Raw genomic sequence first — 115,343 nt, forward strand, 5'->3', positions numbered from 1 at the left:
ACTACACTTGGTATTACATATTCTTACAACAACGTGCCTATGAAACACCAGCTCAACATACGCTAACCGTAAAATTCGATCAACGTGGGATTGTGACAGAAACCCATCTTGATAAACCTTTACCAGAGGTTTCACAACAAGGCGAAAATAACACCATCATTGAAACAGGTGAGAAACCAAAATCAAGTTGGTGGAAATTCTGGAAATAATCTTTTTATTTTCACCGCACTACAATAATAATTGGTAAAAGGAATCCCCAATGTCAAAACTCTTGCTCGTTGATGATGATATTGAATTGACTGAATTACTTTCTACACTTTTAGAGCTTGAGGGTTTTGACGTTGAAACAGCAAACAATGGATTAGAAGCATTACAAAAACTCAATGAAAGCTATAAGCTGGTTTTGCTTGATGTAATGATGCCAAAGTTAAATGGTATCGAAACATTAAAAGAAATTCGTAAAGTCTCTAACGTGCCAGTGATGATGCTAACAGCAAGAGGCGAAGACATTGATCGCGTATTAGGCTTAGAATTGGGAGCGGATGATTATTTACCCAAACCTTTTAACGATCGTGAGCTTATTGCAAGAATTAAGGCAATTTTGCGTCGTAGTGCATCTCCTTCAAATAATACCGCAAATGTAGAAATCCTTTCTTTTGACGGAATAACTCTCCATTTTTCTCACGGAATTGCAACCTATAATGAAGAAAATCTCAATTTAACTGATTATGAATTTAAGATCCTTTGTTTATTGCTTAAATCTAAGGGAAATGTGGTAAGTCGAGAAGAATTAAGTTTAGAAGTAATGGAAAAACCGCTCACTCCATTTGACCGTTCTCTTGATATGCACATCTCTAATTTAAGACGCAAATTACCAGAACGAAAAAACAAGCCCTCTTGGTTTAAAACTTTACGCGGAAAAGGATACGCTTTAGTTACCTAATTTTTATGAAATTACGTTATTTTTTAATTTAAATCAACTCACTATCCAAACATTTCTTATGTTTTGGTTTTCTTTTTTCATAATGATGAGCCTTGTGATCGCCGTACCTAATTTCGATCTCAGAATTTATTCCCCATTAAAAGAAGCGAATATTGTTAATTACCAAAAAGAAATTCTTCAGATTATCCGTATTGGAAAACTACAAGAAATCGTTGCAGGCGTGCCTGTTTTACCTGCTGATAAATTCCAACCTTCTAGACCCGTTCTTATTGATTTAAAAACTAAAGATATTCTTGGCGAACTTCCCGAAGAAATGCCTTATATCCAAAGATTTTCAGATGTATCAAATAATTTTTCATATCCTAAACGCAAAAATTTTAATGAACTCCAAATTTCAGGCCCTTTTCAAGTTTACTTGGGAAATGGAGAAAATTCTTATGCCTTATATTTTATTTCATACGTGAATCCACAGCGGGAGATGTTTAATTATCTTTTTGATCGACCTATGATATTAATTTTTCTAATTCTTTTAATTACCACTCCATTATTATGGTGGTTTACAAGAATGCTCACTACACCAATTTCACGTTTACGAGATGCAGCTAATTCAGTGGCATTAGGTAATTCAAAATTGATAAAAGACTAAGTATTAAAGGCCCGTTAGAACTCCGCCAAGTCGGTCAAAGTTTTAATCGAATGCTATATCTATTGATAATTTAATCTCAAATCAACAAAGGCTTCTTTCATCTATTTCCCACGAATTAAAAACGCCACTAACACGCTTACAATTGGCTACAGCTCTTGTCCGCCGCCAATGTGGAGAAACCGATAGTGTGAAACGTATTGAAAGAGAAATTGAGCGTATGGATAAAATGATTAGCGAACTACTTCTTCTTTCTCGTCAGCAAATGAATAGTCAAGTAAAGCGTGATATTTTTTATGCAAACTCTCTTTGGGAAGAGATTATTAAAGATGCACAATTTGAAGCGGAACAACGAGGTATAGCATTTCTCACAAATATTCATTTACCAAAAAATGAATTACAACTTAACGGTAATTTTAGATTACCAGAAAGTGCGGTCGAAAATATCGTGACAAATGCACTTAAATACACAAAGGATAAGATCGAGCTTTATATTTTTATCCAAGAAGAAGAAGAAGAAGAAGAATTCCTCAGGATCTGCATCAATGACAACGGATCTGGGGTAAATCCAAATGAATTTGAAAAAATTTTCACTCCGTTTTATCGCGTCGATGAAGCGCGAACTAGAGCGACTGGAGGCACAGGATTAGGGCTTGCAATTGTGTCTCATGTAATAAAAGAGCATCAAGGAAGTGTTTGGGCTGAAAAAAGCCCATTAGGCGGGCTATCAATGAATATAAAATTGCCATTATGGATCAGTAAATAAAAATGATAGCAATTTTTACCGCACTTTTACCTTTAAGCATTGTCCACAGCAAAAGAAATGACGTCATTAATTTTTTCGCAATCTAAAGCGATCATCATTAAACGATCTATTCCTAATGCGACACCAGAAGAATCTGGCATACCCGCGTCTAAAGCAGCAAGAAAGCGTTCATCAATTTCTCGAGTAGGCAATCCACATTTTTTTCTTTGTTGATTATCTAATTCAAAGCGATGACGTTGTTCCTGCGCATCGGCAAGTTCGTGAAAACCATTGGCTAATTCTAACCCTTTGTAATAAAACTCAAAGCGTTCTGCCACACGTTGATCTTCTGGGCTAACTTGTGCTAGGGCAGCTTGCGTTGAAGGGAAATGATAAACCGCAATAGGTCGTTCTTTCCCAATTTGAGGCTCAACGACTTCACTAAATAAAAACTGTAATAACGTATCGCGATCTTCATCATCTTCAGCCATAAAATTATGTTTACGTGCTGCTTCGATTAATTCTGAACGTTCAGCTGATAAGGGATCTAAGCCTACATATTCTTGGAAAACAAATTGATAGCTTAAACTTTCTGCAGGTGGACAATCTAAAATTTGTTGGAGCAAATCATCCACTTCATTAATTAAACGATGCATATGAAAGTGCGGTCGATACCATTCCAACATAGTAAATTCTGGATTATGGCGATTTCCAGCCTCTTCATTGCGAAACACTTTGCTGATTTGGAATATCGGTCCACTGCCAGCAGCAAGCAAGCGTTTCATATGATATTCAGGGCTTGTAGAAAGCCAAAGTGTTTTGGATTGATTATCAAAAGGCGCAAGAAATTCCGTGCTAAAGGTGGAGAGATGTAAATCAGTGACGCCAAATTCACTTAGAACAGGGGTCTCTACTTCAAGCAAGCCGCGTTCTGTAAAAAATTGACGAATTTCAGCAATAATTTTTGCCCGTTTAAGAAGATTTTTTATATCAGCAGAAGGTTGCCAATGATTAAGTGCGGTCATTTTTAATCCTGTTTTAAAAATTTTGCACATTGTAAACGAGAGCTGCTCTCAACTCAATCTTAGCTTTTTTGAGGTAGATCACAAAATACGATCTTTTCCATCTTTAGACATAAAAAACGTTATTAATTTGTAACAAAAAATGGCACAATGCCCACGTAATATTACCCTTTTAGGGGATTTATTCTTACTTTCTATTGATTGGAGGATATCGTGCAAACAGTTAATGTCGATATTGCGATTGTTGGTGCTGGTGGCGGTGGTTTACGTGCAGCGATTTCCGCAGCAGAAGCAAATCCTAACCTAAAAATTGCATTAGTTTCTAAAGTATACCCGATGCGTAGCCATACCGTGGCAGCAGAAGGTGGCGCAGCGGCAGTTATCAAAGAAGAAGATTCTTACGATAAACACTTTCAAGATACCGTTGCTGGTGGGGACTGGCTTTGTGAGCAAGATGTAGTGGAATATTTCGTACAACATTCCCCTGTAGAAATGACTCAATTAGAACGTTGGGGATGCCCTTGGAGTCGTAAAGCTGATGGCGATGTAAACGTGCGTCGTTTTGGTGGAATGAAAATTGAACGTACTTGGTTCGCAGCGGATAAAACAGGTTTCCATTTACTACACACACTTTTCCAAACTTCTATTCAATATCCACAAATCAAACGTTTTGATGAACACTTCGTATTAGATATTCTTGTTGATGATGGCCATGCTCGTGGTATGGTTGCAATGAATATGATGGAAGGTTCACTTGTTCAAATTAATGCCAATGCGGTTGTGATTGCCACTGGCGGTGGTTGTCGTGCATTTAAATTTAATACCAATGGCGGCATTGTAACAGGTGACGGCTTGTCTATGGCGTATCGTCACGGTGTACCACTTCGTGATATGGAGTTTGTTCAATATCATCCAACAGGCTTACCGAATACGGGTATTTTAATGACCGAAGGTTGTCGTGGCGAAGGCGGCATCTTAGTGAATAAAGATGGCTATCGCTATCTTCAAGATTACGGTCTAGGTCCTGAAACGCCAATTGGCAAACCTCAAAATAAATATATGGAGCTTGGCCCTCGTGATAAAGTTTCTCAAGCATTCTGGCAAGAATGGAAAAAAGGTAATACCTTAAAAACCGCGAAAAGCGTGGATGTTGTGCATTTAGATTTACGTCATCTTGGCGAAAAATATTTACACGAGCGTCTGCCATTTATTTGTGAATTAGCAAGTGCTTATGAAGGTGTAAATCCAGTAAATGAACCAATCCCTGTTCGTCCAGTTGTTCACTATACAATGGGCGGTATTGAGGTTGATTTTAACAGCGAAACTCGTATCAAAGGTTTATTTGCTGTAGGAGAATGTGCATCTTCAGGTTTACATGGTGCAAATCGTTTAGGATCTAACTCTTTAGCTGAACTTGTTGTGTTAGGTCGTGTTGCAGGGGAATATGCGGCACAACGTGCAGTTGAGGCTCAATCGGTAAATCAAAGTGCGGTTGATGCTCAAGCAAAAGATGTTGTTGCTCGTTTAGAAGCCCTTCATAAACAGGAAGGTAATGAATCTTGGTCTGAAATCCGTGATGAAATGGGTACTGTGATGGAAGAAGGTTGTGGTATTTACCGTGACCAAGCAAGCATGCAAAAAGCAGTAGATAAAATTGCAGAATTAAAAGAACGTTACAAACGTATTCGCATATCAGATAACTCAAGTGTGTTCAATACAGATGTGCTTTACACCGTTGAGTTGGGTTACATCCTAGATGTTGCACAATCTATTGCAAATTCAGCGATTGAACGTAAAGAATCTCGTGGTGCCCATCAACGCTTAGATTACACTGAACGTGATGATGTAAATTATTTAAAACACACACTTGCTTTCTACAATGAAAATGGCGCACCGCGCATTGAATATAGCCCAGTGAAAATTACCAAATCTCAACCTGCAAAACGTGTTTACGGTGCGGAAGCAGAAGCTCAAGAAGCAGCTGCGAAAGCTAAGGAGCAAGCAAATGGCTAATTCACCAGTAATGAATGTAGAAGTATTACGCTACAATCCTGAAATCGATCAAGAGCCGCATTTAAGTACTTATCAAGTACCTTATGATAATCAAACTTCATTGCTTGATGCGTTAGGTTATATCAAGGATAAACTTGAGCCATCTCTTTCTTATCGCTGGTCTTGCCGTATGGCGATTTGTGGTTCTTGCGGTATGATGGTAAATAACAAACCGAAATTGGCGTGTAAAACGTTCTTACGTGATTACAGCGGTCATATGCGTATTGAGCCGTTAGCAAACTTCCCAATTGAACGCGACTTAGTGGTTGATTTAAGCCACTTTATCGAAAGTTTAGAGGCAATTAAACCTTATATTATTGGTAACGAAGCGCCAGCATTAGATGGTAAACCACATCCATCAAAAGAGTTGCAAGTAAGCCGTACTAAACAAACGCCAGCACAGCTTGAGAAATATCGTCAATTCTCAATGTGTATCAACTGTGGTTTATGCTATGCCGCTTGCCCTCAATTTGGTTTAAATCCTGAATTCTTAGGCCCTGCAGCTATTACTATGGCTCATCGTTATAATCTTGATAACCGTGACCATGGTAAAGCAAAACGTATGTCATTATTAAATGGTAAAAATGGGGTTTGGAGTTGTACTTTCGTTGGCTATTGCTCAGAAGTTTGTCCAAAACATGTGGATCCAGCTTCTGCAATTAACCAAGGAAAAGTGGAAAGTGCCAAAGATTATGTTATCTCTATGCTAAAACCAAAAAGCTAAGGGGGAAGGAATGTCAGTAACAGTGAGTAAACGTAAAAAATATGTTCGTCCAATGACAGCGACTTGGTGGCAAAAATTGGACTTCTACAAAGCTTATATGCTACGTGAAGCGACTTCAATCTTTGCTGTATGGTTTTGTATTGTATTGCTTTATGGTGTTCTTTGCCTCGCAAGCAATCCAATACCAGGCTTAGGCATTTTGAGCTTTATTGAGTTTTTAAGAAACCCAATTGTGGTTTTCTTAAATATTATTACGCTTATCGCAACGCTTTATCATACGGTGACATATTTCTTAATGACACCAAAAGTGATGAATATCATTGTGAAAAATGAACGCCTACCACATACTGTGGTAAGAAATGCACTTTGGGCGGTAACAGCATTAGTTAGCGTGATTGCTTTAGTTTTAGTTTATATCTAAGGGAGAGAAAAAATGGTTGATCAAAATCCAAAACGCTCCGGCGAACCGCCAGTATGGTTAATGTTCGGTGCAGGCGGCACAGTGAGTGCAATTTTCCTTCCTGTCGTTATTCTAATCATCGGTTTGTTATTACCATTTGGTTTAGTCGATGCGCATAATTTAATTACTTTTGCTTATTCTTGGATTGGTAAATTAGTTATTTTAGTGCTTACTATTTTTCCAATGTGGTGTGGTTTACACCGTATTCATCATGGTATGCACGATCTTAAAGTGCATGTGCCAGCAGGTGGATTTATCTTTTATGGTTTAGCCACAATTTATACTGTTTGGGTGTTATTTGCGGTAATAAACCTGTAATAAAAATGATATAAATAAAAAAACGAGTCTAAGACTCGTTTTTTTATTTTATATATCAAGTAAACATTTTTTAGTTTGTTTTACTTTAGAAATTTGATTGGATTTTTTATAAATGGCTCAAGTATTCGGTACCTAAATTTCCCATTTGTCTCAAAATCCAAGCTTGTTTTTTACGAACTAATAAGCTTGGCTTATTTACTTTATAAATGATTGGATTAGGCAACACAGCAGCTAAAAGTGCGGCTTCATTTTGAGATAAATTTTTAGCTGATTTTCTAAAGTAATAGCGACTTGCCGCCTCCACACCAAAAATGCCGTTCCCAAATTCTGCAATATTTAAATACACTTCTAAAATACGTTTTTTTGACCAAGTCAGCTCGAGCAACATAGTTGCTGGAACTTCTAAACCTTTTCTTAGCCAATTTTGTCCATGCCAAAGCATTAAGTTTTTAGCGGTTTGCTGGGAAATGGTTGATGCTCCTCTAATTCCTTTTTTAGATTTTTCGTTATACCGAATTGCTCCTTGGATAGCCTCAAAATCAAAGCCTAAATGTTCAGGAAAACGCTGATCTTCTGATGCAATCACGGCTAGCTGAATATTGGGAGAAATATTTTCTAGGCTGACCCAGTTATATTGAATTTGGTATCGAAAATCGCCTTGTAAAAGATTAGCGACTTTTTGTTGTACCATATAAGCGGAAAATGGAATAGGGACAAAGCGAAAAATCAGTAACAAAGCAAAAACGGCGAAAAAAAAACGAAAGACAACTCGCTGCCAGTTTTTTTTCCACCATTTAGGACTAAATAAGCGTGAAAGTGCGGTAAAAATTCGCTTAGTTTTTTTCAATGAGATCAAGATGTTGTTTCATCCATTGCATAAAATCAGGATCCATCGTTTTAATCATATTGGAACCTCGAGTAATGGTGGCGGCGCTTGTATTCAAGTTTTGCTGAATTTCTCGTTGTGGGAGATTTTTATCCAAGAGTTGAGAAACAATTTGCAAGCGTAATCCTACGGCATCTCGTTCATCAGATGTTAATAATAAAGTGAGAAATTCTTGGGCTTTATCTTGCTCAAATGCTGTCTTCAGCATAGTCAAAAATGTGTTCCATTGTTCCAAATTACGACTAATATACATAATGATCACCTTATACTATTAAACTAGTATGTTTAGTATAGCCGATCCCATTCTTCATGGCGAAAAGTTTTTGGGCGTGCTTTGTTTTGTAAAATTTGGTAGTAAAAATCATAAGCGACGACATTTTGCACATAACCACGAGTTTCATAAAAAGGAATAGATGCGACAAATTCGTCTAATGCTAATTTTCCATTAGATCGTGCTAACCATTTTTCTACTCGATTTGCCCCTGCATTGTAAGCAGCTGCAATCAATATTCGATTATTAGGATATTTTCCATTGAGTTCATTCAGATGTGCTGTGCCGAGCGAAATATTATTTAATGGTTTAAATAAATCTTGTTCGCCTTGATAAGGTAGTTGATTATTCTCTGCAGTCAATTTTGCCGTGCTTGGCAGAAGTTGCATTAAGCCCCGCGCATTTGCTGAAGATTGTGCCATTGGATTCCAAGCACTTTCTTGACGAGCGATTGCCATAGCAAAAGTTTTGCTGACATTCAAATTTTGCAATGCTGCATTGAAGTATTCAGAATAAGCATTTGGCAGACGAAGGGACAGATAATCCCACGCTTTTGCCACAATAGAAGCATCAACAGCTAATTCAAACCATTGCTGATTTTTGGCATATTGTGCAAGTTTTAGCTGAGTTATGAAATCCGCATTATCCAGCATAATTCGCCAACGTTGTTTTGCTAAACCATTTCGTCCAAGTTCTCTTAATTCTGTAATCATTGCAAAAACTTGCTTAAAAGGAAATTGTTCAGCTTGAGTAAAACTTGGCGCGACAGGGACATTCAGTTGATATATTTGTTTTAATTGTATTGCCGCTAACATTGGATAAAAGCCACGCTCTTTGGAAAGTGCGGTCAGTTTTTCTGTATTTTTTGATATATCTTGTTTCGCTTCCCAGTAACGCCATTCTTGCTTACTTTTTGATTCAGCAGAAAGCAAATTCAGCCAAGAGGTTAATTCAGTTTTTTGCCAAATTGCCATTCGTAAACGGCGCTCGGTTAGATTATCAGTTTTTAATTGTTGGATTTGTTCATCACGCCATTTTTGAAAATCAGCGTTTTCATTATCAAAAAAACGATTTAAAAAAGCGACTTTCCACTGTTTAATTTCATCCTCTGAAAGCTGCCAAGTATTTGCCCATTTTTGATAAGATTCAAAATTTGGGTTATTCATTTGTTCAGGTAACGTTTTAAGATAACGTGGGAAAGCATCAATTAATACGGTTTTATCTAAAGTGTTAGGATCGTTTTTTCTTACAATTTCAGCAAGTTGTTTAGGATTTTCTACTTGATTTTGTTCTTTTTGATTCGTGTTATTTTCTTTAGCATTATCCGACGTTGCTGATGTTTGCTGTTCGTTTAAAGTGGATAGCTTTTGTAATAAGGCTTGAAATGCTGGCGTTACAAAAGGGTAATTTTGTTGCACTAACGCATTCAGTTCATTTATTGCTTGTTGTTTACCTTGAATATCATCATTCTGCAAAAAGGCGATTTTTGTCTCCCAAAATCGAGCAAGCAGATCATATTGCAAAGGGTAACTTTGCAATAAATCTATTAAGTTTTTTGTAATATTTTGAGTTGCTTCAGAAAACTGTTGATTTTTTACCGCACTTTTTAGCATTCCTTCAACTTGCAAGAAGATTTCACGTTGCTTTAAACGTTTTAAATAGTCTTGATGCTGTGCAGACGCCCAGTTTTGCTTTTCTTGCTCAAGATTGATGGATGCTGTTGCCGTGTTAGGTGAATCGGCAAAAGCAGAAAGTGCGGTCAAAATACAGAGAGAAATTAAGGCAACTTTTTTCATATTACGTTATTTAAATTAAAAGACTTTTTTAAACGGCTTTACAATAACATCTGCATATACGCCCGCTTCGACATAAGGATCTTGTGCCGCCCAATCTTTTGCTGCTTGTAAGTTTACGAATTGTGCAATAACGGTTGAACCAGTAAAACCTGCTTCTCCTGGATTTTCATCATCAATTGCAGGATTTGGGCCTGCCGTAAGTAAACGGTTTTCCGCTTGAAGTTGTTTTAAACGAGCTAAGTGTTGCTCTCGTACGGCAAGACGTTTTTCTAACGTATTGGGAATATCTTGGGCAAAAATAACATAGTACATAATGATTTCCTTTTATTTACAAGGGTTGTTCTACTTCTAGTTCTGAAATTAAGGCTAATGCTTTTTCTAACTCTTGGTTATTTTCACGAGGAATCGTGCGAGAGCGACCATTATTATCAACTGCAACAAAAGTAAATACCGCATCAGTTACACAATAACGTTCGCCAATTGGCTCACTCGCCACTTTTTTTACCCATACTTCCACTTTAATTTTAATGGAAGAACGCCCAACTTTGAGACATTGTCCGTAGCAACAAACCACATCGCCTACCGAGATTGGTTTAATAAAATTCATACTTTCAACAGCAACAGTAACCACACGTCCGTGTGCGATTTCTTTTGCTAAAATCGCACCGCCCATATCCATTTGAGACATAATCCAGCCACCAAAAATATCTCCGTTGGCATTGGTGTCAGAAGGCATAGCCAAAGTTCGTAGTAAAAGAACACCTTTTGATTGGCGACCATTTTTATCAATAAAATTGGCAGACATTATTTTTCTCCATCTTTTGAATTTGAATCATCTTTAGGTAAATAGCGGTAGATATAAGCCCCCGAAATAATGGTTGCAATCAGCGTCATACCAATAATTCCGAAAGATTTGAAATCAACCCAAGCTTCTTCCGACATATTATGGCTGATATAAATATTTACCAACATACAAATAATAAAGAATATTGCCCAGCCGAAATTCAATGTATTCCAAGCCTTTTCTGGCAGTTGTAGCTCTTTACCAAGTAACTTTTTGATTAATGGGGTTTTAAATTGAAATTGTGCAATAAGTAAAACAATGGCAAATAAGCCATTGATAATCGTCACTTTCCATTGCAAATAGCGGATTTCATTAAAGTAAGCGGTTAAAAGTCCAAAAAAAACGACCGCACTTGCCATAATTTTTTGTTGTTTTTCAACGGTTCCGTATTTCCATTTTAAAATCACGATCTGCAAAATTGTTGCAACCACTAATACGATGGCTGCTTCACGTACACCACCGAGTTTGTAAGTAATAAAAAATAAAATTAAAGGGATAAAGTCAAGGAGTTGTTTCATATTGATTAATCCTTCATAAATAAGCTGTAGAAACGATAAGTCACTACTAGCATAAAAATATTAAGTAATGCGCTGAAAATACCTATCGCCATATCAAACACAGCATTATTTGAAAGCGAACTTAATTGGAAAATAAGAATTGGCACGAGAAAATAAACCAGTAAGGTGTAAATAAACAATACGCCTTTTCTAGCGTTTCCCCTCATCCAAATTTTTCGGATAGTTTGCGAAAGTGCCTCTTGAGTAGAAAGATAATGTACTACCGTTAAATTTAAACGGACAAAGAACCAAACGCCAACAAGCATCGCGATAAGTGACATAATAGAGGGCGATTTTTTTGTGAGTAATGCAGCAAAGGCTTCACCAAGACCAAGTAACATTGGTGCAACCATTAATAGATCTAACAGAATTACGCCTGCAAAACGGCGCAAGGTAAGTGAGAAGGTTTCACCTAAAGTGCGGTAATTTTGTAGGCTAATTTTATGGATTGAGGTTAATCCCCAAGCGGCGATAAAACTCGTTAAAATCTGAGTAATAGCAACAAAAAACACAAAATTCGTGATACTTGCATTCGCGAGATTTAATACATCGCCTTTATTTTCATCATTAACAGGGAAACTTAAAAGTGCACTCGCACTTTGCACAATAAATAAAATTGCGACAAATTGCAGCATAATTTTTTTCTGATTACGGAAGAAATTCCAACTGTCTTGCAATACTTGTGTAAAGTTAATTAGCATTTTTTTCTCTCTATGAAAATGGTGGCGCAATTATACAGGGTTTGCCGATTATTGCATAAATATCCTTAATTCAGAATTGAATAGATAAAACAAAAGTGGACAAATTTGCCCACTTTTCATTCATTTTATTAAGATTGCGTCAGCTTTATTTTTTCTTCGCATATTTTAACGAGTCAATGGCTACCGCTAGAATGATAATGCTACCTTTAATGATGTATTGCCAGTAAGGGTTTACACCGATGTAAGTTAAACCGTAGTTGATAACAGTAAAGATAATAACCCCAGTGATAACACCAATTACTGTACCTACCCCACCAGCGAAAGATACACCACCCACTACGCAAGCGGCGATAGCATCTAATTCATACATAAAACCTAAGTTGTTAGTTGCAGAACCGATACGACCCGCTTCAAGCATACCACCAAAGGCATAGAACATACCTGCAATCATATAGATTACAACTAAATTACGTGCAACATTTACACCAGATACTTTTGCAGCTTCAGGATTTCCCCCAATGGCAAAGACATTTTTACCAAAACGCGTTTTATTCCACATAATCCATACTAATAATGCAGCTATCGTGGCATAGATAGTGATGTAAGAGAGTTTAAAGCTGCCGACTCGGAAGAATCCTTGAGCAAATGTTGAGAAATTTTCACTAAAACCTGCAATTGGCGAACCACCTACAGCATCATAGTATAGTGAGTTGAAACCATATACGATAATCATTGTACCCATTGTCGCAATGAATGGGGTAACATTTAAATACGCAATAACTAAACCATTAATCAAACCAATTAGCGCACCCACAACGCATACTGCGAGAATTACGACAGGAATTGGAATTTCCCCCATTTCAGGGAACACACGGTTTATATTATCCATTGATTGTAACATTGTTGCAGAGATAACTGCAGCCAAACCAACTTGACGACCAGCAGATAAGTCTGTCCCTTGTGTAATCAATAAACCCGCAACCCCTAAAGCAATAATTAAACGCACAGAAGATTGAGTGAGAATATTACTGAAATTGACTAAATTTAAGAATGTTGGATCTTGTGCAATGATGATGCCGAGCAAAATCAATAGCACAAAATAAATCGCATTTTGTTTTAAGAGATCAAAGGATTTGTTTTTTTCTAAGGCACTCATAATTCATTCCTTATGTTTATAAATATTTTGCCGCGAGTTGCAAAATTTCTTCTTGCGATGTTTTTGCAGTTTCAACGATACCCGCTAATTTACCGTTACTCATCACTAAAATGCGGTCAGTTACGCCCAATAATTCTGGCATTTCTGATGAAATCATAATAATGCCTTTATCTTTTTTAGCGAGTTCTTGAATGAGTTGATAAATTTCAAATTTTGCCCCGATGTCGATACCCCGTGTCGGCTCATCTAGCATCAGAATTTCAGGTTGAGTTAAAAGCCAACGACCAATAATGACTTTTTGTTGGTTACCACCAGAAAGAGAACCGATTGTAGTTCTGTGTGATGGTGTTTTAACATTCATTGAATCAATTACCCACTGGGTATCACTTTTCATTTTCTTCGTGCTAAGTAATTTCCACGGAGTGAGATAAGATTTCATATTTGAAATCAGTGAATTAAACTCAATGCTTAAATTAGAATAAATCCCCGTTGAACGACGTTCTTCAGTTACCAATGCAAAGCCATTATTAATTGCTTCAAGTGCGGTGTGATTTGTTACTGTTTTTCCATATAACTTAATGGTTCCTTCAGTTAATTCTCGCACACCAAAAATTGCTTCAACAATATCAGTACGTTTAGCCCCCACCAACCCTGCGATACCGAGAATTTCGCCTTTACGCAACTCAAAAGAGACATTTTGAATAGAGGGTTGATTTTTTGCAGTAAGATTTTCTACTTGCAAAATCACTTCTTTTGGCACGTTGGTTTTTTCAGGGAAGCGTTGTGTTAATTCGCGACCAACCATCATTCCCACGATTTGTTCCATAGTGGATTCTTTCACATTGACCGTATTGATCCATTTGCCATCGCGTAAAATAGTAATTTCATCACAAATTTTGAAGATTTCATCCATTTTGTGAGAAATATAAATAATGCCACAACCGCGTTGTTTTAATTTGTCAATAATTTTAAATAGATGCTCGACTTCTTTTTCAGAAAGTGAGGATGTGGGTTCATCCATTATCACTATTTTCGCGTTGTACGAGAACGCCTTCGCGATTTCGATCATCTGCATTTGGGAAACTGAAAGCTTTGCGACTTTTTCTTTCGGATCTACATCAATATCTAATTCATCAAAAATTGCTTTAGTATCACGGTACATTTTCGCGTGATCAACAAAAGGCCCTTTAAGTGGATAGCGTCCAAGCCACAAGTTATCCATTACGCTAGTTTGGCGCACGAGGTTGAGTTCTTGGTGTACCATTGAAATACCATTTTCAAGGGCTTCTTTTGATGTTTTAAAATTGACAGGTTTGCCTAAGAAAAGAATTTCGCCTTCATCTTTGGCATAAATTCCGAACAGGCATTTTAGTAATGTAGATTTACCTGCACCATTTTCACCCATTAAAGCGTGAACAGAATGAGAACGAACAGTTAAGTTTGCGTTATCTAAGGCTTTGACACCCGGAAAGGACTTGCAGACATTGGTCATAGTGAGCAGCACTTGGCTGTCTTGACATTGAGTTTGAGCTGTCATATCCAACCTCTTTAAAAAGGGGAAGAAAACTTCCCCTTAGATTACAACAAAAATCGATGGAAAATTATTTTAAGAAGTCACTTAAGTTGTCTTTATCCACACCAACATAAGGAATACGTACAACACGATCTTTTAATTCCCATTTTGTGCCTTCAGTTGCAGATTTACCTTGCGCTAGATTATTAGATAATTGAACAACCGCTTTGCCTTGATTAACACCATCGTTTAATACTGTGCCAGCAAGTTCACCTTTTTTAATGAGTTGTAATGCTTCTGGTAATGCATCCACGCCGAAGATAGGCAGTTTTTTACCGTGTGCTTTTGTTGCTTCTAAAGCACCTAAAGCCATACCATCATTGTTAGAAATGATAACTTCAATATCGTTCGCCTTAGAGCTAGATAACCAAGCATCCACTTTATCTTTCGCCATTGCAGCATCCCACATACCAGTATCAATAAATAATTGCTCAGTTTGGATACCCTTAGCATTAAGTTCTTCTACAACATATTTTGTACGAGCTTCCGCATCTGGGTGACCAGGTTCACCTTTTAATAATACAAATTGGATTTTGCCATCTTTATTTAAGTCAAGAGCTGGATTAGCTTTCCATTGTTTTGCAATAAGCTCCCCTTGAATTAAACCAGATTCTTTCGGATCAGTGCCCACATAGTAAGCATTGTCATAAGAGCTAATGACTTTTCTACCAGGATCTTTATTAAAGAATACGACAGGAATATTATCTGATTTGACTTTATTAATGATAGTTGGAGCCGCAGCAGGATCCACTAAATTGATAGCAAGTGTTTTCACACCTTTAGAAAGCAATACATCAACTTGGTCATTTTGAATAGATTGTGCGTTTTGTGAATCATTCATTAAAAGTTTAATGCCACCAACTGCTTTTGCTTCTTTATCGATTTCTTTACGCATTAAAGACATAAAGTTATCATCGTATTTATAAATAGTTACACCAATTTTATTATCGACTGCAAAACTTGAAGATGTGCTACCTAAGCCAATAGCCAAAGCAATCGCACTTAATACTACTGTTTTTTTCATAATAACGCTCCTATATTTGGAATGTTGATATTCACTGATAAATGTTGCTCAGAACGGCAACTGCTCGCATCATAACTGAATTTTCTTTCAGAATCTGTGATCGAACTCACAGAAATGAAAACGATTACATTAAAAATTAATATTTGTGATCTAGATCACATTTTATCGCTAATATTATATTTTAGATTCCACTGAAAAACGGCGTACCAAAGTAGGGTTAAATTGAACCATTGGTGGGGTAATTATTTTCTCATCGGTTAAACTTAATGCTAATTTAGCGGCATAAGTTGCCATTAAATCAATAGGATAGCGAATTGTGGTTAGTTTTGGGATCAAATAACGGGCAATCGGCATATCATCAAAACCAACAATTGAAAATTGGCTTGGTACACTGATACTGTTTTCATTAAGCACAGAAATTGCGCCTGCTGCCATTGAATCATTATAGGCAACGACTGCAGTAAGATTTTTGTTATAACTGAGTAAATCAATCATTGCCTTTTCACCGCCTTCAAAATCTGGCGTATTGAGAGTTATCGCCTGTTCAATGATGGGGTAATTGTGATCTTTTAATGCGGCAAGATAACCATTTCGTCTTTCAACTTCGTCAAAAATGGCGTGATTTGAACCGATATATGCAATATGTTGATGCCCATAACGAATAAGCATTTCAGTGGCTAAATAGGTGCCTTTTTGATTATCTAAACTGACACAACGATGTTCATAACCTTTAATAACACGGTTAATGATCACCATTCCCGGCACGGTATTTAAATAATGGCTTAATTCATCATCAGATAAGGCTTTAGAATGTACAACAAGAGAACTACAACGTTTACGCAATAAGGTATTAATTGCTTCCCGCTCTTTTTCCGCATGATGATAACCAATGCCGATTAAAATCGTTTTTTGATGCGCTTCTGCTACTTTGTCCACCGCTTTCACTAAAATCGCAAAAAAGGCATCAGTCACATCGGTCACTACCACTCCAATTGTATCCGTGTTTTGCACAGCAAGGGCTTGAGCATTCGCATTAGGTTGATAATATAACTGCGCAATAGCTTGTTCCACCACAAGACGCGTATTTTCACTGACGGAAATCGAGTGATTTAATACTCGGGAGACCGTGGCGACAGAAACATTGGCTAATTTAGCAACATCTCGAATAGTACTCATAACGTTTTCCCTTGTTATAATCTATAAATCTTATACTTTGATCATAAATAATTTGAGCCAAATTGAAAGCGGTTACTTTTATAATTATGAACTAAATCATAAAAAATTTTGCTTATTTTCTTATTTTGTGACAAAGATCACGGTTTATTCACAATAATTTAGTATAAATTAATGTAATCGTTTACATTGCTAAAAAACAGGAGTCAAAATGACCGCACTTTTTGAACCTACAGAACATCCACATCGTCGCTACAATCCGTTAATCGATCAATGGGTTTTAGTTTCGCCACATCGTGCCAAACGCCCGTGGCAAGGACAACAAGAAAAAGTGAATGAAGAACAAAAACCAAGTTATGATCCAACTTGTTATCTTTGCCCAAACAATAAGCGTATTACAGGGGAATTAAATCCAGATTATCGTAAACCTTATGTGTTTAAAAATGATTTTTCCGCGCTTTTAGAAGATACGCCAGCCCCTGAAAAATCCTCAGATCCTCTTTTCCGAAGTTCTCAAGCTCGTGGCGAAAGTCGAGTTATTTGTTTCTCTCCAGATCATAGTAAAACATTGCCATTATTGACCGCACTTGAGATTGAAGATGTGATTAAAGTATGGCAAGAACAACTTCGTGAGCTTGGTGCGAAATACCAATGGGTGCAAATTTTTGAAAATAAAGGGGCGGCAATGGGGTGTTCTAACCCACATCCGCATGGTCAAATTTGGGCGAATAGTTTCTTGCCAAATGAAGTTGCTCGTGAAGATCGTACACAACGTGATTATTTATTAAAACATAGTTCAGTAATGTTAGTTGATTATGTAAAACGAGAACTAGAGTTAAAAGAACGTATTGTCGTTGAAACTGAATATTGGGTAGCTTTAGTGCCTTATTGGGCTGTTTGGCCATTTGAAACATTGCTTTTGCCAAAAACTCACGTAAAACGTTTAACTGAATTAAGTGACGAACAATCAAAAGATCTTGCGGTTATTTTGAAAAAATTGACGACCAAATACGATAATCTCTTTGAAACCTCTTTCCCATATTCAATGGGATTTCATGCTGCACCATTTAATGGCGAAGATAACGAACATTGGCAGCTACACGCTCATTTTTATCCTCCTCTTTTACGTTCAGCAACCGTGCGTAAATTTATGGTGGGATATGAAATGTTAGGCGAAAGCCAACGCGATTTAACGGCAGAACAGGCTGCAGAAAGACTGCGTGCCTTGAGTGAAGTTCATTATAAAGAAAGAACTAAATAATATAGCCAGTCTCCCTCTTTAGCAAAGAGGGGTGCAGATCGAGTACAGATTTAATATAAAGGATAGAATATGACCCCAATCCAAAATGCTCAAAAAATTTTCAATAGACAGCATAAAAATTTGCCAGAAATTACCGTCTATGCCCCTGGCCGCGTAAATATCATCGGCGAACATACCGACTACAACGACGGATTTGTTATGCCTTGTGCGATTAATTTTGGTACGGCCGTTTCAGGTACAAAACGAGATGATCATATTTGGAATGTTTATGCGGCGGATCTTGATGAAACTGATGAATTTTCTCTCAATGTTGAAATTCCTAAGAGTGAACACAAATGGGCTAATTATGTGCGTGGGGTGGTAAAATTTATCCAAGAACGTTACCCCCACTTTCAACAAGGTGCAAATTTAGTGATTTCTGGAAATGTGCCTCTTTCTTCAGGATTAAGTTCTTCTGCTGCGTTAGAGGTTGCGGTGGGTAAATTCTGCCAACAACTTGGCGATTTACCGCTTTCTCACACGGATATTGCATTGAATGGGCAAAAGGCTGAAAACCTATTTGTTGGGGCAAATTGTGGCAATATGGATCAGTTAATTTCCGCACTTGGGCAGGAAAATCACTTATTGATGATTGATTGTCGTAGTCTTGAAACCATTCCAACACCCGTGCCACAAGATGTCGCCGTTATTATTGTGAACTCAAATGTACCGCACGATTTAGTAACAGGCGAATACAATACTCGCCGTCAGCAATGTGAAGAGGCGGCAAAATTTTTTGGAGTAAAAGCCTTGCGTGATGTTTCAGTTGAGCAATTCCGAAAAAGAGAAGCGGAATTGACCGCACTTTCTCCGTTAGTGGCAAAACGTGCTCGTCATGTCGTAACAGAAAATCAACGAGTACTTGATGCTGTAGAAGCATTGAAGAACAATGATTTGACTCTTTTAGGTAAACTAATGGAAGCATCTCACAACTCAATGCGTGATGATTTTGAAATCACCGTGCCACAAATTGATTATTTAGTTGAATTGGCTCAACTTGTTATTGGCAAAAATGGCGGTGCGCGTATGACGGGCGGCGGTTTTGGTGGCTGTATTGTTGCACTTGCGCCGCATGATAAAGTCGATGCAGTTCGTAAAATTATTGCGGATAATTACGAGAAAACCATAGGTTTAAAAGAAACTTTTTATGTATGCACTGCATCACAAGGTGTTCAAGTGATTTAAGAGAAAATGATGTTAGAACAAACCACTTTTAATGCGCCTGATGGTGCACCTTGTCAGCTTATAACTCTGCAAAATGAAAATGGAATGCGTGTTCAATTTATGGATTGGGGCGCAACTTGGCTTTCTTGTAAAGTGCCAATAAATGGCACATTATGCGAGGTTTTATTGGGTTGTAAGGTAGAGGATTATCCCATTCATCAAAGCTATTTAGGCGCAAGCGTAGGGCGTTATGCAAACCGAATTGCAAATGCTCAATTTGAATTGAATGGCGAACTTATTAAATTAAGTAATAATCAAGGTAAACACCAGCTTCATGGTGGAGAGGGCTTTGATAAACGCCGTTGGAAAATTCAAGAGTGCGGTAAGAATTTTGTGTGTTTTTCATTACATTCAGTGGATGGCGATCAGGGTTTTCCTGGTAATGTGGATGTGTCTGTAACCTATACGCTAACAAATGATAATAGCGTAAAAATTGAATATGCTGGGATCTGTGATAAGGATACCGCATTGAACTTAACGAATCATGCCTATTTCAATTTAGAAAATGCAGCACAAGGCAGTGACGTGCGTGAACATACATTACGTTTAAATGCTGATTTTTATCTACCTGTAGATAATGAGGGGATTCCTAATTCTCCATTAAAGCATGTAGTGAATACAAGTTTTGACTTCCGTATTGCTAAACCCATCAAACAAAATTTTTTACAAGGGGATCAGCAAGCAACAAAAGGTTACGACCATTCTTTTATTGTCAATAAAGCTTGGCAAAAGCCTTGTGTGTTACTGACTTCTCCAGCTGGCGATTTAAGTTTGGAAGTAAGAACCTCGCAAGCTGCATTGCAGGTTTATACGGGTAATTATCTTGCAGGTACACCAACGAGAAATGGCGAATTATATGCCGATTTTTCTGGCATAGCATTAGAAACTCAATGCTTACCCGACACCCCTAATCATCCTGAATGGCAAAATTACGGCGGAATTCAAAAAGCAGGCGAGCAATATTATCATTGGACGGAGTTTAAATTTAAATAAGCCATTATTTATAATAAAAATGTCATTATAAGATCTATAAATTAGGTTCATTTCTAGCGTTAAAAGCGGTAATACACCACCAGCCCCTTAATCTAATTTAATTGGTCAAGCAATGGCTTTTTTATTTACAAAGGTTTACACTAATTTCAAATTTACTCAGGAAATCTATTATGCTTATTTCTTATTCCGACCTTAACCAACAACTTAAATCTGCTGGAATCGGCTTTAATGCAACAGAACTACACGGTTTTTTAAGTGGTTTACTTTGTGGTGGCTTAAAAGATCAAAGTTGGCTACCGCTCTTATATCAATTCAGCAATGATAATCACGCTTACCCAACAGGATTAGTTCAACCCGTTACAGCACTTTATCAACAAATTAGTCAAACCTTATCAGATGTTGAAGGCTTTACCTTTGAACTTGGTTTAACCGAAGATGAAAATGTCTTTGCACAAGCAGATAGCTTATCCGATTGGGCAAACCAATTCTTACTTGGTCTTGGCTTAGCACAACCTGAATTATCAAAAGAAAAAGGCGAAATTGGCGAAGCGGTTGATGATTTACAAAATATTTGCCAACTTGGTTACGATGAAGACGATAACGAAGAGGAACTCGCGGAAGCACTAGAGGAAATCATTGAATATGTTCGCACCATTGCAATGTTGTTCTATTCTCATTTCAACGAAGGAGAAATTGAGAGCAAACCTGTATTACATTAAGGAGATCTAGAATGGAATTGGCTTATATGGCTAAATTGCCTAAAGAAGAATTTGAGGAACGTCGCACACGAGTATTCGCTCAAATGCAACCTAATTCGGCATTATTGCTTTTTTCTGAAATCGAAAAACGCCGTAATAATGATTGTACCTATCCTTTCCGTCAAGATAGCTATTTTTGGTATTTAACAAGCTTTAATGAACCGAATGCAGCACTGTTATTACTGAAAACAGAACAAGTAGAAAAAGCCATTATTTTTCTTCGTCCACGCGATCCGTTACTTGAAACGTGGAATGGTCGCCGATTAGGTGTTGAGCGTGCGCCACAGCAACTTAATGTAAATGAAGCCTATTCTATTGAAGAGTTCGCTACCGTACTGCCAAAAATACTGAAAAATTTGACCGCACTTTACCATGTGCCAGAAATTCATACTTGGGGTGATGCATTGGTGTCAGAAAGTGCGGTGAATTTTAGCGAGATTTTAGATTGGCGACCAATGCTCAGCGAAATGCGCCTTATAAAATCGCCGAATGAAATCCGCTTAATGCAACAAGCGGGGCAAATTACGGCACTTGGTCATATTAAAGCGATGAAAACGACACGTCCAAATCGCTTTGAATATGAAATTGAAAGCGATATTTTGCATGAATTTAATCGCCATTGCGCCAGATTTCCTTCTTACAATTCCATTGTTGCAGGGGGAAATAACGCCTGTATTTTGCACTACACAGAAAATGATTGCCCACTAAATGATGGGGATTTAGTGCTGATTGATGCTGGTTGTGAGTTTGCTATGTATGCAGGCGATATTACCCGCACTTTTCCTGTAAATGGAAAATTTAGCCAGCCTCAACGTGAAATTTACGAGTTAGTTTTAAAAGCACAAAAACGTGCGATTGAATTGCTTGTACCTGGTAATTCCATCAAGCAAGCCAATGATGAAGTTATTCGTATTAAAACCCAAGGATTAGTGGATTTAGGCATCTTGAAAGGAGATGTGGATACACTTATTGAACAACAAGCTTATCGACAATTTTATATGCACGGATTAGGGCACTGGCTCGGTTTAGATGTGCATGATGTGGGCAGTTATGGACAAGATAAGCAACGGATACTCGAAATCGGTATGGTAATTACCGTTGAGCCAGGTATTTATATTTCAGAAGATGCTGATGTGCCAGAGCAATACAAAGGCATTGGTGTGCGCATTGAGGACAATTTACTGATGACTGAATACGGTAATAAAATCCTAACTGCAGCGGCCCCTAAAGAAATTGCAGATATTGAAAATTTAATGAATTTTTAATAAAAATGTTTAAATTGTGATCTAGTACACAGTTTTTTATTGCTCAAAATGTTAGCATTAGAACCAGTTAAAAACCGAACCAATCAGTTAAGGAGTCGATTATGTACAAACACATTTTAGTGGCAGTAGATCTTTCTGAAGAAAGTCCAGTTTTACTTAAAAAAGCAGTTGGAATTGCCAAACGCCACGACGCAAAACTTTCTATCATCCACGTTGATGTGAACTTCTCGGATCTTTATACTGGATTGATTGATGTAAATATGTCTTCAATGCAAGACAGGATTTCCACAGAAACACAAAAAGCCTTATTAGATTTAGCTGAAAGTGAGGATTATCCAATTTCAGAAAAATTGAGTGGCAGCGGCGATTTAGGACAAGTTTTAAGTGATGCCATCGAACAATATGATGTGGATTTATTAGTGACGGGACATCATCAGGATTTTTGGAGTAAGTTAATGTCTTCAACACGTCAAGTGATGAATACAATAAAAATTGATATGTTGGTTGTTCCGCTTAGAGATGAATAATTAACAAGAAATTGTTTTTTGAATAATCTGAAATAACTTAAATTTTAACCGCACTTCTCAAATAGCGTCGTGAAGTGCGGTTTTATTTTGGGGTTTTGGCAAAAAGCCTTTTTATAAATTTCAAAAATATGCAAAAATAAGGCGATTTATTTTTTATTTTATTATGGGTAACAAGGATTCTTTTTAATGAAAACAACAGCAGAAATAAGACAATCGTTCCTTGATTTTTTCCATAGCAAAGGCCATCAAGTTGTAGAAAGTAGTTCACTTGTGCCGGAAAATGATCCGACTTTGCTTTTTACGAATGCTGGGATGAACCAATTTAAGGATGTATTCCTTGGAATGGATAAACGCCCTTATTCTAGAGCGACCACAGCGCAACGTTGCGTGCGTGCTGGTGGTAAACATAACGACTTAGAAAATGTTGGTTATACCGCGCGTCATCATACTTTCTTTGAAATGCTCGGTAACTTCAGTTTTGGTGATTACTTTAAACACGACGCCATTAATTTTGCTTGGGAATATTTAACTTCGCCACAATGGCTTGGTTTACCTAAAGAAAAACTATGGGTAACCGTGTATGAAACCGACGACGAAGCCTACAATATCTGGAATAAAGAAGTCGGTGTTCCTGCTGAACGCATTATTCGTATTGGTGACAATAAAGGCGCACCATACGCATCAGACAACTTCTGGGCAATGGGTGACACAGGTCCTTGCGGTCCTTGTACTGAAATTTTCTACGATCACGGCGATCATATTTGGGGCGGACCTCCAGGCTCACCAGAAGAAGATGGCGACCGTTATATTGAAATCTGGAACGTTGTGTTTATGCAGTTCAATCGTTTAGCCGATGGCACAATGGAAAAATTACCTCGTCCGTCTGTTGATACAGGTATGGGTTTAGAGCGTATTTCTGCTGTATTGCAACATGTGAACTCAAACTACGAGATTGATATTTTCAAAACATTAATCGCAAAAACGGCTGAAGTTGTAGGTGCAACAGATTTAACCAACAAATCACTACGTGTTATTGCTGACCATATTCGTTCTTGTGCATATTTAATCGCCGATGGGGTTATCCCATCAAATGAAGGGCGTGGTTATGTATTACGTCGTATTATTCGTCGTGCAGTTCGTCACGGTCACTTATTAGGTGCCAAAGAAGCCTTTTTCTATAAACTTGTGCCAACTCTAATTGAAGTAATGGCTGAAGCTGGGAAAGATGTAAAAGCCAAACAAGCAAATGTTGAAAAACTATTACGTTTAGAAGAAGAACAGTTTGCTCGCACACTGGAACGTGGGTTGAGTTTATTAGATGAAGCCCTTTCTCAAGTGAAAGATGGCATTCTTTCAGGTGAAGTTGCATTCAAACTTTATGATACTTATGGTTTCCCATTGGATTTAACAGCTGATGTATGTCGTGAACGCAATATCACTATTGATGAACAAGCGTTTGATCGTGAAATGGAAGCGCAACGCACTCGCGCGCAAGCAGCGAGCCAGTTTGGCGTGGACTACAACAGCATTATTCGTGTAGATGGCGAAACTAAGTTTGAAGGCTATACTGAAGTCGAATCTCAAGCAAAAATCACCGCACTTTTCTATGATGGAAAATCAGTAGAAAGTATCGAAGCAGGTCAAAGTGCAGTCGTTATTTTAGAAAATACGCCATTTTATGCAGAATCAGGTGGTCAGATTGGCGATAGCGGATATTTAAGCGCACAAGGTGTAACCTTTAATGTGAAAGATACCCAAAAATATGGGCAAGTATTTGGACACATTGGGGAATTAACGCAAGGAAGTTTGAAAGTTGGACAATCAGTGAATGCGATTGTGGATGCTAAACGTCGCCACAACACATCACTCAATCACTCAGCGACACACTTATTGCATGCTGCCTTACGTCAAATTCTAGGTTTACACGTTGTGCAAAAAGGTTCGCTTGTTTCAGATAAAGCCTTGCGTTTTGACTTTGCACAACCAGAAGCCATTACAAAAGAACAATTAACTCAAATTGAAACATTAGTAAACCAAAAAATCCGTGCTAACTTCCCTGTTCAAACGGATATTATGAATATTGATTCCGCAAAAGCGAAAGGAGCAATGGCTCTCTTTGGCGAAAAATATGGCGATAAAGTTCGTGTATTAACGATGGGCGATTTCTCAATTGAGCTGTGTGGCGGTATTCACGCAAAACGCACAGGCGATATTGGTTTATTTAAAATTATTACTGAAAACGCAGTGGCTGCAGGCATTCGTCGTATTGAAGCGATAACGGGTCAAAATGCCATTGACTGGTTACATAATCAACAACGCATTCTGACCCAAAGTGCAGACTTATTAAAATCAGACGTAAATACCTTAGTGGAAAAAATCCAACAACTTCAAGACAAAACGAAGAAAGTGGAAAAAGAATTACAAGGTCTAAAAGAAAAAGCCGCAATGCAGGCTGGTTCTGATTTTGTAAAAAGTGCGGTCAAAATCAACGGTGTTTCTGTTATTACACAACAATTAGATGGTATAGAAACAAAATCATTACGCGTAATGGTCGATGATTTAAAAAATCAACTCGGATCAGGCGTAATTGCATTTGCATCAATATTAGATGAAAAAGTTAATCTCGTCGTTGGAGTGACAAATGATTTAACCGCCAAAATAAAAGCTGGAGAACTTGTTAATTTAATGGCTCAACAAGTTGGAGGAAAAGGCGGTGGTCGTCCAGATATGGCAATGGCAGGAGGTTCCCAACCAGAAAATGTGACACAAGCAATTAAAGTGGCACAAGACTGGTTAAACAAAAATCTGTAGTACAAGCTGGTTGGTGGGATGCCAACCGTTCCTTGATTGATAGGATATCTAATAAATGCAAACTAAGGAGATAAAAGATGTTAATCTTAACTCGAAAAGTTGGCGAAAGTGTACTTATTGGAGATGATATTTCTATCACGGTTTTGAGTGTACGTGGAAACCAAGTTAAACTCGGTGTTGAAGCGCCTAAAGAAGTATCCGTTCACCGAGAAGAAATTTACCAACGAATTAAACAAACGAAAGATGAACCCTATTTAGGTTCCTCTTAGTTAAACAATGGATATGATTATATGAAAGCAATTATTCCTGTCGCCGGTCTTGGCACACGTATGTTGCCCGCCACGAAGGCGATTCCGAAGGAAATGCTCACTTTGGTGGATAAACCGTTAATTCAATACGTGGTAAATGAATGTGTAGCTGCTGGCATAAAAGAAATTGTGCTGGTAACACATTCATCAAAAAATGCTATCGAAAACCATTTTGATACATCTTTTGAGTTAGAAACGATGCTCGAAAAACGAGTGAAGCGTCAGCTTCTAGAAGAAGTTCGTTCTATCTGTCCAAAAAATGTAACCATTATGCACGTTCGTCAAGGTAATGCGAAAGGTCTAGGTCACGCCGTGTTATGTGGTCGTCCTTTAGTAGGAAATGAACCTTTTGCCGTTATGTTACCAGATGTATTATTAGCTGAATTTAGTGCAGATCAGAAAAAAGAAAATCTTGCTGCAATGATTCAACGCTTTAATGAAACTGGCGCAAGCCAAATTATGGTAACCCCAGTTCCGCAAGAAAATGTGAGTAGCTATGGTGTTGCAGATTGTGGTGACATTGAGCTTAATGGCGGCGAAAGTGCAAAAATTAATAGTATTGTTGAAAAACCTTCTATTGAAGACGCACCATCAAATCTTGCAGTGGTTGGGCGTTATGTTTTTTCAGCAGCAATTTGGGACTTGTTGGAAAAAACACCAATTGGTGTTGGCGATGAAATACAATTAACCGATGCTATTGATATGCTAATTGAAAAAGAAACCGTTGAAGCATTTCATATGACAGGGAAAACTTTTGATTGCGGCGATAAAATTGGCTATATGGAAGCTTTCGTAGAATATGGTATTCGTCACGAAAAATTAGGTAAAGAATTTAAATCCTTTATCAAAAATTTGGCGAAAACCCTATAAATAGCACCAATATAGATAAAATGGACAAAATGAGAGGTTTTGTCCATTTTGTTTTATTATTCAATAGCATATTGCTACTATACATAGCGGTAGAATAATTAAAATTAAAATAAAAAGGAAGAATTATGGCACTTTGGGGTGGGCGTTTTACACAAGCCGCAGATAAACGTTTTAAAGATTTTAATGATTCATTACGGTTTGATTACCGTTTGGCAGAGCAGGATATTCAAGGCTCGATTGGTTGGTCCAAAGCCTTGGCGAAAGTCAATGTATTAACTATCGAAGAACAGCATCAACTTGAACAAGCACTAAATGAACTACTTGTTGAAGTGCGGTCAAATCCGCAAGCAATTTTACAAGATGACGCTGAAGATATTCATAGTTGGGTTGAAAGTAAGCTAATTGATAAAGTAGGCAATCTTGGTAAAAAATTACATACTGGTCGTAGCCGTAACGATCAAGTGGCAGTCGATATAAAACTATGGTGCAAACAACGTGTACTTGAATTACAAGAATCAGTTCGCAATTTGCAACGCCACTTAGTTCAAACCGCAGAAAACACACAGCAATCAGTAATGCCAGGCTATACCCATTTACAACGGGCTCAGCCAATAACTTTTGCGCATTGGTGTATGGCGTATGTGGAAATGTTCGACCGCGACTATTCACGTTTAACAGATGCTTATAATCGAATGAATACCTGCCCACTTGGTAGTGGTGCCTTGGCTGGTACGGCTTATGCTGTAGATCGTGATTCACTCGCCCACGATCTTGGTTTCGCTTTCGCGACTAGAAATAGCTTAGATAGCGTCTCTGACCGCGATCATGTCGTAGAATTACTTTCTATCGCTTCTCTTAGTATGGCGCATCTTTCCCGCTTTGCTGAAGATATGATTATCTTTAACAGCGGAGAGGCAAATTTCGTAGAACTATCCGACCGCGTGACTTCTGGCTCATCATTAATGCCACAAAAGAAAAATCCTGATGCATGTGAGTTAATTCGGGGCAAAGCAGGTAGAGTGATTGGCTCATTAACAGGCATGTTAATTACCTTAAAAGGCTTGCCACTTGCGTATAATAAAGATATGCAAGAAGACAAAGAGGGTATTTTTGATGCCTTAGATACTTGGCAAAACTGTGTGGATATGGCAACGTTCGTATTAGATGAATTGAAAGTAAATGTTGAACGTACTCGTGAAGCTGCGTTAAAAGGCTATTCAAACGCAACTGAATTAGCGGATTATTTAGTCTCTAAGGGCGTACCTTTCCGAGATTCCCATCATATCGTGGGCGAAACGGTAGTTTATGCAATCGAGAAAGGCAAAGGATTAGAAGATCTGACTATCCCTGAATTCCGCCAATTTAGTGAAGTAGTGGGAGATGATGTTTACGAGATTCTTTCTCTCCAATCTTGCTTAGACAAACGTTGTGCAAAAGGTGGCGTATCGCCATTACGTGTTGCCGAAGCTATTGCAGAAGCCAAAATAAGATTTGCTTAATTAATATTATAACTTAGAGATCACATTGGATTTTACAAGCCTCTAAGTGCCACCTATTTATAAGCAAAAACGCTTAAATAAAACAATCAAGACAAAAAGTGCGGAAAAAACCACCGCACTTTTTATCTCAATTAGGAATATTCAATGACCAATCAACAAGACTATACTCAAGATAATGACAAACTTTACCGTTATCTTTTCCAACATCGTTCAGTTCGTGGGGAATGGGTTCGCTTAAATAAAACATTTACTGATACATTAAATACCCATCAGTATCCTAAAGCAGTACAGGATTTATTGGGAGAAATGATGGTAGCGACTAATTTGCTTACTGCCACACTAAAATTTGACGGCAATATTACCGTACAAATTCAAGGCGATGGCCCATTACGCTTAGCATTAGTAAATGGCAATGATCAACAACAAATCCGCGCCCTTGCTCGAGTGGATGGGGACATCACTGAAAATATGAACCTACATAATATGATTGGTAAAGGCGTATTGGTCATTACTATTGCACCAAAAGAAGGCGAACGCTATCAAGGTGTAATTAGCTTGGATAAACCCACGATCACGGAATGCTTAGAAGATTATTTTGTACGCTCAGAACAGCTTCAAACTCAATTAATTATTCGTACTGGAGAATATGACGGCAAGCCAGTGGCAGCAGGGATGTTATTACAGATTATGCCTGATGGTTCTGGTACATCAGAAGATTTTGAGCATTTAACTACGCTCGCAGCAACAGTAAAAGATGAAGAATTATTTGGTCTCCCTGCAGAAGAGTTACTCTATCGTTTATATCACGAAGAAACCGTTAATCTTTATCCAGCACAAGATGTACAATTTTTCTGTGGCTGCTCTGCTGAGCGTTCTGGTTCAGCATTACTTTTAATCTCTGATGAAGAAATTGATGAAATATTAGCCGAGCATAAAGGCAGTATTGATATGCAATGTGAGTGTTGTGGCACACACTACTTCTTTAATAAAGAAGCGATTGAAAAATTAAAATCAACAAGACTTTAAAAACAATCCCGACACAATGTTGGGATTTTTGATCTATATTACAACATCACTAAAAAGAGGTAAAATTTTTAAAGAAATGTTCAAAAATGAGATCTACTTAACATTTTTTTATATTGATATCCATTAGAATAAACCACAGTTAAATTTTAATCTTACATATTAGAGGTGACTTATGACAGACTTAAATAAAGTGGTAAAAGAACTTGAAGCTCTTGGCATTTATGACGTGAAAGAAGTTGTTTACAATCCAAGCTACGAGCAATTGTTTGAAGAAGAAACTAAACCAGGTTTAGAAGGCTTTGAAAAAGGTACTTTAACTACGACTGGTGCAGTGGCAGTAGATACAGGTATCTTCACAGGTCGTTCTCCAAAAGATAAATATATCGTGTTAGATGAAAAAACCAAAGATACTGTTTGGTGGACATCTGAAGTAGCAAAAAACGACAACAAGCCAATGAACCAGGCTACTTGGCAAAGCTTAAAAGACTTGGTAACTAACCAACTTTCTCGTAAACGCTTATTTGTGGTTGATGGCTTCTGTGGTGCGAGCGAACACGACCGTATTGCAGTGCGTATTGTCACTGAAGTAGCGTGGCAAGCACATTTTGTAAAAAATATGTTTATTCGCCCAACTGAAGAACAACTCAAAAATTTTGAACCAGATTTCGTTGTAATGAACGGTTCTAAAGTCACTAATCCAAACTGGAAAGAACAGGGTTTAAATTCAGAAAACTTTGTTGCATTCAACTTAACTGAGCGTATCCAATTAATCGGTGGAACTTGGTACGGCGGCGAAATGAAAAAAGGTATGTTCTCAATGATGAACTACTTCCTACCACTTAAAGGTGTTGGTGCAATGCACTGCTCAGCTAACGTTGGTAAAGATGGCGATGCAGCAATCTTCTTCGGTTTATCTGGTACAGGTAAAACAACCCTTTCAACGGATCCAAAACGTGAATTAATCGGAGATGATGAACACGGTTGGGATGATGTTGGTATCTTTAACTTTGAAGGTGGTTGTTATGCGAAAACCATTCATCTTTCAGAAGAAAATGAACCAGATATTTACCGTGCTATCCGCCGCGATGCATTATTAGAAAACGTGGTTGTTCGTGCTGATGGTTCTGTTGATTTCGATGATGGTTCAAAAACAGAAAATACTCGCGTGTCTTACCCAATTTATCACATCGATAATATTGTAAAACCAGTTTCTCGTGCAGGTCACGCAACTAAAGTTATTTTCTTAACTGCAGATGCATTTGGCGTATTACCACCAGTATCTAAATTGACACCAGAACAAACTAAATACTACTTCTTATCAGGTTTCACTGCAAAATTAGCAGGTACTGAACGTGGTATTACTGAACCAACGCCAACTTTCTCAGCATGTTTTGGTGCTGCGTTCTTAACCCTTCATCCAACTCAATATGCTGAAGTATTAGTAAAACGTATGCAAGCAGCAGGTGCTGAAGCTTACTTAGTGAATACTGGTTGGAATGGTACAGGTAAACGTATCTCAATCAAAGATACTCGCGGAATCATTGATGCAATCTTAGATGGCTCAATTGAAAAAGCTGAAATGGGCGAATTGCCAATCTTCAACTTAGCAATTCCTAAAGCATTACCAGGTGTAGATTCTGCTATCTTAGATCCTCGCGATACCTACGCAGATAAAGCACAATGGCAATCAAAAGCTGAAGACTTAGCTGGTCGTTTTGTGAAAAACTTTGTTAAATATGCAACTAACGAAGAAGGTAAAGCGTTAATTGCAGCAGGTCCTAAAGCTTAATTAAAAATACTAAAAATATTAACCGCACTTTGGGTAACTGAAGTGCGGTCATTTTTTATCTGTTTTCAAGCTGATAAATGTATTCAAAAATTGACAAAAATCCAGTAAAATCACTGTGTTTTAACTTTCGTCAATTAAAAGGACAATGCAATGCTTAACCAAATCAAAAAAGATGCTCAAGATCGTATGGAAAAAAGCCTTGAAGCATTAAAAGGCCATATTTCAAAAATCCGTACCGGTCGCGCACAACCAAGTTTACTTGATGCAATTCAAGTTGAATATTATGGTGCTTCGACCCCACTTCGCCAATTGGCAAATGTCGTTGCGGAAGATGCGCGTACATTAGCTGTAACTGTTTTTGATCGTTCTTTAATCTCTGCAGTAGAAAAAGCAATTTTAACCTCAGATTTAGGTTTAAATCCATCTTCAGCTGGCACAACAATCCGCGTTCCGCTTCCTCCATTAACAGAAGAACGCCGTCGTGATTTAATCAAAATTGTGAAAGGCGAAGGTGAACAAGGTAAAGTTGCGGTTCGTAATGTGCGTCGTGATGCGAATGATAAAATCAAAGCATTATTAAAAGACAAAGAAATCAGCGAAAATGAACAACATAAAGCAGAAGAACAAATCCAAAAAATCACCGATATTTACATTAAAAAGGTAGATGAAGTATTAGCGGATAAAGAAAAAGAATTAATGGATTTCTAATCATCAAAAATGCGAAAGGCAGACAGTTTTGTCTGCCTTTATTTTATTAGGTATGCGAATTTAGACGTACCAATGAAAATATAATCAACAAAAGTGCGGTGAAGATTCTATGCAAAAACAAAACATTGTCATTCTTGGTTCAACGGGATCAATCGGTAAAAGTACCCTTTCTGTTATCGAAAATAACCCTCAGAAATATCATGCATTTGCACTCGTAGGCGGAAAAAATGTAGAAGCAATGTTTGAACAATGCATAAAATTCCGACCGCACTTTGCGGCTCTTGATAATGTAAATGCAGCTAAAATTTTACGTGAAAAATTAATTGCACATCATATTCCAACAGAAGTATTAGCAGGACAACGAGCTATTTGTGAACTCGCAGCACACCCTGATGCCGATCAGATAATGGCATCGATTGTTGGTGCAGCAGGATTGTTACCGACTCTTTCAGCAGTTAAAGCGGGGAAACGGGTATTACTAGCAAATAAAGAATCATTGGTAACCTGCGGACAGCTTTTTATTGATGCCGTAAAAAACTATGGCGCGAAGCTTTTACCAGTAGACAGTGAACATAATGCGATCTTTCAATCGTTACCGCCAGAAGCACAAGAAAAAATCGGTTTTTGCCCACTTTCTAAATTAGGCGTAAGTAACATTATACTCACTGGTTCTGGCGGACCATTCCGTTACACGCCACTTGAACAATTCACCAACATCACACCTGAACAAGCGGTTGCACACCCTAATTGGTCTATGGGTAAAAAAATCTCTGTCGATTCAGCCACAATGATGAATAAAGGTTTGGAATACATTGAGGCTCGATGGCTTTTCAACGCAAATGCGGAAGAAATGGAAGTCATTATTCATCCACAATCTATTATCCATTCTATGGTACGGTATGTTGATGGCTCGGTCATAGCTCAAATGGGAAATCCAGATATGCGTACACCAATTGCAGAAACTATGGCATATCCTCACCGCACTTTTGCTGGAGTAGAACCACTCGATTTCTTTAAAGTCAAAGAACTGACGTTTATTGAACCTGATTTTAATCGTTATCCAAATTTAAAACTGGCTATTGATGCCTTTGCTGTGGGTCAATATGCAACAACAGCAATGAATGCAGCTAATGAAATTGCCGTACAAGCATTTTTAGATCGTCAAATTAGTTTTATGGATATTGCAAAAATTAATTCGAAAACAATTGAGAAAATTTCGCCTTATACCATTCAAAATATTGATGATGTACTCGAAATTGATGCACAAGCAAGAGAGATTGCGAAAACGCTAATTAGTAAATAGACCTAGAATAACTAGGTCTAGTTTATTCGATTTAATGGAATACAAATTCCAAAATGCACATATAGGCTGCAATACAAAATAAGATAATCGCCAATAATTTTCTTGTTAAAGCTGGATTCATTAATCCACGCAATTTCATTGAGAAGAAACTCATTCCAAATGAACCCAAGGTAACGACACCAACTACAAGAAAATTTACATACCCTAATTGACCACTTAGGCTGACATCATAAGGGAAGGCTCTTGTGAGATAACCATATAAATTACCAATACCGCCAATAATCATCATGTAGTTCGTATAAACGGCAATTTGTTGTGTTTTTACCCCTTTTAATTGGCCAACAAGCGGAGCAAGGATAGATCCGCCTCCAATACCTGTAATACCCGCAATTAAGCCTCCTCCACAGCAACTAATACTACCTTTAGCTCGTTCCATAGGAGACATATTAGACACTTCTATTTGTGTTCTCGATCTGTTTAAAAATGTTTTAATCGCTAGCACACTTAAACTAACCGTAAAAATTAAACTAATTACCACAGTAGAAAAATAAAAACTTAATTCAAAGCCAATTTGCACGCCAATTACCATAGCAATAGACCATAAAATCATATTGATATAATCAATTTTAATTTTTTGCTTATGGAAAAATAATAAATTAATCAATGCAGTACACATCACTATGGTAAGTGATGTAGCTGAAATAACTTGAATCGGCAATTCAGGAAATAATGTACGTAAAATTGGCACCATCAACACCCCACCGCCAATACCAAAAATAGCAGAAACCACATTGGTACAAATACCGCAAATCAGTAAGATAAAAATTGTGCTAAGTGCCATCTTAGATCCTATTTAAAAATTCATTTAATCATACTTCATTTTGACGTAAGAGCATATGCTCAGCTTATGATCGCTATCATATACAGTTAAAATTATTCTGTTATGATAAAAAGAATAAGGAGGATACGTAGATATGAATTCATTTCAATTAATGGCAAAACCTACTGGTTCAATTTGTAATTTAGATTGTCAATATTGCTTTTACTTGGAAAAACCTCACTTAAACCAACGGGCTATGACTAATGAAGTATTAGAAGCCTATATCAAATCCTATATTGAAACAACGCCTCAACAACAAGTTACTTTCCTATGGCAAGGCGGCGAGCCAACCCTAGCAGGTCTTGATTTCTACAAAAGAGCGGTCAATTTTCAGCATAAATATGCTAATGGCAAACAAATTGAAAATTCTCTACAAACGAATGGAGTATTACTTAATGCCGATTGGTGCCGTTTTCTTCACGATCATCACTTTCTTGTAGGGCTTTCTATAGATGGACCTAAGCACTTACACGATACCTATCGTTTAACTAAAAATGGAAAAGGCTCATTTCAACAAGTAATAAATGCTCTCGATTTACTCTATAATTACCAAGTTTCTTTTAATACACTAACTGTGGTACATAATCTCAATGTCCAATATGCTAAAGAAATCTACCATTTCTTGAAAAGAATAGGTTCATCTTATATGCAATTTATTCCACTAATGGGCGATTACAAGCAACAAGCTACAGCAAAAGACTACGGTCAATTTTTAATTGATATTTTTGATGAATGGTATGCCAATGATGTAGGCAAAATTGGTATTCAATTTATTGAACAATGGTTTATGGCTTACCTTGGTTTACAACCAAGTTTATGTATTTTTCGTGAAACCTGCGGCGATCAATTGGTTATTGAACAAAATGGCGATATTTATAGTTGCGATCATTATGTTTATCCTGAATATAAACTCGGAAATCTTATTGAAACCCCTCTAATACAGCTCCTTGATAATAATACTAAACAAAAGAATTTTGGCGCAGCAAAATCTTTTCTTTCCGAACAGTGTAAAATCTGCAAGTTTCGCTTTGCCTGTCACGGAGGCTGCCCAAAACATCGTACAATTCAAGGATTTGGTAAAGCACATAATCAACTTTGTGAGGCATATTATTCTGCACTTTCTCATATGGATCCATATTTAAAGTCATTTGCAAAATCATTTGGCAAAATAAAATAATATTTATCTAGCTTAAAATTTTGTTAAACACTTCACATTTTTATAATTTGCTTATAGCAGAAAAATATAGAAATTTGTATAGTAATCTGAAGTTATTTATATATTAAAAGACGCCTTTATGTTTACATTGCCCTATTATTTACCACAAAACTTAAATGAATGTATTATTTCTGAAAGTAAAACTCTAGAAAAAAACAGCTTAATTTATGCACAAGGCGAGAAGCCTAAAGAATTTTATTTTTTAAAACAAGGGCTAGTTGGTCTGTATCATAGTCTAGAAAATGGCAAAGAAACATTGACTCGACTTTATCACGCTAATGAATATTTTGGTTTTCGTACTATTTTTAGTGAAACATCTTATCATTGCAGTGCAAAAGTATTAATGGAAGCCGATATCGTTAGAATATTTCCTGGTAATCACGCAAATTTTATTGCAAATAACCCTGATTTTTCTTGTTATCTTATGAAACAACTTTCTAATGAATTATATGATGCAGAACACCGAATAAGTAATACAGCTTATAAGCGTAGTTACGAACGTATTATTGATGCCATTGAAAATTTAACAGAAAGTTATCCCGATTACCCTTGGACCTACCGAGAAGTAGCGGAATTTTGTGGATGTGAAACTGAAACCGCAATTCGTATTAGTAGAGAGCTTAAAAAACAAGGAATTTTAGATAAAAATACACGACATCTACGAATATGCTCTTAAAATTTGCTACTGTTCACTGATTGTAAATAATATATCTAAGTAATGATTAAATCAGATAAAGATTTTTTTATATATAAAATAAAAAAGCTCACTATATAAAGTGAGCTTATTTTTAGAATTAATTTTTATTCCTCAGTTGTTGCCTCAGCAACTTCTGGACGATCAACTAACTCAATGTATGCCATTGGTGCATTATCGCCTGCACGGAAACCACATTTCAAAATGCGAGTGTAACCACCTGCACGTTGAGCAAAACGTGGACCTAATTCATTAAATAATTTTGCAACAGTTTCAACGTTGCGAGTACGAGCAAATGCTAAACGACGGTTAGCAACGCTATCTACTTTTGCTAATGTAATTAACGGTTCAACTACACGGCGTAATTCTTTAGCTTTAGGCAAAGTAGTCTTAATGATTTCATGACTAACTAAAGCACTTGCTAAGTTACGGAACATCGCTTGGCGATGACTACTATTACGGTTTAGTTGACGACCACTCTTACGATGGCGCATGATCTTATCCTTCTCAGAAAAATCTTAACCTATGACCAAACTAGTCTTCAGCAATACTTGCTGGTGGCCAATTTTCAAGGCGCATACCAAGTGACAAGCCACGAGAAGCAAGAACATCCTTAATTTCAGTAAGAGATTTCTTACCAAGATTAGGGGTTTTTAATAATTCTACTTCAGTACGTTGTACTAAATCACCGATATAATGAATTGTTTCTGCTTTCAAACAGTTAGCAGAACGAACTGTCAGCTCTAAATCATCTACAGGACGTAATAAAATCGGATCAAACTCCGGTTTTTCTTCCTTAATTTCAGGCTGACGAACATCACGTAAATCAACGAATGCATCAAGTTGCTCCGCCAAGATTGTTGCTGCACGACGAATTGCTTCTTCTGGCTCAAGTGCACCATTAGTTTCTAACTCAATAACGAGCTTATCCAAATCTGTACGCTGCTCAACACGAGCTGCCTCTACATTATACGTAATTCGTTCAACCGGACTATAACAAGCATCAACAAGCAAACGACCAATTGGACGCTCTTCTTGCGTATGTATACGAGATGAAGCAGGAACATATCCTCTACCACGCTGAACACGTATACGCATACTAATTGAAGCATTTTCATCAGTTAAATGACAAATCACATGATCTGGATTTACAATTTCAACATCACCATCATGGGTAATGTCCGCTGCAACAACAGGGCCAATTCCAGATTTATTTAATGTCAGAATAACGTCATCTTTATTCTGTACCTTAACCGCTAGACCTTTAAGGTTCAAAAGTACTTCAAGAATATCTTCTTGAACACCTTCCTTACTACTATATTCATGCAATACGCCATCAATTTCTACTTCAGTTACAGCACAACCCGGCATTGAAGACAGAAGGATACGACGCAATGCATTACCTAGAGTATGACCAAAACCACGCTCTAACGGTTCTAAGATCACTTTAGCATGTGTTGAACTAATTTGTTCAATATCTACTAAACGTGGTTTTAAAAATTCTGTAACAGAACCCTGCATTTTATCCTCTCTTTGGTTTTAAGCTTAACTATTATTTAGAGTAAAGCTCAACGATCAGATGTTCGTTAATGTCTGCTGATAAATCAGAACGTTCAGGAACACGTTTGAATACACCTTCCATTTTTGCAGAATCAACTTCTAACCATGTTGGTTTTTCTCTTTGCTCTGCTAATTCTAATGATGCTTTAATACGAGCTTGTTTTTTCGATTTTTCACGAATAGCAACTACATCATTTACAGAAACTTGGAAAGATGGAATATTAACAACACGACCATTCACAACAATTGCTTTATGACTCACTAATTGACGAGCCTCTGCACGAGTTGCAGCAAATCCCATGCGATAAACAACGTTATCCAATCTACCTTCTAATAACACTAATAAATTTTCACCAGTGTTACCTTTCAAACGGTTTGCTTCTTTATAGTAGTTACGGAATTGACGTTCTAAAATACCATAGATACGACGAACTTTTTGTTTTTCACGTAACTGACTACCATAGTCAGACAAACGCGGTTTACGAGCACCGTGCTGACCCGGTGCTGTATCAATTTTACATTTTGAATCAATCGCACGCACGCCTGATTTAAGGAATAAATCAGTGCCTTCACGACGGCTGAGCTTGAGTTTAGGACCCAAATATCTTGCCATTTTCTTTCTCCAACTATCCTATATACGTCTTAAACGCGACGTTTTTTCGGTGGACGACAACCATTATGAGGAATCGGAGTCACATCAGTAATATTCGTGATACGGAAACCCGCTGCGTTTAACGCGCGAATTGTAGATTCACGACCTGGACCCGGACCTTTAACCATAACTTCCAAGTTCTTTAAGCCAAATTCTTTAACGATTTCAGCACAACGCTCTGCCGCAACTTGCGCTGCGAACGGAGTTGATTTACGAGAACCACGGAAACCTGAACCACCTGCAGTTGCCCAAGCTAGAGCATTACCTTGACGGTCAGTAATAGTAACGATTGTATTATTGAAAGATGCGTGAATATGTGCTACGCCATCTACAACTTGTTTTTTTACACGTTTACGTGCACGAACTGGTGTTTTAGCCATTCTTATTTACCCCGACTATTTTTTGATCGGCTTACGTGGACCCTTACGGGTACGCGCATTAGTTTTAGTACGTTGACCACGTACTGGTAAACTACGACGATGACGTAAACCACGATAGCATCCTAAGTCTAAAAGACGTTTGATGTTTAGTGTTACTTCACGACGTAAGTCACCTTCAACGGTAAATTTACCAACTTCGTCACGCAGTTTGTCAATCTGCTCTTCAGACAATTCTCTGATCTTAACATCTTCAGCAATACCCGCTGCTGCACAAATAGCTTGTGAACGAGTTTTACCAATACCGTAAATTGCAGTTAAAGCGATTACAGCGTGTTTATGATCAGGAATGTTAATGCCTGCAATACGGGCCACTATGCACTCCTATATTTTAATTAATTTGATATTCTGATCTTGAAAAGCCCGTTTTCAGGATACTCAAACAGAATATCAAGGACATAAATGAGTTGAGCAGTATAACTACTCAACTGGTTCTTGGCAAGAAAAATGTTAATTAACCTTGACGTTGTTTGTGTTTAGGGTCGCTACACAATACGCGTACAACACCCTCACGTTTAACAATCTTACAGTTACGACACATTTTCTTTACGGAAGCACGAACTTTCATTGCTTATCCTTTTACTTTAAATGAACAATTATTGTCCAAAACCCTTAAGGTTTGCTTTTTTCAACGCAGATTCATATTGAGAAGACATTAAATGACTTTGAACCTGAACGATGAAATCCATAATTACAACGACTACAATTAAAAGAGATGTTCCACCGAAGTAAAATTTAACATCCCAAGCCGATGTCATAATATAAGGAACTAAACATACAAACGTTACATAGAGACCGCCAATTAATGTAAGACGAGTCATCACTTTATCAATATAACGTGATGTTTGTTCACCGGGTCTAATTCCTGGAATAAATGCACCAGATTTTTTTAGATTATCTGCTGTATCACGAGGATTATATTGCATTGCTGTATAGAAAAAACTGAAGAAAATAATTGCGACAGCATAAACAAGCAAATAAAGTGGCTGACCAGGATTCAATAACATTGATAAATTATTTAACCATTCAAATTTATCATTTTGCCCAAACCATTGTGTTAATGTAGCTGGGAATAAAATAATACTTGAAGCAAAAATTGCTGGCATTACATTTGCCATATTCACTTTCAATGGTAAATGTGTTGAATGACCACCTAAAATTTGACGACCTTGCTGACGCTTCGCATATTCAACGCGAATTCTACGTTGTCCTCTTTCAACAAAAACAACAAAATAAGTTACTGCAAATACAATAGCTGCGATCAGAAGAAGAACTAATGGATGCATCTGTCCTTGACGAGCCTGCTCAATAGTTTGAAGAATAGCCGATGGTAAACCAGCTACAATACCGCCAAAAACAAGAATTGAAATACCGTTACCAATACCTCTTTCAGTTATTTGCTCACCCAACCACATAAGGAACATTGTACCAGTGACTAAACTAACAACTGAAGTAAAGTAAAAACTAAATCCAACATTTGGCACTAAGCCAGACAACATATTTGGTAAACCTGTTGAAATAGCTACTGCCTGAATCGTTGCAAAAACAACTGTCGCATAACGAGTATATTTAGAAATTTTACGCTGACCAGCAGCACCTTCTTTCTTTAATTCTGCTAAAGCAGGAGAAACCGTTGCAAGCAATTGAATTACAATAGATGCCGATATATATGGCATGATTCCTAATGCTAAAATGGATGCACGGCTTAGAGCACCACCAGAGAACATGTTAAACATGTCAATGATAGTGCCTTTTTGTTGTTCAACTAATTGAGCTAGAACAGCCGCATCAATACCAGGAACCGGAATGAATGAACCAATTCGATAAACGATAAGTGCACCTAAAACGAAAAGTAATCGGCTTTTTAATTCACCTTTACCGCTATTAGTACTTCTTGCTTGATAACCTGGTTGTTTAGCCATTTGCTAATTATTCCTCAATTGAACCACCAGCAGCTTCAATTGCTGCTTTTGCACCTTTAGTTACACGTAAACCGCGTACCGTTACTGCAGATTTCACTTCTCCTGCTAAAATTACTTTAGCGAATTGGATATCTTTAGTTAAGATATTTGCTGCTTTTAATGTTTCTAAAGTTACTACATTACCTTCAACTTTGGTTAATTCATTTAAACGAACTTCTGCAGTCACTGCAGATTTCATTGAAGTAAAACCAAATTTTGGTAAACGACGGTATAACGGCATTTGACCACCTTCGAAACCGCGACGAACACCGCCACCAGTACGAGATTTTTGACCTTTATGACCGCGGCCACCAGTCTTGCCTAAACCTGAACCAATACCACGACCGAGGCGTTTAGCACTATGCTTTGCACCTTCAGCCGGAGATAGAGTATTTAAACGCATCTCTTACTCCTCCACTTTAACCATGTATGAAACTTGGTTAATCATACCACGTACTGCAGGCGTATCAATTAACTCAACAGTGTGGTGCATATGGCGAAGACCAAGACCACGCAAGGTAGCTTTATGCTTCGGTAAACGAGCAATTGAGCTACGAACTTGTGTTACTTTAATAGTTTTAGCCATTATTCATTACCCCAAGATTTCATCAACAGTTTTACCGCGTTTTGCAGCAACCATTTCTGGTGATTTCATATTTGCTAATGCATCAATAGTTGCACGAACAACGTTAATTGGGTTGGTAGAACCATACGCTTTAGAAAGAACGTTACGTACACCTGCAACTTCCAATACCGCACGCATTGCACCACCAGCGATGATACCTGTACCTTCGCTTGCTGGCTGCATAAATACACGTGAACCAGTATGAACACCTTTAACTGGATGTTGTAATGTACCTTCATTTAAAGCGACATTAATCATATTGCGACGTGCTTTTTCCATCGCTTTTTGGATCGCTGCTGGAACTTCGCGCGCTTTACCATAACCAAAACCTACTCGGCCATTACCATCGCCCACCACAGTTAATGCAGTGAAACTCATAATACGACCACCTTTTACAGTTTTTGATACACGGTTTACTGCGATTAGCTTCTCTTGCAGTTCACCAACTTGTTTTTCGATGTTTGACATCTCAATTTACCTCATTAGAACTGTAGACCAGCTTCACGTGCAGCGTCCGCTAAAGTTTGGACACGACCATGATATTTAAAACCGGAACGATCAAAAGCAACAACTTGAACGCCTTTTGCTAATGCGCGTTCTGCAACAGCTTTACCTACTGCAGCAGCTGCATCTTTATTACCGGTGTATTTTACTTGCTCACGAATTGCTTTCTCAACAGTTGAAGCAGCGGCAAGCACTTCTGAACCGTTTGGTGCAATAACTTGTGCATAAATATGACGTGGAGTGCGGTGAATAACTAAACGAGTTACACCTTGCTCTCTCATCATATGACGTGCACGAGCTGCACGACGGATACGAGCTGATTTCTTATCCATAGTGTTACCTTAATTATTTCTTCTTAGCCTCTTTGATACGCACTACTTCATCAGCGTAACGTACCCCTTTACCTTTATAAGGTTCAGGACGGCGATAAGCACGAATATCTGCTGCAACTTGACCGATCAACTGTTTGTCTGTACCTTTCAACACGATTTCGGTTTGAGATGGACATTCTGCTGTAATACCTGCCGGCAAAGTGTGCTCTACTGGGTGAGAATAGCCTAAACTTAATGCAATTGCATTGCCTTTAAGTTGAGCTCTGTAACCTACACCCACCAATACTAATTTTTTAGTGAAACCTTCAGTAACACCGATAACCATTGCATTAACTAATGCACGTGCAGTACCCGATTGAGCATTTGCTTCAACAAAACCTTCACGTGGAGTGAACGTAAATTGTCCGTTATCTTGTTTTACTTCAACTGATTCATGAATTTTGCGAGATAACTCGCCATTTTTACCTTTTACTGTTAATAGCTGACCGTCGAGTTTAACTTCAACGCCGGCAGGAATATTAACAGGTGCCTTTGCAACACGAGACATTTTCCTACCTCTCTATTAAGCTACATAACAGATGATCTCACCGCCTAAACCTGCTTGACGAGCAGCGCGGTCAGTCATAACACCTTTAGATGTAGAAATAACTGCAACACCTAAACCGCCCATAACTTTTGGTAATTCATCTTTACGTTTGTAAATACGAAGACCAGGACGACTTACACGTTGGATGCTTTCTACAACTGGTTTGCCTTGGAAATATTTTAAAGTAATTTCCAATTCAGGTTTAGCACCTTCTAAAACTTTTACGCTTTCGATATAACCTTCAGCAGCTAATACATTGGCAATTGCCACTTTTAGCTTGGAAGAAGGCATATTGATTGCAACTTTGTTCGCAGCTTGACCGTTACGAATACGGGTCAGCATATCTGCGATTGGATCTTGCATACTCATTGTACTTTTTCTCCGATTCCAAAATAAAGTGGTATATTACCAGCTCGCTTTTTTAAGGCCAGGGATTTCACCGCGCATTGCAGCTTCACGAACCTTAATTCGGCTTAAACCAAACTTACGTAAAACGCCATGAGGACGTCCAGTTTGGCGGCAACGGTTACGTTGACGAGATGGGCTAGAATCACGTGGTAAAGTTTGTAACTTTAACACTGCATCCCAACGATCTTCATCAGAGGCATTGACATCAGAAATGATTTTCTTTAATTCAACACGTTTTGCGTAGAATTTTTCAGCCAATTTAACGCGTTTTACATCGCGTGCTTTCATTGATTGTTTAGCCATTATAACCTGCCTTATTTACGGAATGGGAAATTAAAGGCAGCAAGTAGTGCTTGACCTTCTTCATCATTCTTAGCAGTAGTTGTGATAGTGATATCTAAACCACGTACACGATCTACTTTATCGTAATCGATTTCAGGGAAGATGATTTGTTCACGCACACCCATGCTATAGTTACCACGACCATCGAACGATTTCGCGCTTAAACCGCGGAAGTCACGAATACGTGGAACAGCAATTGTAATTAAACGTTCAAAGAACTCCCACATACGCTCACCGCGTAGTGTTACTTTACAACCGATTGGATATCCCTGACGGATTTTAAAGCCAGCAACAGATTTACGAGCTTTAGTTACTAAAGGTTTTTGACCGCTGATTGCTGCTAAATCCGCTACTGCGTTGTCTAGCAATTTTTTGTCGGTCAATGCTTCACCCACACCCATATTCAGGGTAATCTTTTCGATTCGTGGGACTTGCATGACAGATTTGTAGCCGAATTTATTTTTTAATTCACTTACTACTTGATCTCTGTAGTAATCATGCAGTTTCGCCATCGCATTACTCCAGTTTGTTAGATAATTTCATTGTTAGATTTGAAGAAACGTACTTTTTTGCCGTCTTCGAATCTAAAACCTACACGGTCAGCTTTATTTGTTTTAGGATTGAAAATCGCAACATTTGAAGCATCAATTGCAGCTTCTTTTTTTACTAAACCACCAGCTTTTCCTAATGCAGGAACTGGTTTTTCATGTTTAGTAATGATGTTGATACCTTCAACAAACACTTTACCGTTTGGTAACACTTTAGTTACCTTGCCACGTTTGCCCTTATCTTTACCAGTAAGAACAATTACTTCATCATTTTGACGGATTTTAGCAGCCATTACATTCCCCTTACAGTACTTCTGGAGCTAAAGAAATGATCTTCATGAATTTCTCAGAACGAAGTTCACGAGTCACTGGTCCAAAAATACGAGTACCGATTGGTTGCTCAGTGTTATTATTTAAAATTACACAAGCGTTACCATCGAAACGAATAACTGAGCCATCTGGGCGACGAACACCCTTCTTGGTGCGCACAACAACTGCTTTTAATACATCACCCTTTTTTACTTTACCGCGTGGAATTGCTTCTTTTACAGTAATTTTGATGATGTCACCAATCGCAGCATAACGACGGTGCGATCCACCTAGAACCTTGATACACATTACGCTGCGAGCGCCTGAATTATCAGCAACATCCAGCATAGTCTGTTCTTGGATCATATTAGTGCTCCGTTAAGATTAAAAAAACACCCTTTCGGGACGAACCCATCCGCACTACTCAGATAGAATGGCGGACAGGCGACGGATTCTATCAAAAGAAAAAGAGAAAGGCAATGATAATTTACCTTTATCCTCTCAACTCGTTTATTAAAAGTGCGGTTAAAATTTACAAGATTTTGAATGTAAAAAAGCCAATGGATTAACCATTGGCCTTTCATTGTTATATTGTGAATTAAGCGATTACCGCTTTCTCAACAACGCGAACTAAAGTCCAAGATTTGGTTTTTGATAGAGGACGACATTCGCGAATCTCTACGGTATCACCAACTTTGGCTTCATTATTCTCATCGTGTACGTGTAATTTAGTTGTACGACGGATAAATTTACCATATAAAGGGTGTTTTACCTTACGTTCAATAGCAACAACGAAAGATTTTTCCATTTTGTCGCTAACAACTTTACCTTGTACGCTACGAATTTTATCAGTCATTACTCACCCGCCTTTTCGGTTAATACAGTTTTTACACGTGCAATATCACGACGCACTTGTTTAGCCTGATGGGTTTGTTGAAGCTGACCGGTGGCTGTCTGCATACGCAACTTGAATTGTTCACCTAAAAGGTTTACTAATTCAGCATTCAGCTCTTCAACACTTTTTGTACGTAAATCTTGAGCTTTCATTACATCACCGTCTTAGTTACGAAAGTGGTCTTAACTGGCAATTTAGCAGCTGCTAATGCAAATGCGTTTCTTGCTACTTCTTCAGACACACCATCCATTTCATAAAGCACTTTACCCGGTTGGATTAAGGCTACCCAGTACTCAACGTTACCTTTACCTTTACCCATACGGACTTCTAATGGTTTTTCAGTAATTGGTTTATCTGGGAATACACGAATCCAGATTTTACCTTGACGTTTTACTGCACGTGACATTGCACGACGTGCCGCTTCAATTTGACGAGCGGTTAAACGACAACGACCAACTGCTTTTAAACCGTAAGTACCGAAGCTAACTTCAGTACCGCCCGCGATACCACGGTTGCGGCCTTTGTGAACTTTACGGAATTTTGTACGTTTTGGTTGCAACATTTAGCGTTTCTCCTTACTTACGACCTTTACCGCGAGGAGCCTTTTTAGACTTGTCGGTAGGTTGTTGTTCTGATTGCGCAACGGCAGCCATTCCACCAAGAATTTCACCTTTGAAGATCCACACTTTAACGCCGATTACGCCGTAAGTTGTGTGAGCTTCTGCAGTGTTATAATCGATGTCCGCACGAAGAGTATGTAGAGGTACACGACCTTCACGATACCATTCTGAACGTGCGATTTCTGCACCACCTAAACGACCGCTAACCTCAACTTTGATACCTTTAGCACCTAAACGCATTGCGCTTTGTACCGCACGTTTCATTGCACGACGGAACATTACACGACGTTCTAATTGAGAAGCGATGCTATCTGCAACTAATTTCGCATCTAATTCAGGTTTTTTCACTTCAGCAATGTTGATTTGAGCAGGAACGCCAGCGATTTTAGACACTGCGTTACGTAATTTTTCAACATCTTCGCCTTTTTTACCGATTACGATACCAGGACGAGCTGTGTGAATAGTTACACGAATACTTTTAGCTGGACGCTCAATAGTAATACGTGAAACTGAAGCATTTGCTAATTCTTTATTTAAGAATTTGCGTACTTTGAAATCGCCTTCAAGATTGTCAGCGAAGTCTTGTGTATTCGCGAACCAAGTAGAGCTCCAAGGTTTAACAATACCTAGGCGAATACCATGTGGATGTACTTTTTGACCCATTGCTATTCCTCTACTTATTAACGATCTGACACAACCACAGTAATGTGGCTAGTACGTTTTAAAATACGATCTGCACGACCTTTAGCACGTGGCATAACACGTTTCATGCTAGGACCTTCATCAACGAAGATTTTAGCAACTTTAAGATCATCGATATCTGCACCGTCATTGTGCTCTGCGTTTGCAATAGCTGATTCTAAAACTTTCTTCACTAAAGCTGCTGCTTTTTTGTTAGTGAAAGTTAAGATTTCTAATGCTTGCGCAACTTTTTTACCACGAATTAAATCGGCAACTAAGCGAGCTTTTTGGGCAGAAGTGCGAGCGTAACGATGTTTTGCAATAGTTTCCATCTATTTACCTCTTATTTCTTAGCTTTCTTATCTGCCGCGTGACCGCGGTATGTACGAGTCGGTGCAAATTCACCAAGCTTATGACCGATCATTTCATCAGATACATAAACAGGAACGTGCTGACGACCATTATGGACTGCGATGGTCAATCCGATCATTGATGGAATGATCATTGAACGACGGGACCAAGTTTTGATTGGTTTTTTATCCCCGCTTTCCACCGCCTTCTCTACCTTCTTCAACAAGTGTAGGTCAAGGAAAGGACCTTTCTTGAGAGAACGTGGCATGGCTAATCCTCTTTAATTTAATCTATTATTTGCCACGACGACGTACGATATATTTATCAGTACGCTTGTTGTGACGAGTTTTCTTACCTTTAGTTTGAACGCCCCAAGGAGTTACTGGGTGTTTACCAAAGTTACGACCTTCACCACCACCGTGTGGGTGATCTACTGGGTTCATTGCAGTACCACGAACTGTAGGGCGAATGCCTCTCCAGCGGTTAGCACCAGCTTTACCCAATACGCGAAGCATATGTTCTGAGTTACCAACCTCACCGATTGTTGCAACACATTCAGCTAATACTTTACGCATTTCGCCAGAACGTAAACGTAAAGTTACATAGTTGCCTTCACGTGCGATGATTTGTACATAAGCACCAGCAGAACGAGCGATTTGACCGCCTTTACCTGGTTTTAATTCAACGTTATGTACTGTTGAACCAACTGGGATATTACGCATTGGTAATGAGTTACCCACTTTAATTGGTGAGTTTATGCCAGCTTGGATTTGATCGCCTACTGACAAACCTTTAGGTGCTAAGATATAACGGCGTTCACCATCTTTATAAAGCACTAAAGCAATGTTAGCAGAACGGTTTGGATCATATTCTAAACGCTCAACAACCGCTGGGATGTCTAACTTGTTACGTTTGAAATCGATTAAACGGTAGTGTTGTTTGTGACCGCCACCAATGTGACGAGTAGTAATACGACCATAGTTGTTACGACCACCAGTTTTAGATTTAGTATCTAGAAGAGGTGCGTAAGGTTTACCCTTGTGTAATTCAGGGTTCACGATTTTAACAACGTGACGACGACCAGCGGAGGTCGGCTTACATTTAACGATAGCCATTCTCTAATTTCCTCCGATTACTCTGCACTGTCCACGAAGTCCAAATTTTGGCCTTCGGCTAAAGTTACATAAGCTTTTTTCCAGTCGCTGCGACGACCCATTTTGTTACCACGGCGTTTAGTTTTACCTTTAACAACCACAGTACGAACAGAGTCAACTTTTACTTCAAATAATTGAGCAACAGCAGCAGCAATTTCAGCTTTGTTCGCATCTAAAGCAACTTTAAGTACAACAGTGTTAGATTTTTCAGCATTGTTCGTTGCTTTTTCAGAGATGTGCGGTGCACGTAGCACGCTTAGCAAACGTTCTTGACTCATGCTAGGATCTCCTCAATTTGTTTCACAGCGTCAACAGTAACAATCACTTTATCGAAAGCGATCAAGCTAACTGGATCGATACCTTGAACATCACGTACATCAACTTTATATAAGTTACGTGCTGCTAAGAATAGATTTTCATCTAAACTTGCTGTGATAATTAACGCATCTTCAACGGCTAAATCTTTTAATTTTTGTACTAAAACTTTAGTTTTTGGTGCATCTAATTCGAATTTTTCAACAACAACCAGACGGTCTTGACGAACTAATTCAGAAAGAATGCTTTTGATAGCACCACGGTACATTTTCTTGTTCACTTTTTGGCTGTGATCTTGTGGTTTAGCCGCGAAGGTTGTACCACCAGAACGCCAGATTGGTGATTTAATATCACCAGCACGAGCACGACCTGTACCTTTTTGACGCCAAGGTTTTTTACCTGAACCAGACACTTCAGCACGAGTTTTTTGCGCACGAGTACCTTGACGCGCACCTGCTGCATAAGCAACAACAACTTGGTGGATCAACGCTTCGTTAAACTCACGTCCGAAGGTAGTTTCAGAAACAGTGAGTGCGTTTGCACCTACAACTTGTAATTCCATCTCTATCTCCTAGACTTATGCTTTAACTGCTGGCTTAACGATAACATCGCCATTAATAGCACCAGGCACAGAACCTTTTACTAATAGCAATTTACGCTCAGCATCTACACGAACAACTTCAAGTGATTGAACGGTTACACGCTCAGCACCTAAATGTCCCGCCATTTTTTTACCTTTAAACACACGGCCTGGAGTTTGGTTTTGACCAATAGAACCAAGTACACGATGTGATAAAGAGTTACCATGTGTAGCATCTTGAGTACGGAAATTCCAACGTTTAACACCACCTTGGAAACCTTTACCTTTAGAAGTACCGGTAACATCTACTTTTTTAACATCTGCAAAGATGTCTACATTGATTTCTTGACCTAAAGTGAATTCTTCACCTTCAGTACGAAATTCCCATAAACCGCGACCAGCTTCAACACCTGCTTTCACGAAATGGCCTGCTTCAGGTTTAGTTACACGATTCGCTTTTTTAGAACCAGTAGTAACTTGAACTGCAGTATAGCCATCGTTTTCAAGAGTTTTAACTTGAGTTACGCGGTTGGCTTCGATTTCGATAACGGTAACTGGTACAGAAACACCGTCTTCATTGAAGATACGGGTCATACCAACTTTACGACCGACTAAACCAATCATTGTAATAACCTCTTAATTAACCTAGGCTGATCTGCACGTCCACGCCGGCAGCCAAATCTAAACGCATTAATGCATCAACAGTTTTTTCTGTTGGCTCTACGATATCTACTAAACGTTTGTGTGTACGAATTTCGTATTGGTCACGTGCGTCTTTGTTTACGTGTGGAGAAATCAACACGGTGAAACGCTCTTTACGAGTTGGTAAAGGAATTGGACCACGAACTTGTGCACCAGTACGTTTAGCTGTTTCTACGATCTCCGCAGTAGATTGATCGATCAAACGGTGATCGAAAGCTTTTAAGCGGATACGGATTCTTTGGTTCTGCATTAGACCAGAGCTCCAATAAAATTTAGCTAATAAAAAAACTAACACCAATCACAATTCTAACTTCAAAATAGAAAAGGAGGTGCAAGTTACCTGTTATATAGTCTCCAAATCGGAAACATTGTTCAGCGTGACATATCGTCATGCTCGTTTAATAAATGATTACATTAAACGGCTTTCATATTGAGAGCTCGTAGATTCTATAGAAAGACAACCCTATTTGCAAGCTTTTATTTTCACTATTTTGTTGGTCTAAAAGCCTCTAATAATTTATCAAAAATATATTCTTCAAGATGTGTGTAGACCGTTTTTCTTTGACGACATAGTGTCACTTTCCACGGAACAGGACTTTCGATTTTACGACACAAAAATTCTTTTGAATGATAAAGCTCAGCCATAGGTAACGGTAGAATAGTTAATAATTCTTTGTTTGTTTTGACCGCACTTAGCAGAAAATCCCAACAGCTCGAATCCAAAACAATATCTGGATAACAATTATTGCGCTCAAAAGCTTCCTTCAAATGATGATGAATCATAAATGTTTGATCAAAAATTGCCATTTTCTGGTGATGTAAATCGGCCCATGTGATTTGTTGTTTTTTTGCTAAAACATGCTTTGGTGAAAGAAATAAGGCTAATTCAGAACTATGAATTTCAATTGAATCAATAATATTTTTTGATATTCGCTCGGGATATAACAACACGGCTAAATCAACTTTATCTAAAAGAAGTTCACTCTTTAGAGCATAAGCTCCAATTTCTTTAATAATGAAATTAATATCTGGATTCTTAAGAATAAGATTAGGCAATACAGAAGAAAACACGGCTGATAAAACTAAGGGAGGAATACCAATTGTTATCGTGCCTTTCTTACAATCTTTTGATTTATAAAGATTTGTTCTCATATCATTGTAACGCTTGATCACTTCTTTTGCATCACGATAATAATTTTCCCCCGCAAAGGTTAGTCCAATAATTTTTCCTGATGCCCGTTTAAATATCTGAATATTTTCACGATTCTCAAACTCTGTAATCATCATACTTAATGCAGGTTGAGACACATATAAATTTTGAGACGCTCGGCTTAAATTAAAATCATTATCTACGATTGAAACAAAATATCTTAGATGCCTAATATCCATCATTTTCATCCCCATAAGGACTGCCATTTTTATAAAATATAGCACAAGGATTGTTTAAAACACTATCAAAATAACTTATACCCGCCTAAGAAAAATGTATTTCTTTTACGAAATTTTTTTTGCTATTTTCAATATCAATCTAGTTCCTTTACCGCCTATCAAGGATCATCACAAGAAACATATCCATTTGAAATATAAGATACTTATTTGTTGATATTCTTTCTTTTAATCTCGTTATTAGGAGGTCTCTATGACACAAAAACATCTTAAGCTTAATAATCTAAATCAACACCTACATGATGGTATGAGCATCATGTTTGGTGGATTTATGGGTATCGGCACTCCAGCCAAACTTGTCCAACAAATCTTAGATTCTGGCGTAAAGGATCTCACACTCATAGGCAATGACACAGCCTTTATTGACACTGGCGTAGGCCCTTTAATTGTAAATAATCGAGTCAAACGTTTAATTACATCCCATATTGGTACAAATCCAGAAACTGGTAAAAAAATGATTGCTGGTGAAATAGATGTAGAACTCGTTCCACAGGGTACCTTAGCTGAACGGATTCGTGCAGGTGGTGCTGGATTAGGTGGTATTTTAACACCTACGGGTGTCGGCACTGTTGTTGAAGAAGGAAAACAAAAAATTCAAATTGATGGCAAAGAATATTTGCTTGAACTCCCACTAAAAGCTGATATTGCCATTATCCATGCTCAAAAAGGTGACATGAATGGCAATTTAGCTTATGAATTATCTGCTAGAAACTTTAATCCACTCGTTGCTTTAGCAGCCAAAACTGTCATAGCCCAAGTTGATAATCTACTAAAGGTCGGTCAGTTACCCCCAGATGAAGTCATCACGCCAGCCGCATTAATTGATTATATTGTTTGTTCAGAATAAGGAGAACGCCATGAATGCAAAAGAATTAATCGCTCGCCGAATTGCGATGGAATTACATGATGGAGATATTGTTAATCTCGGTATTGGTTTACCAACACAGGTTGTTAATTATTTACCTGATAATGTCAATATTACACTTCAATCAGAAAATGGCTTTCTTGGTTTAACTGCATTTGACCCAGAAACTGCTAATTCAAACTTAGTAAATGCTGGTGGTCAGCCTTGTGGAATTAAAAAAGGCGGCGCTACTTTTGATAGTGCTTTTTCCTTCGCTTTAATTCGTGGCGGTCATGTTGATGCCTGTGTGCTAGGTGGACTTGAAGTTGATCAAGAAGCAAATCTCGCTAACTGGATGGTGCCTGGAAAAATGGTACCAGGAATGGGCGGAGCAATGGACTTAGTGACTGGTGCAAAAAAAGTGATTATTGGCATGGAACATTGTGCCAAGTCAGGTTCCTCAAAAATTCTAAAGAAATGTACATTACCGCTCACAGCAAGTAAAAAAGTTGCCATGGTGGTTACCGAATTGGCAGTATTTAACTTCATTGAAGGCAGATTAGTTCTAAAAGAACATGCTCCTCATGTGGATTTAGAAACAATTAAAGCCAAAACAGAAGCCGATTTCATTGTTGCCGATGATTTCAAAGAAATGCAAATCAGCCAGAAAGGACTTTAATTATGATTAATCGCGTTTCTCGTTTTATGACGACATTCGTCAGTAAATACCTGCCAGACCCACTTATTTTTGCCGTGTTACTCACCTTTGTCACATTCATTTGTGCTTGGGGATTAACCGATAGTACACCTGTTGATTTAGTTAATATGTGGGGTAATGGCTTTTGGAATTTACTTGGTTTTGGTATGCAAATGGCATTAATTGTCGTAACTGGTAATGCTCTTGCAACCTCACCACAAATTCGTAAGTTTCTTTCTACAATCGCTTCAATAGCAAAAACACCAGCACAAGGTGTTGTCTTAGTTACGTTTATGGGTTCAATTGCCTGTATCATTAACTGGGGCTTTGGTTTGGTCGTTGGTGCGATGTTTGCAAAAGAAGTCGCGCGGAGAATAAAAGGCAGTGACTACGCCTTACTGATTGCCTGCGCCTATATTGCATTTATGACATGGGGTGGAGGTTTTTCAGGCTCAATGCCACTTTTAGCCGCAACACCAGGCAACCCAGTTGCTCATTTAATGGTGAGCGAAAGCAACCCACAAGGTATTATTCCTGCAGTTAGTACGCTTTTCTCTGGGTACAATATTTTTATCACGTTAAGTTTAGTCATTTGCTTGCCTTTCATTACCTATATGATGATGCCCAAAAATGGCGAAGCAAAAAGTATTGATCCAAAACTTATTGCGCCCGATCCAACATTTGATAAAAAATTGGATAAAGATGCAACACTTGCTGAAAAAATGGAAGAAAGTCGCTTCTTAGCCTATACAATCGGGGCATTAGGATATAGTTACCTCGGTATATATTTCTACAAAAATGGATTCAATCTCACAATTAATAATGTAAACCTTATTTTCTTAATCACAGGAATTGTGCTTCATGGCTCACCAATGGCCTATATGCGAGCAATTATTAATGCCACACGAAGCACAGCAGGGATCTTAGTGCAATTCCCATTCTATGCGGGTGTGCAACTAATGATGGAGCATTCAGGCTTAGGTGGTTTAATCACCGAATTCTTTATCAATGTTGCTAACAAAGATTCTTTCCCATTATTAACCTTCTTTAGTTCTGCCTTTATTAACTTTGCAGTGCCTTCTGGTGGCGGTCACTGGGTCATCCAAGGACCATTTGTTATCCCTGCTGCTCAAGCATTAGGTGCAGATCTAGGTAAGTCTACAATGGCAATTGCCTATGGTGAGCAGTGGATGAACATGGCTCAGCCATTTTGGGCATTACCAGCACTGGGTATCGCAGGGCTTGGCGTGAGAGATATTATGGGCTTCTGCATGACCGCACTTATCTTCACCGCACCAATTTTTATTATTGGTTTATATTTCTTATAGAAAAGGAGTTAAAAATGGAAAATGTTGTTATTATTAGTGCAGTTAGAACACCGATCGGCAGCTTTAATGGTGCATTATCTTCCGTAAGTGCGGTTGATTTAGGTGCAATTGTGATACAAGAAGCCATCAAACGTGCCAATATTGAAAGTGCATTAGTTAATGAAGTCATCATGGGGAACGTATTACAAGCAGGACTAGGGCAAAATCCAGCCCGTCAAGCAGCATTAAAAGCAGGAATAGAGAAAGAAATCCCTTCTTTAACAATCAATAAAGTATGTGGATCTGGTCTAAAAAGTGTCGCATTAGGTGCACAGTCTATTATCAGTGGTGATGCTGATATTGTTGTTGTGGGTGGCATGGAAAATATGAGCCAAGCACCTTATCTTTTAGATAGCAAAGTACGACAAGGCGTCAAAATGGGTAATCTCACATTAAGGGACACAATGATTGAAGACGGACTAACTTGTGCTAGCAATCACTATCATATGGGGATTACTGCCGAAAATATTGCAGAACAATATGGCATTAGCCGCCAAGCACAAGATGAACTCGCATTACGTTCACAAACCTTAGCATCTCAAGCCGTGCAATTAGGTGTATTTGATAAGGAAATTGTCCCTGTTATGGTAAAAACTCGCAAAGGAGACATTATTGTTTCACGAGACGAGTATCCTAAAGCAGATACCACAGCTGAAGGTTTAGCTAAATTAAAACCTGCTTTCAAAAAAGAGGGTACTGTCACCGCAGGTAACGCTTCTGGCATTAATGATGGTGCTGCAGCACTTATTTTAGTTAGCGAAAGCAAAGCTCATGCACTTGGATTAAAAGCCATTGCAAAAATTAGAAGCTATGCCAGCGGTGGGGTAGATCCATCTGTTATGGGATTAGGTCCAGTTCCAGCAACGCAAAAAGCATTGAAAAAAGCAGGAATAAATCTTGATGATATCGATCTGATAGAAGCAAATGAAGCCTTTGCCTCACAATTCTTAGGTGTTGGCAAAGATCTCAATTTGGATATGAATAAAACCAATATTCATGGTGGAGCTATCGCACTTGGGCATCCAATCGGCGCGAGTGGTGCAAGGATTTTAGTAACGTTATTGCACAATCTTATCGAAAAAGATAAAAAACTTGGGCTTGCTACACTTTGTATTGGCGGTGGTCAAGGTATTTCTATGATTGTAGAACGCTTATAACCATTTACTTCCTAAACTACAACAGCGAAATATTTCACTTCTAACTAAAAAAGCGAATTTCTTTTAAGAAATTCGCTTTTCTTTTGATATCCAATTATTCTTTCCTCTCCATCATCGCAATATGCCTTGTCGCGGCAATCCACGCCCCAACATAGCCCATAATTAAACAGCACACTAATAGGAATATAAATTCGCCAACGCCTAATCCATTCAAACTGAATTGGACGGCAAAAATATCCGTTACATATTTCACTGCAGAGGTAAAATAGCTGATAATAAAACTACTAAAAATTGCAGCGGCTAATCCACCTAATACAGCATAAATCATCCCTGTATAAAGGTAAGGACGGAGAATAAATTGATCTGTTGCACCAAGCAATTTCATCACATCAATACTTGATCGGCTACTATACACATCAGAGCGGATACTGTTACCAATAACCAAGAATACCGCTATCGCCATTAATACAGTGCAGAAAATTGCCACATGGGCGATTAACCAAGAAAGTGCGGTTAATTTTTCCATCCAATCGTTATCCAAGCGAACTTCTTGTACCCCTTTGATTTTATTTAAATTGGTACGTAACTCATCACGTTTTTCTGACACATTAAATTCGCTCGTCGGTTTTACCATCACGACCGCAGGTAATGGATTATCATCTAAAATTTCCAATTCTTCTCCAAAGCCAGACCAGCTTTTAAATTCCCTCAAGCTTTCTTGGCGAGAAACATAATTAAGGGATTCCACCCCTTCTTGCTGACGAATTTTCTCTACCACTAAATTCGCATCTTCTTCACTTAAATTTTTGTGAAGATAAATCGTCAATTCACTTTCAGGATAAAATTGAGTGGTCGCTAAATGTAAATTTTTCCACATTAAATAGCTCACGGTTGGGATTGTCAGAGACACAGCAATAACCAAAATCGTGAGCAGCGTGCCAAATTTACGTTGCCATAAATCTACCCATACTGCACGCAAAGTATAGGCTGTTTGAACAAAAACAGATGCATCCGTTGATCGGCTCATGATTATTCCTTAATAACGTAAATAACCTTGTTCAAGCACAAGACAAGGTTTTGGTTTTTGTTGAATTAAATTAATGTCGTGAGTAGCAATTAACACTGTCATTCCGAGACGATTAAATTCTTCAAACAAATTAAAAATGCCTAAAGAAAGTTCATCGTCTAAATTACCCGTTGGTTCATCTGCTAATAAAAGTTGAGGTTTATGTACAATCGCACGCGCAATATCAACGCGTTGCTGCTCCCCGCCTGAAATTTGTGGTGGCAAATAGTGGGCTTTATTACGCAATCCTACACGATCTAAAGATGCCATTGCTCTAGTATTCGCATCTTTTGGATGCATACCTGCAATAATCAATGGCAATGCCACATTTTCCACCACAGTACGATCTGTTAATAAACGATAATCTTGGTGAACCATACCGATTTGGCGACGCAAAAATGGAATTTCATATTTTGACAAGCGAGTAATATCGTGCCCGTTAAACCAAATCTGACCAGCATTGGCTTTTTCCATTCCCATAATAAGCTTGAGTAATGTACTTTTCCCAGCGCCTGAATGCCCAACTAAGTAAGTCATACTTCCCACTGGAAGATGAAAATTCAAGCCTTGTAACGCTGGCTGCGTTGCACCATGATAGGCTTTAGAAACATTTGAGAACTTAATCACAATTTTTCCTTATTCTTTTTATTCTTCTTCATGAATGAATAATGCTTCAATAAATTCCTTGGCATTAAACTCACGTAAATCTTCAATTTTCTCGCCTACACCGATATAGCGAATAGGCAACTTAAACTGATCGGCTATGGCAAAAATCACACCACCTTTTGCCGTACCGTCTAATTTTGTGAGTGAAATTCCTGTTAAACCCACAGCTTCATTAAATAATTTCGCTTGGCTAATGGCATTTTGTCCCGTGCCAGCATCCAGCGTAAGCATAATTTCGTGTGGCGCAGTTTCATCATATTTTTTCATAACACGAACAATTTTTTTCAGTTCGTCCATTAAGTTATTTTTATTCTGAAGACGACCCGCCGTATCCGCAATAAGAATATCAATATTGCGTGCAGCCGCTGATTGCATCGCATCAAAAATTACCGATGCAGAATCAGAGCCAGTGCTTTGCGAAACAACTGGAATATGATTACGTTCTCCCCAAACTTGAAGCTGCTCAACGGCCGCTGCACGGAAAGTATCGCCCGCCGCAAGCATCACTGATTTTCCTTCAGACTGAAATTTACGTGCAAGCTTACCAATTGTCGTCGTTTTACCTACGCCATTTACGCCCACCATTAAAATCACATAAGGTTTTTTCGTGCTATCAATCTCTAAAGGTTGTGCTACTGGCTCAAGAATATCCGCCATTTCTACTTTTAATTGTTGATATAAAAGCTCGGCATCTTGTAATTCTTTGCGACTTGCGTGTTCAGTCAAATTTTTGATGATTTTACTTGTTGTCGGCACGCCAATATCCGCAATCAAAAGTTGTTCTTCTAATTCTTCAAACAACTCATCATCAATTTTCTTTCCTAAGAAAAAACTACGAAAACCCGCGCCAATATTTTGTTTAGTTTTCAGTAATCCCTTAACTAAACGACTAAAAAAGCCCCCTTCACTTGGCTTTTCGCGAGTTTCAATTTCAACAACGGGCTGAAGATCATCTTCTAAATTTTTCGCTTCGATGATTTCTTCGACTAGCTCAAGTGCAACTGGCTCAAGTGCGGTTGAAATTTCCTGTATTTTTTCTTCTTCGACTAAATCATTAGCTTCAAATTTTTCAATAGACGGCTCGACATCTTTAATCTTTTCTTCTTCAATTTTCGGCTCAATTTTAGGTTCATCTTGCTTTTTATTACGCCCAAATAACGATGCCCAAAATCCGCCTTTTTTATTTTCTTCAGCCATAAAATGCTCTCTTAACTGTAATCCGATAAAAATGTCGTTTATTCTAGCAAAAAATCGTCTAAACTAAGCACAATTTTCAATAAAAATCGAATCTTTATGAAAAAAATACAAACGCCAAATGCAAAGGGCGAGGTTCGCATTATTGCTGGGCTATGGCGAGGTCGAAAACTTCCAGTATTAAATTCTGAAGGCTTACGCCCAACTGGCGATAGAGTGAAAGAAACGCTTTTTAATTGGTTAATGCCTTATATCCACCAATCTGAATGTTTAGATGGCTTTGCGGGGAGTGGTTCATTAGGTTTTGAAGCACTTTCTCGCCAAGCGAAAAAGGTGACTTTTTTAGAATTAGATAAAACCGTCGCCAATCAATTAAAAAAGAATTTACAAACGCTCAAATGCTCATCAGAACAGGCTGAAGTGATTAATCAAAGTAGTTTGGATTTTCTAAAACAGCCACAAAATCAACCGCACTTTGATGTCGTGTTTTTAGATCCTCCCTTTCATTTTAATTTAGCAGAACAAGCAATTAACTTGCTTTGTGAAAATAATTGGCTAAAACCCAATGCGTTAATTTACGTAGAAACAGAGAAAGATAAACCACTCATCACACCAGAAAACTGGACGTTATTGAAAGAAAAAACCACAGGAATGGTAAGATATCGTTTATATCAGAATTAGAGAGAAAATTATGTTAGATATTGTTTTATATGAACCAGAAATCCCACAAAATACCGGTAACATTATCCGCCTTTGTGCCAATACAGGATTTCGCTTGCACTTAATTGAACCCCTAGGTTTCACTTGGGATGATAAACGCTTACGCCGCTCAGGTTTGGATTATCACGAATTTGCGGAAATCAAACGCCACAAGACTTTTACAGCCTTTTTAGAAAGCGAAAAACCCCAACGTCTCTTGGCACTCACAACAAAAGGCAGTCCAGCACATAGCCAAGTAAAATTTGAACTTGGGGATTATTTAATGTTTGGCCCAGAAACTCGTGGCATTCCGATGTCAATTTTAAATGAAATGCCGCTGGAACAAAAAATCCGCATTCCAATGACAGCCAATAGCCGCAGTATGAACTTGTCTAATTCGGTTGCAGTAACGGTTTATGAAGCGTGGCGACAATTAGGCTATAAAGGTGCGGTAAATTTACCAGAAGTAAAATAAACAAAAAAGTGCGGTTAAAATTTAATAAGATTTTTAACCGCACTTTTGTTATTTAAATGGAACTTGTTTTCCGAATATCCGTCTTTTTATTCTAATTAGTTCATTTTTTATTTTATCTAAAGGTTTAGCTGGAATTTGGTTTTTATGTACTTTTTCTCTGCCATTATGCAAACTACTCTCAAAATAATTTTCATCATGCAGAATAAAACTTTGAGTGCATATTGCAGGGGAAAGTTGCATAACTTTATAATCTTTTTGGCTTAATAATTCATCAAAAATTAGAGTGTCAATAGCAAGATAAAGTTGTTTATTTCTTATGTTATTCAATAAATATCTAGCACCCTTAGCTGTGATTGAATAGCCAGCCATTCCAGTATGCTTGAATTTCAATCGGGAAATATTTCTATTACATTTTATTTGCTCACGCTTTCCATAAATTATTTTTCCATGAGCTTCTAACTTCAATATATCAGTATCTTCAGGTATATAATCAATATTCAATAATTCTTTTGCATTTTCTCCCAAATAAATATCGTCTTCAAAAATATTAATATAATCTAAATTATTTTCTAAAACGAAATTCCATAAAACGATATGGCTTAATGCACAGGCTATCTCAGCATCACACAAAGTTGCTTTTGATGAACGATCAAAGGTTATATTAAATTTTTTAGCGGTTTCTTCAATAATATCGGGCGTAATAGCATCAAAAAATTCGAAAGGAATATTCTGCTTACCGAATTCTTCGGTAATGTGTTTTCGGCGTTTTTGTTCAGTAGTTAAACTGATAACATAATTGTGCTGAGCTGCATTATGCATAATAAGTAACCCAAATAAATAAAAAGTTGGAACAGTATAATATAAAAAGTGCGGTAAAAAAATCATAGAAATTTTCACCGCACTTCTTCGTTTTAAATATTATGTGCTAAACGATATTCAACTAAATCTTCAATGGTTAGCACAGAATAACCAAATTTCTTTGCAAATTCTACAATATCGGGGGTGCGAGCCATTGTGCCGTCATCATTCGTGATTTCACAAATCACACCTGCTTCTTTAAATCCTGCTAAACGCGCTAAATCAACGGACGCTTCAGTATGTCCACGGCGAGTAAGTACGCCACCATTTGCTGCACGAAGTGGAAATATATGACCAGGACGATGTAAATCTGTTGGAAGTGCATTATCAGCAATCGCCGTTTGAATAGTTGTGACTCTGTCTGCGGCAGATACACCTGTAGAAACACCTTTCGCGGCTTCGATCGTTACAGTGAAAGCCGTTTTGTTTACGCTATTATTGTGTTCTACCATTGGCGGTAAATCGAGTTGTTGGCAACGTTCATCGGTAATACATAAACAAACGATACCACTGCCATAACGAATTAATTTTGCCATTTGTTCTAGCGTGATTGTTTCTGCTGGGAAAATTAAATCGCCTTCATTTTCACGATCTTCATCATCTAAAACTAATACGCCATTTCCCTTTTTGAAGGCATTAATTGCGTTAAGTACGCGTTCTTCAGCGGTATTGCCGAATGGAGATAAAATTGACTGATTCATAGTAATTTCCTAATTTGAGATTTCAATTAAATACCAGAATCAGGGCTGAGAAATGCAAATAAAATGAACGATTTGGGAACCCAATTCGTTTTATTCTCTTTCATCCAGACTTTACTGTCGGCTTTGGAATTTCACCAAATCTGCTGACTTTAAAAGTGAAAATCAGGACAATTTAGCAAGAAAAATTTGCCAAAAATTGACCGCACTTTTAAACGCTCGTGGGCTTTACCACCGGTAGGGAATTTCGCCCTGCCCTGAGAATGCGTGCTAAGTATAACGCAAAATATCTAGGCACTAAATCAGAACGTGAAAAATATTTTCATTTATCCTACAATAAACACACTCAATTCTTACGCTATCAAGAACGGATTATGTCAAAAACAAAAGAGAAAAAAGTCGGTGTCATTTTCGGGAAATTTTATCCCGTACATACAGGTCATATAAATATGATTTATGAAGCGTTCAGTAAAGTCGATGAACTACACGTTATCGTGTGTAGTGATACGGAGCGCGATTTGAAATTGTTTTACGATAGTAAAATGAAACGTATGCCAACCGTACAGGATCGTTTGCGTTGGATGCAGCAAATTTTCAAATATCAAAAAAATCAGATTTTTATTCATCATTTGGTTGAAGACGGTATTCCAAGTTATCCAAATGGCTGGCAATCTTGGAGTGAAGCGGTTAAAACCCTATTTCATGAAAAACATTTTGAACCTTCAATCGTATTTAGTAGCGAACCTCAAGATAAAGCACCTTACGAAAAATACTTAGGTTTAGAAGTTTCGTTAGTCGATCCTGACCGCACTTTCTTTAATGTGTCCGCCACTAAAATTCGTACGACACCATTCCAATATTGGAAATTTATTCCGAAAGAAGTTCGTCCTTTCTTTGCCAAAACGGTAGCGATTTTAGGAGGAGAGAGCAGTGGTAAAAGCGTGCTTGTGAATAAATTAGCCGCCGTATTTAATACCACTTCCGCATGGGAATACGGACGTGAATTTGTATTTGAAAAGCTCGGTGGCAATGAGCAGGCCATGCAATATTCTGATTATCCGCAAATGGCTCTTGGTCATCAACGATACATTGATTATGCAGTTCGCCATGCACATAAAATTGCATTTATTGATACGGATTTCATCACTACGCAAGCGTTCTGTATTCAATATGAAGGAAAAGCCCACCCATTTTTAGACTCAATGATTAAAGAATATCCTTTCGATGTCACTATTTTGCTTAAAAATAATACTGAATGGGTGGATGATGGCTTGCGTAGCTTAGGTTCACAAAAGCAACGCCAACAATTTCAACAACTACTCAAAAAACTGTTAGATAAATATAAAGTTCCTTACATAGAGATTGAATCGCCAAGTTATCTTGAACGTTATAACCAAGTTAAAGCCGTCATTGAGAAAGTGTTAAATGAAGAAGAAATCAGTGAATTACAAAACACAACTTTTCCTATAAAGGGGATATCTCAATGATTTTATTTGCTGGAGATCCGCACGGAAGCTATGATCACATTTACCCTTTTATAAAAGAACAGGAAAATGTCGCACTGATAATTTTAGGCGATTTACAGCTCACGACAGCAGATGAATTGGATAAACTCGCACAACATTGTGATATTTGGTTTATTCATGGTAATCATGATAGCAAAACCATTAGTGCTTTTGATTCAATTTGGGGTTCTGAGTGGCAATCACGTAATTTACACAATCGCGTAGTTGATATTCAAGGAACCCGCATTGCGGGATTAGGCGGTGTATTCCGCGGGCAAATCTGGATTCCGCCAAATCGCCCCATGTTTTTTGATCCTATTCATTATTGTCAATATAGTCCACAAGAGAAAATCTGGCGAGGCGGTGTGCCTTTGCGTCATCGCACGTCAATTTTTCCATCAGATATTGAAATCTTAGAAAACCAACAAGCGGATGTGTTGATTTGTCACGAAGCTCCTAAGCCACATCCGATGGGTTTCCAAGTAATTAATGATTTGGCAATGAAGATGGGGGTTAAGCAAGTATTCCACGGACATCATCACGAAAACTTTACTTATCGAACAAACTATCCCTACAAAATCACAAATGTAGGTTTCCGCAGTCTTGCTGATGCCGAAGGATATTATTTACTACAAACCATCGATGATCGTGAAAAATAAATCTATTCCAAAATAAAAGCCGATTCAAATGAATCGGCTTTTTTACATTCAAAGTGCGGTATTATTCCGCATTGTTTTTCGATTTAATGATAGCGTAAACTACACCTGTTGATAAAGCACCAATCGCAATTGCACCAAGATATTTCAACGGCTCAGATACAAATGGAATGACAAATAATCCGCCGTGCGGAGCTTGTAATGTAATATTTAATCCCATTGAAATCGCACCAGCCACCGCACCACCAATCACTGAGCTAATAATGACACGAATTGGATCTGCTGCCACAAATGGTAATGCGCCTTCAGAAATAAAGCATAAACCAAGGACAAATGATGCTTTCCCTGCATCGCGTTGGCTAACTGTGAATTTATTGCGAGCAATCCAAGTCGCAACTGCCATACCAATTGGTGGAACCATACCTGCTGCCATTGCCGCAGCCATTGGCGTATAAACTTGGGAAGCAATCAATCCAACCGAAAAAGTGTACGCTGCTTTATTTACCGGTCCGCCCATATCGATACACATCATTGCACCGATAATTGCGCCTAACACAATCGCATTCACTTCGCCCATTGAAGTAAGCCAATTACTTAGCTCTTTCATAATTTCAGCCACTGGTGGATTGATGAGATAAATCATCGTCAAACCAACAATCATCGAACCTAAGAGCGGTAAAATTAAAATCGGTTTTAATGAAGTCAAGCTTGCTGGCAATCGAATAATCACATTCAGCCCTTTCACCACATAGCCGGCTAAAAAACCAGCAATAATACCGCCAAGAATCCCAGCGCCCGCTTCACTTGCCAACATCCCAGCAATCAAACCAACTGCAAGCCCTGGACGATCAGCGATAGAAAATGCAACGTAACCAGCAAACACGGCGATCATTAATTTAAACGCCACACCTCCGCCGATATTCATCAACATATCGGGAAGATCTTGAAAAACTCCTGTATTTTCAATTACGTTAAAACTGAACATAAAGGAAATCGCGATCAACAACCCACCCGCAACCACTAACGGTAACATATGAGAAACACCAGTCATCAAGTGTTTGTACACACCTTTTTTCTCACGGCTTTCTTCTTTCGATTCCGAATTATTTCCACCATCGAAAATTTTGGCTTCTTTAAATGCTTTATCAAATTCTTGCTCGGTTTTCTTCAAGGCTAATCCTGTTGAAGTGCGGTACATGGGTTTACCTTTAAATTTATCTAAAGGCACATCAATATCTGCTGCAACAAATACCAAATCAGCCGCCGCGACTTCTTCTACAGTAATTTCATTACCAGCCCCAACTTGACCACGGGTTTCAACTTTTACATTCCAACCTTGCTTTTTCGCATAGGCTTCAATCGCTTCGGCTGACATAAACGTATGCGCAACGCCTGTCGGACAAGCGGTTACCGCAACAATATTTTTTACACCAGAAACACCTGTAAAACTCACCGCACTTTTCGGTGCAACATAACCAGCTCCATTCGCTAAGGCATTTGCCAGCGTGACTTCAGGAGAAATCATGGCGATAGCTTCACCGATAATAAAGACTTTTTTACCAACTAAAGCAGGGTTATTTGGTAATACAGAACCAAATACGAGAACAAGATCTGCTTCGGCTGGTGTTTCTACAATAGAGACATTCGCTTTTTGCGCAGCCGCTCGAAAAACTTCATGTAATAAATAGGCTTTCGCATCGCCTACATTAGCTGATTGGGTTAAAAATAACTTCATACTATCCTTCAATCATCGTTATTTGTACTTTTTCTAAAATGAGGTCAAGTAAACTCAAATCACTCACACCGACATTACTTTGAGACACTGCAAAAGCGGACACAGCCGTAGCAAAAGCTAAGGTTTCAGCTTTCGATAAACCTTTTTCAAAACCATAGATTAAGCCTGCTACCATTGAATCCCCTGCCCCAACGGTACTCACTACATTTTCACATTTTGGTGGTTCTGCTTTGAGCGAGCCTTCATTATTAATCCATAAAGAACCTTCTGCGCCCATTGAAATAATCACGTTTTCAATGCCTTCCGCTTTGAGTTGCTGTGCAGCGGCAATAATTTCCTCAAGACTCTTTAATGGATGACCAACCCAAGCCTCAAGTTCTCGATGATTGGGTTTTACTAGCCAAGGTTTCGCTTTTAATCCAGCGGTGAGCGCAGCATTGCTACTATCAAGCACAACTTTTACGCCAGCTTGATGAAGCTGATGCAACCAATCAGCAAACAATTCAGGAGACACACCTCGAGGTAAACTGCCACACACTGCGACAATGTCATAATTTAAACAATAAGCCAAAGAATCCGTCACAAATTGTTGCCAAACTTGTGGGCTTATTTGATATCCCAAGAAATTTAAATCTGTCACATCCGCTTCAGTCTCGGTAATTTTTACATTGATGCGCGTTTTGCCATCAACTCGGTGGAATTTATCTTCCAAACCGTGCTGATTAAACATTTGCTCGAAATCAGCTGAATTATCCTCGCCCAAGAAACCACCTACTGCAACATCAACGCCTAAATCTTTTAGTACTTTTGCAACATTAATGCCTTTTCCAGCAGGAAATAAACCAAGAGTTTCTACGGTATTTACTTCGCCAAGTTGAATACGATTTAAACGCCCGACTAAATCATAAGCGGTATTTAAGGTAATTGTTACGACGCTTGCCATACTATTCCCCTAAACCCGATTCGATCACAGCACCGATTCCGTCAATAGCTTGTTGCGCTTCATCGCCCGTCGCAACAAAACGTAAACGTGTCCCTTTCACTACGCCTAATGCCACAATTTTCATCAAGCTTTTAGCACTGACTAATTGAGAATTACGATCAAGATTTTGAACTGCTACGGAAGCATTATATTTCTTCACTTCGTTTACCAATATCGCACTTGGGCGAGCGTGCAAACCTTGCTCATTTTTAATCACAAATACGGCTTCAATGGCATTTGCCGGCAAATTATCATCTTCTGTTACCGCAGGTGTGTGAATTTGATCGCCCATAATCTCAATAGCATCGGGTTCAGACGGTGGCACTGCCGAAACATTCTCGCCCAAGCCATTGGCTATCGCTTTGCCCAATGATTCAATCGCTTGTTTGGCATCTTCTCCTTCAGCCACAAAACGTAAGCGATGTCCTTGCGTTACACCGAGTGCAACAATCTTCATCAAGCTTTTTGCACTGACGACTTCACTTTCACGAGTAAGATTTTGCACAGTAATTTTAGAAGTGAATTTTTTCACTTCATTAACCAAATTTGCACTTGGACGAGCATGTAAACCGTGTTCATTACGAATTGTAAAAGTTCCTACAACAGCACCTTCTACGGATTGAGTTTTAACATCACACGCTAAACCCAAAAGTGCGGTCAAAATTTCTGTTGAATTACCATTGAGCAAGGTTGTTTGAACCTCATCATCTAATAAACGCGCTAAAGTTGGATTAATTTGATCACTGACAGCTGCAACAGTTATCACGCCTTTTACGGCTTTGCCATTGTGGCTAAAGATCGTTTTGGCACGACTAAATGCTAAGGCATTTTTCACATTTCCTACGACAGAATCCGTTACCCATAATCCTTTGCCAAGCGGTAATGCCGCATTATTAATCACTTCAGAAATAAAGCGATTTTCTACCGCACTTTGCACCTGTAATTGACCCGCATTAATCGCGACTAAAGTTAATAAACTTTGGGTATCTACGTCTAAACTGATATTGGCAGCAGGAATTTCAAATGGCTCAATTTTCTCGCCCATTAAAATCGTGCGAAATTCAGCAATATCAGTTATTTTTGCTAATTTCGCTGCGGTATCTTCATCGCTCAAAACCTGAGTAAGTTGGCGTAACAAAGACAAATGTTCATCAGATCGCGCCGCAATACCAATCACGACATAAGCAATATTTCCCTCGCCCCATTCTATGCCTTGAGGAAATTGAAACACTTGCACGCCCGTTTTCTTTACCATCGAACGAGTATCCAAGGTGCCGTGAGGAATCGCGATACCATTGCCTAAAAAGGTAGAGGTTTGCAACTCACGCACTAACATTCCTTGCAAATAACCATTTTCCACATTGTCTGCTTGAACTAATGCGGACGCTGTCATTTCAATTGCTTGTTGTTTATCAGCTGCGTTAGCATTTAAATGAATGTTGCTTTCCGAAAGTTCTAACATTCTTGCTCCTTAATAATTTAAAAAGAAAGCTGCGGATGAAACAAATCGACCAGCAGCTTATTGAAAAACAATTATTTAGATGTACAGGCTTTCAGCAGCACTTCACTACCTTGCACAATATATTCATCATTTTCTCCGCGCTCTTCGCCTTTTTGTAAATCACGCATCGCATCATAAATACCTTGCGCCATACTTTGCGAATCCACTTTTTCCCAACAATTTGCACTCAAACGTTTAAGATTAGCTTGCAATGCTTCCGCATGTAACACACCGCTATAATAAGCATATACATCAGAATCATGACCGCCTGTATAAAGTTTATCCTGAATTTGTTTCACAGGAACTAAAATACGACCTAAATACCAGTCATTCGCACCACTTGCAAAATTATCTACAAAGAAATTTTCATTCACACGACCTTTATATGTCGCCACAGTCGCTTCATAAGCTGCTGCATAGGATTTCTGATCGATTTTATCTTTATCTAAATCAATCACTTTTTTATCATCCCCCATAAATGGAACATAATTAGTAATAGACGACCAAGAAGAACAACCTGCCAACATTAACGTAAAAAATAAAACAGAGATTTTTTTAAACATAGTCATACCTAATTGAGAACCAATAAAAACGCAGCCATTATACTGGCTGCGTGGGATTAAGCAAGGAAGCCTATAAGCCCCATTTAAACAAATGCTTAACTTCGTATAAAGTCAGTGAAGTCAGACCATTGCTCAATACGAAAAGCACGAATATCTCGTACCGACTGAGAAATCCACGCCAACTGTTTTAGTTCATTCATTGCCTGAAAAAGGTTTGCCATATCTTCATTTGTATTGGTATATAAACTTCCTTGTGTTCTAACAAAACCAAATTTTGCTAAAACCGCACCAATGTCTGTATAAGCCTGCTGAACACCTTTTGGATGATAATCTTGAGTGTCTTTTACAACTAAATCAAAAGCAATCGCGTACATAGTTTTCCTTATTCAGCTTCGGGATCTTCAAGTAAGTGAGATAAGCGATAAATATCTTTTTCTCCAGATTGTAACAATGTGATATTTACCAACGCATCGCCATCTGGCAAAAATTCCGCAACCTCGCCAACCACATAAGGCACGCCAAATTGCCCAAATTGCTTAATACAGCCTGTTGGAATTTGTTGTCTTAGTTCCATATTTAACCTCATATTTTTATGGTTTTATAACATAATTTTGTAGAGAAATGGATAAAAATTTACCGCACTTCTACTCCTGCTCTTTTACTAAAGACACCAAAATTTGATCGATTTTAAAGTTTTCTGTATCTATCACTTCAAACTTGTATTTTCCGTAAACCACAGAATCGGTCTTTTTCGGGATTTTACGTAACATATACATCATAAAACCACTGATGGTCTCGTAGTTTTCTTCATCGGGAAAATAAGCAATATCTAACACTCGAGTAACCTCTTCTAATGGCGTTGCACCATCAATCAGCCATGAGTTTTCATCACGGCTCACAATATATTCTTCTTCGTTAGAAACCAATTCCCCCATAACAATACTCATCACATCATTTAGCGTAACAATACCCACTACAAGGGCATATTCATTCACAATAATGGCAAAATCTTCGCCAGTAGATTTAAACAATTCCAACACTTCGTAAAGAGAAAGCGTATCAGGCACAAATAAGGCTTTACGGAGTAGTTTGGGATCAGTCAGCAACACATTTTCATTTTGCAAATACAGTGTGAGCAAAGTATGGGATTCGATATAACCTAAGATTTTATCAAGGCCATTGTCACAAATCACAATTTTAGAATGAGAATTACGAGAAAGCGTATCCATGACTTCTTGGCGAGAAAAAGTGCGGTCTAAATATACGATGTTTTCACGGGTTGTCATGGTGGAAGTTACTGTACGGGCTTGCATATCGAAAATGTTTTCGATCAAATAATGCTCTTGAGTTTTCAACACACCAGCTTCTGCGCCTGCTTCAACTACGGCGAAAATATCTTCAGAGGTCATGCCATCTTCACGCACAGTAGAAATGCGAAATAGACGAAAAAAGGCATTAGCAAGCGTATCAAATAACCACACAAGCGGTTTAAACACATACATACTAAAATTCATAATACCCACAACGCGCAACGCCACCATTTCAGGATAAGTAATAGCAATACGTTTTGGAATAAGATCAGCAAATAAAATAAACAAACAAGTCACTAATATAAAAGCGATTGTAGAGGCGGTTGGTTCAATCCAACTTCCTTCAAAAGAACGATTTAAAATATCTGCAATGTAAGGACTTAGCGCACTTTCGCCAATTCCCCCACCCAAAATCGCCACCATATTCAACAAAATTTGAACCACCGTAATAAAACGACCGGGATGTTCTTGTAATTTAAGCACTTGAAGCGCACGCACGTCACCTTCATTTGCAAGAGATTGCAATTTTAACTTGCGAGAACTCGCCAGAGAAATTTCAGCAGAAGAAACAACTGCGCTACTTAAAATTAAAGCCACAATTGCCAAAATAGTATGAAATAATTCCATAATCATTACTCAAAAATATAAAAGAAAACGACCGCACTTTGCGGCCGTTTGGGATATTACTTGTCGCTGTCAAACCAGCCGCGAATAAATTGAATAGACAAAAATAATGTCGCCAGCAAGAATACATATAAAATCCACGAAACAATCGGATTGCTTGGTGTATCATCAGCAGTAATTTCTTTAATTGAGGTTGCATTACGATATTCATCTATCATCGTAATACGCCAACCATAGTATTTAATTTGCACAAGTTTGTTGTCATTACCCAAAGCCTGCGCTTCAGCCTGTAAATTGGCTGATCCAAATTTGAAGTAGAACGGGAAACCCCAACGTGTATCTTCATTGCGATACACCATAATTTTGCCATCATCATTTTGCGTATTGATGTAATACACATCACGTGTTGGGCTATCAGCTGGATTCGATTTTGTGATTGGCCCATCTTTATCAACACGTTTTACTTCTACGCCAGTAACACGCGTCACATCATAATGGGGGAACACATAATTCACCACAGAAAACATAAAACCGTGGAATAAAAAAACAACAATAAATAAGAAATATTTAAAAAACTTTCGCATACTTTTCCCTTGTCAGAACTGTTCATTTATTCTACACGAATTTTAAATAAACGCTCGAAATTTTTTGTAGTGATTTGAGCAAACGCCTCTGCAGAAACGCCTTTTAGGGTTGCCACGTATTCACAGACTTCTCTCGTATAAGCTGGTTGATTTTCTTTTCCTCGATAAGGCACTGGCGCAATATAAGGCGAATCCGTTTCCACCAATAAGCGATCCATTGGCACATAACGAATAACCTCACGAATCGCTTCGGCATTTTTAAAGGTTACAATACCAGAACAAGAAATGTAAAAACCTAAATCCAACGCTTTTTTCGCAAATTCCATGGTTTCCGTAAAACAATGAATAACGCCACCGCACTTTTCAGCATGGTGCTGGCGTAACATTGCAATGGTGTCATCGCCTGCCGAACGTGTATGAATAATTACAGGCTTATCTAATTGGTTTGCAATATCGATTTGGCTACCAAACACCGCTTGTTGTGCCGCTTTATTGTCTGAGCTGTAATAATAATCTAATCCAATTTCGCCAATCGCAATCACTTTCGGATCTTGCACCAAACGCAATAAGCGTTCTGCGTCATAAGGTTCTTCTTCAAAATCAAGGGGATGCACACCACAAGCAAGGGAGACATTATTAAATTCGCGTAAAGAGTCATAAGCCTGCTCAAAGCGGCTTAAGGTCACACCAATGGCAAGCAAATGTTTCACATCACGTGCGCACGCTTTTTCCACCACATCTGCGATATTTTTGTGTAAATTTTCATAATCCAACGCATCTAAATGACAGTGGGAATCAACAATAAACATAATTATTTTCCTAATTTGTACCTTGGGTAAATTAATTAACCCTTAAACACTTCTGTAACTAATCGCGTCAAGCCATCTAATAGCATTAATTCAACATTCACACCATTAATCGTCAGCAAATCTGACCGCACTTTTTGCATAATTTTGATTGCTTGTAATAAACCAAGAGCAGTTTGCTCATCGCTGAATTGTTCAATACCACGCCCGAGATCAGCCACTTGTCGATAGCTATCAATTTCAAGTTTATGTTTTAAACAATCGGAAAGAAAAGCCAAGATCCAATCCACTTGCTGAACATAACGTTCTTTATCAAACAACGGAAGCAATTCCAATGGCGAACGTCGGCGATAAAAAACCCAAAATTGACGTAAGAAGTTTTTACGCTGTTCAATCAGCCCTTGTTGTAACGTTTCTAAGGCTAAAAGCGGTCGCCCAAGATTCATCGCAAGTGCGGTCAAAATTTCCTGATTTTCAGCCGCACTTTCTGATTTCAACCAATCAACAGCCATTTGTTCATTAGGCACGGACAGATTCCACACTTGACATCGACTGTAAATAGTTGCCAACAAACTTGCCGAACTATCCGCTTGAAGTAAAAAATAAGTATTTGGACGAGGCTCTTCCAATGTTTTCAATAACGCATTGGCAGCTGCTTCCGTTAAACGTTCAGCTCCTTGCACATACACCACTTTATTGCCGTTTTGTTGTGCATGTTGAGCAACAATTTCATTAATGTCGCGTACTTGATCAACGCCAATATCCTTACCGTCAATCGGGCTTAACTCGTGATAATCAGGATGACTATGGGCTTGCATTAAATGACAAGAATGGCATTGATCACAAGGTTTATCGCCTTGAGCCACACACATTATTTTCTGTGTAAGTGTATCAAATAAACTTTCCACACCTAAACCAAAATCCGCTTTAATCAGCACAGCATGATGCCCCAAACCCTCGTCAAAGGTTTGAGCAATTTGATGATAAATTGGCATTAGCCAAGGATAAAGTGCGGTCATTTTTTGTTTGATTTCCACCAATTTTTTACCGCACTTTCGATATCAGCTTGAACAAGTTCAATAGTCTGCTCTGCATTAATTACGACTGCTTTTGGATTATCTTTTACTAATGCTAAATAGCGTGCTCGAGTGCGGTGGAAAAAATCTAAATCCATTTGCTCAATACGGTCTAACTCGCCACGTCCACGAGCTCGCGCTAAACCGACAATCGGATCTATATCCAAATAAATTGTGAGATCTGGCTCAAAATTGCCTAATACAGTTTCTTTCAAAGTAAGCATAAAATGCGGATCTAATTGGCGCCCACCACCTTGATATGCCTGAGATGACATATCGTGACGATCGCCCACCACCCATTTTCCTTGCATTAAAGCAGGCTTAATCACATTTTCTACTAACTGAATACGTGCTGCATAAAGCATTAATAACTCTGCTTTATCTGTCACGGGTTCTTCGGTTTCATGTTTAATTAGATGGCGTAATTTCTCTGCCAATGGCGTTCCACCCGGTTCTCGAGTAAACACCACATCTTTAATCCCCAGTTCATGCAAAACTTGCACAACAGACTGATGAGCGGAACTTTTCCCCGCGCCTTCCAAACCTTCAATAACAATAAATTTTCCTTTCATATTTTCTTCCGCACTTTTATTTGGCATTTTTCTGGCTGCGATACCAACGTAAATATTCTTGTACCGCTTTATTATGTTCATTCAAATTTCGGGTAAATTTATGCCCACCAGAACCATCTGCCACAAAATAATAAAAATCTGTTTTTTCTGGATGCGCAACAGCCTGTAACGAACTTTCACTTGGCATAGCAATTGGCGTTGGTGGCAATCCATCAATCACATACGTATTATAAGGCGTTGGCATTTCTAGATCTTTTTTGCGAATATTACCATTGTAATTTTCGCCCATACCATAAATTACCGTTGGATCCGTTTGTAATTTCATTTTTGCTTTTAAGCGGTTGATAAATACAGATGCCACTTTTGCTCGCTCAGCAGCCACGCCCGTTTCTTTTTCTACGATAGACGCTAGAATCAACATTTCATAAGGATTGGCTAAAGGTAAATCCTCGTTACGCTCGTTCCAAGCCTTATTTAACGCCTTTTTCATTCGCTCGGCAGAACGTTTCAACAAGTCCAAATCCGTAGATTTCGGGGTATAATTATAAGTATCAGGATAAAGCCAACCTTCCACATTTTTTAGTTCAAGATTTCTACCAACATCTGGCAAATCAAGTAATGTGAAAATTTCTTCGTTACTTTTATATTTCAAGGTTTGCACCAAGTGCGGTGCATTTTCAAGATCTTTTCGCCAATCTTTAAAGGTTTTTCCTTCAATCCATTTTACATTGAACTGCACTTCCTTACCTGAATTAAGCAAATCCAACAAATCTTGCACAGTTTTAACGTTCTCAAGAGAATAAGTCCCTGCTTTTATTTTATTTAACTCAGGTTTCAACTTCAGCAAATAAGGCAATAATTTCCCGTCATCAATTAACTTTTCTTGCTCAAAAAGTGCGGCTAATTTTAAACCTGTTGTGCCACGTTCAATAGTTAAAAGTTGATCTGCCTGCGCATTTACTGGTGTTTTCACAAATTCAGTCATTTTGTAATAAGCAAAACTCGCCACGCCCGCTAAAATCAAAATTAAAAGTAAAATCGCAATTAAAAATTTCTTCATAGGGTATAAGAAAGAGAAAATAAAAAACAACAAAAGGGGCAATTAAGCCCCTTTATTTTTGATACTTTGTTATTTATTAAAATACTGAATATTCGCTCTTTTACGCAATGCTTTGACCCAATCGTTCGTCGCATCTTGTAATTGAGTATTTACTAAACGTTCATATGCTTTTTGTGTGTAGGCTTCTGATGTAAGATCGCCATCACGTGTGCCAGTTACTTCCAAAATATGCCAACCAAACTCAGTTTTAAATGGTGCAGAAATCACACCTTGTTTACTTTTTACGACGGTTTGCGCAAACTGTGGCGCGTAAGTTTCTGGGAACGCATAACCTAAACTACCGCCATTCGCCCCCGATAAATAATCTTTAGAATATTTTAAAGCCGCATCTGCAAAAGTTGTTTTACCTGTAATAATATCAGAACGAATTTTAGCTAATTGTTTTTTTGCTTGAGCATCATTTAACAATGGATTAAGTTTTAACAAAATATGGCGAACTTCATATTCTTTACCTGTAACTTTTTGTGCCGTACCCTTTTCTTTCGCTTCTTCTAACATTTTTTGACCGAGTGCGACAACTTCTTCACGCGTCACATCAATGCTTTCTTGAATAGCTTTGTTGCGTACAGCCCCCATCATCATTTGATTGGCAATTTGCTGACGAAATGCATTTAATGAAATACCTTGATAATCCAGTGCATCCAAAAATTGACCATAAGTTAAGCCATTTCTAGCTGCGGTGTCTTCCACAATATGATCAATTTCACGAGGATCAATTTTGACTCCCGATTCTTGAATTGCTTTCTGCACTAAAATATCATCAATAATTTTATCAATCGCACTTTGGCGATCGCCTTTTTTACCCATATTCGCACGTACTTGACTTTCTAATACAGGAATACCATCCACTGTCGCTACGACACGTTCCTCCGCTTGTGCCATAGAAACGAAAGCGACACATCCCAAAGCAGCCAATAAAAAAGATCTTAAAACAAATTTTTTCATTTTCATCTCATCCAAAAAGAGTCAATAACGTTGGTTAGAGTAACAATTCTACTGAAGGTTCACAATAGACAAAATTTATTTCCCTAATATAACGACTTCGTAACTGCCATCTTGTTTTTCAGTGCGAACTTGGACAAGTTCATCACGACTTGTTGGCACATTTTTACCTACGTAATCAGCACGAATTGGTAATTCACGATGACCACGATCAACAAAAATCACTAATTCAATTTTTGCCGCTCGTCCAAAATCAGTAAGCGCATCCATTGCCGCTCGAATGGTTCGACCAGTAAATAACACATCATCAACCAAAATGACGGTTTTATCTTGAATATTCAAATATTGTGATGAACCACTATAAACTGGCATTTTATCTTCCTGATCCACCAAAGTTAAATCATCGCGATAAAAAGTGATATCCAGCTCCATTGAGGGTAAATTTATACCACTTAATTCTTCAACTCGACGTTGTAATAATTCAGCAATTTCCGCACCACGGCGTTTAATCCCAACAATCACAAGATCATCTAACGTTTGATGTTTTTCAATAATTTCGTGAGAAATACGCGAAATCGTGCGAAGAAAACGATCGTGGTCGATAATAATTTTTTCCATTTTTCCCAGCTTTATCAATAGTATTTCAATGCGCAAAGTATAAAGAAAATACGCCTAAAAAGCGATGGTATTTGCACCATTTTTATCCTTCGTTATACTATCCAAAACATTCCATCAAAGGAAATAAAATTATGCGCTACTCCATTCAAGATTTTATTCAACTCATTGCCCAACTTCGTAATCCAAATGGCGGATGCCCTTGGGATTTAAAACAAAATTATCAATCCATGATTCCTTGCTTAACGGAAGAAACTTACGAAGTAATCGAAGCGATTGAGAAGAAAGACATACCAAATTTACGCGAAGAATTAGGGGATTTATTGTTACAAGTCGTTTTCTTCAGCCAGCTTGCTACAGAAGATAAATACTTTACTTTTGATGATGTATTGCAAGATATCGCTGAAAAAATTGTGCGCCGTCATCCTCACGTATTTGGCGATGCAAAAGCTGGGGACGAAACAGAAGCCCTTTCCCGTTGGAACGAAATGAAAGCCAAAGAAAAACAAGGTAAAAGTGAAGAAACCTCTATTTTAGATAATGTGCCTCGTGCTTTTCCTTCTCTTACGCGAGCGGCAAAATTACAAAAACGTTGTTCAAAAGTAGGGTTTGATTGGGAAGAAATTTCACCCGTATTTGACAAAGTGCGGGAAGAATTAGAAGAAGTTCACGCTGAAATTAACCGCACTTCGATTGAACAAAATAAAGTGGAAGAAGAAATCGGCGATTTATTGTTCTCAACTGTCAATCTTGCTCGCCACTTAAAATGTGATCCTGAAGATGCATTGCGGAAAGCAAATTTAAAATTTGAACGTCGTTTTCGAGCGGTAGAACAAGCGGTTCAACAACAAGGTAAGCAAGTTAATGATGTGCCACTTATTGAGTTAGATTTGTTGTGGGATGAAGTGAAAAAACAAGAAAACTAATTGAGAAGTGCGGTAAAAATTAGCACAATCAAACAATCATCAGATCAATATTTCTCATCTAAATTATTATTAAGGATTTTAACAAATAGCAGTAAAAGAAAGCAAAAAGCCGCTAAATCTCTTTAGCGGCCTTTCTGAATTTGGCTCCTCCTGCGGGACTCGAACCTGCGACATATGGATTAACAGTCCACCGTTCTACCGACTGAACTAAGGAGGAAATGGTGCCTCGAGGCGGAATCGAACCACCGACACGGGGATTTTCAATCCCCTGCTCTACCGACTGAGCTATCGAGGCGTTATCGTTATTGGCTACTGCCTGACAACGGGGCGTATTAAACTATTTTTTCGGTTTTCGGTCAATAACTAAATTCAAAAAAAATGGAAAAAACATTTCATTTGAATAGTTAATCATCAATATGTTTATTAAAACAACGAAATAATAAAAACTATTTTAAAATTTGCCGCACTTTTTTAATAAAAAATGCTCGATGGTGTTAGCCAGAGAGCATTTTGATTATCTGAAAAAATTCAATTATCGTCTTACACGAAATTTTTTCTGTGCTTTATCTACTTTCAACAAATAATTGCGAGCTTGTGATGATGGGTGAGCAGTCGTTAGAATGCGATAAACTTGTTCTGGATACATTTGGTTGATTTTGTAAATCGCCGTATCCTTATCATTATCAAAAACACGTAATACAGCACCAGCACCACTATTATATGCAGAAATCATTGCGAAACGTTTTGAGGTTGGATTCGTAATTCCATCTAAATATTGATTTTGCAAAATCCACAAATAAGACACGCCAGCATCAATATTATTCGCAGGATCATATAAATAGCGCGTAGATGGCTGTCCACCTTTGCCTTTCATTGTAAACACATCTCGACCAGCGGTGTGAGGCACTACTTGCATTAAACCAATGGCATTGGCATAACTAATCGCATAAGGGTTAAAACTTGATTCTGTTTGCATAATACTCAAAATCAAACTTTCATCAATGCCATAACGTTGTGCAGCTTTACGAATCAATGGTAAATATTTTCGCGCACGCACTTCTACGTGATTTGCAATCATAGGAATAGAGACAAATTGCACGGTATGCCCATTCTGTAACCGACGAGTTTGCAATTTATTTTGAATCAAATAAGTGGCGAAATTACTTGCGATAACTTGATTAGCAATTTGTTGCCCTTGATGATCCACAACCTGCCCTAAAAGGAATGGGCGAGAGCTAATCGGCACATCTCCAGATGCAAATAAATCAATACCTTTTGCATCGGCACCCATTAACAAGGTATGAACAATCGCATTATGTAAACGATTTAGATCTCGTTGGGTTTCAATAACGATATTACCTTCATCAAAACTCACGTGGCTACGCGTATAAAAAGAATCTGTATATTTCACATAATCTTTACGGCTTGCCACTAATAATTCATTGACACCCCAAATACGGTCAATATTATGTGAAAATTGCCCAGTGAGAATATCTAACCCTTGCGTGTCTTTAGCAAAGGCTTCATCATAGTTAATACCTTGATTCAGTGAGTTACTACAAGCATACAAAAAAGGCAACAATGCCAATAATAAATATTTTTTCATTGTAGGATAGATAACTAATTTGATGGTGGAACATAGCCTTCAATATGAACATCTTTACCTTCAAACAAAAAATTAACCATTTCTTGTTCTAATAATTTACGGTGCTCTGCATTCATCATATTAAGTTTTTTTTCATTCACAAGCATCGTTTGTTTCTTAATCCATTCGCTCCAAGCCTGTTTACTTACTGAATCAAAAATACGCTTGCCCAACTCTCCCGGATAAAGTTGGAAATCTAAGCCTTCCGCTTCTTTTTTGAGATATTCACAAAATACTGTTCTTGCCATAATGATTCCTTACAAATTGTATTAAAAGATTTTTCACAGGCTGAGCCAGCCCGATCGATTCAGGATTTTGCGGATCATACCAATATTTGACCGCACTTGATAGGTTTGATTGGTATTCTTTTGAACTTTCCGCCACTTTTCGCCAGTCCAAATTAGCCTGCTCCACGCATAAAGTACTCTCCATTTCGGCGTAAATTGGATGAATATCTAAATGAAAATGGCTGAATGTATGTCGAAAACTCGACCATTCTTGATAATGCGTGACTTTTTCTTGGGCTAAAAAACGAAGCAACGAGGCTTTATCTTCAAATTGTGGAAAACAAAATAATCCGCCCCATAATCCCGAGTTTTCTCGCTGTTCCAAACATACTTTGCCATTTTTCGACAAAATTAAAAAATAGGTAGTTTTTTCTGGCATCACTTTTTTAGGTTTTTTAGCTGGAAATTTTTCCCAGTTTGCATTTTTATAAGCCAGACAATCCATATTTAACGGACAAAGATCGCATTTGGGCTTAGTTCTCGTGCAAACCATTGCACCAATGTCCATCATTGCTTGATTAAAATCTGCCACACGCGTCGTAGGTGTAACTTGCTCTGTTAATGTCCACAAGCGATTTTCTACTTTTTTCTCTCCACTCCATCCCTCAACAGCAAAATAACGCGCCAACACACGTTTCACATTACCATCTAAAATTGGATAAGGCTGATTTAAAACAGAAGATAAAATGGCACCAGCAGTCGAACGTCCCACTCCAGATAATGCCCAAACTTGCTCAAAATTTGTTGGGAAATTTCCATTAAATTCATCCCGCACTTTTTGAGCGGCTTTATGTAAATTACGCGCTCGTGCATAATAGCCCAAGCCCGTCCATAAATGTAACACTTCATCTTGTGAAGCATTGGCAAGTGCGATGATATTTGGAAATGTTTTGATAAACCGCTCAAAATAAGGAATTACCGTCGCAACTTGCGTTTGCTGTAACATCACTTCAGAAAGCCATACACCATAAAGCGTTTTATTTTGCTGCCAAGGTAAATGCTTACGTCCAAACTTGTCGTACCAAGCTAAAACAGATTTGGCAAATGGCGCATTGATGGAAGATTTTGCTAACATAAAAAGAAAAGTGCGGTTAAAAATGGGGATGATTTTACACGAAAATAGAGCTTGTTTATCTGTATTTTTTCAGTATAATTCGCAACCTATTTGGTGCCAATTATGGCGTATTATTCACTCACGCGGTGTAGGGAGAAAGTTCCTATAGCGGCGTGGCTTCATTTTGAGGTTTTCTATGAAACAAGGTATTCATCCAGAATATAAAGAAATTGCTGCGACTTGTTCTTGCGGTAATGTGATCAAAACACGTTCAACTTTAGGCAAAGACATCAACCTTGATGTGTGTGGTAACTGCCACCCATTCTACACTGGTAAACAACGTGTTGTTGATACTGGTGGTCGTGTTGAGCGTTTCAACAGCCGTTTCAAAATTCCAAGCACAAAATAATTTGGACTTGTTTAAAAACCCCGCCAATTTGCGGGGGTTTGTTTTATAAAACTAGCACTACAATACGTTGAACTTAATTAAAGATAATAATGTTCTACGTAATTTAATTTATCATCAAGTTTTAAAACTAAAGGCTGACCTGTTGGAATTTCAAAATCCATAATTTCAGCATCAGAAATACCGATAATATGTTTTGCCAACGCACGGAGTGAGTTACCGTGAGCAACCACTAAAACACGTTTGCCAGAAAGCATTGCCGGCGCAATTTGATCTTCCCAGAATGGAAGTGCACGTTCTAATGTTAATTTTAAATTTTCTGCGTTTGGCACAACATCAGATGGAACATTAGCATAACGGCGATCATTGTGTGCAGAGTTTGGATCTTGTGGATCTAGATCCGGTGGAGAAATATCATAAGAACGACGCCAAATATGAACTTGTTCGTCACCGTATTGCTCCGCAGTCGCTTTTTTATCTAAACCTTGCAAAGCACCGTAGTGACGTTCATTTAAACGCCAGTTTTTCACTTGCGGAATCCATAATTGGTGGGATTCTTCTAACACGATGTTACAAGTTTTGATTGCTCGAGTTAAAACAGAGGTAAATGCGATGTCGAATTCATAACCTTTGTCTAACAACTTTTTACCCGCAGCTTTTGCTTCTTCTACGCCGCGTTCTGTTAAATTTACATCACGCCAACCCGTGAATAAGTTTTTCGCATTCCATTCACTAAAACCGTGACGGATAAATACTAATTCCATAAGAATCTCCTAATGTTTTCAAATAAAAAGAACGCACATTTTATAGCAAAAAATCCTTAGCTTTAAAAGTTAAAAGGGATGATTTCCTGATCTTTAACAAAAAATAACCATCAAACTTTTTCGCCTTTTCACAAATATGATAAGATTTGCGAGTTTTACGGATTTAGGATGAATTATGTTGCGTTTAGGCGTTAATCAAAAAACATCATTATTATTAACCGCACTTTTAAGCTGCGGTTTATTAATATTTTCGCCTGTCAGCCAATCTTCCGATCTCAATCAAATTCAAAAACAAATTAAGCAACAAGAATCTAAAATTGAGAAGCAAAAACGTGAGCAAGCTAAGTTGCAAGCGAATTTAAAAAAACACGAGAGTAAAATTAACACTGTTAAGGGAGAACTGCTTGAAACCCAAATAAGTTTAAAGGAAATTCGTAAGCAAATTGCCGATGCAGATAAGCAGCTCAAACAATTAGAAAAACAGGAACGTGAGCAAAAAACACGATTAGCTAAACAAACGGATATAATTTACCGTTCAGGCATTAATCCATCGCTGATTGAACGAATGTTTGCCCAAGATCCAACAAAAGCAGAGCGAATGAAAGTTTATTATCAGCATTTAAATCAAGTTCGGATTGAAATGATTGATCATTTAAAAGCAACGCAAGCACAAATTGCAGTACAAAAAGAGGCGATTCTCGCTCAACAAAAAAACCACCGAAATCAACTTTCCACACAAAAAAAACAACAACAAGCATTGCAAAAAGCACAGCAAGAGCATCAATCTACGCTGAATGAACTCAATAAAAATTTAGCCCTAGATCAAGATAAATTGAATGCATTAAAAGCAAACGAACAAGCACTTCGTCAAGAAATTCAACGAGCAGAACAAGCAGCGCGCGAACAAGAAAAACGTGAAAGAGAGGCACTTGCGCAACGCCAAAAAGCTGAAGAAAAACGAACATCAAAACCTTATCAACCCACTGTGCAAGAACGACAATTACTTAATAGTACAAGCGGTTTAGGGGCGGCAAAAAAACAATATTCCTCACCAGTGTCTGGTTCAATTTTGCATACTTTTGGTTCTATCCAAGCAGGCGAAGTACGTTGGAAAGGTATGGTAATTGGCGCATCAGCAGGCACGCCTGTTAAAGCAATTGCTGCTGGACGTGTCATTTTAGCAGGATATTTGAATGGCTATGGTTATATGGTTATTGTTAAACACGGTGAAACTGATTTAAGTTTATATGGCTTTAATCAAGCGGTGTCAGTGAAGGTTGGTCAGCTTGTTTCAACAGGGCAGGTTATTGCTCAAGTAGGAAATACAGGGGAAATATCACGTTCTGCGCTTTATTTTGGTATTAGCCGTAAAGGAACGCCAGTAAATCCTGCAGGGTGGATTCGTTGATGAATATTCTGATAGAAAGTGCGGTAAAAAATTTCATTATTTTTTCTACCGCACTTTATGCCTCTTTTTCTTTTGCTCAAAGCAAACTTGCGATTGTCATTGATGATGTAGGCTATCATTCCAAGGAAGATGCAGCAATTTTTGCGATGCCGCGTGAAATATCGGTGGCAATTATCCCTGCAGCACCCTATGCTCGAGTACGTAACCAAGAAGCGAAATCTCAAGGCAGAGATATTTTAATCCATATGCCGATGCAACCAATTAGTGCAATTAAAATCGAAGACGGTGGATTACATTTAGGAATGTCTGCAACACAAGTAAATGATCGCGTTAATACCGCTAAAAATATTGTACGTGATGCCATCGGTATGAACAATCATATGGGCAGTGCAGCAACGGCCGATCCCCAATTAATGACTTATTTAATGACCGCACTTCAAGAAAAACATTTATTCTTTTTAGATAGTCGAACAATAGGAAAATCTGTCGCAGGAAAAATAGCAAAAGAACAAGACGTGCGTTCATTAGATCGCCATATATTTTTAGATGATAGTAACGAATTCGCAGACGTTCAACGTCAATTTAAAGCAGCAATTCACTATGCCAGAAAACACGGCACCGCCATTGTCATTGGTCATCCTCGACCAAATACCATTGCGGTGTTACAAGCAGGACTTCGTAATTTACCCGAAGATATTCAATTAGTCGGAATGGGAAATTTATGGCGAAATGAAAAAGTTATTCCGCCCAAGCCATTTATTTTATTATTCAGCGAAATGCCAGCGCCAACCTCAATGGGACCTTTTGAGCCTGTAGAATTATTACGAGGCGTACCAAAATAAAAAACTGATGTTTAAATTAGTTTTTTATCTTATTTAACAAGCGCATTTCTCAATTTACCTTGATGCCTTTCTAACAATACTTTCGCTTCTGATTTTGATAAATTGCTTAAAATCATCATAATCGCCAGTTTGGCGTTTTGATCTGCTTCAATTAATGTCTGCTCAGCGAGCATTTTATCGCAATCCGTTGCTTGCATTACGATACGCACGGCGCGTGCTTTAAGCTTTTCATTACTGGCTTGTACATCGACCATCAAATTTTCGTAACATTTACCCAATAAAATCATACTTGCCGTAGTCAGCATATTCAGTACCATTTTTTGTGCGGTACCAGATTTTAAGCGACTAGATCCCGTCAATATTTCAGGGCCAACAATAGTCTCAATCGCAATATCGGCTATCTCAGCCATCACAGATTTTGGATTACTCGCAATAGAAATTGTCAATGCACCAAGAGATTTAGCATACTGAAGACCTGCAATAACATAAGGTGTGCGGCCACTTGCAGCGATACCAACTAATACATCATTTTTTGAGAAATTTATACTTTGTAGATCCTCAAGTACAGCTTTCATATTGTCTTCCGCCCCTTCAACAGGATGACGGATAGCATGTTCGCCCCCCGCAATAATACCTTTGACCATTTCCGAAGATACACCAAATGTAGGGGGACATTCTGACGCATCCAATACGCCAAGACGACCACTTGTGCCTGCACCAATATAAATTAAACGCCCTCCTTGTTGAAAAGCCTGCACAATTTGCTCTACCGCCAACGAAATCTGCGGTAAACAGCTTTCAATCGCAAGTGGCACAAGTTTATCTTCTTCATTCATTAATCGAACAATTTCTAAAGCAGTTTGACGATCAATATCAACTGAATTCGGATTTCGTTGTTCCGTAATTAACGTGGATAAACTTCTTAATATAATGTCATTCATATTTTGACCTTAGTCTTTAGGAAAAATAGCCCCCAAACTAACCGCACTTTTTGCGCCAGTTACGCTAGGCAGGTTTGCTGGTAAATTGTTCATTCGACAATAAGCCAACCAAGCAAAAGCAGCGGCTTCTACATAATCAATATCAAAACCTTGCTCTGTCGTTGTACCAACCTGCCAATCGAGTAAATTATCATGCAATCCACACATAATTAAACTATTCTTGGCACCGCCACCACATACTAATAAACGTTTTGGTAAATCTGTTTGAGGCTGATTTAGTGCATTAACAATGCTTGTTACCGTCAATTCAACAAGGGTCGCTTGCACATCCTCTGGACGCAAAGACATTTCAACTGAAAGTGCGGTCAATTTTTCCCTTGTTTTTGCTATTTTTTGATTTAACCAATCAAGATTAAATAGCTCTCTCCCAGTACTCTTGGGCGCAGGTAAAGAAAAGAAAGGTTCATTTAATAATTCATCAAGCAGAACTTTATTCACGTTGCCTTTTGCAGCCCACTTGCCATTTTCATCATAACGAAGCCCTTGATGTTTTTCGATCCACTGATCTAATAAGGTATTGCCTGGCCCCATATCAAAACCGATAACAGCTTGATTTGGAAACAAAATAGACACATTACTAATCCCGCCAATATTTAAAACAGCTGTAGCAAAATTAGAATTTGAAAATACCGCCTCGTGAAACGCAGGTACAAGAGGTGCACCTTGCCCTCCCCAAGCCATATCCTTACGGCGAAAATCGCCAATAACCGAAATACCTGTTTTAGCGGCAAGTAAATTCATATCGCCTAATTGCATTGTAAAGGGAAATTGTGAATTTGGAGAATGCCATACCGTCTGCCCGTGGCAACCAATAGCCTGAATTTGATTTGGCAAAAGAGCATTTTTCTGTAGAAAAGCATTGACACAATCACTGTATAGCAAGGCAAGTTTATGATCCAGTTCGCCTAAATTTTGTAGAGTTGTTTCGCCTGCTTGAACAAGTGTAGTTAATTTCTCACGTAAATCTTCTGGCATCGGAAAAAAATCAGATAAGATAAGTTGAGGATCTTGAGAAAAATCAACCAACCCAATATCCACACCATCTAAGCTAGTGCCCGACATCATACCAAGATAATATTGAGGTTTCATATTAATCATTTCTATATTTCTATTTTGATGATTATATCGCTAACTTAACAATAAAAATAATTACATAAAATTGAAAACACCGAAGCGCAGTGAAAATCTGTTAGATTTCCACCGCACTTTTTTAGCGTTCAACTCCATTTATTTCTCTAAAATACCATTCTTGCATTTCTGAATAATCTCATCCACGCACCGTCTTCTGTCCAGTTTTCTGGGTGCCAAGAGTTACTCACAGCACGGAACACGCGTTCAGGGTGTGGCATCATAATAGCAACTCGCCCATCCAGATTTGTAATTGCAGTAATGCCCTCCACAGAGCCATTCGGATTGGCAGGATATAGTTCGGTAGGGTTACCGTTATTGTCGATGTATTGTGCGGCAATGATGCCTTGTGCTTTTAAGCCTACAAGCTGTTCAGCTGATTTAAACTTAACTTGCCCTTCCCCGTGGGAAACCGCAATGGGCATATGTGAGCCAGCCATTCCTGCAAACCAAGCTGAAGCCACTTCATTAATTTTCACTAAACTCACACGCGCTTCAAAGCATTCAGATTTGTTGCGTACAAAACGTGGCCAGTTTTCTGTACCAGGGATAATTTCCGCCAAGTTAGAGACCATTTGACAGCCATTACATACACCTAAGGTCAGTGTGTTTGGATTGATAAAAAACTGGCTGAATTGCTCGTGTAATTTCGGGTTAAATAAGATGGATTTTGCCCAACCACCCCCTGCGCCAAGCACATCCCCGTAAGAGAAACCGCCACAAGCAACCATTGCATTGAATTCAGCTAAATTGCGACGGCCAGTCATTAAATCAGACATATGCACGTCAATTGCATTAAAGCCTGCACGATCAAATGCTGCTGCCATTTCATAATGGCTATTTACACCTTGTTCACGCAAAATTGCAATGGTTGGTTTTACACCTTTATTGATAAATGGTGCAGTAATATCTTCGTTCACATCGTAAGTCAAAAATGCGGATAAACCTTTGTCGTCAGGGTTTTTCTTAGCTTCAAACTCTTGCTCAGCACAATCTGGATTATCGCGTAAGCGTTGCATTTGGTAAGTTAATTCCGCCCAAATACTACGTAATTCAGTGCGTTTTTCGCTGAATAATTTATGGCTGCCGCGGTTGATCTCAAAGCGATCATCAGCAGTTACCGTACCAAGTTGATGGGTAATACCAAGCAAATTGTGAGCTTTCAACACCTCACGTACGCTTTCTAATTGGCTGTCGGCAACTTGGATAACCGCCCCCAATTCTTCGTTAAATAATACCGCTAAATCATTTTTGCCTAAGGCGGAAATATCAACTTCTACCCCACAATGCCCTGCAAACGCCATTTCTGCAAGGGTTGTGATTAAACCACCGTCCGAACGGTCGTGATAGGCAAGTAATTTTCTTTCTGCGACTAAAATTTGCATTGCGTTGTAGAAATCTTTTAAGCGTTGAACCTTTACCACATCGGCAGGCTTGTCGCCTAACTGTTTGTACACTTGAGCAAGTGCGGTCGCACCTAATCGATTATTGCCTTCGCCTAAATCAATTAGCAATAAACTCGATAAACCTTTGTCGATACGAAGTTGTGGCGTAAGCGTTTTACGTACATCTTCTACACGAGCAAAAGCGGAAATTACTAATGAAAGTGGAGCGGTCACTGATTTTTGTTCGCCATTATCGATCCAAGTGGTTTTCATCGACATTGAATCTTTACCCACAGGAATAGTTAAGCCTAACGCAGGACAAAGTTCTTCGCCCACAGCTTTTACTGCTTCATAAAGTCCTGCATCTTCGCCTGTGTGACCTGCTGCACTCATCCAGTTAGCAGAAAGTTTAATACGTTTCATCTCGCCAATATGAGTGCCTGCAATGTTAGTAATCGCCTCCGCCACCGCTAAACGTGCCGAAGCCGCGAAATCTAGCAAGGCAACTGGAGATCGTTCGCCCATTGCCATTGCTTCGCCGTGATAGCTATCCAATGAAGCGGTAGTAACAGCCACATCAGACACGGGGATTTGCCAAGGACCAACCATTTGATCCCGTGCCACCATACCTGTTACAGAACGGTCGCCAATAGTAATTAAGAAAGTTTTTTCTGCAACAACAGGTAAACGTAATACACGGTGGAATGCTTCTTTTAATTGAATATTTTCCGTTGTAATCGGTTGATTTTCCACCGTTTTTGAGGAAACCTCACGTGTCATTTTCGGCGTTTTGCCTAATAACACATTCATTGGTAAATCAATTGGATTATTGTCGAAATGACTATCGTGCAAGATTAAATGTTCTGCTTGTGTTGCTTCGCCAATCACTGCAAAAGGGGCTCGTTCACGCTCACAAAGTGCGGTAAATAATTCGAGTTTTTCTGGCGCAACCGCTAATACATAACGTTCTTGCGATTCGTTACACCAAATTTCCAATGGCGACATACCTTTTTCATCACAAAGAATAGAACGCAGATCAAATTTTCCTCCACGCTTGCCATCGTGCACCAATTCAGGCATTGCATTAGATAAACCACCCGCCCCCACATCGTGAATAAACAGGATTGGATTTTCTTCCCCTAATTGCCAACAGCGGTCAATAACTTCTTGGCAACGGCGTTCCATTTCTGGATTTTCACGTTGAACAGAAGCAAAATCTAAATCTTCTTTTGATTTTCCACTATTCATCGAAGAAGCAGCGCCACCGCCCAAACCGATATTCATCGCTGCCCCACCCAGCACAATCAATTTAGCACCAACTGGAATTTCGCCTTTTTGAACCTGTTCGCCACGAATATTACCGATTCCGCCCGCCAACATAATCGGCTTGTGATAACCACGCACTTCTTTACCAGCAAAACTGTTTACTGTTTCTTCATAAGTACGGAAATACCCCAATAATGCTGGACGACCAAATTCATTATTAAATGCCGCACTGCCTAAAGGCGCATCTATCATAATTTCTAAGGCTGAAGCAATGCGATTTGGTTTAGACAATGGATTTTCCCAAGGTTGTTCAAAGTTTGGAATAGCGAGGTTAGACACCGAGAAACCTGTTAAACCCGCTTTGGGTTTTGCTCCACGCCCCGTTGCCCCTTCATCACGAATTTCTCCGCCCGAACCTGTTGCCGCACCGGGAAATGGCGAAATGGCTGTGGGATGGTTATGAGTTTCTACTTTCATTAAAATGTGCACATCTTCTTGATGAACACGATATTGTCCATCTGGATCAGGGAACCAACGCCCGACTTTCGAACCTTCCATTACTGCAGCATTATCTTTATAAGCAGAAAGCACAAAATCAGGCGTTTGCTCAAAGGTATTTTTAATCATTTTAAACAGCGATTTATCCTGTTTTTTGCCATCAATAATCCAATCGGCATTAAAAATTTTATGGCGACAATGTTCCGAATTTGCTTGTGCAAACATATAAAGTTCGATGTCGTGTGGATTGCGGTTTAACGCCGTGAAGTTTTCGACTAGATAGTCCATCTCATCATCTGCCAACGCCAAGCCCAAGGCAATATTCGCCTGTTCTAATGCTTGACCACCACCATTTAAAATATCAATGGTGGTTAATGCTTTAGGTTCTTGTTGAGTGAAAAGCAAGGCTGCTTCTGTTTCGTGATTTAACACGGTTTCTAACATACGGTCGTGTAATAAATCTTTCAGCGTAGCCAATTCTGCTTCGGTTAAATCACGTTCAATATTGAAATAATAGACTATGCCACGTTCAATACGATTTACCTTCAATAAACCACAATTGTGAGCAATGTCTGTCGCTTTTGAAGACCAAGAGGAAATTGTCCCCACTCGTGGAGTCACAATTAAACAATATTCTGTGGGCTTGAGTTCAGAAAACATTGATCCATAATGCAACAATGCTTGTAATTTAACAATTTCATCTTCTACAAGCGATGTTTTTTGTTCAACAAAATGCAAATACTCTGCATAAATTGACGTAATAGGTAATTGATATTGCTGACATTTTTGTTGAAGTTGAGTTAAACGAAATTCAGAAAGCGCAGGCGAGCCACGAAAGGTTTTGACAGTCATATTGCAGTTCCGTATAAAAGAAAAGTAAAAAACGGACGCATTATAACGAACAAAGCAAACGTTTGCATTCAAAATAAAACAATAAGATTTATGTTCAAACATACTTCCTATTTTTCCAAAAATACTATCCCCAACCATCTCAACACGGAAAACTTTGCTTATCACACAAAATATAAACTCTTCAAAAAGGAAATTCATAAATACATTATATAAATGACGCTAAAAAATAGAGCTTTCACTATTACCAAACTTACACAATGCATTTCCAATATTCAGCAATCCTCACTTTACGTCTCATTGACACACTCTAATCTTTCATCATTTAATAGTTTCTCTTTTTATATAACACTTTTTATTTCTTCCTTTTTGCTCTTGGGTGTGTTTGATCATACACTTCCGCTAAATGTTGAAAATTTAAGTGGGTATAAATTTGTGTGGTGGAAAGGTTGCTATGACCAAGCAATTCTTGTACCGCACGCAAATCAGAACTGGCTTCCAACATATGCGTCGCAAAGGAATGACGCAGTTTGTGCGGATTAAGATGGCTATTTAATCCTTGGCGAATGCCCCAAGTTTCCAAACGTTTTTGAATGGCTCGATGAGAAATGCGATTTCCAAGCTGGCTAACAAATAACGCCTCATCTTTTGGATTAAATAACGACCGCACTTTTAACCATTCCTGAATGGCATGCGAAGCATAACGCCCAAACGGCACAACACGCTCTTTGTTACCTTTCCCAATAACACGAACTTCCCTCACACGGGTATTAATGCTGTTTAAATCTAAGCCTTGTAATTCAGATAAACGTAAACCTGAACTATACATTAATTCCAAAATAGCACGATCACGAATATCAATCGGTTCTTTACTATCGTTGGCAAGCAACTGTTGAACTTGCTCGCCATCCATATTTTTCGGTAAATGCTTGCCTTGTTTCGGTGCAGAAATGCCTGTGGAGGGATTTACTTTCAATTCGCCTTGTTGCACTAAAAAACTGAGAAACCGACGCAATGCAGATAAACGTAAAGCCAAGCTTTTTTCTTTTAGGCCTTGTTTTTTACTTTCCGCCAAAATAAAGCGCACCACGCTGGGTGTCACTTGTGCCCAAGCATGAATGTTTTGTTGTGCTAAGATTTTGATGATGGCATCAAGTTGATGTTGATAATTGGTGAGCGTGTGAGGACTCATTTGGCGTTCAATCCGCAAATAATCCCAATAACGATTTAACGCAGTTAGCATTACAGACTCAATTCAAATAAACGTTCTTTTGGGTTCAATTTAAACCCTTCCGATTCCAACATTGAATATTGATTTTGCGCTAATTCTGCTACTAAACGATTGGATTGCGTGAAATGCACAAAATCTTTTGCTTTAGAAATCAACGCCGCATAAATTTCTGTTTGTTGAGGATGTTCTAACACAAAAATATCGGTAATTTGCCAATAGCGTTGTAATTGTAAAGAAGAAAGGCGAGGGAAAAGCTGCACAAAGCCAATAGCCTTTTCATTTTTATCCACCGCAATAAAAAACAGGCTTTCATTAAAACGCATACGATTAGTTAAAAAAGCCAAGGTGCGTTCTGGATTCTCTGCTTGTCCATAGGCTTGGCGATAGGCTTCAAAAATAGGAAGAAGCACGTCAATATTCCATTGTTCAGCTTTGAAAAGTTTCATAATTGGTTATTTTTTATTGGTTCCATACAGGTAATTGTAGCTTTTTAGCACAAGATAATCATCTTTCTATGAGAATTTTTTTTATTTTATGATCTTCTGCAAAGAATCGTGGCGAAATTTTGGTATAGTAAGCAAGTTAATTTTATCAACTATGGAGAAACAAAAATGGCACGTCGTCCTTTAGTTATGGGTAACTGGAAATTAAACGGTTCCAAAGCGTTCACCAAAGAATTAATCGAGGGATTAAAAGCAGAATTACATGATGTAACAGGTTGTGATGTAGCAATTGCCCCCCCCGTTATGTATTTAGGTACGGCTGAAGTAGCACTTTCTGGTTGTGGTTGCAGCTGTGGCGGTAAAAGTGTGGTTCAATTAGGCGCACAAAACGTTGATGTGAACGTAAAAGGTGCATTTACTGGCGATATTTCAACTGAAATGTTAAAAGATTTCGGGGCAAAATATATCATTATTGGACACTCTGAACGCCGCACTTATCATAAAGAAAGCGACGAATTTATCGCGAAAAAATTTGCCGCACTTAAAGAAGCAGGTTTAGTGCCAGTATTATGTATCGGCGAATCGGAAGCAGAAAATGAAGCAGGCAAAACAGAAGAAGTGTGCGCACGTCAAATTGATGCAGTGATCAACGCATTAGGTGTAGAAGCATTCAATGGTGCAGTGATCGCATACGAACCAATCTGGGCGATCGGTACTGGTAAATCAGCGACCCCAGCACAGGCGCAAGCGGTTCACGCATTTATCCGTGGTCACATCGCTGCCAAATCTCAAGCCGTGGCAGAGCAAGTGATTATCCAATACGGTGGTTCTGTAAATGATGCAAATGCCGCTGAATTATTTACTCAGCCAGACATCGACGGTGCATTAGTGGGTGGCGCATCATTAAAAGCTCCTGCATTTGCAGTAATTGTAAAAGCAGCGGCAGCAGCAAAAAACTAATTTTCAGTTAATTAGAATAACAACAAAAGTGCGGTGAATTTTTACCGCACTTTTTTATATCTTATATGTTTTTGATGAAATGGGTTAGTAAGCGGTATCAATCGGCAATTCTGCTCTGCACCATCCATCAAATCCGCCAATCATACTAAATACATTTTCATAGCCTTGTTCCACGAGAAAAGTCGCTACATTGCGACTACTCACGCCGTGATAACAACTCACAATAATAGGCGAGTCAAAATCTGCTAGTTCTTCAAATTGCAAAAAACTTTGGTTGGTTAAATGAAAAGCACCTTTAGGATGTGAATAAGCAAAGCGCATATTATCTCGAATATCGACTAATATCGCGCCTTGTTGCATCATTTCCCAAGCTTTCTGTGGGATTATTTCTTTAAATGACATTTATAAACTTCTTTTTGCGTGTTGTTTGTACACGCCATCAATCATAACAAGAATCATCGCGATGACTAAACAAATAAAAAGTGGGTAGCTTTCGCTATCAATTTGTTCTCCGATCAAAAATGATACGCATAGCATCATAATAGTTTCAACATAACCAAGCAGACCGAGTAAATTCATAGGAAGCATATTACTGGCTATTACATAGGCAATTAACGCAGTACCGCTGATTAATCCTAGTAATACAAGCAGCCCCCAAATATTAGGATTACTTTGTTCGACCACTGAGAAATCTGTTTGCATCGCAAAATAAATACTGACAGGAATAAGGCTTAACATTTCTAAACAAAAGGAAGCAAGATCGGTATTTTTTAACGCTTTTCGGATAGAAAAATACGCGGTGTAACCTAAACAGATAACAATGGCTTCCCAAGAAAGACCGCCTTTTAACACAATATTAGAAATTACGCCTAATGTTGCAATGATAACTGCAATAAATTTGAATGTTGAAATGCGTTCTTTAAAAAACACGCGACCTGCTGCCACCATTACAATTGGTAAAAGTAGATAACCAGAAGATACACTTAATGAACTGCCATTATTCGGTGCCCAAAGAAAAAGCCACATTTGAAAACCCATTAATAATCCGCAAAGTAAATACGACAATGCTAAGTACGGTCGTTTTTGAATGCGTTTTAAACGTTCAATTAAAGCCGCTTTTTGTTTAAATAATGTGACGGACAACAGGACAAAAGGAAAAGTAAATATCATCCGATAACCGAAAATATCTGTACCACTCAAAGGTTTGAGTAACGTAGAAAAATAATACATATAGCCAAATAGAAAAGAGGCTAATAATGAAACGAGAATACCTTTAAACATAAGAAATCCTTATTTTAAACCATTATTTATTCTATTCTAACATCGCCCAAAATGCACGGACTAGGGGCTGTTCGAGATTTCTTTTTTGGGTGCAAATACCTAATTCAAAAGGCTCAATAGGCTTATCAAGATTAAGTTTGGAAATTTGGTTATTCATTGGGCTGCTGTCAATTACTGCATCAGGTAACATTGCTAATCCAAATCCTAATCCCACCATCGGCACAATTCCTTCGTGCCCCGCAACAGTTGCATAAATTTTCGGATGTTTTATTTGTTTCTCTCGTAGCCATTGTTCAATCCGCTGCCGAGCGTGTCCTTCAACAGGGAAAATAAAAGGCATTTGCTGCCAATCAATAGGTTTTTCTTGCAGTAATTGTGTCGCCAAACAAGCCACCCGTGGGGCAATTAGGGACAAACTAATATCATCTATTTTATGAAACACTACACTAGAGGGCAGATTATTTGGTTTCCCCGCAAGCGCGAGATCGACTTGTTGTGCTTGAATTAATTCTAGTGCTAACGCTGGATCGCCCGTAGTCAGTTGAATTTCCACTTTAGGATAACGCTGGCGAAACTGTTTAAGTACGTGCGGAAGATGGCTATAAGATGCGGTTACAGAACAAAAAAGTTTAATTTCACCGCAAAGTTCATCGGATTCATCTTTCAGTTGTTGTTTAAATTGTTGCCAGTTTTGCCATTCTGTTTTAGCAAATTGCAAAAATTTCTCGCCATATTCAGTAAGTTTGACTTGACGATTATCACGAATAAAAAGTGTCTTCCCTAACTCGTCTTCCAATCGTTGAATTTGACGGGAAAGCGTAGAGGGAGACATGTGGTTTTGGGTGGCAGTTTTGGCGAAGTTTTTTGTATCACTGAGGTGGATGAATATTTGTAGGTCGGTAAATTCCATAATTTCTTCTTTTATTTTATTTAATTTCGGGTTTCGCCGATGGCGACCTACTTTTTCTTTGCTCATGCAAAGCAAAAGTAGGCAAAAAGAAAACACGCCCTGCTTTGCCTTATTTCCTGAGCCCCATATAAATCGCCTTTGCGACTTTCAATTTTCAGGCAATTTGCGTCTGTTTGAGCGTAGCGAGTTCAGCAAATTGCCGTTAAGAAAATTGAAACAAAGCAAAGAGCTGCGATTTAATTGAGGCGTGTTTTCTTTACCTACTTTCTTTTACACGAGTAAAAGAAAGTAGGTCGCTCATCGAGCGAAATACGATGCTAATTCACAAAAAAACAAAATAATTGCACAAATCGCAATATTACATTCCCATAATATCACTTTACGCAATCATAAAAAATCCTATAATCAACCCACAACAAAAAAATATGCAAACACAACATCATACAATTATCAACCTTATACAATTAAGGACAACAAAATGGCTAACTATTTCAACACATTAAATTTACGTCAAAAATTAGACCAATTAGGTCGTTGTCGTTTTATGGATCGCGAAGAATTTGCAGATGAAGCAAACTTCTTAAAAGGCAAAAAAATCGTTATCGTGGGCTGTGGTGCGCAAGGTTTAAACCAAGGTTTGAATATGCGTGATTCTGGCTTAGATATTAGCTATGCCTTACGCCCTGAAGCGATTGCAGAAAAACGTGCATCGTTCCAACGCGCAACCGAAAATGGTTTTAAAGTGGGTACTTATGAAGAATTAATTCCAACTGCAGATTTAGTCGTAAACTTAACACCAGACAAACAACACTCTAAAGTAGTTGCTGATGTGATGCCTTTAATGAAAAAAGACTCTGCATTTGGTTATTCACACGGTTTCAACATTGTTGAAGTTGGCGAAGAAATCCGTAAAGATATTACGGTTGTGATGGTTGCGCCAAAATGTCCAGGTACTGAAGTGCGTGAAGAATACAAACGTGGTTTCGGTGTGCCAACATTAATCGCGGTTCACCCTGAAAATGACCCGAAAGGCGAAGGCATGGCGATCGCAAAAGCATGGGCTGCTGCAACTGGCGGTCATAAAGCAGGTGTTTTAGAATCTTCATTCGTGGCAGAAGTAAAATCTGACTTAATGGGTGAGCAAACTATCCTTTGCGGTATGTTACAAGCAGGTTCTATCGTATGTTATGACAAATTAGTGGCAGACGGTAAAGATCCAGCATACGCAGGTAAATTAATCCAATACGGTTGGGAAACCATTACCGAGGCATTAAAACAAGGCGGTATCACATTAATGATGGATCGCTTGTCAAACAGTGCAAAATTACGTGCATTTGAACTAGCTGAACAAATCAAAGAAAGCCTTGGTTTTTTATATTACAAACACATGGATGACATCATTAGCGGTCACTTCTCTGCAACAATGATGGCTGACTGGGCAAATGGCGACAAAGATTTATTCGCATGGCGTGAAGCAACAGGTAAAACAGCCTTTGAAAATGCACCAAAATATGATGGCAAAATTAGCGAACAAGAATATTTTGATAACGGCGTATTAATGATCGCAATGGTTAAAGCTGGCGTAGAATTAGCTTTTGAAGCAATGGTTGCAAGCGGTATTTATGAAGAATCAGCTTACTACGAATCACTTCACGAATTACCATTAATTGCAAATACTATTGCTCGTAAACGCTTATACGAAATGAACGTGGTAATTTCTGATACCGCAGAATATGGTAACTACTTATTCTCTAACGTAGCGACCCCAATTCTTGCAAAAGAAATTATCCCTAACCTTCAAAAAGGCGATTTGGGCGAGCCAACTCCAGCAGTGGAAGTCGATAACATTACCTTACGTGATGTAAACGATGCAATTCGCAACCACCCTGTTGAATTAATCGGTCAAGAATTACGTGGTTATATGACAGATATGAAACGTATCGCAGTTGCAGGTTAATGTTAAATTGAACTGAATTAAAAACCGACTTTGTCAATATAAAGTCGGTTTTTTCATAGATAAAATTAATCATAAAAATGCACGTTAATTACAACGTGCATTTTTCTTATTTAAGCATCCATCGACATACAAAGTAAAGTTAATGGATGAATACAGGTCACGTTAGATGACATATCAATTTGCCATTTACAGGTTTGACATTCAGATATAACGTAATCAAATCCACCCTCGTTAATATTATCGAATAGATTTTTACCAATAGATTGTGAAATTTCATAGTTTTCTGATTTAAAACCGTAAGTCCCCGCAATACCACAGCATTGGCTAGGTAACATAATGATTTCTAAACCCGGAATTTTTTTCAACACTTCCAAAGTATAAGGTGCCCAACCCGCCTTATCTACGTGACAAGCGGTGTGATAAGCCACTCGAAGTTTAAGTGGTTTTAACGGTAATGTTTTACCTTCTTTGAAAAGCTGATATAAAAATGGGGTTACCATATGGATATGCGGACGGACTTTGGCGTTGTCGATACCTAAAATATGATGGTATTCGTCGCGTAAATTAAGAGAGCAACTTGATGCCTCACTAATCACATCTATTCCATTTTCATCTACCATTTTTCCAATATAATCGGTATTAAATTGTGCAATGTTACGAGCGCGATTAGGAAAACCGTTTACCATTAATGGTAAACCACAGCATTTTTCTTTTTCTAATAACATTACCCCAATGTTCATTGCATTGAACACTTTAAGAAATTCTTTGCCAAGCTGTGGATTATTATAATTAACATAACAACCGTGGAAATATGCTACTTTTCGCTCAAATTTTTGTTGGTCTTGTAACGCATTTTTCATATACCAGCTACGGAACGTACCAAACGCATATTTAGGTAAAGTACGTTCTTTACTGATTTTAAGCGTTTTTTCCAACATAAATTTGGTGGCTTTCAGACCCGTAATGGTGTTTACAATCGGCGCTAATGGCGTATTGATTTTTCCCATGACATCTGTGTTACTTAAAATCGCATCACGCAATTTATTCATTAACGGTTTTTTAGACTGCGCTAAGTGATTATTACGCGCACGTACAATTAAATCGCCAATTTTCACATCAGACGGACACGCCACTTCACAACGTTTACAGTTGGTGCAATATTTAAGTGCTTCATCATAAAGTTCTGCTGATTTTAAGCGTAAACGCTCGCCATCAGGCCCTGATTGTTTTGGACCAGGATAAAGCGGATTGTTGCGTGAAACCGGACAAACAGCAGTACAAGCCGTACATTTAATACAGCTTTCAAAACTTTCGTCGATATATTTATGGCTTTCAGGCGAATTAAGGGATTGTTTTGCACTATCAATGAGTCGTTGAATATTATTATCCATATTATTCCCCCTTATTTCGCTAAGATTTCATCTGCCACTGCCAAGGCAGTTACAACAGCCACACCCGAACCACAACCAAGTCCAAGGGCATTAAAACCACCAATCACATTACCGACGGCATATAAATTCGTTAAAAATTGACCGCACTTTTGCACTTGGCATTGAGCATTAATTGCTACGCCTGCTGATTGATAAGGTTGTGGATGCGCAAAGCGATGAACAGTCCAAGTGAAACGATCTTTCTGGTTAAAACCTTCAACACCGATAATATCGGATTCAAAAACAGGTTCATAAATCTTATCAAATTCGGAAATAAGCCCTTTGCTGAAGAAACTTCCTGAAGCCAATACAAAATTATCTGCAGTGATTTCTTCATCTTCGAGTAAACGAGTATTGATACAACGTACTTTATTTCCTTCAAATGTTGCATTCAATGCACTGTCGCCATTAATCATTAAACCACCAAGGGATTCAAATTTATGACGTAATTGAATACGTTGGCGCATACCGAGCAATGATGGGGGCAACGTTGGTAATTCAAATAATGCAAGTTTAGTTGCATCACGAAGTGCGGTCATAAATTCTTGGTTTTCTAAACCAAAGCAAGCAGGTAAAAATACCGCTTCTGCACCTTGCGATGATTCTATGATTTCTTTCACTAAATCTTTAAAAGCGAGTTTGTGTTCTAGAAGTTGAGAGATATTCACACTACGGAATTCTCGGGCATTTTTACGAAGCTCGTCTAATTGTGGAATATTCAAGAAACCACTTGTTACTTCACAATGCTCAAATTGTGGATTTAACACCAAATTTGCCGCTAAAAGTTGTGGCTGAAAATCGTGATAACCTTCAATACCAAGCACTGCAATACGTTTATGCGGAAAAGGTTCATTGCCTTGCACAGTTGGCACGCTATTTGGCGAAAGCCACGCACCGCGTAAACTACCTAAGCCTGTTACACGCCAGTGATTTTTTTCCGTAGAACCAATTAAATCAAGATTTAATTCATTGGCTAAACGTTCAAAATCTTGTGCTTTAGCAAGCACTTTCTCTGCACCCAATAAACTATAAGGATGAGCAGGTAATTCATTGCGAAGTGCGGTAATATTTTCTTTTAAATTTTCTACCGTGCGATTTTCCCCATATGTCGTTGATGGCATACGGCTTAATAAATCTAAAGAGCCAGATGCAAAATCAATGGCTGCTTGACCGTTGTTGATAATCACGCAACGTTTACCGCGTTGTTGAAGGGCGATGCCACAGGTTAAACCCGCCAAACCACCGCCAATAATGGCTACATCAAAATTCATTGCTATCCGTCCCTTGTTGTGTTTGTTCATCAAGCGGTTTCACATCATTTAAACCTAATACACTACCATACATCCAAGAGGTAAATTCGGCTTCGCGAATAGCTTCCCCCCAAGCAATCGGTTCAATACCACGCCAGCGTTCTTCCATAAAGGCGGAAAGTTGAGTAGTTGATTGACGTGGTGTTGCCACTTCAAAACGGTTCATTAAGCCTGCAGCACGACAAGCACAGAGTTCAGCTTGACAAGTTCCCATTCCAACTCGGGAGCGACGACGTAAATCGACGAGATTATTTACATCCAGTTCATCAACAGCGTAACGAACTTCCCCCGCTGTCACCGCTTCGCATTCGCAAACCATTGAACGATCTAAACGTTCTTTTTCAAGCAAACGAGTAGCACGTGAACCATGACGATACACAGCAGAATAACGAATAGTACTTGGTAATGAAATAACTTTTTGATTGGTCTCTTGGCGGCTTTCAGTAGAGCCTGGCAAAGGTTGCTCCGCTGTTACACAACGAGCCGTTTTATTGAGTTTTTTACAAACAAGGTCAGTTGCCAATTCAGCCATTAAACGATAAGTCATTAACTTACCGCCAGTGATAGTAATAAAGCCATCTAAGCCATCACGTTCTGCGTGGTCAAGTAGCACAATACCACGGCTCACATTACGACCTGATGGATCATCATCACTCGCAACTAATGGTCGCACCCCAGCATAAGCACGTAATACGCGAGTATGACGCAAACTAGGCGCAAGTTTTTCTCCTTCACGGAAAAGAATATCCACTTCCTCTGGCGTTACTTCCATATTATCAATTTGATCATAAGGAATGCGGCTAGATGTTGTTCCTATAACACAAATTGTATCGCCAGGTACGAGAATATCCGCATCAGCAGGTTTACGGCAGCGGTTAATCACAAGTTTATTAATGCGATGGCCCATTACGAGCAATGCGCCTTTTGCAGGGAACATTTTAATTTTGAGATCGGCATATTCCGCAATCCCTTGTCCCCAAATACCACTAGCATTTACAACAAGCGGTGCAAAAAATTGGCGTTCTCTGCGATTTTTATGATCGTACACATTTACGCCAATCACTTTTCCACCTTCACGAATCAAATTTTTTACTTCGCAATAAGTGAACATTTTTGCGCCGTTTTCTGTGGCGTCCATCATATTAGAGGCGGTTAAACGGAATGGGTCAATAGAACCATCTGGCACAACAACAGCGCCCACTAAATCAGGGTTTACTGAAGGTTCCATAATTTTAGCTAGTTCAGGATCAATGGCTTGCGCATCAATTCCAGATTTTGCACAGCTCTCAAGGAAGGTTTTTTGATAGTCGAGGGAATCTTCAGGCAAAGTGATAAATAAGCCTTCTGTTTCATCTACGCAATGACGCGCAATTTTACGCAAAATGCGGTTTTCTTTAATACATTCTTCAGCAGATTCTTGGTCGTTCACGGCATAACGCGCACCACTGTGTAATAATCCGTGGTTACGTCCTGTGGCGCCTGTCGCAATATCTCGACGTTCCAATAAAATACAATCAATGCCACGAAGTGCGCAATCGCGCGCAATACCTGCTCCTGTTGCGCCACCACCGATAATGATCACATCAGTGCTAAGTGACGAAAGATCTCCAACATCTTTATAGATACTAGGCGATAATCCCATTGTTTACCCCCGATTCCCAAAATGTAATAAAAAATAATATAAAAAGTGTAATCATTGTAGAGAAGTGCGGCAAAATTAACAACATTTTGAGCGTAAAAGAAAACTATTTTGTGATATTGATCACAATAATTTTCGCATTCGCTCAAGCGGTGTAAAAATTTTGTGAAACACTTCAAATTTTTGATTTTTTTTACTTTCTTATTTTTTATTTTCTTTTATGATTCGCAAATCCCTTACTGTTTCAAAAGGGTAAATTTAGATGACACATAATTAAAAAGTTGGAGAAAAAATTATGTTTGGACCATTCAAACCCGCTCCGCATATTGCGGAACTTCCAGCGGAAAAAATTGATTCCACGTATAAACGCTTACGTTGGCAAGTGTTTGCAGGGATCTTCTTCGGTTATGCTGCATATTATTTTGTGCGTGCAAACTTTGACTTAGCACAACCAGGTTTAATTCAAGCTGGCTTGTACTCAAAAGCGGAACTAGGTGTTATCGGCTCAGCGGCTGGTCTTGCTTACGGTTTATCAAAATTCGTTATGGCAAGTATGTCTGACCGTTCTAACCCTCGTGTATTCTTACCATTTGGTTTATTGCTCTCTGGTTTATGTATGACCTTAATGGGTCTATTCCCATGGGCAACCTCTGGCATCGCTATCATGTGGGCGATGATCTTCTTAAATGGTTGGTTCCAAGGTATGGGTTGGCCTCCATGTGGTCGTACTATGGTGCATTGGTGGTCTAAATCTGAACGCGGTACTATCGTGTCAATTTGGAATACGGCGCACAATATCGGTGGTATGGTGCCGGGTGCGATGGTGCTATTAGCAAGTGCAATTTTCTTCAGCACTCACGGTATTGAAGCACAAGCAAAAGACATCTGGCAACAATCTTTATACTACCCTGGTATTGCAGCAATGATCTGTGCAATTCCTGTGTACTTCGTGATGCGTGATACTCCACAATCTTGTGGTTTACCATCAATCGAAAAATGGCGTAATGACTACCCAGATGACTATAACGAAAAAACTTACGAAAACGATTTAACTGCAAAAGAAATCTTCGTAACTTATGTATTAAAAAACAAATTGTTATGGTATATCGCGATTGCTAACGTGTTCGTCTATTTAATCCGCTACGGTGTATTAAAATGGTCTCCGGTTTACTTAAGTGAAGTAAAACACTTCAACATCAAAGGTACCGCATGGGCATACACAATCTATGAATTAGCAGCGGTTCCAGGTACGTTATTATGTGGTTGGGTATCAGATAAAGTATTCAAAGGTAAACGTGGTTTAACTGGTTTCATCTTCATGATCTTAACCACTGCAGCAGTTGTTGCATACTGGATGAATCCTGCGACACCAGAAGCTGAATTAGCGAACTACAGCACATGGTATCAAAACCCATACCAATTAACTGACTTCGTATTAATGACTTTAATCGGTTTCTTAATCTATGGTCCTGTAATGTTAATCGGTTTACATGCGCTTGAGTTAGCACCGAAAAAAGCAGCAGGTACTGCAGCAGGTTTCACCGGTTTATTCGGTTACTTAGGTGGTACAGTTTCTGCATCAGCAGTTATCGGTTGGGCTGCTCAACATTATGGATGGGACGGTGGTTTCTACGTAATGATCGGCGGTGGCGTATTAGCGGTGTTATTACTCTTAATCGTAATGGTTGAAGAAGGAAAACACAAAGCGAAATTAGGCGATACTTACGGTACTAAATAATTAGCTTAAAAAAGGCGGTGGGCAAATGCTTAGTCGCCTTTTTTGTAACTAAAATCTAAAAACTCCATAAAAATTTACCGCACTCTCAAGGAGAAAATACTTATGAAACTTAAAACTTTAGCCCTTTCTTTATTAGCAACCGGCGTACTTGCAGGTTGTAGCAGCCATTCATCAAGCATGGCAAATACCCAAATGAAATCTGACAAAATCATCATTGCTCATCGTGGTGCTAGCGGTTATTTACCAGAGCATACGTTAGAATCTAAAGCACTTGCGTTTGCACAGCACGCTGATTACTTAGAGCAAGATTTAGCAATGACTAAGGATGGTCGTTTAGTGGTTATTCACGATCACTTTTTAGATGGCTTGACTGATGTTGCGAAAAAATTCCCACATCGTCACCGTAAAGATGGTCGTTACTATGTCATCGACTTTACCTTAAAAGAAATTCAAAGTTTAGAAATGACAGAAAACTTTGAAACCAAAGATGGCAAACAGACACAAGTTTATCCTAATCGTTTCCCCCTTTGGCAATCCCATTTCCGTATTCACACCTTTGAAGATGAAATTGAATTTATTCAAGGTTTAGAAAAATCGACGGGCAAAAAAGTAGGGATTTATCCAGAAATCAAAGCACCTTGGTTCCACCATCAAAATGGCAAAGATATTGCTGCTGAAACGCTCAAAGTGTTAAAAAAATATGGCTATGATAAGAAAACCGATATGGTTTACTTACAAACTTTCGATTTTAATGAATTAAAACGTATCAAAACGGAATTACTTCCACAAATGGGTATGGATTTGAAATTAGTTCAATTAATTGCTTATACAGATTGGAAAGAAACACAAGAAAAAGATTCAAAGGGTTATTGGGTAAACTATAATTACGATTGGATGTTTAAACCTGGTGCAATGGCAGAAGTGGTTAAATATGCCGATGGTGTTGGCCCAGGTTGGTATATGTTAGTTAATAAAGAAGAATCCAAACCTGATAATATTGTGTACACTCCGTTGGTAAAAGAACTTGCACAATATAATGTGGAAGTGCATCCTTACACCGTGCGTAAAGATGCACTACCTGCGTTTTTCACAGACGTAAATCAAATGTATGATGCCTTATTGAATAAATCAGGGGCAACAGGTGTATTTACTGATTTCCCAGATACTGGCGTGGAATTCTTAAAAGGAATAAAATAATTTCTATTATAACCGTAGGTAAACATACCCACGGTTAACTAGGTTTCTATATCGTAGAAACTAAAAATCTACTCTAACAGAGTAACATCATAATCAATCTAGGTGTTCTAACCTAGAATTCAAATAAGGAGGCTATTTCAAAACACTCCGTATTCTTTTTTAATAAATTCTTCCCCTTTACTTAGGGAAAACACTCTTCATTTCAACCGAACTTCTAAGGAGTGATCTATGGATAAATCATTAAAAGCGAACTGTATTGGCGAGTTTTTAGGTACAGCCTTATTGATTTTCTTTGGTGTGGGCTGCGTTGCAGCACTAAAAGTAGCAGGCGCTAGTTTTGGCTTGTGGGAAATCAGCATTATGTGGGGGATGGGCGTTGCACTTGCAGTATATGCAACAGCGGGGTTATCTGGCGCACATTTAAACCCTGCAGTAACCATTGCCCTTTGGAAATTTGCTTGCTTTGATGGCAAAAAAGTAATTCCTTACATCATTTCACAAATGCTCGGCGCATTCTTTGCTGCCGCATTAGTTTATGCCTTATACCGCAATGTTTTTATCGATTATGAAACAGCCCACAATATTGTTCGTGGTACACAAGAAAGTTTAAGCCTTGCGGGTACATTCTCCACTTATCCTCATCCAAGTTTAAGCATTGGTGGCGCCTTTGCTGTGGAATTCGTGATTACTGCAATTCTTATGGCATTAATTATGGCATTAACTGACGATGGAAACGGAGTACCTCGTGGTCCACTTGCCCCATTATTAATCGGTATCTTGATAGCCGTTATTGGTGGTGCTATGGGACCATTAACTGGTTTTGCCATGAATCCAGCACGTGACTTCGGACCAAAATTCTTTGCTTATCTCGCTGGCTGGGGCGAACTCGCTTTAACTGGCGGACGCGAAGTCCCTTATTTTATCGTTCCAATGGTTGCACCTGTTTTAGGCGCATTAGCTGGTGCATGGTTATACAAAAAAGCAATTGGCGGCAATTTACCTTGTAATTGCGGCTGCGAATAATTATTTGAAGGAGTAATACTATGACAGACAAAAAATACATCATTGCATTAGACCAAGGCACAACAAGCTCTCGCGCAGTATTATTAGATCATAATGCGAATGTGGTTGAAATTGCACAACGTGAATTTACCCAAATCTACCCTCGAGCTGGTTGGGTAGAACATAACCCAATGGAAATTTGGGCAACTCAAAGCTCAACCTTAAACGAAGTCGTTGCAAAATCGGGCATTACATCTGATGAAATCGCTGCTATCGGTATCACCAACCAACGTGAAACCACCATTGTATGGGAAAAATCAACGGGTACACCTGTTTACAACGCTATCGTTTGGCAATGCCGCCGTACTGCAGACATTACCGATAAATTAAAAGCCGATGGTTATGAAGAATATATTCGTAATACCACAGGCTTAGTGGTTGACCCTTACTTCTCTGGTACAAAAGTAAAATGGATTTTGGATAACGTTGAAGGCGCACGAGAAAAAGCTGAACGAGGCGAATTATTATTTGGTACCGTTGATACTTGGCTTGTATGGAAATTGACTCAAGGCCGAGTGCACGTAACCGATTATACCAACGCATCTCGTACCATGTTATTTAACATCCATACTAAACAATGGGATGACAAGATGCTTGAAATCTTGAATATTCCTCGTTCAATATTACCTGAAGTACGTAATTCTTCTGAAATTTACGGCCAAACCAATATCGGTGGTAAAGGTGGTGTGCGTATTCCTGTTGCAGGGATTGCTGGTGACCAACAAGCCGCTCTTTACGGACATCTTTGCGTACATGCAGGCCAAGCCAAAAACACTTACGGCACAGGTTGCTTTATGTTACTCCACACGGGTAACAAAGCTATTACATCCAAAAATGGACTACTCACAACCATTGCTTGTAATGCAAAAGGCGAACCAGAATATGCCTTAGAAGGTTCAGTATTTATCGCGGGTGCATCAATCCAATGGCTCCGTGATGAACTCAAAATTGTTCACGATAGTTTTGACTCTGAATACTTTGCACAAAAAGTGACTGATAGTAATGGCGTATATGTTGTTCCAGCTTTCACAGGCTTAGGTGCACCATATTGGGATCCATATGCGCGCGGTGCGATTTTTGGTCTTTCTCGCGGTGCAAACTGTAATCATATTGTTCGAGCAACCTTACAATCTATTGCTTACCAAACCCGTGATGTCTTAGAGGCTATGCAATCAGATTCGGGTGAACGATTACAATATCTCCGTGTAGATGGTGGTGCGACAAACAATAACTTCTTAATGCAATTCCAAGCTGACATTTTAGATGTAAATGTAGAGCGCCCAGTTGTGAAAGAAGTGACCGCTCTAGGTGCAGCTTATCTTGCTGGTTTAGCAACAGGCTTCTGGAAAGATTTAGACGAGCTTCGCGATAAAGCCCGTGTAGAACGCACTTTCAGCCCAGACAGCGACAATGAAAAACGTGAACGTCGCTACAAAGGCTGGAAAAAAGCAGTTAAACGCTCATTAGAATGGGCAAAAGAAGATGAAGAATAATTTATAAATTAATTCTCATACAAAAAGAGCGGTCAAAACTTCTTTTATTTTGACCGCTCTTTTATTCTGTATCTGTATAAAAATTATTTTCTAGAGAGAGGTGGCACAAAGGTTAAACCTAAATCCCAAGGTTGCTCAATCCAAGTGTTTTGTGGAATATCAATCACGTAATCATCTACTAATTCCGTACCTGCAGGTTTTGCAAATACAGTGACAAATTTTGCATTAGGGTACATTTGACGAATCGCACGCGCAGTATTACCCGTATCAACTAAATCATCTACCACGATAAATCCTTCGCCACCATTTGGCACTTGGGCTGCATGAAGAACTTGTAGTTCTCCCTGGTTGTTATGATCGTGATAACTTGCGATACAAACGGTTTCAATATGACGAAGACCCAATTCACGAGCCAATACAGCCGCTGGAAATAAACCACCGCGACTCACCGCAATAATACCTTTCCATTGAGAAGCTGGAAGTAAACGTTCTGATAATTTTCGGGCATGCATTTGAAACATATCCCAAGTTACCACATATTTTTCGCTCATAATTGCACCTTAGTTTAAATTTTGCGTAAAGATGCACTACCCGCGTTTTTCACAGACGTAAATAAAATGTATGATGCCTTATTGAATAAATCAGGGGTAACAGGTGTATTTACTGATTTCCCAGATACTTGCGTGGAATTCTTAAAAGGAATAAAATAATTTCTATTATAACCGTAGGTAAGTTTACTTACGGTTATTAATGCCGTCTATGATGAAATTATCTTTTCAATTGAAAAGTGTTTTTCAGAAAGACTTACTATATCCTTAATGAATAGGAACATAATATGAAAACAACGTTAAAAATGACCGCACTTACGGCTCTTTCTGCTCTTGTCTTAGCTGGCTGTGGTGCACACCAAATGAAATCAGAAGAACAAGCAAATATGCAATTACAACAACAAGCTGTTCTTGGCTTAAACTGGATGCAAGATTCTGGCGAATATAAAGCATTAGCTTATCAAGCGTACAATGCGGCAAAAGTTGCATTTGATCACGCAAAAGTGGCAAAAGGTAAGAAAAAAGCGGTTGTGGCTGATTTAGATGAAACTATGTTAGACAACAGCCCTTATGCTGGCTGGCAAGTTCAAAATAACAAACCATTCGATGGTAAAGATTGGACTCGTTGGGTAGACGCACGTCAATCTCGTGCTGTTCCGGGTGCGGTAGAATTTAATAATTATGTAAACAGCCACAAAGGTAAAGTGTTCTACGTAACAAACCGCAAAGACAGCTCTGAAAAAGCAGGCACTATTGATGATATGAAACGCTTAGGTTTCAATGGCGTGGAAGAATCTGCATTTTATTTGAAAAAAGACAAATCAGCTAAAGCGGCTCGTTTTGCAGAAATTGAAAAACAAGGCTATGAAATCGTACTTTATGTAGGCGATAACTTAGATGACTTCGGTAATACCGTATATGGCAAATTAAACGCTGACCGCCGTGCATTCGTTGATCAAAACCAAGGCAAATTTGGTAAAACTTTCATCATGTTACCTAACGCAAACTACGGTGGCTGGGAAGGCGGTTTAGCTGAAGGGTATTTCAAAAAAGATACACAAGGCCAAATCAAAGCTCGTTTAGATGCAGTACAAGCTTGGGATGGTAAATAATTTTCCATTAAAAAAACCAATTTAAATATAATTTAGTTTGGGGCTAAGCTCAGTTTTTACTGGCTTAGCCTTTTTAGTTTTTCAGGTTCACTCAAGTAATCATCATTACTACAGGCTGAAGTTTTGTTATGATGTTACAAATCTTTCAAAATAGAAATCTAATTCAATGAAGAAGAATTTTTCAGTGGGGAAATTGCCGTTTAAAGGAAAAAGTGCGGTTAATTTTCACCGCACTTTTAAACCAAAATTAAAACCCAAAACGTTGTCGTTGGATGAAACCAAAGTTGTGTTATTCAATAAACCTTTTGATGTACTCACGCAATTTACCGACGAACAAGGGCGTGCCACTTTAAAAGATTTTATCTCAATTCCAAATGTTTATGCGGCAGGTCGATTAGATAGAGACAGTGAAGGGTTACTGATTTTAACCAATAATGGCGAATTACAACATCGTTTGACTGATCCAAAATTTAAAACAGAAAAAACTTATTGGGTGCAAGTGGAAGGTATCCCTGAAGAAACCGATTTAGCACAACTCAGAAAGGGTGTAGAACTCAAAGATGGTATGACTAAACAGGCTCAAGTGCGGTTAATTTCAGAGCCAGATTTATGGCAACGCAATCCGCCTATCCGAGAGAGAAAAAATATTCCCACAAGCTGGTTAGAAATTAAAATTAGTGAAGGGCGCAACCGCCAAGTGCGGAGAATGACTGCGCATATTGGCTTCCCCACCTTACGATTAGTGAGAGTAAGTCAGGGCTCATTATCTATTGATGGATTAGCAAATGGCTCATTTAGATTATTATCATTGGATGAAATAAAAGTATTATTTCAGACCGTCAAATTATAAAAATAGGGCAAGTATTTCGTTTGCCCTAAATTTTTCGCTCATAAACATTAAGCAGAAAGATAATTAATAAAAAACTAAACTGCTTTCAAACTCTTTCAGAAGATTACTTTCAGCTCGCAATTCATTCCAAATTAACGGGTTACGGTCTAAGTATCCGCTTTCAAAATTCAATGTCCAATCATTTAAAGTGCGGAGCGTTTCAAGGGTGAAATTTTTTGCTGTTTCTGTTGCTTGACGGGATTTATTGAGAATAACCGCAAGACGAAGCAATCGCATTAAAGCCATCACATCTTGCTCGCTATAACGTGCAAATTTAAAAAATTCAGCAGGTTTAATCGTGCCAATATGCCAACGTACTAACGCGGTAAGCAAACGTTGCTGTTCACGATCAAACCCAGGTAATTCCATATTTTGTAAGATATACGCTGAATGTTTTTGTAAACCTTTGTGATTAATCACAATGCCTACTTCATGCAAGCGCGCTGCCCAAAGCAGGATTTCGCGCATTTCTTCAATAAATTCTGTCGATTGCCAATTTTGATATTGCGCGCTGAGTAAATTTGCACTATCCGCAACGCGATGAGCTTGGGCTTGGTCAATATTGAATTGTTCACTTAATCCCCAAGCTGTGCGTGCTCGAATATCTGCAACTTGGAAGTTTTTCTCAAGACTGTAAATGACACCTTCACGCAATGCACCGTCAGAATAGCGCATTTGTTGAATATGAAAGACTTCAAATACCGCACTTAAAATCGCTAAACCCGGTACAAAAACATCTATGCGGTCTTGGTTTAAACCGTTAATATTTAGCTCAGTAAAATGCTTCGCTTGTAGCGTTTGCTCAATTAAAGCATTTAATCGCTCGGCTGTAATGGTTCCATTTGGATCAAGATTAGTCGAAATGACTTGCGCTACAGTTTTAATCGTCCCCGATGAACCTAGCACAGATTGCCAACCTAATTTGCGATATTCAAAGCCTAAATCTTCGATTTTATTGACCGCACTTTGACGCGCGCGTTGAAAGTTTTCTGGAGAAATGACGCCATCGGTAAAAAATTGAGTCGCAAAACTCACACATCCCATGTGGCGGCTTTCAGCCATAAGCGGTGTGAAATCATCGCCGATGATCATTTCTGTCGAACCACCACCAATATCTATAACAAGCTTTCTGCCTTTTTCTGGTTGAGTATGGCATACGCCTGCGTAGATGGTTTTAGCTTCCGTTTGCCCACTAATAATATTAATGGGATAGGGGAAAACTTTGGCTGCTTGACGTAAAAATTCATCATTATTGATGGCTCTGCGTAAGGTATAAGTGCCAACTACATTGACATTTTCAACGGAAAAACCTTGTAAACGTTCAGCAAATAAGGCTAAGCAATTCACGCCACGCGTGATAGCCTCTTGATTAAGCACGGCATTTTCGTCTAAACCTTCCGCGAGTTTAACTTTTTGTTTTAAGCGCGAAAGCACTTGGATTGAGCCGTTTACAATGCGTGCAACAATCATATGAAAGCTGTTTGAGCCAAGATCAATCGCGGCAATTTCACGTACATTGCCACGATGCTTGGGTTCTAAAATAGCGTCATTCATAACATTCCTAAAATTCAAATTTATAAAGCAAATCAAACACTTGGTTTGTGCTAGAAACGGATTGAAAATAAAGCTGTGGCATTAGGCGATAACGTAAGGTGACTTCTGCTAAACCATCAAATAAACCTACGCCATATTTTATTTGTAAGCGATTGGTAATATTTCCACTTACTGTAACCTTAGATTTATCGCCCACGCCAGATGTACCAAGGTTTAAGTCTTGAATACCAAAAACTTCGCCAATACTGCCCACTAATTTACCGCTCTTTGAAATGCCTAAACCAATCAATGCTGCGCCAATCGAACCACTGGAGCCAGCTTCACCGCTACTTTCTAACGAACGACCTGTTAATAAATAAGAAAGTGCTTGATCTTGTGGTTTGCTTGGTTCACTGAAAATAGTGACTTCTGGGCTATCGGCTATGCCAATCACTCTCACTCCAGCAGTAATTTTGCTGTCTTCCATTGTTTCAGGATTACGAATAGCCTCAATATTCAACGTAGGTTGTGCCGCTTGCCCAGAAAAACTAATAAGCCCTTTACGAATGAGTAAATCTTGTCCGAAAGAAGCATAGCGACCTTTGGTTAAATTGATTTGCCCGAATAAACCTAAATTGCCTTTGTCTTGTTTCACAGAAAGTAAACCATCAAGATTGGTTTTTAAGCCATAGGCATCAAGGCTGACGTCTTTACCAATATTGATGCGTAAATCAGAGCGAATATCCATTCCTGATTTCGTTTTTGCGGCAAATTCACGTTTAATCAGTTCTTCTTTGCTCTTGTGCGGGCCGTTTAAAATCACTTCATCTTCGCTGACTGGCTCAGCAGTATCTGGCAGACTGTCAATTTTAATACGCGCCCAAGGAATATCCACTGTTCCGCTTAAATTCAATTCCTTAGGATTGGCTTTTATCGTGATATCTGGACTGAAACGTAGTTTTGCCATAGATGGAATATCCACGTTGAAATTATTTGCTTGTGCATTCAATTCTGTCGTCCAATGTTCAATATTAGCCCAGTTTGCACGTCCAGTTAAGTTTAAGTGACTATCTACTGTTTCGATTTTCCCTTGCAATGTTGAACGGTTACCATTGAAACGTAGGGCAATATCGCCATCAGTAATATTGACTGGCATAGATTTCAATTTGGTACGAATATTACGAATATTGAAGTCACCATTTAATAATGGTTTCTCTAAATTCCCGCCGAAACTCAACTTCGAGACTACCTTACCATTCACTGATTCACCGCTAGTAAGTAGCTGATTTGCGATCGACAAGTTTAATCGTTCTATCGCAAGGGTTCCGCCAAGTTGGCGAGTTTTAACAAAATCATTTAAACGAATATCGCCTACAATTCTGCCTTGATTATGCAAATTGATGTCTGTTTTTAAAACCAAATTATTATTTTGAATGTCGGCATTAAGGGTTAATTTTGGAATATCTAATTTAAACGTGCGGTAATCCAATTTTTGAGAGAAAGCTAAATGATTGCCATCTACTTTTGTGCTAAATTGGAATGGTTTATCCGTAAACCAAGCCACATTACCTTGCACTTGCAAGTTTCCTTTGAGGCTATCTTGTTCGATAAGTTTATTCATTAAATCCAAATTAACACGTTTGAATTGGAAAGGAATATTGCCTTGCTTGCCTGCATTGAATGCTTGTGGGAAACATAATTCTATATCTGTGTTTTGCCAGCAATGTGCGGCAATATTGGCTTGTGTTTGTTTGTTATCGTAAGACACCGCAATCGCTTGGTTAGATTTTACATCGCCAATCGGGGTATCGAATTTTGCTTGGGAAAGTGTGCCTTTCCACTGTTCCAAAGTGCGGTCAAAATGTCCGTTAATTTGTAAATTTGCAGCAACAGGCTCACCTTGGGATTTTAGGATTAGTTTGTGATTTTGTTCATCGCCTGATAAATCAAGATCAAGTAAATGGAATTTAATATTTTCGCCATAATGAAGTTGTTCTGCTTTAATATTCAATTTTCCACTCGAGAGTGGGGTATTGTTTATATGGCCTTTTATACTTGCTTTGGCTAACTGAAAACCTTGTAAATGTAAATTGGATGAAGTTAAATCAAGATCAAGATTAGGTGTCGTAATTTGACCAGAAATCGCTACACGACCATCCACTCGCCCTTTTAAATCTGACCATAAGCCACGTAAATTTGGTGCATCTATATCTAGCACAAAATCAGAATGATCATCTAATACGCCACTGGCTTTAAGATAATTTTCGCCATATCTAATCTGTAAATCAGGCACGGTTAGAAGTACATTTTGATTAAGCGTTGCAGAACCTTTCAAGCTAATTGGTTTTGCAGACAATATTCCATTTAAATCAGCTGTAGGCACTTCCACTTGCCAACCTTGAGAGTCCGCAAAACCGCGAGAATGTAATTTACCCGATAATATGGCAGGCATAACTGGAACAAAAAAACCAATATTCATTTTTTCTAAATCGGCTTGAATATCCCAGTTTGCACTATTTTTCCAATTTGCATTACCCACAAATTCACTTTTACCGTCTAATGAAGCTATCCTCAATTTATTTACGGTGACTTCATAAAGTTTGCCGTCGGCATTAAAGTCTACTTGAGATGCGGGAATATAATTCATTCCTGCCACATTGCCCTTAAATTCGGCGTGATAATTCAGTAAATCCCCCGTGAGTTTAAGTGTCACATCATTAATTTTGAGTGGTGCCATTGTGTTTACAAAAGCGTATTGTCCTTTTGCCACATTTAATGTGAGGTTTAAGGGCATTTTGTCTTGTGCTAATTGCACTTCGCCATTCAGTTCAGCATCTAATACGCCTTTTGTTTTTAAAGAAAGTGCGGTGGATTTTTTCAATGTTCCCGAAAGCGTAAGATCCACATCACTCTCTGGCAGAATTTCTTTTCCAGCGGATTTCAACGGCTCCAAATGGGATTTTAAGGTTAAATCTAGTGGCATATCGCCATCAAGTTGTAATTTACCTTGTGAATAAAGATTACCGAGCGAACTTTCAACCGATAATTTTTGTAATTGCAGTTGGTTATCGACGGTATCCGCCTGTGCAATCAGGCTTGGGATTTCAATAGATTGAAGCGTTTCGCCTTTTTCATTGACTGCTTGATACTGCCAGTTTTTGCCTGAAATTTCAGGAATATGTAAATCAAAAGGAAGAATGATTTCTGATACATTGCCTAAAAAAGCGGGCGTTAAAGATTGCTCAATCGCAGCCCAATCTACAGGTTTATTCGGTTGTTTGGCTTTCAGCTCAGGTTTAACTTCAGGCAATTTTTTTGCAATCACTGAAATATCGTTAATTTCAGTCGGCGCAATAGTTAAGCCTTTTTCATTATTTAAACTTACCGCACTTTTAAAATTTCCAAGCGTAATATTAGTCTGATCAACATTTACGGATAAATCTTGCACCACTAAATTTTCTGCATTGATACCAATTGGCAAGGAAATGCGCTTCATCGGGCTAGACTTGGGATTATCAGGCGTTGATGGCGGTAGCAATGCGGTATTAATCGCAATCGTCGGTTTATTTAGAGTAAAGTCTCGTAAACAAACTTCACGTGAAAGCAAACAACCAAAATCGAGCTGTAAACGTGCTTGTGCAATATGTGTATCAATCCCAGCAGTTTGATAACGAACATTCTTTAACACCAAGCCATTTTGTAATCCGCCTTCAATTTGCTCAACAGAAAAACTATCGAGCATTTTGTCGGCTAGTTGAATTAAACTTTTTTGTCCCGCATCGAAAGAAATTGCCCCAGCAACACCTAAAACAGGTATAAAAATGACCGCACTTCCAATACAAATAACTTTGCGTACCCAGTGTTTTTTATTTGCTTGTTTTGGTGAAGTTTCTGATGGTTGTGTTTGTTCTGTCATAAATTCACCTTAAATTTCTGTACCAAGTCCAATGTAAAATTGAATATTTTTGCTGTTATCTTTATCGCGAATGGGTGTGGCAATATCAAATTTAATCGCACCCACTGGGGATGCCCAACGCACACCAACGCCTGCGCCATAACGCAGATCTTTTGCTGTGTAATCATTAGCGGCTAATCCACTATCTGCAAAGGTTGCCGCCCACCAATTTGGATAAACTTGATATTGATATTCTAAAGAACCTGTCAGCAAACGTGAGCCACCCACCAATTTCCCATTTTTATTTTTGGGCGCGATTTTTTTATAGCCATAACCGCGCACACTACGATCGCCACCAGCAAAGAAACGCAGTGTAGGCGGAATTTTTTCAATATCTTTTGTATGTAAATACCCGATTTCAGCACGAGCAACGATACGATGATTTTCTGCATAAGTACGAATCCACGCGCTTGATGCTTGCACTTTTATAAAAGAAGATTCTGATAGCCAAATTCGTTTGCTTAAATCAAAAGTAATTTTTTGCACATCACCCCAAGTGGCAAAGGAACCACCACGTAATCGAGTGCGAGTAAATCCAACAGTTGGATAAAGAAGTAAGGTTTTATCAGTGATATCCGCTTGTGTAAAACTATCGTATCTTGCACGAAGTCCGCCAAAATATTGCCAACCACGCGCATTATTCCAATAACGTAACGCTGACAACGTAAGCACTCTCGTATTGGTATCGTTCTCTTTTTCCCCTTCCCAACCGACAGAAAAATCATAGTAATAATTTAATGGGTTCTTAAGCAGAGGCATTCGATAAGTGGCTTCTAGAGTTTGTTTCGGTGCAGAGAGATAAAGATTTGAACGCAAACTATGTCCTCGGCTATTAATCCAAGGTTTTGTCCAGCCTATTTGTCCGTGTACACCGCCATCAGTGGCAAAGCCCACACCGAGTTCCATCGCATTTTTTTTACGTGGATAAAGAATAATGTCTATATCTACCGTTTTACTTTTATGATTGATATTAGGTTGAACTAAAACTGAATTAAACCAATTTGAAGATGAAAAATCGCTAGTTAAATCCGACAAATTATTCATTAAATATGGATCGCCAGATTTTATGTTAAGAATATTATTGAGATAATCGTCGCGGATTTGTGAATGGCTAAAAGTTATATTACCATAATGATAACGAACGCCGCTATCAAATAACATTCGCCACCATGCTTGATGGGTTTCTGGGCTAATTTCTAAACGTGAAATTTTAAATTCCCCATCAAAATATCCTCGATTTAATGCTAAACGTGAGATCGCTGTTTTGTAATCATCGTAAGTTTGGTGTTCAACCAAAACGCCATCTTTCGGTAAGTTTTTACGCAATGCATTAAAATTTTCATCTTGTGCCGCTTCTCCCTCAATTTGTACATCAGTGCCTGCAATTTTTGTTGGCTCGCCTGGTGTAACCTGTGCAATCAATAAATCGCGTTTGCCTTGACGCTGTTTTCGTTCAAAACGCACGGAAGAATCATAATAACCAAACACACGCAAACCACGATCCACGGCTTTGGTTACCAAATGTTGATAGCGTTCGGAGCCATCCATTTCTTCTTTATTAATTAGATGAACATTGAGATCCGTATTACGAACAGCACGGAAACCACGGATGCCTTGAACTTCAATATCAACGGTTTGTTCAGCAAAGGCAGGAAAGCAATTTAATGCTAAAAAAAGTGCGGTAAGTTTTAGCAGTGTTTTATTCATTTTAGGACTAAACGTTTTGAGTGTATTGCCCTATAGTCTACCGAGAAGTTCGACAGGATCCAAGATTTTCAACAGATTTTGTCTGGTTTTAATAAAGAAATACCGCACTT

121 protein-coding genes, 2 tRNA genes, 3 pseudogenes and 1 riboswitch (1 of these 127 cut by a window edge) are annotated in these 115,343 nt (G+C 38.5%); of the genes and pseudogenes, 44 read left to right on the forward strand and 82 right to left on the reverse strand.

Annotation, left to right across the window (positions count from 1 at the left end):
- From bamE to cpxA, 3 genes and pseudogenes are all read left to right on the forward strand, one after another.
- Nucleotides 1–209, forward strand: the 3' portion of a protein-coding gene (gene bamE, locus DQN24_RS00535) for an outer membrane protein assembly factor BamE (RefSeq protein WP_021034731.1). Its footprint begins 205 nt before the window's first position; the window shows 209 of its 414 coding nt (coding positions 206–414); its start codon lies beyond the left edge, outside the window; its stop codon occupies nt 207–209.
- 50 nt (nt 210–259) lie between these two features.
- Nucleotides 260–943, forward strand: a complete 684-nt coding sequence (locus DQN24_RS00540; RefSeq protein ID WP_021034730.1) for a response regulator — start codon at nt 260–262, stop codon at nt 941–943.
- 58 nt (nt 944–1,001) lie between these two features.
- Nucleotides 1,002–2,352 (forward strand): annotated as a pseudogene (gene cpxA, locus DQN24_RS00545) (envelope stress sensor histidine kinase CpxA).
- 32 nt (nt 2,353–2,384) lie between these two features.
- Here the strand turns inward: cpxA and epmA are convergent.
- The gene (gene epmA / locus DQN24_RS00550) at nt 2,385–3,356 is read right to left on the reverse strand and encodes an elongation factor P--(R)-beta-lysine ligase (RefSeq protein ID WP_111695233.1); all 972 of its coding nucleotides are present in this window, start codon (nt 3,354–3,356) and stop codon (nt 2,385–2,387) included.
- A 210-nt stretch (nt 3,357–3,566) separates the two neighbouring features.
- Here epmA and frdA point away from each other — a divergent pair, with 210 nt between their 5' ends.
- From frdA to frdD, 4 genes are read left to right on the forward strand one after another with little or no spacing between them, the layout of a single operon-like run.
- Complete coding sequence (gene frdA, locus DQN24_RS00555; RefSeq protein WP_111695234.1) at nt 3,567–5,366, forward strand: fumarate reductase (quinol) flavoprotein subunit; 1,800 nt, start codon at nt 3,567–3,569, stop codon at nt 5,364–5,366.
- On the forward strand, nt 5,359–6,129 hold the full coding sequence (locus DQN24_RS00560; RefSeq protein ID WP_005645965.1) for a succinate dehydrogenase/fumarate reductase iron-sulfur subunit: 771 nt from the start codon (nt 5,359–5,361) through the stop codon (nt 6,127–6,129). Before frdA ends, DQN24_RS00560 begins: the two co-directional genes overlap by 8 nt.
- A gap of 10 nt (nt 6,130–6,139) precedes the next feature.
- On the forward strand, nt 6,140–6,550 hold the full coding sequence (gene frdC, locus DQN24_RS00565) for a fumarate reductase subunit FrdC (RefSeq protein WP_021034726.1): 411 nt from the start codon (nt 6,140–6,142) through the stop codon (nt 6,548–6,550).
- A 12-nt stretch (nt 6,551–6,562) separates the two neighbouring features.
- A complete protein-coding gene (gene frdD, locus DQN24_RS00570; protein ID WP_005690445.1) occupies nt 6,563–6,907 on the forward strand; it encodes a fumarate reductase subunit FrdD in 345 nt (114 codons plus the stop codon).
- Nucleotides 6,908–7,013: 106 nt separating this feature from the next.
- Here frdD and mtgA read toward each other — a convergent pair whose 3' ends face one another.
- The 11 genes from mtgA to DQN24_RS00625 all read right to left on the reverse strand — a co-directional run bounded on the left by mtgA (nt 7,014) and on the right by DQN24_RS00625 (nt 16,891).
- Complete coding sequence (mtgA, locus tag DQN24_RS00575) at nt 7,014–7,754, reverse strand: monofunctional biosynthetic peptidoglycan transglycosylase (protein WP_111695235.1); 741 nt, start codon at nt 7,752–7,754, stop codon at nt 7,014–7,016.
- Nucleotides 7,741–8,046: a trp operon repressor gene (gene trpR, locus DQN24_RS00580; protein WP_111695236.1), complete on the reverse strand. Its 306-nt coding sequence runs from the start codon at nt 8,044–8,046 to the stop codon at nt 7,741–7,743. The genes mtgA and trpR overlap by 14 nt, the downstream gene beginning before the upstream one ends.
- A gap of 32 nt (nt 8,047–8,078) precedes the next feature.
- Nucleotides 8,079–9,860: a transglycosylase SLT domain-containing protein gene (locus tag DQN24_RS00585; protein ID WP_111695237.1), complete on the reverse strand. Its 1,782-nt coding sequence runs from the start codon at nt 9,858–9,860 to the stop codon at nt 8,079–8,081.
- Nucleotides 9,861–9,875: 15 nt separating this feature from the next.
- Nucleotides 9,876–10,172, reverse strand: coding sequence for a YciI family protein (locus DQN24_RS00590; protein WP_111695238.1), 297 nt, complete (start codon nt 10,170–10,172; stop codon nt 9,876–9,878).
- Between the two features lie 16 nt (nt 10,173–10,188).
- A complete protein-coding gene (gene yciA / locus DQN24_RS00595; protein ID WP_111688744.1) occupies nt 10,189–10,665 on the reverse strand; it encodes an acyl-CoA thioester hydrolase YciA in 477 nt (158 codons plus the stop codon).
- Entirely contained in the window at nt 10,665–11,222 is a 558-nt protein-coding gene (locus tag DQN24_RS00600) for a septation protein A (protein ID WP_050848542.1), read from the reverse strand. The genes yciA and DQN24_RS00600 overlap by 1 nt, the downstream gene beginning before the upstream one ends.
- Before the next feature lie 5 nt (nt 11,223–11,227).
- A complete protein-coding gene (locus tag DQN24_RS00605) occupies nt 11,228–11,962 on the reverse strand; it encodes a hypothetical protein (protein WP_021034719.1) in 735 nt (244 codons plus the stop codon).
- Nucleotides 11,963–12,107: 145 nt separating this feature from the next.
- Complete coding sequence (gene mglC / locus DQN24_RS00610; protein ID WP_021034718.1) at nt 12,108–13,118, reverse strand: galactose/methyl galactoside ABC transporter permease MglC; 1,011 nt, start codon at nt 13,116–13,118, stop codon at nt 12,108–12,110.
- 16 nt (nt 13,119–13,134) lie between these two features.
- Nucleotides 13,135–14,655: a galactose/methyl galactoside ABC transporter ATP-binding protein MglA gene (gene mglA / locus DQN24_RS00615; protein WP_111695239.1), complete on the reverse strand. Its 1,521-nt coding sequence runs from the start codon at nt 14,653–14,655 to the stop codon at nt 13,135–13,137.
- 64 nt (nt 14,656–14,719) lie between these two features.
- Entirely contained in the window at nt 14,720–15,715 is a 996-nt protein-coding gene (mglB, locus tag DQN24_RS00620; protein WP_111695240.1) for a galactose/glucose ABC transporter substrate-binding protein MglB, read from the reverse strand.
- Between the two features lie 174 nt (nt 15,716–15,889).
- On the reverse strand, nt 15,890–16,891 hold the full coding sequence (locus DQN24_RS00625; RefSeq protein ID WP_012055243.1) for a substrate-binding domain-containing protein: 1,002 nt from the start codon (nt 16,889–16,891) through the stop codon (nt 15,890–15,892).
- A 208-nt stretch (nt 16,892–17,099) separates the two neighbouring features.
- Between DQN24_RS00625 and galT the strand changes: the two genes are divergently transcribed.
- The 14 genes from galT (at nt 17,100) to ispC (ending at nt 33,269) form a co-directional block, all read left to right on the forward strand.
- Nucleotides 17,100–18,149, forward strand: coding sequence for a galactose-1-phosphate uridylyltransferase (galT, locus tag DQN24_RS00630; RefSeq protein ID WP_012055242.1), 1,050 nt, complete (start codon nt 17,100–17,102; stop codon nt 18,147–18,149).
- Nucleotides 18,150–18,218: 69 nt separating this feature from the next.
- Complete coding sequence (galK, locus tag DQN24_RS00635) at nt 18,219–19,373, forward strand: galactokinase (RefSeq protein WP_021034715.1); 1,155 nt, start codon at nt 18,219–18,221, stop codon at nt 19,371–19,373.
- 9 nt (nt 19,374–19,382) lie between these two features.
- Nucleotides 19,383–20,405, forward strand: a complete 1,023-nt coding sequence (gene galM / locus DQN24_RS00640) for a galactose-1-epimerase (RefSeq protein ID WP_111695241.1) — start codon at nt 19,383–19,385, stop codon at nt 20,403–20,405.
- A 170-nt stretch (nt 20,406–20,575) separates the two neighbouring features.
- Nucleotides 20,576–21,124 (forward strand): YecA family protein, encoded by a 549-nt coding sequence (locus DQN24_RS00645; protein WP_021034713.1) that lies wholly within the window; start codon nt 20,576–20,578, stop codon nt 21,122–21,124.
- Nucleotides 21,125–21,135: 11 nt separating this feature from the next.
- The gene (pepP, locus tag DQN24_RS00650) at nt 21,136–22,428 is read left to right on the forward strand and encodes a Xaa-Pro aminopeptidase (RefSeq protein ID WP_111695242.1); all 1,293 of its coding nucleotides are present in this window, start codon (nt 21,136–21,138) and stop codon (nt 22,426–22,428) included.
- A gap of 101 nt (nt 22,429–22,529) precedes the next feature.
- Nucleotides 22,530–22,955 carry a universal stress protein UspA gene (gene uspA, locus DQN24_RS00655; protein WP_021034711.1) on the forward strand — a complete coding sequence of 142 codons (426 nt, stop codon included), beginning with the start codon at nt 22,530–22,532 and terminating at the stop codon, nt 22,953–22,955.
- Nucleotides 22,956–23,141: 186 nt separating this feature from the next.
- A complete protein-coding gene (alaS, locus tag DQN24_RS00660) occupies nt 23,142–25,766 on the forward strand; it encodes an alanine--tRNA ligase (RefSeq protein WP_111695243.1) in 2,625 nt (874 codons plus the stop codon).
- 77 nt (nt 25,767–25,843) lie between these two features.
- Entirely contained in the window at nt 25,844–26,035 is a 192-nt protein-coding gene (gene csrA / locus DQN24_RS00665; protein ID WP_005632782.1) for a carbon storage regulator CsrA, read from the forward strand.
- A gap of 21 nt (nt 26,036–26,056) precedes the next feature.
- Nucleotides 26,057–26,944 carry a UTP--glucose-1-phosphate uridylyltransferase GalU gene (gene galU / locus DQN24_RS00670; protein WP_021034709.1) on the forward strand — a complete coding sequence of 296 codons (888 nt, stop codon included), beginning with the start codon at nt 26,057–26,059 and terminating at the stop codon, nt 26,942–26,944.
- A 125-nt stretch (nt 26,945–27,069) separates the two neighbouring features.
- Nucleotides 27,070–28,443, forward strand: coding sequence for an argininosuccinate lyase (argH, locus tag DQN24_RS00675; protein WP_021034708.1), 1,374 nt, complete (start codon nt 27,070–27,072; stop codon nt 28,441–28,443).
- 144 nt (nt 28,444–28,587) lie between these two features.
- A complete protein-coding gene (gene hslO, locus DQN24_RS00680) occupies nt 28,588–29,469 on the forward strand; it encodes an Hsp33 family molecular chaperone HslO (RefSeq protein ID WP_021034707.1) in 882 nt (293 codons plus the stop codon).
- Between the two features lie 172 nt (nt 29,470–29,641).
- Nucleotides 29,642–31,258 carry a phosphoenolpyruvate carboxykinase (ATP) gene (gene pckA / locus DQN24_RS00685; protein ID WP_111695244.1) on the forward strand — a complete coding sequence of 539 codons (1,617 nt, stop codon included), beginning with the start codon at nt 29,642–29,644 and terminating at the stop codon, nt 31,256–31,258.
- A 150-nt stretch (nt 31,259–31,408) separates the two neighbouring features.
- Nucleotides 31,409–31,966 (forward strand): ribosome recycling factor, encoded by a 558-nt coding sequence (frr, locus tag DQN24_RS00690; RefSeq protein WP_111695245.1) that lies wholly within the window; start codon nt 31,409–31,411, stop codon nt 31,964–31,966.
- Between the two features lie 109 nt (nt 31,967–32,075).
- Nucleotides 32,076–33,269 (forward strand): 1-deoxy-D-xylulose-5-phosphate reductoisomerase, encoded by a 1,194-nt coding sequence (ispC, locus tag DQN24_RS00695; RefSeq protein ID WP_021034704.1) that lies wholly within the window; start codon nt 32,076–32,078, stop codon nt 33,267–33,269.
- A 31-nt stretch (nt 33,270–33,300) separates the two neighbouring features.
- Here the strand turns inward: ispC and DQN24_RS00700 are convergent, their stop codons facing one another.
- Nucleotides 33,301–34,110: a sulfite exporter TauE/SafE family protein gene (locus tag DQN24_RS00700; protein WP_021034703.1), complete on the reverse strand. Its 810-nt coding sequence runs from the start codon at nt 34,108–34,110 to the stop codon at nt 33,301–33,303.
- 133 nt (nt 34,111–34,243) lie between these two features.
- Here DQN24_RS00700 and DQN24_RS00705 point away from each other — a divergent pair, with 133 nt between their 5' ends.
- Complete coding sequence (locus DQN24_RS00705; protein WP_021034702.1) at nt 34,244–35,326, forward strand: anaerobic sulfatase maturase; 1,083 nt, start codon at nt 34,244–34,246, stop codon at nt 35,324–35,326.
- Nucleotides 35,327–35,444: 118 nt separating this feature from the next.
- Entirely contained in the window at nt 35,445–36,041 is a 597-nt protein-coding gene (locus tag DQN24_RS00710; RefSeq protein ID WP_021034701.1) for a Crp/Fnr family transcriptional regulator, read from the forward strand.
- A 125-nt stretch (nt 36,042–36,166) separates the two neighbouring features.
- On the opposite strand, the gene rplQ is transcribed toward DQN24_RS00710, so the two are convergent.
- The 29 genes from rplQ to DQN24_RS00855 all read right to left on the reverse strand — a co-directional run bounded on the left by rplQ (nt 36,167) and on the right by DQN24_RS00855 (nt 51,010).
- A complete protein-coding gene (gene rplQ / locus DQN24_RS00715) occupies nt 36,167–36,553 on the reverse strand; it encodes a 50S ribosomal protein L17 (RefSeq protein WP_005648400.1) in 387 nt (128 codons plus the stop codon).
- A 40-nt stretch (nt 36,554–36,593) separates the two neighbouring features.
- Complete coding sequence (locus DQN24_RS00720) at nt 36,594–37,580, reverse strand: DNA-directed RNA polymerase subunit alpha (protein WP_021034700.1); 987 nt, start codon at nt 37,578–37,580, stop codon at nt 36,594–36,596.
- A 31-nt stretch (nt 37,581–37,611) separates the two neighbouring features.
- Nucleotides 37,612–38,232: a 30S ribosomal protein S4 gene (gene rpsD / locus DQN24_RS00725; RefSeq protein WP_005648404.1), complete on the reverse strand. Its 621-nt coding sequence runs from the start codon at nt 38,230–38,232 to the stop codon at nt 37,612–37,614.
- 29 nt (nt 38,233–38,261) lie between these two features.
- A complete protein-coding gene (gene rpsK / locus DQN24_RS00730; RefSeq protein ID WP_005543603.1) occupies nt 38,262–38,651 on the reverse strand; it encodes a 30S ribosomal protein S11 in 390 nt (129 codons plus the stop codon).
- Between the two features lie 15 nt (nt 38,652–38,666).
- Entirely contained in the window at nt 38,667–39,023 is a 357-nt protein-coding gene (rpsM, locus tag DQN24_RS00735; RefSeq protein WP_005648406.1) for a 30S ribosomal protein S13, read from the reverse strand.
- Between the two features lie 139 nt (nt 39,024–39,162).
- Complete coding sequence (gene rpmJ / locus DQN24_RS00740) at nt 39,163–39,276, reverse strand: 50S ribosomal protein L36 (RefSeq protein WP_005625868.1); 114 nt, start codon at nt 39,274–39,276, stop codon at nt 39,163–39,165.
- A gap of 28 nt (nt 39,277–39,304) precedes the next feature.
- A complete protein-coding gene (gene secY, locus DQN24_RS00745; protein ID WP_005652382.1) occupies nt 39,305–40,630 on the reverse strand; it encodes a preprotein translocase subunit SecY in 1,326 nt (441 codons plus the stop codon).
- A gap of 7 nt (nt 40,631–40,637) precedes the next feature.
- Nucleotides 40,638–41,072: a 50S ribosomal protein L15 gene (gene rplO, locus DQN24_RS00750; RefSeq protein WP_005648410.1), complete on the reverse strand. Its 435-nt coding sequence runs from the start codon at nt 41,070–41,072 to the stop codon at nt 40,638–40,640.
- A 3-nt stretch (nt 41,073–41,075) separates the two neighbouring features.
- The gene (gene rpmD / locus DQN24_RS00755) at nt 41,076–41,255 is read right to left on the reverse strand and encodes a 50S ribosomal protein L30 (RefSeq protein ID WP_005543631.1); all 180 of its coding nucleotides are present in this window, start codon (nt 41,253–41,255) and stop codon (nt 41,076–41,078) included.
- A gap of 6 nt (nt 41,256–41,261) precedes the next feature.
- On the reverse strand, nt 41,262–41,762 hold the full coding sequence (gene rpsE, locus DQN24_RS00760) for a 30S ribosomal protein S5 (protein ID WP_005625871.1): 501 nt from the start codon (nt 41,760–41,762) through the stop codon (nt 41,262–41,264).
- Between the two features lie 14 nt (nt 41,763–41,776).
- A complete protein-coding gene (gene rplR, locus DQN24_RS00765; RefSeq protein ID WP_005690393.1) occupies nt 41,777–42,130 on the reverse strand; it encodes a 50S ribosomal protein L18 in 354 nt (117 codons plus the stop codon).
- Between the two features lie 13 nt (nt 42,131–42,143).
- Nucleotides 42,144–42,677, reverse strand: coding sequence for a 50S ribosomal protein L6 (gene rplF / locus DQN24_RS00770; RefSeq protein ID WP_005690391.1), 534 nt, complete (start codon nt 42,675–42,677; stop codon nt 42,144–42,146).
- A 15-nt stretch (nt 42,678–42,692) separates the two neighbouring features.
- A complete protein-coding gene (rpsH, locus tag DQN24_RS00775) occupies nt 42,693–43,085 on the reverse strand; it encodes a 30S ribosomal protein S8 (RefSeq protein ID WP_005625877.1) in 393 nt (130 codons plus the stop codon).
- Between the two features lie 36 nt (nt 43,086–43,121).
- Nucleotides 43,122–43,427, reverse strand: coding sequence for a 30S ribosomal protein S14 (rpsN, locus tag DQN24_RS00780; RefSeq protein ID WP_005625879.1), 306 nt, complete (start codon nt 43,425–43,427; stop codon nt 43,122–43,124).
- Nucleotides 43,428–43,438: 11 nt separating this feature from the next.
- The gene (rplE, locus tag DQN24_RS00785) at nt 43,439–43,978 is read right to left on the reverse strand and encodes a 50S ribosomal protein L5 (protein ID WP_005625881.1); all 540 of its coding nucleotides are present in this window, start codon (nt 43,976–43,978) and stop codon (nt 43,439–43,441) included.
- A gap of 17 nt (nt 43,979–43,995) precedes the next feature.
- Nucleotides 43,996–44,307, reverse strand: coding sequence for a 50S ribosomal protein L24 (gene rplX, locus DQN24_RS00790; RefSeq protein ID WP_005635734.1), 312 nt, complete (start codon nt 44,305–44,307; stop codon nt 43,996–43,998).
- 10 nt (nt 44,308–44,317) lie between these two features.
- A complete protein-coding gene (gene rplN / locus DQN24_RS00795; RefSeq protein ID WP_005548786.1) occupies nt 44,318–44,689 on the reverse strand; it encodes a 50S ribosomal protein L14 in 372 nt (123 codons plus the stop codon).
- Nucleotides 44,690–44,921: 232 nt separating this feature from the next.
- Nucleotides 44,922–45,179 carry a 30S ribosomal protein S17 gene (gene rpsQ, locus DQN24_RS00800; protein WP_005625886.1) on the reverse strand — a complete coding sequence of 86 codons (258 nt, stop codon included), beginning with the start codon at nt 45,177–45,179 and terminating at the stop codon, nt 44,922–44,924.
- Nucleotides 45,179–45,370 (reverse strand): 50S ribosomal protein L29, encoded by a 192-nt coding sequence (gene rpmC / locus DQN24_RS00805; protein ID WP_005625888.1) that lies wholly within the window; start codon nt 45,368–45,370, stop codon nt 45,179–45,181. The genes rpsQ and rpmC overlap by 1 nt, the downstream gene beginning before the upstream one ends.
- Nucleotides 45,370–45,780: a 50S ribosomal protein L16 gene (gene rplP / locus DQN24_RS00810; protein WP_005625890.1), complete on the reverse strand. Its 411-nt coding sequence runs from the start codon at nt 45,778–45,780 to the stop codon at nt 45,370–45,372. The genes rpmC and rplP overlap by 1 nt, the downstream gene beginning before the upstream one ends.
- A 13-nt stretch (nt 45,781–45,793) precedes the next feature.
- Nucleotides 45,794–46,501 carry a 30S ribosomal protein S3 gene (gene rpsC / locus DQN24_RS00815; protein WP_050846564.1) on the reverse strand — a complete coding sequence of 236 codons (708 nt, stop codon included), beginning with the start codon at nt 46,499–46,501 and terminating at the stop codon, nt 45,794–45,796.
- Between the two features lie 17 nt (nt 46,502–46,518).
- Nucleotides 46,519–46,851: a 50S ribosomal protein L22 gene (gene rplV, locus DQN24_RS00820; protein ID WP_005625897.1), complete on the reverse strand. Its 333-nt coding sequence runs from the start codon at nt 46,849–46,851 to the stop codon at nt 46,519–46,521.
- An 11-nt stretch (nt 46,852–46,862) separates the two neighbouring features.
- Nucleotides 46,863–47,138 carry a 30S ribosomal protein S19 gene (rpsS, locus tag DQN24_RS00825; protein WP_005539416.1) on the reverse strand — a complete coding sequence of 92 codons (276 nt, stop codon included), beginning with the start codon at nt 47,136–47,138 and terminating at the stop codon, nt 46,863–46,865.
- A gap of 25 nt (nt 47,139–47,163) precedes the next feature.
- Nucleotides 47,164–47,985 carry a 50S ribosomal protein L2 gene (gene rplB / locus DQN24_RS00830; RefSeq protein WP_005652371.1) on the reverse strand — a complete coding sequence of 274 codons (822 nt, stop codon included), beginning with the start codon at nt 47,983–47,985 and terminating at the stop codon, nt 47,164–47,166.
- A 17-nt stretch (nt 47,986–48,002) separates the two neighbouring features.
- A complete protein-coding gene (gene rplW, locus DQN24_RS00835) occupies nt 48,003–48,302 on the reverse strand; it encodes a 50S ribosomal protein L23 (protein WP_005632756.1) in 300 nt (99 codons plus the stop codon).
- On the reverse strand, nt 48,299–48,901 hold the full coding sequence (gene rplD / locus DQN24_RS00840; RefSeq protein WP_005652369.1) for a 50S ribosomal protein L4: 603 nt from the start codon (nt 48,899–48,901) through the stop codon (nt 48,299–48,301). Before rplD ends, rplW begins: the two co-directional genes overlap by 4 nt.
- A gap of 15 nt (nt 48,902–48,916) precedes the next feature.
- Nucleotides 48,917–49,543: a 50S ribosomal protein L3 gene (rplC, locus tag DQN24_RS00845; protein ID WP_005632753.1), complete on the reverse strand. Its 627-nt coding sequence runs from the start codon at nt 49,541–49,543 to the stop codon at nt 48,917–48,919.
- Nucleotides 49,544–49,559: 16 nt separating this feature from the next.
- Nucleotides 49,560–49,871 (reverse strand): 30S ribosomal protein S10, encoded by a 312-nt coding sequence (gene rpsJ / locus DQN24_RS00850; protein ID WP_001181005.1) that lies wholly within the window; start codon nt 49,869–49,871, stop codon nt 49,560–49,562.
- Nucleotides 49,872–50,107: 236 nt separating this feature from the next.
- Complete coding sequence (locus DQN24_RS00855; protein ID WP_032822986.1) at nt 50,108–51,010, reverse strand: LysR family transcriptional regulator; 903 nt, start codon at nt 51,008–51,010, stop codon at nt 50,108–50,110.
- 250 nt (nt 51,011–51,260) lie between these two features.
- On the opposite strand from DQN24_RS00855, the gene atoD reads away from it, so the two are divergent.
- From atoD to DQN24_RS00875, 4 genes are read left to right on the forward strand one after another with little or no spacing between them, the layout of a single operon-like run.
- Nucleotides 51,261–51,914, forward strand: coding sequence for an acetate CoA-transferase subunit alpha (gene atoD, locus DQN24_RS00860; RefSeq protein ID WP_040034948.1), 654 nt, complete (start codon nt 51,261–51,263; stop codon nt 51,912–51,914).
- Between the two features lie 10 nt (nt 51,915–51,924).
- The gene (locus DQN24_RS00865) at nt 51,925–52,590 is read left to right on the forward strand and encodes a 3-oxoacid CoA-transferase subunit B (protein ID WP_038440343.1); all 666 of its coding nucleotides are present in this window, start codon (nt 51,925–51,927) and stop codon (nt 52,588–52,590) included.
- A 2-nt stretch (nt 52,591–52,592) separates the two neighbouring features.
- Nucleotides 52,593–53,936: a TIGR00366 family protein gene (locus DQN24_RS00870; RefSeq protein ID WP_061724943.1), complete on the forward strand. Its 1,344-nt coding sequence runs from the start codon at nt 52,593–52,595 to the stop codon at nt 53,934–53,936.
- Between the two features lie 14 nt (nt 53,937–53,950).
- The gene (locus DQN24_RS00875) at nt 53,951–55,132 is read left to right on the forward strand and encodes an acetyl-CoA C-acetyltransferase (protein WP_021034696.1); all 1,182 of its coding nucleotides are present in this window, start codon (nt 53,951–53,953) and stop codon (nt 55,130–55,132) included.
- A gap of 94 nt (nt 55,133–55,226) precedes the next feature.
- Here DQN24_RS00875 and ftsX read toward each other — a convergent pair whose 3' ends face one another.
- The 3 genes from ftsX to ftsY are packed head-to-tail and all read right to left on the reverse strand — an operon-like array spanning nt 55,227 to nt 58,061.
- Entirely contained in the window at nt 55,227–56,159 is a 933-nt protein-coding gene (gene ftsX / locus DQN24_RS00880) for a permease-like cell division protein FtsX (RefSeq protein WP_111695246.1), read from the reverse strand.
- Between the two features lie 9 nt (nt 56,160–56,168).
- A complete protein-coding gene (gene ftsE, locus DQN24_RS00885; protein WP_005632750.1) occupies nt 56,169–56,825 on the reverse strand; it encodes a cell division ATP-binding protein FtsE in 657 nt (218 codons plus the stop codon).
- An 18-nt stretch (nt 56,826–56,843) separates the two neighbouring features.
- The gene (gene ftsY, locus DQN24_RS00890) at nt 56,844–58,061 is read right to left on the reverse strand and encodes a signal recognition particle-docking protein FtsY (RefSeq protein WP_172453967.1); all 1,218 of its coding nucleotides are present in this window, start codon (nt 58,059–58,061) and stop codon (nt 56,844–56,846) included.
- Nucleotides 58,062–58,157: 96 nt separating this feature from the next.
- On the opposite strand from ftsY, the gene rsmD reads away from it, so the two are divergent.
- On the forward strand, nt 58,158–58,739 hold the full coding sequence (gene rsmD, locus DQN24_RS00895; protein ID WP_111695248.1) for a 16S rRNA (guanine(966)-N(2))-methyltransferase RsmD: 582 nt from the start codon (nt 58,158–58,160) through the stop codon (nt 58,737–58,739).
- A gap of 10 nt (nt 58,740–58,749) precedes the next feature.
- Nucleotides 58,750–59,232, forward strand: a complete 483-nt coding sequence (gene trmL, locus DQN24_RS00900) for a tRNA (uridine(34)/cytosine(34)/5-carboxymethylaminomethyluridine(34)-2'-O)-methyltransferase TrmL (RefSeq protein WP_111695249.1) — start codon at nt 58,750–58,752, stop codon at nt 59,230–59,232.
- A gap of 48 nt (nt 59,233–59,280) precedes the next feature.
- Here trmL and DQN24_RS00905 read toward each other — a convergent pair whose 3' ends face one another.
- Both DQN24_RS00905 and ribB read right to left on the reverse strand, forming a co-directional pair.
- Nucleotides 59,281–60,117, reverse strand: coding sequence for a glycosyltransferase family 25 protein (locus tag DQN24_RS00905; RefSeq protein WP_172453968.1), 837 nt, complete (start codon nt 60,115–60,117; stop codon nt 59,281–59,283).
- 26 nt (nt 60,118–60,143) lie between these two features.
- Nucleotides 60,144–60,791, reverse strand: a complete 648-nt coding sequence (gene ribB / locus DQN24_RS00910; RefSeq protein ID WP_050848523.1) for a 3,4-dihydroxy-2-butanone-4-phosphate synthase — start codon at nt 60,789–60,791, stop codon at nt 60,144–60,146.
- 88 nt (nt 60,792–60,879) lie between these two features.
- A riboswitch (FMN riboswitch) is annotated at nt 60,880–61,057 on the reverse strand.
- On the opposite strand from ribB, the pseudogene nadR reads away from it, so the two are divergent.
- Together nadR and DQN24_RS00920 are read left to right on the forward strand one after the other, a co-directional pair.
- Nucleotides 61,034–62,275, forward strand: a pseudogene (nadR, locus tag DQN24_RS00915) (multifunctional transcriptional regulator/nicotinamide-nucleotide adenylyltransferase/ribosylnicotinamide kinase NadR); the annotation flags it as partial. It overlaps the preceding riboswitch by 24 nt.
- Nucleotides 62,272–62,952, forward strand: coding sequence for a metallophosphoesterase family protein (locus DQN24_RS00920; protein WP_111695251.1), 681 nt, complete (start codon nt 62,272–62,274; stop codon nt 62,950–62,952). The pseudogene nadR and the gene DQN24_RS00920, both read left to right, overlap by 4 nt.
- Before the next feature lie 61 nt (nt 62,953–63,013).
- Here DQN24_RS00920 and DQN24_RS00925 read toward each other — a convergent pair whose 3' ends face one another.
- From DQN24_RS00925 to pyrR, 14 genes are all read right to left on the reverse strand, one after another.
- Nucleotides 63,014–64,684: a fructose-specific PTS transporter subunit EIIC gene (locus DQN24_RS00925; RefSeq protein WP_111695252.1), complete on the reverse strand. Its 1,671-nt coding sequence runs from the start codon at nt 64,682–64,684 to the stop codon at nt 63,014–63,016.
- A 1-nt stretch (nt 64,685) separates the two neighbouring features.
- Nucleotides 64,686–65,627: a 1-phosphofructokinase gene (fruK, locus tag DQN24_RS00930; protein WP_021034687.1), complete on the reverse strand. Its 942-nt coding sequence runs from the start codon at nt 65,625–65,627 to the stop codon at nt 64,686–64,688.
- Nucleotide 65,628: 1 nt separating this feature from the next.
- Nucleotides 65,629–67,128, reverse strand: coding sequence for a fused PTS fructose transporter subunit IIA/HPr protein (gene fruB / locus DQN24_RS00935; protein ID WP_021034686.1), 1,500 nt, complete (start codon nt 67,126–67,128; stop codon nt 65,629–65,631).
- A gap of 71 nt (nt 67,129–67,199) precedes the next feature.
- On the reverse strand, nt 67,200–67,730 hold the full coding sequence (locus DQN24_RS00940) for a hypothetical protein (protein WP_021034685.1): 531 nt from the start codon (nt 67,728–67,730) through the stop codon (nt 67,200–67,202).
- 95 nt (nt 67,731–67,825) lie between these two features.
- Entirely contained in the window at nt 67,826–68,104 is a 279-nt protein-coding gene (vapD, locus tag DQN24_RS00945) for a virulence-associated protein VapD (RefSeq protein ID WP_021034684.1), read from the reverse strand.
- Between the two features lie 8 nt (nt 68,105–68,112).
- Entirely contained in the window at nt 68,113–68,304 is a 192-nt protein-coding gene (locus DQN24_RS00950) for a DUF5397 family protein (protein WP_012055040.1), read from the reverse strand.
- Nucleotides 68,305–68,374: 70 nt separating this feature from the next.
- Nucleotides 68,375–69,673, reverse strand: coding sequence for a hemolysin family protein (locus tag DQN24_RS00955; RefSeq protein WP_021034683.1), 1,299 nt, complete (start codon nt 69,671–69,673; stop codon nt 68,375–68,377).
- 50 nt (nt 69,674–69,723) lie between these two features.
- Entirely contained in the window at nt 69,724–70,248 is a 525-nt protein-coding gene (locus DQN24_RS00960) for a DUF1523 family protein (RefSeq protein ID WP_005669286.1), read from the reverse strand.
- A gap of 26 nt (nt 70,249–70,274) precedes the next feature.
- Nucleotides 70,275–71,057, reverse strand: a complete 783-nt coding sequence (locus DQN24_RS00965) for a YchF/TatD family DNA exonuclease (protein WP_111695253.1) — start codon at nt 71,055–71,057, stop codon at nt 70,275–70,277.
- 35 nt (nt 71,058–71,092) lie between these two features.
- On the reverse strand, nt 71,093–72,073 hold the full coding sequence (locus tag DQN24_RS00970; protein ID WP_021034681.1) for a DNA polymerase III subunit delta': 981 nt from the start codon (nt 72,071–72,073) through the stop codon (nt 71,093–71,095).
- Nucleotides 72,070–72,702 carry a dTMP kinase gene (tmk, locus tag DQN24_RS00975; protein WP_172453993.1) on the reverse strand — a complete coding sequence of 211 codons (633 nt, stop codon included), beginning with the start codon at nt 72,700–72,702 and terminating at the stop codon, nt 72,070–72,072. Before tmk ends, DQN24_RS00970 begins: the two co-directional genes overlap by 4 nt.
- A 16-nt stretch (nt 72,703–72,718) precedes the next feature.
- A complete protein-coding gene (gene mltG / locus DQN24_RS00980) occupies nt 72,719–73,762 on the reverse strand; it encodes an endolytic transglycosylase MltG (RefSeq protein WP_111695736.1) in 1,044 nt (347 codons plus the stop codon).
- 69 nt (nt 73,763–73,831) lie between these two features.
- Nucleotides 73,832–74,767, reverse strand: coding sequence for a peptidylprolyl isomerase (locus DQN24_RS00985; protein WP_041175272.1), 936 nt, complete (start codon nt 74,765–74,767; stop codon nt 73,832–73,834).
- A 75-nt stretch (nt 74,768–74,842) separates the two neighbouring features.
- Nucleotides 74,843–75,382, reverse strand: a complete 540-nt coding sequence (pyrR, locus tag DQN24_RS00990; RefSeq protein ID WP_021034677.1) for a bifunctional pyr operon transcriptional regulator/uracil phosphoribosyltransferase PyrR — start codon at nt 75,380–75,382, stop codon at nt 74,843–74,845.
- 131 nt (nt 75,383–75,513) lie between these two features.
- Between pyrR and mazG the strand changes: the two genes are divergently transcribed.
- Nucleotides 75,514–76,305 carry a nucleoside triphosphate pyrophosphohydrolase gene (mazG, locus tag DQN24_RS00995; protein ID WP_021034676.1) on the forward strand — a complete coding sequence of 264 codons (792 nt, stop codon included), beginning with the start codon at nt 75,514–75,516 and terminating at the stop codon, nt 76,303–76,305.
- A 141-nt stretch (nt 76,306–76,446) separates the two neighbouring features.
- Here the strand turns inward: mazG and DQN24_RS01000 are convergent.
- The 5 genes from DQN24_RS01000 to mutY all read right to left on the reverse strand — a co-directional run bounded on the left by DQN24_RS01000 (nt 76,447) and on the right by mutY (nt 79,312).
- A tRNA-Asn gene (locus DQN24_RS01000) sits at nt 76,447–76,522 on the reverse strand.
- 2 nt (nt 76,523–76,524) lie between these two features.
- Nucleotides 76,525–76,600, reverse strand: a tRNA-Phe gene (locus tag DQN24_RS01005).
- Between the two features lie 237 nt (nt 76,601–76,837).
- Nucleotides 76,838–77,911 (reverse strand): membrane-bound lytic murein transglycosylase MltC, encoded by a 1,074-nt coding sequence (gene mltC / locus DQN24_RS01010; RefSeq protein ID WP_111695255.1) that lies wholly within the window; start codon nt 77,909–77,911, stop codon nt 76,838–76,840.
- 14 nt (nt 77,912–77,925) lie between these two features.
- On the reverse strand, nt 77,926–78,198 hold the full coding sequence (locus DQN24_RS01015) for an oxidative damage protection protein (RefSeq protein ID WP_005690347.1): 273 nt from the start codon (nt 78,196–78,198) through the stop codon (nt 77,926–77,928).
- Nucleotides 78,176–79,312, reverse strand: coding sequence for an A/G-specific adenine glycosylase (gene mutY / locus DQN24_RS01020; protein WP_021034674.1), 1,137 nt, complete (start codon nt 79,310–79,312; stop codon nt 78,176–78,178). Before mutY ends, DQN24_RS01015 begins: the two co-directional genes overlap by 23 nt.
- Before the next feature lie 175 nt (nt 79,313–79,487).
- Here mutY and rpmE point away from each other — a divergent pair, with 175 nt between their 5' ends.
- A complete protein-coding gene (gene rpmE, locus DQN24_RS01025; protein WP_021034672.1) occupies nt 79,488–79,700 on the forward strand; it encodes a 50S ribosomal protein L31 in 213 nt (70 codons plus the stop codon).
- A 77-nt stretch (nt 79,701–79,777) separates the two neighbouring features.
- Here the strand turns inward: rpmE and DQN24_RS01030 are convergent, their stop codons facing one another.
- The gene (locus DQN24_RS01030) at nt 79,778–80,461 is read right to left on the reverse strand and encodes a 2,3-diphosphoglycerate-dependent phosphoglycerate mutase (protein WP_021034671.1); all 684 of its coding nucleotides are present in this window, start codon (nt 80,459–80,461) and stop codon (nt 79,778–79,780) included.
- A 175-nt stretch (nt 80,462–80,636) separates the two neighbouring features.
- Between DQN24_RS01030 and envC the strand changes: the two genes are divergently transcribed.
- Entirely contained in the window at nt 80,637–81,869 is a 1,233-nt protein-coding gene (gene envC / locus DQN24_RS01035) for a murein hydrolase activator EnvC (RefSeq protein WP_111695256.1), read from the forward strand.
- A complete protein-coding gene (locus DQN24_RS01040) occupies nt 81,869–82,711 on the forward strand; it encodes a divergent polysaccharide deacetylase family protein (protein WP_021034669.1) in 843 nt (280 codons plus the stop codon). The genes envC and DQN24_RS01040 overlap by 1 nt, the downstream gene beginning before the upstream one ends.
- A 29-nt stretch (nt 82,712–82,740) precedes the next feature.
- Here the strand turns inward: DQN24_RS01040 and murQ are convergent, their stop codons facing one another.
- The 5 genes from murQ to DQN24_RS01065 form a co-directional block, all read right to left on the reverse strand.
- The gene (murQ, locus tag DQN24_RS01045; RefSeq protein ID WP_021034668.1) at nt 82,741–83,652 is read right to left on the reverse strand and encodes an N-acetylmuramic acid 6-phosphate etherase; all 912 of its coding nucleotides are present in this window, start codon (nt 83,650–83,652) and stop codon (nt 82,741–82,743) included.
- A 9-nt stretch (nt 83,653–83,661) separates the two neighbouring features.
- The gene (locus DQN24_RS01050; RefSeq protein WP_021034667.1) at nt 83,662–84,810 is read right to left on the reverse strand and encodes an anhydro-N-acetylmuramic acid kinase; all 1,149 of its coding nucleotides are present in this window, start codon (nt 84,808–84,810) and stop codon (nt 83,662–83,664) included.
- 137 nt (nt 84,811–84,947) lie between these two features.
- On the reverse strand, nt 84,948–88,841 hold the full coding sequence (purL, locus tag DQN24_RS01055; protein WP_111695257.1) for a phosphoribosylformylglycinamidine synthase: 3,894 nt from the start codon (nt 88,839–88,841) through the stop codon (nt 84,948–84,950).
- Between the two features lie 352 nt (nt 88,842–89,193).
- Entirely contained in the window at nt 89,194–90,081 is an 888-nt protein-coding gene (gene xerC, locus DQN24_RS01060; protein WP_111695258.1) for a tyrosine recombinase XerC, read from the reverse strand.
- Nucleotides 90,081–90,515 (reverse strand): GNAT family N-acetyltransferase, encoded by a 435-nt coding sequence (locus DQN24_RS01065; protein WP_050848504.1) that lies wholly within the window; start codon nt 90,513–90,515, stop codon nt 90,081–90,083. Before DQN24_RS01065 ends, xerC begins: the two co-directional genes overlap by 1 nt.
- Before the next feature lie 165 nt (nt 90,516–90,680).
- Between DQN24_RS01065 and tpiA the strand changes: the two genes are divergently transcribed.
- The gene (gene tpiA / locus DQN24_RS01070; protein WP_105876785.1) at nt 90,681–91,472 is read left to right on the forward strand and encodes a triose-phosphate isomerase; all 792 of its coding nucleotides are present in this window, start codon (nt 90,681–90,683) and stop codon (nt 91,470–91,472) included.
- A gap of 84 nt (nt 91,473–91,556) precedes the next feature.
- Here tpiA and glpE read toward each other — a convergent pair whose 3' ends face one another.
- The 3 genes from glpE to ilvY are packed head-to-tail and all read right to left on the reverse strand — an operon-like array spanning nt 91,557 to nt 93,663.
- Nucleotides 91,557–91,874 (reverse strand): thiosulfate sulfurtransferase GlpE, encoded by a 318-nt coding sequence (gene glpE / locus DQN24_RS01075; RefSeq protein WP_021034662.1) that lies wholly within the window; start codon nt 91,872–91,874, stop codon nt 91,557–91,559.
- Nucleotides 91,875–92,753 (reverse strand): EamA family transporter RarD, encoded by an 879-nt coding sequence (gene rarD, locus DQN24_RS01080; protein ID WP_111695259.1) that lies wholly within the window; start codon nt 92,751–92,753, stop codon nt 91,875–91,877.
- A gap of 31 nt (nt 92,754–92,784) precedes the next feature.
- A complete protein-coding gene (ilvY, locus tag DQN24_RS01085) occupies nt 92,785–93,663 on the reverse strand; it encodes an HTH-type transcriptional activator IlvY (RefSeq protein WP_111695260.1) in 879 nt (292 codons plus the stop codon).
- Between the two features lie 478 nt (nt 93,664–94,141).
- Between ilvY and ilvC the strand changes: the two genes are divergently transcribed.
- Nucleotides 94,142–95,620: a ketol-acid reductoisomerase gene (gene ilvC, locus DQN24_RS01090; RefSeq protein WP_005671921.1), complete on the forward strand. Its 1,479-nt coding sequence runs from the start codon at nt 94,142–94,144 to the stop codon at nt 95,618–95,620.
- 110 nt (nt 95,621–95,730) lie between these two features.
- On the opposite strand, the gene glpC is transcribed toward ilvC, so the two are convergent.
- From glpC to glpA, 3 genes are read right to left on the reverse strand one after another with little or no spacing between them, the layout of a single operon-like run.
- On the reverse strand, nt 95,731–97,011 hold the full coding sequence (gene glpC, locus DQN24_RS01095; RefSeq protein ID WP_021034657.1) for an anaerobic glycerol-3-phosphate dehydrogenase subunit GlpC: 1,281 nt from the start codon (nt 97,009–97,011) through the stop codon (nt 95,731–95,733).
- A gap of 11 nt (nt 97,012–97,022) precedes the next feature.
- Nucleotides 97,023–98,321 (reverse strand): glycerol-3-phosphate dehydrogenase subunit GlpB, encoded by a 1,299-nt coding sequence (gene glpB / locus DQN24_RS01100; protein WP_111695261.1) that lies wholly within the window; start codon nt 98,319–98,321, stop codon nt 97,023–97,025.
- Complete coding sequence (gene glpA, locus DQN24_RS01105; RefSeq protein WP_111695262.1) at nt 98,311–100,002, reverse strand: anaerobic glycerol-3-phosphate dehydrogenase subunit A; 1,692 nt, start codon at nt 100,000–100,002, stop codon at nt 98,311–98,313. The genes glpB and glpA overlap by 11 nt, the downstream gene beginning before the upstream one ends.
- Before the next feature lie 292 nt (nt 100,003–100,294).
- Between glpA and glpT the strand changes: the two genes are divergently transcribed.
- The 4 genes from glpT (at nt 100,295) to glpK (ending at nt 105,489) form a co-directional block, all read left to right on the forward strand.
- Nucleotides 100,295–101,737, forward strand: a complete 1,443-nt coding sequence (gene glpT / locus DQN24_RS01110) for a glycerol-3-phosphate transporter (protein WP_111695263.1) — start codon at nt 100,295–100,297, stop codon at nt 101,735–101,737.
- A 102-nt stretch (nt 101,738–101,839) separates the two neighbouring features.
- Nucleotides 101,840–102,934 (forward strand): glycerophosphodiester phosphodiesterase, encoded by a 1,095-nt coding sequence (gene glpQ, locus DQN24_RS01115; protein WP_110430672.1) that lies wholly within the window; start codon nt 101,840–101,842, stop codon nt 102,932–102,934.
- A 228-nt stretch (nt 102,935–103,162) separates the two neighbouring features.
- Nucleotides 103,163–103,957, forward strand: coding sequence for an MIP/aquaporin family protein (locus DQN24_RS01120; protein ID WP_005650778.1), 795 nt, complete (start codon nt 103,163–103,165; stop codon nt 103,955–103,957).
- 20 nt (nt 103,958–103,977) lie between these two features.
- The gene (gene glpK, locus DQN24_RS01125; protein WP_005650776.1) at nt 103,978–105,489 is read left to right on the forward strand and encodes a glycerol kinase GlpK; all 1,512 of its coding nucleotides are present in this window, start codon (nt 103,978–103,980) and stop codon (nt 105,487–105,489) included.
- A gap of 83 nt (nt 105,490–105,572) precedes the next feature.
- On the opposite strand, the gene gpt is transcribed toward glpK, so the two are convergent.
- Complete coding sequence (gene gpt, locus DQN24_RS01130; RefSeq protein ID WP_054249346.1) at nt 105,573–106,040, reverse strand: xanthine phosphoribosyltransferase; 468 nt, start codon at nt 106,038–106,040, stop codon at nt 105,573–105,575.
- A gap of 21 nt (nt 106,041–106,061) precedes the next feature.
- Here gpt and DQN24_RS01135 point away from each other — a divergent pair.
- From DQN24_RS01135 to DQN24_RS01145, 3 genes and pseudogenes are all read left to right on the forward strand, one after another.
- Nucleotides 106,062–106,199: pseudogene (locus DQN24_RS01135) on the forward strand (glycerophosphodiester phosphodiesterase); the annotation flags it as partial.
- A gap of 125 nt (nt 106,200–106,324) precedes the next feature.
- Complete coding sequence (hel, locus tag DQN24_RS01140) at nt 106,325–107,149, forward strand: lipoprotein e(P4) (protein WP_011272171.1); 825 nt, start codon at nt 106,325–106,327, stop codon at nt 107,147–107,149.
- Between the two features lie 166 nt (nt 107,150–107,315).
- On the forward strand, nt 107,316–107,999 hold the full coding sequence (locus DQN24_RS01145) for an rRNA large subunit pseudouridine synthase E (protein WP_111695264.1): 684 nt from the start codon (nt 107,316–107,318) through the stop codon (nt 107,997–107,999).
- A 63-nt stretch (nt 108,000–108,062) separates the two neighbouring features.
- Here DQN24_RS01145 and ppx read toward each other — a convergent pair whose 3' ends face one another.
- From ppx to DQN24_RS01160, 3 genes are read right to left on the reverse strand one after another with little or no spacing between them, the layout of a single operon-like run.
- Nucleotides 108,063–109,592 carry an exopolyphosphatase gene (gene ppx / locus DQN24_RS01150; protein WP_111695265.1) on the reverse strand — a complete coding sequence of 510 codons (1,530 nt, stop codon included), beginning with the start codon at nt 109,590–109,592 and terminating at the stop codon, nt 108,063–108,065.
- A 7-nt stretch (nt 109,593–109,599) separates the two neighbouring features.
- Nucleotides 109,600–113,487, reverse strand: coding sequence for a translocation/assembly module TamB domain-containing protein (locus DQN24_RS01155; protein ID WP_111695266.1), 3,888 nt, complete (start codon nt 113,485–113,487; stop codon nt 109,600–109,602).
- Nucleotides 113,488–113,496: 9 nt separating this feature from the next.
- Nucleotides 113,497–115,233, reverse strand: a complete 1,737-nt coding sequence (locus DQN24_RS01160) for an autotransporter assembly complex protein TamA (RefSeq protein WP_111695267.1) — start codon at nt 115,231–115,233, stop codon at nt 113,497–113,499.
- Nucleotides 115,234–115,343 lie beyond the last annotated feature (110 nt).

The sequence above is a fragment of the Haemophilus influenzae genome (genome assembly GCF_900475755.1).
Classification (GTDB): domain Bacteria; phylum Pseudomonadota; class Gammaproteobacteria; order Enterobacterales; family Pasteurellaceae; genus Haemophilus; species Haemophilus influenzae_D.

What these genes read in the sequence shown, in the direction of transcription:
- DQN24_RS00540 (WP_021034730.1), top strand. Translation starts at nt 260, where the DNA reads ATGTCAAAACTCTTGCTCGTTGATGATGATATTGAATTGACTGAATTA.
- epmA (WP_111695233.1), bottom strand. Translation starts at nt 3,356, where the DNA reads ATGACCGCACTTAATCATTGGCAACCTTCTGCTGATATAAAAAATCTT.
- DQN24_RS00560 (WP_005645965.1), top strand. Translation starts at nt 5,359, where the DNA reads ATGGCTAATTCACCAGTAATGAATGTAGAAGTATTACGCTACAATCCT.
- frdC (WP_021034726.1), top strand. Translation starts at nt 6,140, where the DNA reads ATGTCAGTAACAGTGAGTAAACGTAAAAAATATGTTCGTCCAATGACA.
- frdD (WP_005690445.1), top strand. Translation starts at nt 6,563, where the DNA reads ATGGTTGATCAAAATCCAAAACGCTCCGGCGAACCGCCAGTATGGTTA.
- trpR (WP_111695236.1), bottom strand. Translation starts at nt 8,046, where the DNA reads ATGTATATTAGTCGTAATTTGGAACAATGGAACACATTTTTGACTATG.
- DQN24_RS00585 (WP_111695237.1), bottom strand. Translation starts at nt 9,860, where the DNA reads ATGAAAAAAGTTGCCTTAATTTCTCTCTGTATTTTGACCGCACTTTCT.
- DQN24_RS00590 (WP_111695238.1), bottom strand. Translation starts at nt 10,172, where the DNA reads ATGTACTATGTTATTTTTGCCCAAGATATTCCCAATACGTTAGAAAAA.
- yciA (WP_111688744.1), bottom strand. Translation starts at nt 10,665, where the DNA reads ATGTCTGCCAATTTTATTGATAAAAATGGTCGCCAATCAAAAGGTGTT.
- DQN24_RS00600 (WP_050848542.1), bottom strand. Translation starts at nt 11,222, where the DNA reads ATGAAACAACTCCTTGACTTTATCCCTTTAATTTTATTTTTTATTACT.
- DQN24_RS00605 (WP_021034719.1), bottom strand. Translation starts at nt 11,962, where the DNA reads ATGCTAATTAACTTTACACAAGTATTGCAAGACAGTTGGAATTTCTTC.
- mglC (WP_021034718.1), bottom strand. Translation starts at nt 13,118, where the DNA reads ATGAGTGCCTTAGAAAAAAACAAATCCTTTGATCTCTTAAAACAAAAT.
- mglA (WP_111695239.1), bottom strand. Translation starts at nt 14,655, where the DNA reads ATGACAGCTCAAACTCAATGTCAAGACAGCCAAGTGCTGCTCACTATG.
- mglB (WP_111695240.1), bottom strand. Translation starts at nt 15,715, where the DNA reads ATGAAAAAAACAGTAGTATTAAGTGCGATTGCTTTGGCTATTGGCTTA.
- DQN24_RS00625 (WP_012055243.1), bottom strand. Translation starts at nt 16,891, where the DNA reads ATGAGTACTATTCGAGATGTTGCTAAATTAGCCAATGTTTCTGTCGCC.
- galT (WP_012055242.1), top strand. Translation starts at nt 17,100, where the DNA reads ATGACCGCACTTTTTGAACCTACAGAACATCCACATCGTCGCTACAAT.
- galK (WP_021034715.1), top strand. Translation starts at nt 18,219, where the DNA reads ATGACCCCAATCCAAAATGCTCAAAAAATTTTCAATAGACAGCATAAA.
- galM (WP_111695241.1), top strand. Translation starts at nt 19,383, where the DNA reads ATGTTAGAACAAACCACTTTTAATGCGCCTGATGGTGCACCTTGTCAG.
- DQN24_RS00645 (WP_021034713.1), top strand. Translation starts at nt 20,576, where the DNA reads ATGCTTATTTCTTATTCCGACCTTAACCAACAACTTAAATCTGCTGGA.
- pepP (WP_111695242.1), top strand. Translation starts at nt 21,136, where the DNA reads ATGGAATTGGCTTATATGGCTAAATTGCCTAAAGAAGAATTTGAGGAA.
- uspA (WP_021034711.1), top strand. Translation starts at nt 22,530, where the DNA reads ATGTACAAACACATTTTAGTGGCAGTAGATCTTTCTGAAGAAAGTCCA.
- alaS (WP_111695243.1), top strand. Translation starts at nt 23,142, where the DNA reads ATGAAAACAACAGCAGAAATAAGACAATCGTTCCTTGATTTTTTCCAT.
- csrA (WP_005632782.1), top strand. Translation starts at nt 25,844, where the DNA reads ATGTTAATCTTAACTCGAAAAGTTGGCGAAAGTGTACTTATTGGAGAT.
- galU (WP_021034709.1), top strand. Translation starts at nt 26,057, where the DNA reads ATGAAAGCAATTATTCCTGTCGCCGGTCTTGGCACACGTATGTTGCCC.
- argH (WP_021034708.1), top strand. Translation starts at nt 27,070, where the DNA reads ATGGCACTTTGGGGTGGGCGTTTTACACAAGCCGCAGATAAACGTTTT.
- hslO (WP_021034707.1), top strand. Translation starts at nt 28,588, where the DNA reads ATGACCAATCAACAAGACTATACTCAAGATAATGACAAACTTTACCGT.
- pckA (WP_111695244.1), top strand. Translation starts at nt 29,642, where the DNA reads ATGACAGACTTAAATAAAGTGGTAAAAGAACTTGAAGCTCTTGGCATT.
- frr (WP_111695245.1), top strand. Translation starts at nt 31,409, where the DNA reads ATGCTTAACCAAATCAAAAAAGATGCTCAAGATCGTATGGAAAAAAGC.
- ispC (WP_021034704.1), top strand. Translation starts at nt 32,076, where the DNA reads ATGCAAAAACAAAACATTGTCATTCTTGGTTCAACGGGATCAATCGGT.
- DQN24_RS00700 (WP_021034703.1), bottom strand. Translation starts at nt 34,110, where the DNA reads ATGGCACTTAGCACAATTTTTATCTTACTGATTTGCGGTATTTGTACC.
- DQN24_RS00705 (WP_021034702.1), top strand. Translation starts at nt 34,244, where the DNA reads ATGAATTCATTTCAATTAATGGCAAAACCTACTGGTTCAATTTGTAAT.
- DQN24_RS00710 (WP_021034701.1), top strand. Translation starts at nt 35,445, where the DNA reads ATGTTTACATTGCCCTATTATTTACCACAAAACTTAAATGAATGTATT.
- rplQ (WP_005648400.1), bottom strand. Translation starts at nt 36,553, where the DNA reads ATGCGCCATCGTAAGAGTGGTCGTCAACTAAACCGTAATAGTAGTCAT.
- DQN24_RS00720 (WP_021034700.1), bottom strand. Translation starts at nt 37,580, where the DNA reads ATGCAGGGTTCTGTTACAGAATTTTTAAAACCACGTTTAGTAGATATT.
- rpsD (WP_005648404.1), bottom strand. Translation starts at nt 38,232, where the DNA reads ATGGCAAGATATTTGGGTCCTAAACTCAAGCTCAGCCGTCGTGAAGGC.
- rpsK (WP_005543603.1), bottom strand. Translation starts at nt 38,651, where the DNA reads ATGGCTAAAACACCAGTTCGTGCACGTAAACGTGTAAAAAAACAAGTT.
- rpmJ (WP_005625868.1), bottom strand. Translation starts at nt 39,276, where the DNA reads ATGAAAGTTCGTGCTTCCGTAAAGAAAATGTGTCGTAACTGTAAGATT.
- secY (WP_005652382.1), bottom strand. Translation starts at nt 40,630, where the DNA reads ATGGCTAAACAACCAGGTTATCAAGCAAGAAGTACTAATAGCGGTAAA.
- rplO (WP_005648410.1), bottom strand. Translation starts at nt 41,072, where the DNA reads ATGCGTTTAAATACTCTATCTCCGGCTGAAGGTGCAAAGCATAGTGCT.
- rpmD (WP_005543631.1), bottom strand. Translation starts at nt 41,255, where the DNA reads ATGGCTAAAACTATTAAAGTAACACAAGTTCGTAGCTCAATTGCTCGT.
- rpsE (WP_005625871.1), bottom strand. Translation starts at nt 41,762, where the DNA reads ATGTCAAACATCGAAAAACAAGTTGGTGAACTGCAAGAGAAGCTAATC.
- rplR (WP_005690393.1), bottom strand. Translation starts at nt 42,130, where the DNA reads ATGGATAAGAAATCAGCTCGTATCCGTCGTGCAGCTCGTGCACGTCAT.
- rplF (WP_005690391.1), bottom strand. Translation starts at nt 42,677, where the DNA reads ATGTCTCGTGTTGCAAAGGCACCTGTTAATATTCCTGCCGGCGTTGAA.
- rpsH (WP_005625877.1), bottom strand. Translation starts at nt 43,085, where the DNA reads ATGAGTATGCAAGATCCAATCGCAGATATGCTGACCCGTATTCGTAAC.
- rpsN (WP_005625879.1), bottom strand. Translation starts at nt 43,427, where the DNA reads ATGGCTAAACAATCAATGAAAGCACGCGATGTAAAACGCGTTAAATTG.
- rplE (WP_005625881.1), bottom strand. Translation starts at nt 43,978, where the DNA reads ATGGCGAAACTGCATGATTACTACAGAGATCAAGTAGTAAGTGAATTA.
- rplX (WP_005635734.1), bottom strand. Translation starts at nt 44,307, where the DNA reads ATGGCTGCTAAAATCCGTCAAAATGATGAAGTAATTGTTCTTACTGGT.
- rplN (WP_005548786.1), bottom strand. Translation starts at nt 44,689, where the DNA reads ATGATCCAAGAACAGACTATGCTGGATGTTGCTGATAATTCAGGCGCT.
- rpsQ (WP_005625886.1), bottom strand. Translation starts at nt 45,179, where the DNA reads ATGACTGATAAAATTCGTAGCGTACAAGGTAAAGTTGTTAGCGACAAA.
- rpmC (WP_005625888.1), bottom strand. Translation starts at nt 45,370, where the DNA reads ATGAAAGCTCAAGATTTACGTACAAAAAGTGTTGAAGAGCTGAATGCT.
- rplP (WP_005625890.1), bottom strand. Translation starts at nt 45,780, where the DNA reads ATGTTGCAACCAAAACGTACAAAATTCCGTAAAGTTCACAAAGGCCGC.
- rpsC (WP_050846564.1), bottom strand. Translation starts at nt 46,501, where the DNA reads ATGGGTCAAAAAGTACATCCACATGGTATTCGCCTAGGTATTGTTAAA.
- rplV (WP_005625897.1), bottom strand. Translation starts at nt 46,851, where the DNA reads ATGGAAACTATTGCAAAACATCGTTACGCTCGCACTTCTGCCCAAAAA.
- rpsS (WP_005539416.1), bottom strand. Translation starts at nt 47,138, where the DNA reads ATGCCACGTTCTCTCAAGAAAGGTCCTTTCCTTGACCTACACTTGTTG.
- rplB (WP_005652371.1), bottom strand. Translation starts at nt 47,985, where the DNA reads ATGGCTATCGTTAAATGTAAGCCGACCTCCGCTGGTCGTCGTCACGTT.
- rplW (WP_005632756.1), bottom strand. Translation starts at nt 48,302, where the DNA reads ATGAGTCAAGAACGTTTGCTAAGCGTGCTACGTGCACCGCACATCTCT.
- rplD (WP_005652369.1), bottom strand. Translation starts at nt 48,901, where the DNA reads ATGGAATTACAAGTTGTAGGTGCAAACGCACTCACTGTTTCTGAAACT.
- rplC (WP_005632753.1), bottom strand. Translation starts at nt 49,543, where the DNA reads ATGATTGGTTTAGTCGGTCGTAAAGTTGGTATGACCCGTATCTTCAAT.
- rpsJ (WP_001181005.1), bottom strand. Translation starts at nt 49,871, where the DNA reads ATGCAGAACCAAAGAATCCGTATCCGCTTAAAAGCTTTCGATCACCGT.
- DQN24_RS00855 (WP_032822986.1), bottom strand. Translation starts at nt 51,010, where the DNA reads ATGGATATTAGGCATCTAAGATATTTTGTTTCAATCGTAGATAATGAT.
- atoD (WP_040034948.1), top strand. Translation starts at nt 51,261, where the DNA reads ATGACACAAAAACATCTTAAGCTTAATAATCTAAATCAACACCTACAT.
- DQN24_RS00865 (WP_038440343.1), top strand. Translation starts at nt 51,925, where the DNA reads ATGAATGCAAAAGAATTAATCGCTCGCCGAATTGCGATGGAATTACAT.
- DQN24_RS00870 (WP_061724943.1), top strand. Translation starts at nt 52,593, where the DNA reads ATGATTAATCGCGTTTCTCGTTTTATGACGACATTCGTCAGTAAATAC.
- DQN24_RS00875 (WP_021034696.1), top strand. Translation starts at nt 53,951, where the DNA reads ATGGAAAATGTTGTTATTATTAGTGCAGTTAGAACACCGATCGGCAGC.
- ftsX (WP_111695246.1), bottom strand. Translation starts at nt 56,159, where the DNA reads ATGAGCCGATCAACGGATGCATCTGTTTTTGTTCAAACAGCCTATACT.
- ftsY (WP_172453967.1), bottom strand. Translation starts at nt 58,061, where the DNA reads ATGGCTGAAGAAAATAAAAAAGGCGGATTTTGGGCATCGTTATTTGGG.
- rsmD (WP_111695248.1), top strand. Translation starts at nt 58,158, where the DNA reads ATGAAAAAAATACAAACGCCAAATGCAAAGGGCGAGGTTCGCATTATT.
- trmL (WP_111695249.1), top strand. Translation starts at nt 58,750, where the DNA reads ATGTTAGATATTGTTTTATATGAACCAGAAATCCCACAAAATACCGGT.
- DQN24_RS00905 (WP_172453968.1), bottom strand. Translation starts at nt 60,117, where the DNA reads ATGATTTTTTTACCGCACTTTTTATATTATACTGTTCCAACTTTTTAT.
- ribB (WP_050848523.1), bottom strand. Translation starts at nt 60,791, where the DNA reads ATGAATCAGTCAATTTTATCTCCATTCGGCAATACCGCTGAAGAACGC.
- DQN24_RS00920 (WP_111695251.1), top strand. Translation starts at nt 62,272, where the DNA reads ATGATTTTATTTGCTGGAGATCCGCACGGAAGCTATGATCACATTTAC.
- DQN24_RS00925 (WP_111695252.1), bottom strand. Translation starts at nt 64,684, where the DNA reads ATGAAGTTATTTTTAACCCAATCAGCTAATGTAGGCGATGCGAAAGCC.
- fruK (WP_021034687.1), bottom strand. Translation starts at nt 65,627, where the DNA reads ATGGCAAGCGTCGTAACAATTACCTTAAATACCGCTTATGATTTAGTC.
- fruB (WP_021034686.1), bottom strand. Translation starts at nt 67,128, where the DNA reads ATGTTAGAACTTTCGGAAAGCAACATTCATTTAAATGCTAACGCAGCT.
- DQN24_RS00940 (WP_021034685.1), bottom strand. Translation starts at nt 67,730, where the DNA reads ATGTTTAAAAAAATCTCTGTTTTATTTTTTACGTTAATGTTGGCAGGT.
- vapD (WP_021034684.1), bottom strand. Translation starts at nt 68,104, where the DNA reads ATGTACGCGATTGCTTTTGATTTAGTTGTAAAAGACACTCAAGATTAT.
- DQN24_RS00950 (WP_012055040.1), bottom strand. Translation starts at nt 68,304, where the DNA reads ATGGAACTAAGACAACAAATTCCAACAGGCTGTATTAAGCAATTTGGG.
- DQN24_RS00955 (WP_021034683.1), bottom strand. Translation starts at nt 69,673, where the DNA reads ATGATTATGGAATTATTTCATACTATTTTGGCAATTGTGGCTTTAATT.
- DQN24_RS00960 (WP_005669286.1), bottom strand. Translation starts at nt 70,248, where the DNA reads ATGCGAAAGTTTTTTAAATATTTCTTATTTATTGTTGTTTTTTTATTC.
- DQN24_RS00965 (WP_111695253.1), bottom strand. Translation starts at nt 71,057, where the DNA reads ATGTTTATTGTTGATTCCCACTGTCATTTAGATGCGTTGGATTATGAA.
- DQN24_RS00970 (WP_021034681.1), bottom strand. Translation starts at nt 72,073, where the DNA reads ATGACCGCACTTTATCCTTGGCTAATGCCAATTTATCATCAAATTGCT.
- tmk (WP_172453993.1), bottom strand. Translation starts at nt 72,702, where the DNA reads ATGAAAGGAAAATTTATTGTTATTGAAGGTTTGGAAGGCGCGGGGAAA.
- mltG (WP_111695736.1), bottom strand. Translation starts at nt 73,762, where the DNA reads ATGAAGAAATTTTTAATTGCGATTTTACTTTTAATTTTGATTTTAGCG.
- DQN24_RS00985 (WP_041175272.1), bottom strand. Translation starts at nt 74,767, where the DNA reads ATGAAAAAATTTGTTTTAAGATCTTTTTTATTGGCTGCTTTGGGATGT.
- pyrR (WP_021034677.1), bottom strand. Translation starts at nt 75,382, where the DNA reads ATGGAAAAAATTATTATCGACCACGATCGTTTTCTTCGCACGATTTCG.
- mazG (WP_021034676.1), top strand. Translation starts at nt 75,514, where the DNA reads ATGCGCTACTCCATTCAAGATTTTATTCAACTCATTGCCCAACTTCGT.
- mltC (WP_111695255.1), bottom strand. Translation starts at nt 77,911, where the DNA reads ATGAAAAAATATTTATTATTGGCATTGTTGCCTTTTTTGTATGCTTGT.
- DQN24_RS01015 (WP_005690347.1), bottom strand. Translation starts at nt 78,198, where the DNA reads ATGGCAAGAACAGTATTTTGTGAATATCTCAAAAAAGAAGCGGAAGGC.
- mutY (WP_021034674.1), bottom strand. Translation starts at nt 79,312, where the DNA reads ATGTTAGCAAAATCTTCCATCAATGCGCCATTTGCCAAATCTGTTTTA.
- rpmE (WP_021034672.1), top strand. Translation starts at nt 79,488, where the DNA reads ATGAAACAAGGTATTCATCCAGAATATAAAGAAATTGCTGCGACTTGT.
- DQN24_RS01030 (WP_021034671.1), bottom strand. Translation starts at nt 80,461, where the DNA reads ATGGAATTAGTATTTATCCGTCACGGTTTTAGTGAATGGAATGCGAAA.
- envC (WP_111695256.1), top strand. Translation starts at nt 80,637, where the DNA reads ATGTTGCGTTTAGGCGTTAATCAAAAAACATCATTATTATTAACCGCA.
- DQN24_RS01040 (WP_021034669.1), top strand. Translation starts at nt 81,869, where the DNA reads ATGAATATTCTGATAGAAAGTGCGGTAAAAAATTTCATTATTTTTTCT.
- murQ (WP_021034668.1), bottom strand. Translation starts at nt 83,652, where the DNA reads ATGAATGACATTATATTAAGAAGTTTATCCACGTTAATTACGGAACAA.
- DQN24_RS01050 (WP_021034667.1), bottom strand. Translation starts at nt 84,810, where the DNA reads ATGATTAATATGAAACCTCAATATTATCTTGGTATGATGTCGGGCACT.
- purL (WP_111695257.1), bottom strand. Translation starts at nt 88,841, where the DNA reads ATGACTGTCAAAACCTTTCGTGGCTCGCCTGCGCTTTCTGAATTTCGT.
- xerC (WP_111695258.1), bottom strand. Translation starts at nt 90,081, where the DNA reads ATGCTAACTGCGTTAAATCGTTATTGGGATTATTTGCGGATTGAACGC.
- DQN24_RS01065 (WP_050848504.1), bottom strand. Translation starts at nt 90,515, where the DNA reads ATGAAACTTTTCAAAGCTGAACAATGGAATATTGACGTGCTTCTTCCT.
- tpiA (WP_105876785.1), top strand. Translation starts at nt 90,681, where the DNA reads ATGGCACGTCGTCCTTTAGTTATGGGTAACTGGAAATTAAACGGTTCC.
- glpE (WP_021034662.1), bottom strand. Translation starts at nt 91,874, where the DNA reads ATGTCATTTAAAGAAATAATCCCACAGAAAGCTTGGGAAATGATGCAA.
- rarD (WP_111695259.1), bottom strand. Translation starts at nt 92,753, where the DNA reads ATGTTTAAAGGTATTCTCGTTTCATTATTAGCCTCTTTTCTATTTGGC.
- ilvY (WP_111695260.1), bottom strand. Translation starts at nt 93,663, where the DNA reads ATGGAATTTACCGACCTACAAATATTCATCCACCTCAGTGATACAAAA.
- ilvC (WP_005671921.1), top strand. Translation starts at nt 94,142, where the DNA reads ATGGCTAACTATTTCAACACATTAAATTTACGTCAAAAATTAGACCAA.
- glpC (WP_021034657.1), bottom strand. Translation starts at nt 97,011, where the DNA reads ATGGATAATAATATTCAACGACTCATTGATAGTGCAAAACAATCCCTT.
- glpB (WP_111695261.1), bottom strand. Translation starts at nt 98,321, where the DNA reads ATGAATTTTGATGTAGCCATTATTGGCGGTGGTTTGGCGGGTTTAACC.
- glpA (WP_111695262.1), bottom strand. Translation starts at nt 100,002, where the DNA reads ATGGGATTATCGCCTAGTATCTATAAAGATGTTGGAGATCTTTCGTCA.
- glpT (WP_111695263.1), top strand. Translation starts at nt 100,295, where the DNA reads ATGTTTGGACCATTCAAACCCGCTCCGCATATTGCGGAACTTCCAGCG.
- glpQ (WP_110430672.1), top strand. Translation starts at nt 101,840, where the DNA reads ATGAAACTTAAAACTTTAGCCCTTTCTTTATTAGCAACCGGCGTACTT.
- DQN24_RS01120 (WP_005650778.1), top strand. Translation starts at nt 103,163, where the DNA reads ATGGATAAATCATTAAAAGCGAACTGTATTGGCGAGTTTTTAGGTACA.
- glpK (WP_005650776.1), top strand. Translation starts at nt 103,978, where the DNA reads ATGACAGACAAAAAATACATCATTGCATTAGACCAAGGCACAACAAGC.
- gpt (WP_054249346.1), bottom strand. Translation starts at nt 106,040, where the DNA reads ATGAGCGAAAAATATGTGGTAACTTGGGATATGTTTCAAATGCATGCC.
- hel (WP_011272171.1), top strand. Translation starts at nt 106,325, where the DNA reads ATGAAAACAACGTTAAAAATGACCGCACTTACGGCTCTTTCTGCTCTT.
- DQN24_RS01145 (WP_111695264.1), top strand. Translation starts at nt 107,316, where the DNA reads ATGAAGAAGAATTTTTCAGTGGGGAAATTGCCGTTTAAAGGAAAAAGT.
- ppx (WP_111695265.1), bottom strand. Translation starts at nt 109,592, where the DNA reads ATGAATGACGCTATTTTAGAACCCAAGCATCGTGGCAATGTACGTGAA.
- DQN24_RS01155 (WP_111695266.1), bottom strand. Translation starts at nt 113,487, where the DNA reads ATGACAGAACAAACACAACCATCAGAAACTTCACCAAAACAAGCAAAT.
- DQN24_RS01160 (WP_111695267.1), bottom strand. Translation starts at nt 115,233, where the DNA reads ATGAATAAAACACTGCTAAAACTTACCGCACTTTTTTTAGCATTAAAT.